Consider the following 98,788-nt stretch of genomic DNA (forward strand, 5'->3'; position numbering starts at 1 on the left):
CCGGCATAGGTTTGTAGCCTATCTAGGGTTCAAATCCCTATCTCTCCACCATTATATTAAAGCCCGCACTTAGCGGGCTTTTTTGTTTTTAGATTAGCAACGTTAAGATAAGTTAATTCAGCAACACGTTTTTTAACTTAAAAATACGTATAATTTCCCATCATAAATTACGACCATAGTCTCTGTTTCTAACCTTAAGATCTTGGTGCATGCTTAATATATTGTTTGTAGTGTGTGATTAGGAACTTATATGAAACATCAACTTGCTAAAAGTGTTGCACTTTCTTTGCTCTCGCCCGTTATTGTTGGCAGCCTACTAGGTATATATTATGGACTGACAATTAACGGTGATATTACCACTATATTTTTGCAACTTTTAATGAGTGCGATTGCCAATGCACATATTGTAGGGCTGACCATGGCTGCTTTTGTTGTGCCTGGTTATTTACTCATGTTTAAGTACGCTAAAGTAAACTATTCGGGCGTTTTAACTTTGGGTTTATTAGGTGGGGCAATTTTTAGTTATTTATTGAGTGCTACGTCAGGCGAGATATTTTTAATTAATAGTGTAATGTCAGCATTTGCTGCAGGGCTATTTTTATTTGGTTTACGCAAATCCTCTAAAAAATAATTGCAGAAATATTAGTCAAGCGTGCTGAAAAACGGCGCTATTTCTGTTTTTTTGCTTGCAAAAGGTTTCAATTTTTCACGACAAAGAGTACCTTTAGCTACTGTCTGTTTAATAAGAAGTAGTTTGGTATGCAAAAGCACGATTTTTACCAGTCATTAGTTAAGCAAACTGAGTCACTCATTGCAGGTGAATCTAATGTCATCGCTAATATGGCTAACGTAAGTGCGCTGTTATTTACCTCATTAGAAGATGTAAATTGGGCGGGCTTTTACTTTATGGATTCGCCAAGTGAGTTAGTACTGGGGCCTTTTCAAGGCAATCCGGCCTGTATTCGTATTCCTGTAGGTAAAGGAGTATGCGGTACCGCAGCAGCAACGTTGCAAACACAACTAATTGAAGATGTTCACGCGTTTGAAGGCCATATAGCCTGTGATGCGGCGTCTAATTCTGAGATTGTTGTACCTATCATGAAAAATGATAAAATAGTTGCTGTGCTTGATATTGATAGCCCAACAGTTGGTCGATTTGATACTGATGACCAAGCGGGTCTTGAAGCATTAGTTAAATGCTTAGAGGCAAGCTTATAATGAAAGACTTGCTAAATGTTCAAGACTACCTATTTGCTATACAAGATGTTGGCGATTGGGAAGGGGATGAAGAACATGTAGCGGAAACGCTCAATGATTTGATTCACATAGCCTGGGAAAAACTACCCGATGATTTAGATTGTGAATCAATCGATGAAATAATAAATGGTATTTGGGAACATCTTCGTGGTGATATGGCTGTACTAGAGGCTGACTTCGAAGAGTTAGTCGACTGGGTATTACACTACGTTGAATCGTCCCTAGATGAAAAGATGTGAAAAATAGGTTCTAAAATGGAAACCACAAACAAGCTAAAAGATATTAATGAAGTGTTGGAATTTTTATATCAAGAATTCCCACAGTGTTTTAAACAAAAAGACGGTATTAAGCCGCTTAAAGTCGGTATTTTTAAAGATATTGCTGAGCGTATTGAAGGGTCTGAAAAAGTAAGTAAGACACAAGTACGTCAAGCGCTTAGAAAATACACCTCAAATTGGCGTTATTTAGAAGCTGTGACTAAGTCAGAGTTTCGTATTGATCTTGATGGCAATCAAGGCGAAAAAGTTGAGCAAGAACATATTGAACATGCTCAAAAAGCTTTAGATGAAAGCCGTGCGAAAATGGCCAAGCGCAAAAAGCAGCAGCGTCCACGTCAAGATTCTGATTCAAAATCTTTCAAGAAAAAACCAGCCCACGCTAGCAAAAGTAATGCTCAAGCTAATAAACCAGCTAAAGCAGCCCCAGCTAAACGTTCAGGAAAAGTTGAACCTTTACCTGCAGGTGAGGTCAAGGTTAATAACAAGGTTAAGGTTAAACTTGGCCAAGCACTTGTAAATGCAGTCATTACTGAAGTAAACAAAGACGAAGTTCATGTTGAACTAGTAACAGGCATGCAAGTTAAAACCAAAGCTGACAGCTTATACATTATTTAAGTTGTATTTAAATTAAGGAGTTGTGTATGAGTAAAAAGTTTTCGCTCATTCCGTTAGTTGCTGCCCTGTTTTCGGGTTCTATATTTGCCTCAGTTGAAGCGGCAAAACTTGAAGACTTACCTGTACTTAAACAAGAAAGTCAACATGGCACTGCCAGCAAACGGGTGGCTAACTTATTTGCTCGTTCACACTATACACCGGTTCGATTTAACGATGCGCTTTCTAGTAAAGTATATGATCGTTATATCGAATCCCTTGATTTTAATAAAAGTGTATTTTTAGCAAGCGACATTGCATCGTTTGAAAAGTACCGTGACGATTTTGATAATGCCATTGCTACGGGCAAGCTTGGATTTACATTCGATATTTTTAATCTAAGTTTAAAACGCCGGTTTGAACGTTATGATTACTCTTTATCATTGCTAGATAAAGAAATGACGTTTGATAAGGACGACGAATACTTTTTTGATCGTGAAGATTCAGCATGGCCTGCATCACAAGCTGAGCTCGATGAAATTTGGCGTGAGCGCGTTAAATACGATGCGTTACGTTTAAAAATGACCGGTAAAGATTGGCAAGGGATAAAAGAAGTCCTTACAAAACGTTACAAAAACGCCCAAAAACGATTAGTACAAACCAATTCAGAAGATGCATTTCAGATTGTGATGAACTCATTAGCGCGCAGTATTGAGGCACATACCTCCTATTTATCGCCGCGCCGTGCAGAACAATTTAAAATGGATATGGACTTAGAGCTTGAAGGCATAGGTGCAGTTTTAAGCCCAGATGAAGATTACACTGTTATTCGCAGTTTAGTGCCAGGCGGCCCAGCGGATAAAACTGAGCAGTTAAAAGCAGACGATAAAATTATTGGTGTTGCCCAAGGTCAAAAAGAGTTTGTAGATGTTATTGGTTGGCGCTTAGATGACGTAGTTGATTTAATTAAAGGCCCTAAAGGCACAAAGGTGCGCTTACAATATCTAAAAGGATCTGATGCACATGGCACGCCTAAAGTCGTTGAAATCACTCGTGATAAAATACGCTTAGAAGATAGAGCGGCTAAATCTGAAGTATTCGAAGCTAGCTACTCAGATCTAACGTCAAAAATTGGTGTTATAGAAATCCCTGGCTTTTACAACAACCTTTCAAAAGACGTTAAAGTTGAACTTGCTAAACTCAAAGAAGAAAACGTGGATGGTATTATCATCGACTTACGCCAAAATGGCGGCGGATCATTATATGAGGCGACACAATTATCAGGCCTGTTTTTTGATCAAGGCCCCGTTGTTCAAATTCATACATTAAACAATCGTATCGAAGAGCAAAAAGACCGCGATGGTATTACTTACTACGACGGCCCATTAACGGTTTTAGTAGATCGATACAGTGCTTCAGCCTCTGAGATTTTTGCAGCTGCGATGCAAGACTATGGCCGTGCAGTAATTATTGGTGAACAAACCTTTGGTAAAGGAACTGTTCAGCAGCACAAAGGTTTAGGCCGTGCCTATGATTTGTACGATAACGATTTAGGCAGTGTGCAATACACGATTGCAAAATTTTACCGTATAAACGGTGGCAGCACACAGCATAAAGGGGTTATCCCTGATATCTCTTTCCCTTCAGCAATAGACCCAGCCGAATGGGGCGAGAGTAAACAAGACAATGCATTACCATGGGATAGCATAGTCCGAGCTAAGTATAAAAAGCAGGGCAATTTAACACCTGTAGTTGCTTATCTTGAAAAACAACATGAGATGCGTATTAAGACAGAGCCCGAATTTGGTTACGTGTTTGATGATATTGCTCGCTACAATGAAGAGAAAGATCGTAAAACGATTTCCTTAGTTGAAGCCGAACGCATTAAAGAAAAAGATGAAAACGAGGCACGCACTTTAGCCCGTACTAATGAGCGTTTAAAGCGTTTAGGTAAAAAACCTGTTGAGAACTTAGATGATGTACCTGAGGTAATTGAAGAGTTAGATCCTTTTTTAGAAGAGGCCGCATTGATCACTCAAGATTACATTAACTTTGGTCGCATCGCTAAAAAATAAACGCGTGTAATCCCTTTTAAAAGGCGCTTTTTGCGCCTTTTTTGTTACCTAAATTTAGCTAAATTGCTATAATCGCGAATTACAAAATTGAGTTACGTTATTGTGGCTTAAAAAAGCACTGATACGCTAAAAATAATAAATAACCACACTACGGAAAGTGGTGTGCAGGAGTCACTATTTTGAAGCCTTTAGAAAAACCAATTAAACCCGCCTCGTTTTTGGATGCACTTGTCCCTATCACTGTTTTAATTTGCCTTTTAGGTGCTGCAGTGTATTTATTTGGTGATAACTCATCATCAGGCCCTAACCAAATAGCATTATTATTTGCCACTTTTGCAGCGGCATTGATAGGGCTAAAAAATGGCTATACATGGAAAAAATTAGAAGATGCCATGATTGAAGGTATTACCTTATCGTTAGGGGCAATTTTAATATTATTGATGGTAGGTGCTTTAATTGGCACTTGGCTATTATCGGGTACCGTGCCAACGCTTATTTATTATGGTTTGCAAGTTATTAACCCAAGCTGGTTTTACGCTGCAAGTTGTTTAATTTGTGGCATTGTTGCGATGAGTATAGGTAGCTCTTGGACCACTGCGGCGACTATAGGTGTTGCGCTTTTAGGTGTTGCCACAGGCCTTGGATTAGATCAAACCGTTACTGCAGGTGCGGTTATTTCGGGCGCTTATTTTGGTGACAAACTCAGCCCGCTTTCTGAGACCACTAATTTAGCTCCAGCTGTTGTAGGCGCTGATTTATTTCAGCATATTCATCATATGTTATGGACTACAGTGCCAAGCTTTGTCATTGCACTGATCATTTTTATATTTATGGGCTTTAATGCAACAGCGGCAAACGAAGCGGGCAGAATTGACGAAATAACAGCGATTTTAGAACAAAATTTCAATATTGGCTTTGAAATGCTCATTCCATTAATTGTGCTGCTAGTATTAGCTATTAAAAAAATGCCAGCCTTCCCAGCTATTTCAATTGGCGCTGTAATAGGGGCTGTTTGGGCCATGTTTTTTCAAACTGATCTTATTGCATCGCAGCTTGACCTATCACAGGGCGAGTTAGTTGGTTATTTTAAAATTATTTGGACTACGTTTTTTGATGGATTCAATATTGACACTGGCGATGCCAAAATGGACTCTTTACTCAGCGGTGGCGGTATGGCGGGTATGTTAACCACCACATGGCTGATCATGACGGCACTTATGTTTGGTGCCATTATGGAAAAAACGGGTTTATTAGATATTTTTGTAAAAAGTATTTTAAAAATTGCAAAAAGTACTGGCTCGCTTATTACATCTACCATTGCTACTTGTATAGGTACAAACCTAATAGCGGCTGATCAATACATCGCCATTGTTGTACCGGGTCGTATGTTTAAAGAAGAGTATAAAAAGCGTGGCTTAAAGCCGGTTAATTTATCGCGTACTTTAGAAGATGGCGGCACAATAACAAGCCCGTTAATTCCGTGGAACACCTGTGGTGCGTATATGCAAAGCGTTTTATTAATAAACCCATTTGACTACGCTTTATATGCTTTCTTTAATTTAATTAATCCTTTTTTAGCCATTATTTATGCATATGTAGGTATTAAAATTTTACGTATAGAGCCCAAACAACCTGCTTAAATCTTAATAGCCCCTTTTTAAAGGGGCTTTCGTTGGAGTAACCATGACTGTTTCAGCAAAGCCACAAGCGCAATATTTAAAAGATTACACTGCCCCTAATTTTTCTATTGAGCATACAGAGCTCACTTTTGACTTACAGCCGTTGGACACAAAAGTAACGGCCCTATTAACACTCAAAAGAGCAACTAATGATTGCTCAGCACTTGTGTTAGACGGTATAGACCTACAATTAGTGGAATTACATGTAGATAATGTGGCTTACACAGACTACAAAATTGAAGGTGAACACTTATTCATTAATGGTTTACCTGATGCATGTCAGCTCAAAATTGTGACCCAGATTTCTCCTCAAACAAACTCCTCGCTAGAGGGGCTGTATTTGTCGGGTGGGGCATATTGCACGCAATGTGAAGCACAAGGTTTTAGAAAAATAACTTATTTTTTAGATCGTCCTGATGTGTTAAGTACCTATGATGTAACAATTATTGCTGATAAAAGCTTTAAACACTTATTATCAAATGGTAATCAAATTGACAGTGGTGAAACTGTCGATGGGCGACATTTTGCCAAATGGCAAGATCCATTTAAAAAGCCAAGCTATTTGTTTGCATTAGTCGCGGGTGATTTTGACGTACTAAAAGATACCTATACAACAAAAAGTGGTCGCGAAATTGAGCTTGCGTTATTTGTTGATAAAGGCAATTTATCTAAAACTCCGCATGCAATTAACTCATTAAAAAAAGCCATGCAATGGGATGAAGAGCGTTTTAATCTTGAATACGATTTAGATATTTATATGATTGTCGCTGTAGACTTTTTTAATATGGGGGCTATGGAAAACAAGGGACTAAATGTATTTAATAGTAAATGCGTTTTGGCTAACCAAGAAACCGCCACTGATAAAGATTATCACACTATAGAGTCAATTGTAGGGCATGAGTATTTTCATAACTGGACGGGGAACCGTGTTACGTGTAGAGACTGGTTTCAGTTATCGTTAAAAGAAGGGCTTACAGTATTTAGAGACCAAGAATTTAGTAGCGATTTGGGCTCTCGCGCACTTAATCGCATTGATGCCGTTAAAGTAATGCGTACACACCAGTTTAGTGAAGATGCGGGCCCTATGGCGCACCCAATTCGCCCTGAAAAAGTAATTGAAATGAATAATTTTTATACAGTCACTGTTTACGATAAAGGGGCTGAAGTTATCCGAATGATGCACACCCTGTTAGGTGAGGTTAACTTTCAAAAAGGGATGCAGCTTTACTTTGAACGCCATGATGGTCAAGCGGTTACCTGTGATGATTTTGTTGCTGCAATGAACGATGCTTCTGGCATAGATTTAACTCAATTTAAGCGCTGGTATAGCCAATCAGGTACACCACGATTAAATGCAATACAACACTATGATCACAATAAACAACTTTATACTCTAACAATTGAGCAATCTGCACCAGTTAATCAGCCTAATAACAAGAGCTTACATATCCCGTTTGCTATAGAATTATTAGATGATAATGGACAAAGTATCGCGCTTACATATCAGGGTGAAAAACGTGATCATGTCCTTAATGTAACTTCGACAACACAAACGTTTTACTTTGATCAAATACCTGTTCGCCCAGTGGCGGTATTACTCGAAGACTTTTCTGCGCCTTGTATCCTAAATCAGCAAAACTCAGAGCACGATTTGCTGCACATAATGCGTTTTGCACGCAGTCATTTTTCACGTTGGGATGCACAGCAGCAGTTGTTTATCAATGCCGTTAAGCAAGCAGTGAGTAACCCTGAAAATGCACAATTAAGTGATAATGTTATCAGGGCATTACGTGAATTAATTAACGCAAAAAGCAGTGATTTAGCATTAGTTGCTGAGCTTCTTAAACTACCAAGCTTTGACACCTTTGCCGCCGAGTTTGACATTATTCCGGTTGATGAGATCACTAAAGTAACAACTTTGTTTGAGCAACAAATTGCCGAGCAATTATTTAATGAGTTTTTAAATTGTCACAATTCGTTAGTCGATGATGGCAGCATAAATCCAGATGCAGTTGCGATAAGAGCGCTCAAAGGTGTTTGTTTACACTATTTAGCTAAAACACCCTCTGAACAAGTTGACCATTTTATTAAAGACTCAGCTGGGTCTTCAAATATGACGAACGTATTAGCCTCTTTGAGTGCCGTAGTTAAAGCGTCACACCCATTAACAGCCTCTTTACTAGAGCACTTTGATAGCCAGTGGCGTCACGATGTATTAGTAATGGATAAATGGTTTGCGCTTCAAGCTATGCAAACAGGCACTGATGCCATTGAGAAGATAAAAGCGTTATACGAGCACCCTAACTTTGATTATTCAAATCCAAATCGAGTACGGGCATTAATAGGTAGTTTTAGCCACTTTAATACTTCACAATTTCATAGAAAAGATGGGCAAGGATACGCATTACTTTGCGACTTACTTATTAAATTAAACGCGATTAATCCGCAAAATGCCTCAAGAATGTTAACGCCATTTATGTCATGGAAACGCTATGATACAACACGTGCCGATGCGATGAAGGCGCAGTTACAACGCTTAGCAAACCTTGATGATTTAAGTGCTGACTTGTACGAAAAGGTTGAAAAAGCACTTAGTTAAATGATTGAGTATTACTTTTCTTTACAGCTGAGCTACAACGAATGCATGGATTATTACCATGGTCGTTTTAGCTCAGTTCAAGTAGTTGAGGATAACGGTAAAATAATACGATTTGCCGCCTCACACTTACGCCCTTATGTTTCGTCTATTGGCATAAGAGGGCGCTTTAGACTTTTACTAACCCCTGAGAATAAATTTATTCGCCTCGAACGTGTCGCCTAACCTACTATTTTTATGTTATAGATACATAAAAATATTATCTTTTTGTTAATTTCAATTTGTTCTATTGTTAAATTACGTGTATAAATTATCTGGTATGACGTCTTACCAACACGTAAACGTCAGCTTAAAAAATATAATAAATGATTGAATGCGACCGTTTGTAATTTTTTATAATCGCTTCTATCGTTAAGATTACACTAAAAACAATAACTTGATCACACATAATTACCCACGACAGGGGGGATACACAATGATAAGAAGATCGCTTTTTGTTAAAAACAAAATAGCCATAGGTTTAGCTGCCGCCAGCTTAAGTTTATCTGGCGCGGCGAATGCAGCAAATTTTGAAGTCGGGGGCTTTGATGTCACTTTCGACTCAACTTTTTCTTATGGCCAAAGCGTCCGTGTTGAAGACAGAGATTTCGATATTATTGGTAAAAGCAATAATCCTGCGTTTGATTGGACGGGCTACAACCCTTCATTAAATACAATTTATTCTTCTCAAGATGTTTGGGCTCAGCCAGGCTCTTATTCAAATAATGGCGATGCAGGTAATCTTAATTTTGATAGCGGTGATTCGTTTTCAAAATTATTGAAAGGCACACACGACCTTTCAATCAGTAAAGATAACTACGGTTTATTTACTCGTTTTATGTATTTTTATGATTTTGAGTTAATGGATGGTGATAGAGCCTACGTTAACCCAACATCAGGGCAAGGCGTTGACCCATGTGATGATGACGATACGAAAGAGCAAAGCTGTGCCGATATTCGTCTTTTAGATGCTTACGTGTGGGCAAACTTTGACTTAAATGATGGCAACAACCCGTTGTCAATTCGCCTTGGTCAACAAGTTGTTAACTGGGGTGAAAGCACGCTTATCTCTCATGGTATTAACGTAAACCCTGTTGATATTGACCGTTTAAAAGCACCGGGTGCTGAACTTAAAGAAGCCTTTATACCGGTTGGTATGTTGTGGGCATCATTAGGTATTACTGAAAACATTACGTTAGAAGGTTTTTACCAGTATCAATGGCATGAAACACGCCTGCCAGCTGCAGGTACTTATTTTTCTACCAATGACTTTGCTGCAGAAAACGGCTACCAACAAAATGTTCAGTTAGGTTTTACCTCTAACCCTGATATTGATATGGCATTTTTGACTGACAGCCTTAATAACCTTTACGCAACCTTTGCTCAAGCAGCTGCTGCACAAGGCATTGACCCATCAAGTGCTGAAGGCCAAGCGCTACTTGCAAACATGTATTTAGCGCATCCAACCAAAGTTGCATTAAAAGGTAAAGGTAACAATGGCAAAACAGAGCCAGATGACGGCGGCCAATACGGTTTACGCTTAGGCATGTTTTTACCACAGTGGAACGACACTGAAGTGGCGTTATATCATGTTAATTACCACAGTCGTAGACCGCTCATTTCAGGTCGTGTATCGAACTTTTCGCAAGCGGCAATTGCACAAGATTTAGCAATGATAGCAACCACAGAAATTACTGATGATAACGTGGCTGATTTAGTTGCTTTTTCTAAAGCTGAAAACGACTACCCAGAAGACATTAAACTGTACGGTTTAAGTTTTAACACCAGCATTGGTGAGACTGCTTTTGCAGGTGAGTTTGCTTTTCGTCAAGATGAGCCTCTACAAATAGATGATGTTGAGCTTCTTTATACCGCAATGCCTGAACAATTAGCACTGGCAGGTATTCGACCAGATTTTGCAGGTATTTCACAAATGAGTTTTGGCGATGCGATTAGTTCTGTTGCGGCTGGCGAGGTTGCACAAGGCTACATCGAACGTGACACATCACAAATTCAGTTTACTGCAACGCACTTATTCGGGCCATCTTTAGGTGCAGATAGTTGGGCTGTAGTAGGTGAAGTAGGGGCTGTGAAAATTCATGATATGCCGGACTATGATGAAATGCGTTTAAATGTGTCGGGTACAGGTCGAAGCGGTGTAATCACAGGTCCAGGCACAACTGACTACACCACATTACAACTAGGCCTTTCTAATGGCCCAGAAGAAAAGTCGTTTGCAACGGCCTCGTCGTGGGGTTACCGCCTAATTGCTAAAGGTGACTACTTTAACCTTTATAATGGCATTAATTTTTCTCCGCGATTTGTGTTTTCTCATGATGTGAACGGTAATACGCCTGATCCTATGTTCTTGTTTATTGAAGACCGTAAATCATTAGGTGTCACAATGAACTTTAATTACCAAAATGCATGGTCACTTGATGTGAGCTATAACTCATTTTGGGGTGGTGGCGATATCAATACTTTCTCAGATCGTGACTACGTTTCTTTTAATATTAAATATTCTATTTAGGGGTAATATTAGTATGATTAAAAAACCTACCCTCATCGCTACGGCTTTATGTAGCATGTTTTTAAGTTCAGCGGCAATGGCAAAAATGAGTGCTGAAGAAGTTGCACGTTTAGGACAAGATTTAACGCCATTTGGCGCAGAAAAAGCAGCAAACGCAGATGGTTCAATTCCAGCGTGGAACGGTGGTATTACATCCGCACCTGCCGGTTATGAGCCGGGGATGCACCACTTAGATCCGTATTCAGCAGATAAAGTATTATTTACTATAGATAAAACAAACATTGATAAATACAAGGCTAATTTAAGCCCTGGTCAAATTGCTTTATTTGAAGCTTATCCAGATACATTTAAAATGCCTGTCTATGAAACACGTCGCTCTGCGTCTTTTCCGCAGTTTGTATATGATGCAACTAAAGAGTTTGCACCAACAGCTGAACTGGTCGAAGGCGGTAATGGTATAAAAAACACTGCCATTGGTATTCCATTCCCTATTCCTAAAACGGGTTTAGAAGCTATTTGGAACCACTTACTACGCTATCGCGGACAGTCAATCGAGCGCTTTGGTGGCCAAGCTGCTCCCACTGCATCTGGCTCATATAATTATGTAGGCTTTGATGAGCAACTGTTGGTTAAATATTCTGATCCTAAAGCGACGCCCGCCGAGCTTCAAGATTCAAATATTTTGTTTAAATTTAAGCAAAAGGTGACAGAGCCTGCGCGACTAGCCGGTACTGCATTGCTGGTTCATGAAACCATGGACCAAATTTTAACCCCTCGCCAAGCATGGACATATAACTCTGGTCAGCGTCGCGTTCGTCGTGCGCCTAATGTGGCTTATGATGCACCAGGTACAGCGGCAGATAGCTTACGTACCACTGATGATTTTGATATGTTTAACGGCTCACCTAATCGTTATAACTGGACACTAAAAGGCAAGCAAGAGCTCTATATTCCTTATAACAGCTACAAGCTACACAGCGATCAACTTGAATATGATGATATTTTAAAACCTGGACACATTAACCCTGAGCACACACGCTATGAGAAACACCGTGTATGGGTAGTTGAGGCGAACTTAAAAGATGATACTCGTCATATTTATAAAAAACGTGTGTTTTATATTGATGAAGATAGCTGGCAAGTACACGTAACTGATATTTATGATAATCGCGACCAATTATATCGCGTTGCAATGGCTTACGGTCTTAATTACTACGAAGTGCCAACGCAATGGAGTACTTTAGAAGTGTACCATGATTTAAATTCACGCCGTTACTTGGCTATCGGTCTAGATAACCAAGAAAAAATGTACGACTTTTCACAGTCGTTTAACGATAACGAATTTACTTCAAGCGCACTTCGCCGCGCTGGTCGATAATCGGATATTAGCAGCTAACAGCCTGTTAGCTGCTTTACTTCTCATTGCGTTTGTCTAACCGACACGCAGAATATTCTTCAGCAAACAGACAAACAATTCTTCAGTTCAAGGCGATTAAATTTTATGAAGTATTTGATATATGCCAGCCTTATCATAAGCAGTTCAAGTATTGCACAAGATGCACCTAACTATGCGATTAGCGCAATTAACGCAAGTAAAACCCTACTTACTGATATAACCAATACAGGAGCTGGATTAGTGGCCGTGGGTAAACATGGCACGGTAATAACCAGTAAAAATGCAGAAAATTGGCAACAAGCACAAAGTGTTCCTACACAGGTTCTGTTAACGGCTGTCGATTTTAGTAGTGAAACACATGGTTGGGCATGCGGACACGATGCCACGATAATAAACACAACCGATGGTGGCTTAAATTGGCATTTACAACAAGCAGAGCCAGCGCTTGATAAGCCCTGTTTAGACATCTATTTTGAGGATGAGTTGAATGGTTTTGCTGTAGGCGCTTATGGCATGTTTTATCAAACGAATGATGGTGGTAAGCGTTGGAATAAACGCTTTTTAGATTCTCTACTTTATAGTGAAGATAAAGAATATTTAGATGATTTAAAGGAACATGACCCCGAAGGCTACGAAGCTGAAACTGCTTCTATATTACCTCACTTTAACCGCATTGAAAAAACAGAGACTGGTTTAATGTTAGTTGGTGAAATGGGCTTAATGGCTACAAGCTCTGATAGCGGACAAACATGGCAGCGACTTGATGAAATTTACCCAGGTTCTTTTTTTGCTTTGGCCTCAGGCTCAGGGCAAGAAATTGTTGCTGGGCTTAGAGGTAATGTATTTGCTAAAAACAAGAATTCTCAGCAGTGGCAGCATTTTGAAAATGTAAAAGCCGCCACAGTCAATAGCATTATCAGTTTTAATAATGAGCATTGGCTACTGCTAGCTAATAGTGGTGTGATTTTTCATTTAAAAGACGGCTTACTTACACATGAACAACGCCCCGATGGTAAAGCGATTCTAGATGGCGTAATAATTAATAATAAATTGGTCATGGCAACAGAAGATGGCATTAAAGTGAAGGAGTTGACCCCTTAATGCATACGTTTTTAGATTTTTTAGAAAAGGCGGTGTTTAGGCACCGTACTATCATGTTGATTGCTTTTACGCTAATCACATGTTTGTTAGGCTATAAAGCCACTCATATTCAATTAGACGCCTCGTTTAACAAAAATATTCCGCTAAATCACGAATACATGAAAGTGTATACCAAACACGAAAAACAATTTGGTGGCGCAAATAGTATTTTAATCTCGGTGTGTGATGACAGTGGCAACATTTTTAACCCCGAATTTTTCACTCAATTAAAAGCGGTACACGATCAGCTATATTTTATCCCTGGTGTAAACCGTCCATTAGTTAATTCTATATTTGCGCCAAGTGCGCGTTTTGTTGAAGTGGTTGAAGATGGTTTTGCTGGCGGGCCAATTATTCCTGCAAACTTTAAAGCCGACCAAAAAGGCTTAGCGGTTGTAAAAGAAAATATTGAAAAAGCAAAAATCGTAGGGCGCATGATTGCCAGTGATTACTCATGTGCAATGGTAACCGCCCAGCTATTAGAAACTGATCCGCAGACTCAGCAAAAGTTAGACACACTCGCATTTGCAGAAAAGTTAGAAACACAATTAAGAGAGCCCCTTAGTACAGATAAAGTCAGTATTCATATTATTGGTTTTGCAAAAATGGCAGGCGATATTGCACAAGGGGCAAAAGGGGTTGTATTGTTTTTTGCTATTGCCATTGGCTTTACTTTTATTATGGTATGGCTGTTTTGTGGCAGTTTAAAACTCACTATTTTACCTATAGCGTGTTCGATTATAGCCGTAATTTGGCAAATGGGTTTATTGTCTACTTTAGGCTTTGGCCTCGACCCTATGTCTATATTGGTGCCGTTTTTAGTGTTTGCAATTGGTGTGAGTCATGGTGTGCAAATGATTAATGCTATTGGCAAAAAAGTGGGTGAGGGTAAGAGCACCCGCATTTGTTGTCAATCAAGCTTTAGAGCATTACTTGTTCCCGGTGGTATTGCACTGCTGTCAGATACGGTTGGTTTTTTAACCTTACTTACTATTGATATTGGCATTATTCGCGAACTAGCAATCACAGCAAGTTTAGGCGTTGCAGTGATTATTTTTACTAATCTTATTTTGTTACCTGTGTGGGCTTCATATATGAATTTTGCCAACACAATTCATATTCAATCAGGCGACTCACAAAAACCTAATATGCTTGATGCAATACGCGATTTACTAGTAAAAGCCACAGACCCTAAAACAGCGAAAATTATTATTGGTTTTACCTTAGTATTATTTGCATTGGGTTATTGGCAAGCAGATAAAATGCGAATAGGTGATTTACATGCGGGGGCGCCGTCACTTCATCAAGATGCTCGTTACAATCAAGATACGTTTTTAATATCGGACAAATACACTATTTCTTCAGATATTTTAAAAGTGATCGTTGAAGCCTATCCAGCAGCCTGTACAGAGCACGATGTAATGGAGCGAATTAGCCGCTTTCAATACAAAGTAGAAAATGTACCCGGTGTTCAGTCTGCTGTAAGTTTAAGCTCTGTGGCGCAATCGGTTAATGCAGGTTATAACGAAGGTAACTTAAAATGGCAGAGCTTACCGCGTAACTCAGCCAGCCTAGTGCAATCGACAGCCCGTGTAGAAACAAGCACAGGATTACTCAATGGTGATTGTTCAGTAATGCCGGTGATCATATTTTTAGATGATCACAAAGCAAATACAATCGATACCGTAATTCAACGTGTTAAGCAATTTGCGCAAGAAGAAGGCACAGATAAGTTAGCCTTTAAATTAGCCTCGGGTCCTGTTGGAGTAATGGCGGCAACAAACGAGTCTGTTTCTGCGGCGCAAATTCCGATGATGCTTTACGTTTACGGCGCAGTTATTGTTTTATGTTTATTGAGCTTTAAAAGCATTAAAGCGACAGTTGCAGTCGTTTTACCACTTTATATTGTGTCAACGCTAGCACAAGCATTAATGGTGCAACTAGAGATAGGCTTAACGGTTTCTACCTTACCGGTTATAGCGTTAGGTGTAGGTATTGGTGTTGACTACGGCATTTATATCCTTTCTTCTATGATGGGGCAGCTTAAGCAAAATGTACCGCTAAGCGTAGCATATCGTAATGCGCTTATTGAACGTGGTAGTGCTGTACTGTTCACGGGTATTACGCTTGCGATAGGTGTCAGCACCTGGATATTCTCTGATCTTAAGTTTCAAGTAGATATGGGAATACTGCTTACTTTCATGTTTTTAGTAAATATGTTGGGCGCAGTGCTGTTATTACCCGCAATTGGCAGTCTGCTGTGGACCGACCAGAAAAAATAAAGTGAATAATTGTGCTTCTAAATGACCAGTAATGGTCATTTCTATCTATATTTTGTGAATAGATGAGCAAATGGCTGAAATGCTTAAAATGTTTTCATCGAAAAGGCTGTTTATTAGCGCCAAAAGGGTTAGAATTTAACTGACTCCACGCTAATAAATGGCTGTACAAATATTCTGCTTAACTAAAAGCAGTAATAGATTAAGGAATATACAATGACACGAAATGAAGGCCAAGCCTCGGTTATCCTAGATAATGTCTGTAAGCTTATCCAGAAAAAAGTTCACGCTGATAATGTGTTACTCGTTGAGAAATTCGCCAAAGCCTTGTACAGCAACATGTCTAAAGAGGATTTGGCAAATCGCAATGATAGTGACCTATACGGTGCTGCACTTAGCCTTTGGAATGCACTAGAAAAAAACACCACGGACGACGCAGTAATTCGCGTTTTTAATCCTGAAGTAGCAAAAGATGGCTGGCAGTCATCGCATACCATCGTCGAGATTATCGCTAAAGATATGCCATTTTTAGTTGATTCTGTACGTATGGCTATGACCCGTGAAAATATTGCTTCTCACTTGTTACTTCATTGCCCACTAAAAATTCAACGCGACGAAGACGCTAAAATTTCTGGTTTATCAAACTTAAAAGCTGAGCAAGAATCTAGTTCAACTAAAACGGTTTTCTTTATAGAAATTGATCGTCAAACTGATGCGTCTGTTATCGCTTCTTTTAAAAAAGAGCTTGAGTCGGTATTAGTTGATGTTTCTGTAGCCGTAGAAGATTGGCAGCCAATTCGCGAAAAGTTAGTTTCTGTAACCAAAGAAATTCCTAAGCGTAAGCATAATAAAAATAAAAGCGAAGTATCAGAAGCCGTTGAGTTTCTAGATTGGCTAGTTAAAGATAACTTTACTTTAATGGGCTACAGAGAATACGAGCTTACCCCTGTACAAGGTGATTACCAGTTAAAAGGTAAAATGGATACAAGCCTTGGCCTTATGAAAAACTCAACAGATGAGCACACACGTTTATTATCTGAATTACCTGAGTTTGCTCGTCAAGAGGCACTAAGCAGCAACTTATTAGTGTTAACCAAAACCAACTCTGTGTCACGCGTTCACCGTCCAGCCTATATAGATTACGTAGGTATCAAACGCTTTGATGATAACGGTAATGTTATTGGTGAAGACCGTTTTATTGGTTTATTCTCATCAAGTTTTTACAATAATAGCGCCGCTGATGTGCCTGTTTTAAAAACTAAAATTAACCGTATTATGGACATGTGTGATTTTGCAAAAGGCACACATGCTTACAAAGCGGTACTGAATATATTAGAAACGTACCCACGTGATGAATTAGTCCAAGCTCGTGAGGGTGAGCTACTTGAAGTTGCGATGGGCGTACTACAAATACAAGAACGTGATATGTGTCGCTTATTTGTACGTAAAGACGCCTACGGCCGTTTCTTTTCTTGTATGGTTTATGTACCGCGCGAGCGATATAACACAGCGCTGCGCCGTGAAACGCAAGATATTTTAGCTCATGCCTTTAATTCTGACGAAAAAGTCGAATTTACTACCTATTTCTCTGAGTCAACACTGGCGCGTACTCATTACACCGTTCGTGTGACTGATAACAATATCGAATATAACGTGAAAGACATCGAAAACAACTTAGTAGAAGCTGCTCGTACTTGGGAAGACAAATTACAATCTGCATTGTTAGAATCAGCAGGTGAAGCTCGAGGTAATGAGTTAAACCGTAAATATTGCAATGCGTTTGCGCGCTCTTACAAAGATGAAGTGCTTCCTAGTGCTGCGGTTGTAGATATTGAAAAGCTTGAGCTACTAAGCGACGATAACAAGCTAGAAATGCTATTTTACCGTCCACAAGAAGAAGCAAATAGTAATATTGTACGTTTAAGCTTGTTCCATAAAGATGAGCCAATCCATTTATCTGATGTAATGCCAATGCTAGAAAACTTTGGTTTACGCGTGGTTGGTGAAACGCCTTATTCAGTAAAAACCAGTGATGGACGCATAAATTGGATCATGGACTTCTCTATGCTGATCGACAGCAAAGGAATGGATGATTTTGATAAAGTCTCAGCTCGTTTTCGTGCTGCATTAACTAACGTATGGGCTAATCGTTTAGAAAATGACGGTTTCAATCGTTTAGTATTAATGGGCGGTTTAACGGGACGTGAAGCATCTATTTTACGTGCGTATGCCAAATACATGCGCCAAATAGGGGTTACCTTCTCACAAACCTACATTGAAAGCACGTTTGCAAATTATCCGCACATTGCTGCGCAAATAGTTAATTTATTTGCTAAAAAATTCTCTGTTAAAAGCCCTGCAAGCCCTAAAACACTGGAAAAATTAAGTGCACAAATTTATTTAGAGCTTGAGAACGTAGCAAACCTTGATGATGACCGTATAATTCGTTTATACGTAGATATGATTGTGGCAACACTTCGTACTAACTATTTCCAAAAAGATGAAACAGGTCAGTTTAAATCTTATGTGTCGTTTAAAGTGCAGCCAAGTCTTATTCCTGATATGCCACTTCCGCTGCCAGCGTTTGAGATTTTTGTATACTCTCCGCGTGTAGAAGGTGTGCATTTACGTGGCGGTAAAGTTGCCCGTGGTGGCTTACGTTGGTCTGATCGTCGAGAAGACTTCCGTACTGAGGTACTCGGTTTAGTAAAAGCGCAGCAAGTTAAAAACACCGTAATTGTTCCGGTCGGATCTAAAGGTGGTTTTGTATGTAAGCAACTACCAAGTGAGCGTGATGCCTTTTTTAAAGAAGGTCAAGAGTGCTACAAAATCTTCATTCGTGGTTTATTAGATATTACAGACAACATTGAGCGTGGAGAAATTGTACCGCCGACAAATGTAACACGTCATGATGAAGATGACCCATACCTCGTAGTTGCAGCCGATAAAGGGACAGCTACATTCTCTGACATTGCCAATGGTATTGCTAATGAATATAACTTCTGGCTTGGTGATGCGTTTGCATCAGGTGGCTCAGTCGGTTATGACCATAAGAAAATGGGTATTACAGCAAAAGGTGCGTGGGAGTCTGTTAAGCGCCACTTCCGTGAAATGGATATTGACTGTCAAACAACCGACTTCACTGTAGTTGCTATTGGTGATATGGCCGGTGACGTATTTGGTAACGGTATGTTGCTTTCTAAACATATTCGCCTTCAAGTTGCGTTTAACCATATGCACATTTTTGTAGACCCTACGCCTGATGCCGCAACGTCTTATCCTGAGCGTGAGCGTTTATTTAATCTACCTCGCTCATCATGGGAAGATTATAATAAAGACTTAATTTCAGCTGGTGGTGGGATCTTCTCACGCGCCGCAAAATCAATTTCTTTAAGCCCTGAAATGAAAAAAATGTTGGGCACTAAAAAAGCAAGCATGACACCGAATGAGTTAATCAAAGCTGCTTTAATGATGGAGTTTGATTTACTGTGGAACGGTGGTATTGGTACTTACATTAAACATACCGATGAAACAGACGCTGATGTAGGGGATCGTGCAAACGATGCACTTCGAATAAACGGTAAAGAGCTAGGCGCTAAAATATTAGGCGAGGGTGGTAACTTAGGTGCAACCCAGTTAGGGCGTATCGAGTTTGCTTCTAAAGGCGGGCGTGTAAATACCGACTTTATTGATAACGTAGGCGGTGTTGCGTGTTCTGATAACGAAGTAAATATTAAAATTTTACTTAACGGCTTAGTTTCTGAAGGCGACTTAACACGTAAACAACGTGATGAGTTGTTGTATGCTATGACCGATGAAGTGTCAGAACTTGTACTTAAAGATTGTTATCGCCAAACACACACGTTGTCTATTACGCAATCTAAAGGTGCATCAACCCTTAAAGAAAAGATTCGCTTTATTCATGCCCTTGAAAAAGAAGGTAAATTAAACCGTGCAATTGAGTTTTTACCAACCGATGAAGAGCTCGCAGAGCGTGCTGCTGCAGGTAAAGATTTAACACGACCGGAGCTTTCTGTATTAGTTTCGTACGCTAAAATGGTGCTTAAAGAGTCACTAGTAACGGATGAAATTACTGAAAATCCTTATTACCGTCAGCTATTAGTTAAGTCTTTCCCACGTCCACTACGTGAAAAGTTTAATGACGCGATGGATAACCACCCACTGCGTAAAGAGATCATTGCAACAAAACTGGCGAATAATATTGTTAATGATATGGGCTTAAACTTCATGGTGCGCATGAACGAAGAGACCGGTGCTAACGAAGCCGAAATTGCAATGTGCTACTCTATTGCGAGCGAGATTTTTGAAATGCGTGAAACGTGGTCATCAATAAGCGCACTTGATAATAAGATCCCAGCTGCAGTTCAAACAGAAATGTTGTACCAGTTACGTCGTACAGTTCGCCGTACAACGCGTTGGTTCTTACGTCATCGCAATAAGTCACAAACTATTGAACAAGCTATCGAGTTCTTTGCCCCAACATTTAAAGATCTAAGCGAAAACTTAAATACCTACATGCAAGACAAAGAGCACGAATGTCTAGCTGGTAAAGCAAATGAGCTCGTTGAAAAAGGCGTACCTAAGCAAATTGCTAAGCGTATTATTGACCTTTCTAGCCTGTTCTCTGTTATGGATATAGCTGAAATAGCGCATAATTCAGGCCGCAGTGTGGCGATGGTATCTAATACTTACTTTAAGCTTGGCTCACGCATGGGCTTACACTGGTTCTTAGATCAAATTACTAACCAACCTGTATCTAATCATTGGCAAGCACTTGCTAGAGCGTCTTATCGTGAAGAGCTTGATTGGCAGCAGCGCACATTGTCTCATGTTGTTTTAAACAGCTTTGAAGAGGATGAAAGCGATGTTGATAATCAAATAGATCAGTGGATGGATAGTCAGGATCTGTTGCTTCAACGTTGGAAGCAAATGTTAGCTGAATTTAAAACGTCGCAAAGCCATGATTTTGCTAAGTTCTCAGTTGCATTACGTGAATTGATGCTGTTAAGCCATAACTGTGACACATCAGGAAAATAATTTAGCTTTAATTGGTTATTTATTCAGTAATTAATCAGCTAATTGTTAAAATTGTTATACAATACCTCAGCCTAGTCTGAGGTATTTTTTTGTCTGTAATTTAAAGAGGAACAATTCATGTTTTACGATTTAGCCCGCCGTTTTATGTTTACCCGAGATGCTGAATGGGCTCATGAGTTTGCGCTTAGTAATTTACGCCGTTTTGCACACACCCCTTTAAATGCAGCTTGGTCTCAACAATTAGAAAATAAACCCGTCAATTTTCTAGGCCTCGAGTTTAAAAACCCTGTAGGCTTGGCTGCTGGTTTAGATAAAAACGCAGAGTGTATTGATGCTTTTAGCCAAATGGGCTTTGGCTTTGTAGAGGTAGGCACAGTGACTCCGCGCGCACAAGCCGGTAATGATAAGCCGCGTATCTTTAGATTACCGCAATCTAATGCCATTATTAACCGCATGGGATTTAATAACAAAGGGGTCGATAATTTAGTTAATAATGTAAAAAATGCTAAGTACACTGGTATTTTAGGTATTAATATTGGCAAAAATAAAGATACCCCAAATGAGCAAGGTAAAGACGATTACATTCATTGTATGCGCAAAGTGTTTGAACATGCATCATACATTACCGTCAATATTTCATCTCCAAATACCCCAGGGCTTCGTGATTTACAATATGGCGCCGCACTTGATGACTTACTGCAGAGCTTGAAAAACGAGCAGCTTGATTTAATTGCCAAGCATAATAAGCAAGTCCCTATGCTTGTAAAAATAGCGCCTGATCTTGATCAAGTTCAAATTGAGCAGGTTAGTGAGTCGTTATTAAATAATCAAATTGACGGCGTAATTGCCACAAATACGACGCTAGAACGTAGTGCAGTTATGGGGCAACAATACGCTGATGAAGCGGGGGGGTTATCAGGTGCCCCTGTCAGAGAGCGCTCTACAATGGTAGTGAGTGAACTTAAGCGTTTAACGCAGGGTAAATTACCTATTATTGGTGTTGGCGGCATCGATGATGCCCAATCTGCACAAGAAAAACTAAATGCAGGTGCAAATTTAGTTCAGGTTTATACTGGGTTCATCTACAAAGGGCCACAATTAGTGAAATCGATCGTTGATTCCTTATAAGGATCAGTTATGTAAGCTTTTGATCGTTCAATAAATGTTCTAAACAAATATTTTAAAAACGGTCAAAAGTCGCTATAATCTAATATTAATGTCTTATTATTAAAATAAAAAATTAAACAAGGAGGAGGCAAATGTTACAAGCAACAAAACAATGGCAGTGGATTGCATGTGCAAATAAAAACCGCTTACTGCTTGATTTAAATGATGATATGCAACTTTGCACACCCTATAAATTAAGACAGCTCACCGACTGCGCTTTTAAAAACCCACGCTTTAGCTTAGAAGATGCTGCTTTTTATGAGCAGGTATATAACTATTTAGATGGATTTGATCTCTATACACCTGCCCAAATGTGCCAAATATCGCTAAATGCTACCGCTGTAAAATTTCATTTAAAGCCAGTACTTGCTAAAAGCTGGTTTTTTGATGAGTATACTGGCACTCAGCCAAGTACAGAAGCTATCGTTAAACTTACCTCAAAAGCGCAAACCGGCGAATTCTTAATTGTTGAGCATTGTCCTGAGGCTTCAATTTGCTTAAACCTGAGCGAAACGTTTCACCTTGATAATAATTTATCGCTTGAACAGTTCGAAGTTATCCGCGTTTTAAATAATCGTGTTCACCCACTATTACTTGAGCAATATCACACTAAATCAGCTTAGCAAATTTACAAATCGAGCTGTGTTTATCAAGTGTTTGTCAGCCAACCTATGTTATAATCCTGCGTAATTAGCTATTAAGGGTTATTACTTTGCAATTTATCGCACTTACTTCTATCGGAATCGAAAATTTACTTGTTGATGAGCTTACTGATTTAGGCGCCGTTGTGTCTAAACAGACAGTCGGTTCTGTTCGCTTTGAAGCAGATTCAACATTGGCACAAAAGGTTTGCCTATCAACTCGTTATGCTACGCGTGTGCTGATGCTCATTGAAGAAAAAGAAGGCGTTAACGATAAAGATAGCCTATACAAGTTCGCTCGTTTTCAACCTTGGCAAGAGTGGTTCGGGCCAACTCAAACATTTGCTGTAGATTTTAGCGGAACTAACGATGCTTTAAAAAATACGCAGTTTTCAGGCCTTGTTATCAAAGATGCCATTGTTGATTACTTTAATGATTTATATGAACAACGTCCAAATGTAGACAAGCAAGACGCTAATGTTCGAGTTGTAGCACGCTTAAACCGACAGGGTGTTGCACTTTATATTGATTATTCTGGACCTCGTTTATCTGAGCGTGGCTATCGCCAAGGCCAAGGTAAAGCGCCAATTAAAGAGCATTTGGCTGCAGCTATTATTAAACGCAGTGGGTGGCTTGAAAACGTTAAGCAACCCTTATTCGACCCCTGTTGTGGTGCGGGTACTATTTTAATAGAAGCCGCGGGCATGGCCCGCAATGAAGCACCCGGTTTATTTAGAGAGGGTTTTGCCTTTGAGCGTTTACCGAGTTTTAGAGCGGCTAAATTTAAGCAACTTCGCGAAGAATTAATTGCACAAATTACCGATCCAAAATTGTGGTTAATAGGCCACGATTACGATGCGCAAGTTCTTGAAAAAGCGATTGCCAATGCCGAGCGAGCAGAGCTTGACCATATTATTAAGTTTAAGCAAAGTGATGCAACTAAGCTCACCTCTGTCGCTAAATTACCAGGCGTGGTTATTTCAAACTTACCGTACGGTGAGCGTATTGGCTCTATGGCTGAGCTAGTTAACTTACACCGCAGCATGGGGGTGGGTTTTAAAAAGCACTTTAACCATTGGAAACTGGCGCTGTTAGGTATGGATGAAAGCCTATTTAAACTGCTAAAGCTGGTTAAGCAAAAGCGTTATAAATTCAAAAACGGCCCATTAGATGTAGAACTAAACTTATACCAATTAGATGATAAACAAGTAAGCCTGACAAGCGATGACAAACCAGCGCTCAACTTTGAAGGCTCAATGTCGTTTGCTAACCGTTTGAAAAAAAATAAACAAAACCTTAAAAATTGGCTTAAACAAAACGAAGTACAAGCCTATCGAGTTTATGACGCTGATATTCCTGAATATAATGTAGCAGTTGATGTTTATGGCGACTCTGCTGTAATTTTTGAATATGCTGCACCAAAAGAAATTGACGAAAAAACATCACAAAAGCGTCTTCAAGACGTGATTAGCTTAACGGCGCAGCAGCTAAATATACCATCTGAAAACATCGCCGTTAAAGTGCGTAAAAAGCAAAAAGGGGAAGAACAATACACCCCAATGGCCAAACAAAATCGCACTATGGTGGTGGAAGAGTTTGGTGCAAAATTTAAAGTAAACTTGTTTGATTACCTTGATACAGGGCTATTCTTGGACCATCGCTTAGCGCGTCGTTATATTCAGCGAAATGCAAAAGACAAACGTTTTTTAAACTTATTTGCTTACACCGGTACAGCCTCTGTACACGCAGCATTAGGTGGGGCAAAGGCAATTACTACTGTTGACTTATCAAAAACTTACCTTAAGTGGGGCCAAGATAATTTTGCCTTGAATGATATAAGCAACACCCGTTACCGTTTTGAACAAGCTGATTGTTTAAAATGGCTAGAATACGCACAAGGCCAGTACGACTTAATATTTTTAGATCCGCCAACGTTTTCTAATTCAAAGCGAATGAAAGACGCGTTTGATGTACAAGCTGATCATATAAAGTTACTTACGTGGGTTAAAAAAATCTTAAGTCCGTCGGGTACATTAATTTTTTCTAACAACAAACGTGGTTTTGTTATGGATGAAGTTGGTTTAATGGGCTTGGGCTTAAAAGCTAAAAATATCTCAGATAAAACGTTATCTCCCGATTTCAAACGCAATAAAAAAATACACAACAGTTGGTTAATTACCCATGGCTAAGTTTGTTTTGTATCATACCGATGGCTGCCATTTATGTGAGCAAGCCGAGCAGGTGTTATTGTCGGTTTTAGGTGATAAAAACGAGCTTGAGTTAATCGATATTTTGACTGATGAACAATTAATAGCGCGGTTTCAGTTAAGTATTCCCGTATTTAAAAGCAAAACCGGCCAACTTTTGTATTGGCCGTTTGATGCACAAACAGTGCATGAATTTTTAGCGCAAGAATAAAGAGCAGTATGTATGGATTTAATTAGAATACAAAAAGCGCAGCTAGCTTATGGTACGCACCCCTTACTCGATAATGCTGATGCAGTGATAGAAAGTGGTGAGCGCGTCTGTATTGTTGGTCGAAATGGTGCCGGTAAATCAACACTTTTAAAAGTACTTGATGGGCAAGTGATACTAGATGATGGTGAGATTAATCAGCTTGGTGGAATAAAAATATCACGCCTAGAGCAAGACCCTCCTAAGGGAGCTAATGGCTCAGTATTTGATTATGTAGCGCAAGGCATGCCTGACATTGCCAATTTATTAATTGATTATCACCATGTCAGCACACAACTACAAACAGATTGCACAGATAAATTGCTTAGTAAACTTGAGCGGCTATCTAATGAGTTAGAGGCTTGTGATGGTTGGCGATTTGATTCGCGCATTCAACTTGTATTGACCCGCTTAGAGTTAAAACCTGATGCTAAATTAGAGTCACTCTCTGGTGGCTGGCTTCGTAAAGTGGCATTAGCGCGCGCCTTGGTAAGTGAGCCTGATTTATTGCTCCTTGATGAGCCTACAAACCATTTAGACGTAGAGAGTGTTAAATGGTTAGAGCAGTTTTTAAAAGAATTTAAAGGCGGTATTGTATTTATATCGCATGACCGTGCGTTTATTCGTGCCGTAGCTACACGCATTTTAGACTTAGACCGCGGTAAATTAATTTCTTACCTAGGGGATTACGCTACCTACCTTGAACAAAAAGCGCATGATTTAAAAGTAGAAGAAACACAAAACGCTCTTTTTGATAAACGATTAGCGGAAGAAGAAGCGTGGATACGCCAAGGTGTAAAGGCACGTCGTACACGTAACGAAGGGCGCGTGCGTGAGCTTAAGCAACTTCGTGTTGAGCGAAAAGCCCGTGTTGAGCAGGTAGGTAAAACAGATTTTAACATTGAAACGGCTGATCGCTCAGGTAAGTTAGTATTTGAAGCTAAACACATTAATCATGCGTTTAAAGAAAAGGTAATCGCAAATGATTTTTCTACCCTTGTTATGCGCGGTGATCGTATTGGCTTAGTTGGCCCCAATGGTATTGGTAAAACAACCGTATTAAAACTATTGTTTGGTGATTTAGAAGCCGATAGTGGCCTTGTTAAACAAGGGGTTAATTTAGAGTTTGCTTATTTCGACCAATATAGGCAAACCCTTGATGAAGAGGCAACGGTTCAAGATAATGTTGCCGAGGGCAAACAAGAGGTCATGATGGGCGGGCGAACGCGTCATGTACTTGGTTATTTACAAGACTTTTTATTTCCCCCTGCACGTGCAAGAACACCTGTAAAGGCGCTCTCGGGTGGTGAGAAAAATAGGCTATTACTTGCAAAACTGTTCTTAAAACCATCAAACATTCTCGTTCTCGATGAGCCTACGAATGATCTAGATATCGAAACTCTTGAGTTACTAGAAGAAATCATCAATCAATACCAAGGTACTGTGCTTATAGTAAGCCATGACCGTGAGTTTATTGATAATACCTGTAGCAGCGTATGGGCATTTGAAGGCAATGGTAAAATAACTGACATAGTTGGGGGTTATACCGACTACCAAGCTTATTTAAGTTATTTAGCCGAGCAAGAAAAACAGCAAGCGCCTAAAAAAGAAGTAAAACCAGCGCCTGTTGCGGCAAAAAAAACTGAAAACAAAAGCACAAAGCTTTCTTACAAATTAAAACTTGAATTAGAGCAACTACCCAATAAAATGGAACAACTTGAAGCTGCGGTAGAGGCGCAGCAAGCTGTAGTGAGCGATCCTGACTTTTTCAAACAAGATAGCGACGTAACCACTGATGCATTGAACCATTTAGCAAAACTTGAGTCTGACCTTGAAGCCGCGTTTGAGCGCTGGGAAGAACTTGAAGAATTACAGAATCAGTAGTAAGGATTAAAATGAAATATAAATTACTCGCTGCCAGTATTTTAGCGACATTGAGTACATCTGCATTAAGTGCAACCTATGAATTAACAGAACTAGGTACTCTTGAGGGCGCTAAACATTCTTACGTGACTGACGTAAGCGAAAGCGGGCACATTATTGGTACTGCCAACGGACTGTATAATTTACCAATTGATATTAGCTATATCGATTTTACCGAGAACGTGATTGAAAATGCGTACGACAGTGAAGAGTACAATTTTGAATTAAGTGATAAAGAAATTACCTTCACACTTGATGATATAGAAAATAACGATGCGGTCTTTACCAATGCCGATGCGCATTCATTTATGATTAGTTTTTTAGCTGGTCGCACATCTGATTTTGAGTACCAAAAGCTCAGCTCTGTTGTGGGCGTAAAGTTTGAAAACGGCACAGCGACTGAACAAGTTTTATTTGATGAAGAGTCAGTGGATTATGATGGCTTAACACGTTCTATTAGTAATTTTTATAATGCAGTGAGCGAAGATGGCGTAAGCGTTGGTTGGAGTGGTGCGCCTTACGATAAAGTTTTATTTACCCCTGACGGTGAAGATGAAGACGAGACATGGTTTACGCATGACTTTATAGAACGCGGTATTATTATTTCTGAAGATGGCACGCAAAAGGTCGCGCTGGTACCAGAATTTGACGATTATGGCGGTACTAGCCGCGCTAACGATATTATAAAAACGAGTAATGGCTACACGGTTGTTGGCTATGTTTCAACAGGTATTCCTGAAGATCGCCTTGATAATATTGAGGATAATTGTGACAACGAAGATGAACCTACAAATACGTGTGTGCAACTACTAAATTCGAGTGTCAGTACCGGTGTATTTGACGAGCGAGCGGTAAAGTGGGAGCTTGATGAAGCGTTTAATATCACCTCTACCGAAATACTGGGTCTTGCCTTAACACCAGAAGATGACGATGATTTTGCTTTTACAAGCACAGCGCTTGCACTTAACGCTAATGGCACAATTGTTGGCTCGTCCAATGCTCGTTACTATAAAAATGACGACACTATTTTAACAATGCCGGTGTATTTTAAAAATGGTGACGTGTTTAATTTTATAGACCAAGAAGATGATTGGCTCGCAGGTAAAGCACTTGCTGTTAACGACAACGATGTAATAGTGGGTTATGCATCAAAACGTATTGAAACGACTATTCGCGATCAATTTTTCTACCACGATATAAACACAGGAAATACGGTTTTCCCGACAGGGTACTTTAATAGCTCAAGTGCGTATGGTAAAGATATTAATAACCAAGGTTATGTTGTGGGTGAGGGTGAAGTTGGTACAACTGAAAACAGCCGACGTAAAGAAGCGTTTATTTACAAAATTGGTGATGACAAAATTACCAATTTAAACGATTTGCTCCCTTGTTACGAAACAGACGGTGAGACGACCTATGCCTACACGATGGCTGAAGCAAATGTAATTAACGAAAACAATGAAATTTTTGGTGTTGCAACAAAAACCGTTGAAAAGCGTGATACATTTGGCAATGTAGAAACAGACCTAGATGGCAATATTGAATATGAGAGTGTGGCTGTTGCAGTTAAACTGACACCTATTGACGGTGAAGTTGAAGACTGTGCAACCATCGAAGAAGAGCTTTATGAAAGAAGCTCAGCGAGCCTTGCGTGGTTCTCATTACTCTTATTACCGCTAGTTGGTTTACGCAGAGTATTTAGATTTTAAGCCTAAGGCGATTTTGATAAAAACCAACTTATAAAAGTTGGTTTTTTTTCGTCTATAATTTAATACTGGTATTTATATCAACCTGCGAAGCTATTTAGTCATTTTGAGGGTTTAAAGTGTCGCTATCAGTATTAAAAAACAATTAAGTAGCGGATTTTTTACTGAGCTATCAACACCTTTTTCTATATGCAAAATAGATCTCTTCATTAAAAGGGTTGTTTTTACTGATTACGTGCCAACCACGCTTTACGCACAGAGCGGCGCCAAATAATATCTATACTAAAATAAGCGATTAAAGAGGCGATTGACGCACACACTAATGAACCAATTAAAAAAGCAGGCCCTATTGTAGAAAGGCTTTCTATAAACCATGCCCAGCTTGGTTCAAAAGAGAAATGCTGCTCAGGCTGGTTTAGTACCAGTGTACCAACAAGGTAGGAGCCGTAAAATATTGGCGGCATAGTCAGCGGGTTGGTTAACCACACTAATGCAACTGAAATAGGTAGATTGACTCTAAATACAATCGCAGCGGCAGCGGCTAAAACCATTTGAAAAGGAACTGGTATGAACGCAAAAAATAACCCAACTGCAAATGCCCCTCTTGCTGAGCGTCTGTTTAAATGCCAGAGGTTAGCATCTTGTAATAGGCGGCCAAATATTCTAAGCGTTTTGTGATGCCTAATTTTATTAGGATCAGGTAAAAATCGTTGGATCGTTTTCTTAGGCATTTCAAGCAACCATTTACTTCAGTGTGGATTAGTCTTGGGTTTGTAATTAGTTGTGTTTCAACCGTATTTTATTATCAAACCCATGAATTTACAGTTATCACAATATCTATCCTTATTGCGAGCGCCTATTTTAAGCCGTTTTTAAATGTTTTGTTAGGGTTTATTTTAGCTATTTGCTGCATTATTGCGCACTTTTACCTGTTTTATAGCTATCCATTACCTACAGGCGAAAATAATTATGCACTCGCCGCAAAAGTGCATGTTGATGAGGTTATCTCTGCAAAGCAGCCTCAGTATATAAAAGCGACAATATTAAAACTTAATGGGGATAATATACATAAATTTAAAGCGCCAAAAGCCATGTTAAGTGTCGACTCTTCTCAAGTAATACAGCAGGGAGATATCTTTGAGGCTCACATTACACTGAAAAATTTTAGAGCAATAAAAAATAATGACGTGTTTGATAGTAATCTGCATGCATTTATGCAACGCATATTATTTAAAGGTAAAGTGCTAAATAAGGAGCTTCAATTCACTAATACGGCTTCACCTTCATTTATAAACAAATATAGAACGTATTTAAAACGAACCTACCAAAATACGACGCTAAATTGGCTTTATTATGCCTTGCTAAGTGGCGATAAATCACTAATGTCGTATGAAAATAAGCAGACAATGCAAAGTTTAGGGCTCAGCCATCTGTTAGCTATTTCTGGGTTACATATAGGGCTGATATTCAGCTTCGCTTACATACTGACTAAGTACAGTGTCGTTATTTTTAAACTTAATGTTGTGCAATCAATAAACTTAACTATTTTATATAGTTTTGTAGGTTGGTTAGCTGCGTTAATTTATGTTTATTTGAGTGACTTTTTACTCTCTGCGACCCGCGCATTAATTATGTTAAGTTATCTATTGTGCCTTTATTTTACAGCTAATCAGCCACTGAGGTGGCGTAGTATCTTGTATGCTTTAGTTGCTGTATTAATAATAAACCCGTTTAACGTTTTAAATCCTGGCTTGTATTTTTCTTTTACTGCGGTTGCCGTTATTTATCTAGTTATACAGCACCGAGCAAAAACTAAATACAGTTGGCTCAGCGTTATAAAAGCGCTGTGCACCATACAATTGGCTTTATTTATTGGTTTGCTCCCTATCACTTTAATTTATTTTAATGGTGTAAGTATTATTGGTTTGGTGATTAATTTGATAGCAATACCGTTATTAAGCGTAGTTATCATGCCAGTTTTGTTATTATTCACGCTAGTAAGTGTAATAGTTGATTTAACACCCATTATTTTGTTGTTTGATAATGTGTTATTTACTTTATTCAAATATATGGAAGCGATCCCATGGCATTACAGGTGGTTAGATGTCGCCAAACCGCCGATGCTGTATGTGTTGTGTGCTTATTTAGTCATTTTAATTCTTTATTATTGTCCTTTTAAACGCTTAGTTTTAATCCCTGTATCTATCGTTTTTATTGATCATATAAGTGTACAAAAGCCCATTTGGCAGTTTCATGTGTTTGACGTAGGGCATGGGTTAATGACCTTACTTGAAAAGGATGAACAAGCCATTATTTACGATTTTGGACCCAGCTATTTTAACCGATATAGTCGCGCACACAGTGTGCTACTTCCCTATTTAGATATTCATAATTTAACGGTTAGTGATGCAATAATAAGTCATCAAGATAACGATCATGCCGGCGGAGCAACTTTTTTTAAAAAGGCAGGATTTACCAACACCTTTAAGCGCTTTCATCCAAATGGCATGGAAATGCCTTGTGTCTCTACAGAGTATAATTTTTATGGTTTGCACATACGTAGTTTTGTCAGTAACGAATTTAATAATGAAAATGATGATTCGTGTGTTGTTTTGATCAAATCAGCGCAACTGTCTGTGTTATTAACGGGTGATATTTCAAAAGCACGAGAGCTGCGTCTTATTACTGCTCATTCGCTGCACGCCGATATTGTTTTAAGTCCTCATCATGGCAGTGACACATCTTCGAGCAAGGCGTTTATAAAACATGTAAATCCACATACGGTTATCCACTCAACGGCTCATAAAGGGCAGTGGCAGTTTCCAAGCGATAAGGTTATCGCGCGTTACGATGATATAAATGCAAAACAATATATAACAGCTCGAGATGGGCAAATCACAGTGAGTGTGTATGAAGATCATTTTGAAGTGACAACAGCAAGAGAACACGAAAGTTATTGGTTTATAGCAGATTGACGTTTAGTTTTAATGGTTTGAAGGATACAATACATATTGTAATTGTATAACGAGAGTAATATGAGTCAAAGTACTACACAAATTTATAAACGGCTGCTTTCTTACGTTGGTGAATATAAAAGCGTTGCCTTCGTCGCTATTATTGGAATGATTGGCTACTCAGGTATGGATGCTTTGTTTATTCAACTGATGAAACCTTTTATTGATGAAGGCTTAAATCAACGCAATAACGAAGTCCTAACCTATGCACCTTATGTAGTTGTAGCACTTGTAATAGGGCGGGGCTTGTTTAATTTTATGTCGTCGTACTGCTTAAGTTATGTCGGTTCGCAAGTTGTTCGCTCGTTACGTCAACAGTTATTTGAGCATATTTTACATTTGCCAGTAACTTTTCATGATAAAAACTCAACAGGCGATTTAATTTCTAAAATCACTTTTGATACAGAGCAAGTACAGCAAGCAATTACTAAAGCGTTATTAATCGTTGTTCGTGAGGGCGCTTTTGTAATGTTTTTGTTGGGCGTTATGTTTTACACCAGTTGGAAGCTTTCACTAATTTTTTTAGTGATCATTCCGCTTGTCGCTATCATTGTAACGTTTGTATCTAAACGTTTTCGTCACATTTCAAAAAATATTCAATCTGCAATGGGGCAGGTAACTCGTAGCTCTGAACAAATGCTAAGCGGGCATAAAGTTATTCATGGTTTTGGTGGCCAAAAACAAGAAATCGATCAGTTTGCAAAAATTAATAATCACAACCGTCAGCAGCGGATTAAAATGGATGCCACTAAAGCGCTGAGTGTGTCGGTTATTCAAGTGCTTGCAGCAAGTGCAATGGCGGTAATATTGTGGGTGGTATCTATGCCATCAATGATCGATACAATAAGCTCTGGCGATTTTGTGGTGCTTATTTCTTCTATGATGATGTTGCTAAGACCGTTAAAGCAATTAGCAAACGTAAATAGTGATTTGCAGCGCGGTATATCTGCAGCGCAAAGTATTTTTTTAGTTTTAGATGAAGAAATTGAAAAAGACAAAGGCACTTACAGCGTAGATAAAGTGAAGGGGGAAATAGAGGTTAAAAACGTGACCTTTAAATACCCTACGAAAGATGAAGCGGTTTTAAATGATTTATCGCTTAGTATAAAAGCGGGTGAAAGCATCGCGCTTGTAGGGCGCTCTGGTTCGGGTAAATCGACTATTTCTAATTTATTACCCCGTTATTATGACTTAGAAGCACCCAGTGAAATTTTATTAGATGGCGTAGCGCTTAAGGACTATAAACTTGCAGATTTACGCCGTCAGTTTGCCTTAGTGTCTCAGCAAGTGGTGTTATTTAATGACACTATTGCTAACAATATTTGTTATGGCCTGACCCGCGAAATAACGCCTCAACAATTAGACGAGGTGGTTAAACAAGCGCACGTATGGGAGTTTGTTAAAGACTTACCTGAGCAACTCAATACTATGGTTGGTGAAAATGGTGTGATGCTCTCGGGGGGGCAGCGCCAACGAATCGCAATTGCACGGGCAATTTTAAAAGATGCGCCTATTTTAATTTTAGATGAAGCAACATCGGCCTTAGACACAGAGTCAGAAAAGCTAATTCAACACGCGCTTGATACGTTAATGCAAGACAAAACCTCTATTGTGATTGCGCATCGGTTATCAACAATTGAAAACAGCGATAAAATATACGTCATTGATGGTGGGCGCGTGATTGAAAGTGGCGATCACCACACTTTACTTGCCAAAGATGGTACGTATTCAGCCTTGTGTAAAATGCAGTTTGGTGAGAGCTAGTGAGTAAAATAGAGCAAAGCTGGTATAGGCCATTTAGTTTAATCACGCTGTTGTTACTTCCTCTCGCTGGATTATTTTGGTTAATTGCAACAATTAGAAAATGGCTATACCAGTTGCGTATACTCAGGTCATTTAAAGCAAAAGCTAACGTGATTGTTGTGGGCAATATAAGTGTCGGTGGAAATGGTAAAACCCCATTTGTGTTATGGCTATACGAATATTTGTCTGAGCAAGGACTAAAAGTCGGCATTATTAGCCGTGGCTATGGTGGTAAAGCCAGCAGTTACCCGCTGGTGGTTGAGCGCGGAGTAACAAGTGCGCAAGCCGGTGATGAGCCAATACTTTTATTTAATCGTTTAAAGTGCCCGCTTGTCGTTGGACCTGATAGAAAAGCCAATATTACATTATTAGAAGAGCAATTTTGTGTGGATGTGATCATTTCAGATGATGGCATGCAACATTATAAAATGGCGCGTGATATTGAGTGCTGTATTGTTGATAGTCAAAGACGATTTGGTAATGGCTTTGTTATGCCCGCAGGGCCATTACGTGAAACGGCAAATAGATTAAATAGCGTTGATTTAGTGATTGAGAATGGGGGCGAGGCGCCTCTTAGTTATGCATTACAAACAAGCTCACTCAAACACGTAGCAAATAACGCCACAGTGAGTGAAAAAATTACGCAAGGTCATGCAATAAGCGCTATTGGTAACCCGCAGCGATTTGAACGTTCACTTAACACGTTAAATGTAAAGCTGATTTCAACGCATCATTTTAGAGATCATTATGCTTACGGCCCAGATGATTTCAAAAAGTTTAACAACGACAATGTACTCATGACTGAAAAAGATGCAGTAAAATGTAAAGACTTTGCAAAAGATAACTGGTACTACTTGCCCGTTAACGCAAAACCGACAGATGCTGTAGTACATAAATTAGATTTATTATTAAAACAAAAAGGGATCCTCAATGGCCTTTGATACAAAATTACTTGAAATAATTGCTTGTCCTGTGTGTAAAGGAAAGCTTCGTTTTGATAAAGAAAATGCAGAACTTATCAGTACTGCAGCTAAGCTTGCATACCCTATACGCGACGATATACCTGTACTTTTAGAAAATGAGGCACGCGAATTATCTCAAGAAGAGGTTGATAAGTGGAATTCGTAGTTATTATTCCAGCTCGTTACGCATCAACTCGTTTACCTGGAAAACCATTGGCCGATATATGCGGTAAACCTATGATACAGCATGTTTATGAAAAAGCATGTGCATCGGGTGCTAGCAAAGTGGTTATTGCAACCGATCATCAAAAAGTTTTTGATGCCGTTAAACAGTTTACACATGATGTAGTGATGACCCGAGAAGACCATCAATCGGGCACTGAACGTTTAGCTGAAGTTGTTGATTTACTCGCGCTTGATAAAGATACGATTATTGTTAATGTTCAAGGTGACGAACCGTTACTTGCCAGTGAAAATGTAAGTCAAGTTGCAGCACTTTTAAATGATTCTACAGCACCTATGGCAACGCTAAGCGTACCTGTAGAAGATCAGGCTGAGGTTTTTAACCCTAATGCGGTTAAAGTAGTGAGTGATATAAATAAAAATGCATTGTATTTTTCACGCGCAAGCATTCCGTTTGATCGGAATGCGATGATGAGTGAAAACGCAGCATTAGAATTAGCACCATTTCAGCGTCATGTTGGGATTTACGCGTATCGCGCAGGGTTTATTAAACAGTATATTGAACTGAGTGTATCTCCGCTTGAGGTGCTTGAATCATTAGAGCAACTACGTGTTTTATACCACGGTTATGCGATTAAGATTGAGCAAGCAAAAGTGACACCTCATGCAGGTGTAGACACCCCAGAAGATTTAGCAAAGGTTATTGCTTATATAAAAGGCAATCTTGCTTAGGTATGAGTAATAACAATTTAAAAATTGTGATGAGCCACGCCGACTTTTATATTTTTGAAAAGCCCGCAGGGCTTAATTTTCATTCTGAAGACGGTGCTGGTTTTGTTGTATTGGCTGAGCAGCAAACCGAAGAAAAATTATATGCTGTTCACCGTCTTGATAAAGTTACATCAGGCCTTATTATTCTAGCTCGTAATAAGGCATCGGCTGCTAAATTTACAGCTCTTTTTACTGAGCACGCCATTAACAAGTATTACTTAGCAATAAGCGATACTAAACCCAAAAAAAAACAAGGCTGGATAAAAGGGGATATGACTAAGTCCCGAAGAGGCATGTTTAAGCTTTTACCGACCATGCAAAACCCAGCAATTACCCGTTTTTATTCTTTTAGCTATAAGCCAGGATTTAGAGCGTATATTTTAAAACCCTATTCGGGCAAAACACACCAACTGCGTGTGGCATTAAAAAGTTTAGGTGCACCAATATTAGGTGACTCTCTTTATAGTGGCAGTAATGCGGTACGTACATACTTACATGCCTATGCGTTAAGCTTTGTGTGGCAGGGTGAACAAGTAAATTGTTGTTTATTTCCTAATGATGGCGATGAATACCAGCAATTAAAAAATCAGCAAGAATTTCAAGCATGGCAAATGCCATGGCAACTGGATTGGTAAATGAGTGAAAATGTAACTGATATCCGCTTTGGCGGTATTAAGCGATTATATGGCAATCAACAATTTAATTGGCTACAACAAGCACACTTTTGTGTTGTTGGTATTGGTGGCGTGGGCAGCTGGACTGCCGAGGCTTTAGCACGTACAGGCGTGGGTAAAATCACGCTAATTGATTTAGATGATATTTGCGCAACAAATATAAATAGGCAAATTCATGCACTTAGCGGCAGTATTGGCCAAGCTAAAGTGGATGCAATGAAAGCCCGTTGTGAGCTGATAAACCCCGAATGTGATGTAACTGTGATAGATGATTTTATTACGTTAGATAATATTCGTGAGCATATTCAGGGATTTGATTATGTTATCGACTGCATTGATGCAGTGAAAGAAAAAGCGGCGCTCATAGCTCATTGTAAACGAAACAAAATACCTATTATTACTACTGGTGGTGCGGGCGGCCAAACTGATCCTAGCCAAATAACCTTTGGTGATGTGGCTAAAACCACGCAAGACCCACTACTTGCAAAAGTACGTTATATTTTACGAAAGCAATACAATTTTAGTAATAATCCTAAACGTAAATTTAATATTGATTGTGTGTACTCCACTGAGCAATTAGTTTATCCAGGTAGTGACGGCAGTGTGTGTCATGCTAAACAAAATGCTGATGGTACAATGAATATGGACTGTAATAATGGCTTTGGCTCGGTGACGATGATCACAGGTAGTTTTGGCTTTTTCGTCGCTGCTAAAGCTGTGCGTAAATATTTAGACAAAAAACAGCGTATGCAACAAGCTCAATAATTTAATTGAGCTTGTTAGCTGCCATGGTTTGAATTGCTTCGACCATGGCTTTTATACCGTTTCCGCGTGACGCACTTAGGTGGTTAATCAACCCCAATTTATCAAACTCATCATACGCATTAATATCCATCACTTCTTCAGGAGTTAAGCCATTATAAAGCGCTAAAATTATCGCTAATAAGCCTTTAACAATGCGTGTATCCGAGTCACCAATAACCACTAAACGATTTTCGCTGTCGTCGAATTCCATAAACATCCACACTTTGCTTTCACAACCGGGTACAAGTGCGTCATCTGTTTTAAGTACATCTGCTAAAGCAGGCAATGTTTTACCCAATAGCATAATTTCGCGATATTTTTGCTGCCAAGATTGCGCCTGTTGTATAGGTTTTATTACGTTATTAAACGTATTTGTCATGAGTTATCCTAAATTAGTCTAATAATTCAATCGTTTCTTGCAAGGCATTGATGAAACTATCAACATCTTGATGGTTGTTATAAAATGCAAAACTTACTCTAACAGTCCCTTTAACCCCTAAATGCTGCATTAATGGCTGCGTACAATGGTGCCCGCTTCGTACTGCAATACCAAATCCGTCAAGCAAAGTTGCCAAATCATAAGGATGTTCATTTTTATAGTTAAAACTCAGTGTGCCAATATTATTTTTTAAGTCGCTGTAAAGTGTAATACCGTCTATTTTACTTAACCGCATAGCTGCATAATTAAAAACGGCCTGCTCATGACATTTTAACTGCTCAAAATCTAATCCAGTTAAATAATCAATTGCGGCACTAAAGCCAATGACACCGGCAATATTTGGCGTGCCGGTTTCAAATTTAGCGGGGGCGTTTCTGTAAGTACTCACCTCAAGTGTTACTGTTTCAATCATCTCACCGCCCGTTTGATAAGGAGTAAGCGTATTGAGTAACTCATAGCGACCATATAAACCACCAACACCGGTTGGGCCGAGCATTTTATGGGCTGAGAATACATAAAAATCACATCCAAGCTGCATCAAATTAGGACGTAAATGCATAGCCCCTTGCGCACCATCGACGATCACGATAGTACCAACTGATTTAGCCGCAGTTATTAGAGGGGATAAATCAGTGATATTACCCAGTGCATTAGAAGCTTGGCTAATACACAGAAGCTTTGCTTTGGTGTTTTTAATAACGTCTATGCAGCGGTTTATATTAAAAGTTGCATCCTCTTCAAGAGGCAGTGAGGACAGGGTAGCGCCAGTGTTTTGTGTTAAAACTTGCCAAGGTACTATATTGGCGTGGTGCTCAAGTGGTGTTATTAATACTGTATCTTGTTGGCTAACTTGGTTTTGCAAGCCGTAAGCAAGTAAATTGAGTGCTTCAGTTGCGCCTTTTGTCCACACGATTTCTTTTGCATTTACGCTAAAATAATTAGCCGTTTTTTCTCTAACTGATTCATATTGCTCTGTAGCCCGCTCACTTAAAGTATGACGGCCTCTGTGCACGTTTGCATTATTGAGCTTGTAAAAAGTCGTAGTAGCATCGATAACAGCTTGAGGTTTTTGCGACGTTGCACCTGAGTCTAAATAAACTAAAGGGTTGCCATTGAAGGTTTGTTTTAAAGTCGGGAAGTCATTACGAATTTTTGTTATATCAAACTCTTGAGCAGTCATGGCTATTCAACATCTATAGATTTAGGCAAGGATTGTAATTGGTTTCATAAAATTGACAAGCGAAGCATACAAAAAAGGCCGCAAAAGCGGCCTTTTTAAACTAACTAAACTTATCGCTTGTCAGTTGATACGTAGTCACGTTGAGTGTAGCCAGTATACATTTGGCGAGGACGGCTGATCTTATGACCTGGTTGAGATAGCATTTCATCCCAGTGAGAGATCCAACCAACAGTACGTGCCATTGCAAAGATCACAGTGAACATGCTTGTTGGAATACCAATCGCTTTTAAGATAATACCTGAGTAGAAGTCTACGTTAGGGTAAAGTTTCTTCTCTACAAAGTACGGATCCTCTAGAGCAATTTGCTCAAGCTTCATAGCAATATCTAGAAGTGGATCTTGGATGTTAAGCTCCGCAAGTACTTCGTGACACGTTTGACGCATAACTGTAGCGCGTGGATCGAAGTTTTTGTAAACTCGGTGACCAAAGCCCATAAGACGGAACGGATCAGACTTATCTTTAGCTTTTGCTACGTATTCATCGATACGATCTACAGAGCCAATTTCTTCTAGCATGTTTAAACATGCTTCGTTAGCGCCGCCGTGTGCAGGCCCCCAAAGAGAAGCGATACCAGCTGCAATACACGCGTAAGGGTTAGCGCCTGAAGAGCCTGCTAAACGTACTGTTGACGTTGATGCGTTTTGCTCATGATCAGCATGAAGCATGAAGATTTTATCCATCGCTTTAGCTATTACAGGGTTAACTTTGTATTCTTCAGCCGGTACAGAGAACATCATGTTTAAGAAGTTTTCTGAGTAGCTTAAGTCGTTGCGGGGGTAAACAAACGGTTGACCAATGTTGGTTTTGTAAGCCATAGCTGCAATAGTTGGTAATTTAGCAACAAGTTTAATTGCGCTTGTTTTACGCTGGCTTGCATCAGTAATATCAAGATCTTCATGGTAGAAAGAAGATAATGCACCTACAACGCCACATAACATTGCCATTGGGTGAGCGTCGAAACGGAAACCTTGGAAAAAGTTGGCGATTTTTTGGTCAAGCATAGTGTTATGCGTGATTTCTTTAGCAAACGCGTCGTATTGCTCTTTGCTTGGCAATTCGCCGTTCAAAAGTAAGTAACATAGCTCAATGTAGTTTGAGTCTTCTGCTAATTGCTCAATTGGGTAACCACGGTGTAGCAAAACACCTTTACCACCGTCTATGTAGGTGATTGCAGATTCACAAGAACCAGTCGACATGAAACCTGGGTCATAAGTAAAGTGACCATGTGAACCTAACGTACGTACGTCAATCACATCTTGGCCAGCAGTGCCTTGATAAATTGGAAGTTCGATTGGATCTAGCCCATCAATTTGGACTGTGGCTTTTTTATCCGCCATCTATGTATCTCCTATTAAGATATCTATTCTGATTTTTAGATTTTTAGATTTTTAAAGTTCTGAAATCTTGTTTTAAGCACATTTTCACATTTTAACGTGAAAGAGGGGGCTAAAGTCAATTTTTATAAACATTATGCATATATGTATAATAAATATTCGGTATGAATTAAATATTATACTATCGGCTAATTCGCAAACGTCTCTAACTAAACAAGAATTGTAAAACAACCTCTGGGTATATATACTATCGGAGGTTTTAAACCGCTTTGTATTTAGGTAAACATATTTTTACAGCGTAATTTTTGCAGATTTGTGAACTTTTGCTGTATTGACACGTTTACTTTGATAGTTCCACCAGAAATTTTGGTGGGTTTTTAGAAAAACAAGTAGATGAGCTCCAATGTGAGCAAGATGGGCAAGTAACTGTGAAAAAGCAAAGACCTGTAAATCTAGATCTAACAACTATATCTATGCCGGCAACGGCTAAAGCATCAATTTTTCACCGCGTCACCGGTGTTGCATTATTTTTTGCTTTAACGTTTGTCATTTGGGCTTGGTCTGAGTCTCTTTCTTCAGCTGAAAGTTTTGAATTCGTCAAGGGTCTGTTTAGCGGACTCATTGCCAAATTCATAGCTTGGGGCACACTTTCTGTATTGGGTTATCACCTTATTGGTGGTATCCGTCACATCATTATGGATATGGGCCACTGGGAAGAACTTGAATCAGGTAACCTTAGCGCTAAAATTGCAATGGCACTTGGCGTTGTATTTGCCGTACTGGCAGGGGTGTGGATATGGTCTTAAATCAAGCAACTCTTAAACGTGATGGTGTACAAGATTTTGTATCTTTACGCACCACGGCACTAGTAATCACCGCATACGCGATTTTTATTATCGGCTATTTTTTAGCAACGCCAGAAGTCACTTTCGAAGCCTGGACAGGCCTATTCTCTAATCTTGCCATGAAGGGTTTTACACTTATTACCCTTGTGTGCATGATGGTTCATACCCGCATTGGCCTTTGGCAGGTTTTAACAGACTACGTTAAAAACGCTAAGCTACGCGCTGTTTTAGGCTTTGTATTAAACCTGATGGCCGTTGCTTACGTAGCTATTGGTCTAATCGTTTTATGGGGTGTTTAAGTGAAATATTCTGTTCGTGAATTTGATGCCGTTGTAATTGGTGCTGGTGGTGCTGGTATGCGTGCCGCCCTTGCCATTACTGAGTCTGGCAAAACGTGTGCATTAATCTCTAAAGTATTTCCAACGCGCTCACACACTGTATCTGCTCAAGGCGGTATTACAGTAGCGCTAGGTAATTCGCACGAAGATAACTGGGAATGGCATATGTACGATACCGTTAAAGGTTCCGATTTTATCGGTGACCAAGACGCTATTGAATACATGTGTCAAACTGGCCCAGAAGCTATTACTGAATTAGAAAACATGGGTCTACCATTTTCTCGTTTTGAAAATGGCCGTGTATACCAACGTCCTTTCGGTGGTCAATCGAAAAACTTTGGTGGTGAACAAGCTGCACGTACCGCAGCAGCTGCTGACCGTACTGGTCACGCATTATTACACCTTTTATATCAACAAAACGTTAAAAACCAAACTAATGTGTTTTCCGAATGGTATGCATTAGATTTAGTTAAAAACGACAATGGTGATGTAGTAGGTTGTACAGCAATTGAAATTGAAACAGGTGAAATCACTTTCTTCAAATCAAAAGCGGTTGTACTTGCAACTGGCGGTGCCGGTCGTATTTTCGCATCAACAACCAACGCTCACATTAATACAGGTGACGGTGTTGGTATGGCAGCCCGTGCAGGCGTTGCTATGCAAGATATGGAAATGTGGCAATTTCACCCAACGGGTATTGCAGGCGCGGGTACATTGGTAACAGAGGGTTGTCGTGGTGAAGGTGGTTATCTTTTAAATAAAGATGGCGAACGTTTCATGGAGCGTTATGCACCAAACGCTAAAGACTTAGCGTCTCGTGACGTTGTTGCACGCTCAATGATGACCGAAATCCGTGAAGGCCGTGGCTGTGATGGTCCATGGGGTCCACACATTAAGCTAAAACTTGACCACTTAGGTGAAGAGACACTTAATCTACGCCTACCAGGTGTATGTGATCTTGCGAAAACATTTGCTCACGTTGACCCAGCCAAAGAGCCAATTCCAGTTATCCCAACTTGTCACTACATGATGGGTGGTGTACCTACAAACGTAAATGGTCAAGCGCTACAAATCGATGCAAACGGCAACGAAAAAGTAGTTGAAGGCTTATTTGCAGTAGGTGAAATTGCGTGTGTATCTGTACACGGTGCAAACCGCTTAGGCGGTAACTCATTACTGGACTTAGTTGTATTTGGTCGTGCAGCAGGTAACTTCCTTGGTAAATACTTGAACGAAGTAGAAATAACCAAAGCACCATCAGACTCTGATATCGATGCATCTCTTGCACGCTTTAACCGTTGGGAAAATTCAACGGCGGGTCAAGGTGAAGATCCAGTACAAATCAAAAAAGACCTACAGCAATGTATGCAACTTAATTTCTCGGTTTTCCGTGAAGGTGAGTCTATGGCATCAGGTCTTAAAGAGCTTAAAGAAATTCGCGAACGTCTGCAGCACGCACGTCTTGATGACAAGTCATCAGACTTCAACACGCAGCGTATCGAATGTCTTGAACTGGACAACTTAATGGAAACAGCCTACTCAACTGCAGTAGCTGCAAACTTCCGTACTGAAAGCCGTGGTGCACATTCTCGCTTTGATTACCCAGATCGTGATGACGAAAACTGGCTATGTCACTCAGTTTACAATCCGGTAACGGATGAAATGAGCAAGCGTGAAGTTAACTACGCGCCTAAGACGCGTGAAGCGTTCCCACCTAAAGCACGTACCTACTAGGAGCGAGACGATGGCACAAGTACAATTTTCAGTTTATCGTTACAATCCGGATGTTGATAACGCACCTCGTATGCAAGAATACACTTTGCAAACAGAGGAAGGTCAGGACATGATGGTTTTGGATGCACTTTTATTATTGAAAGAGCAAGATCCAACATTATCATTCCGTCGCTCATGTCGTGAAGGCGTGTGTGGATCTGACGGTGTTAACATGAATGGTAAAAATGGTTTGGCATGTATTACTCCGTTATCTACGCTACAAAAAGGTGGCAAGGGTACTATTGTAATTCGTCCTCTACCAGGTTTACCTGTGGTACGTGACCTTGTTATTGACATGAGTCAGTTCTACACTCAATACGAAAAAGTTAAGCCTTATTTAATTAACGATCAGCCAGCTGCTGGCGAGCGTCTTCAATCAATTGAAGATCGTGATAAATTAGATGGGCTGTATGAGTGTATTTTATGTGCATGTTGTTCTACATCGTGTCCTTCGTTCTGGTGGAATCCAGACAAGTTCATTGGTCCAGCAGGCCTTCTTCATGCTTACCGTTTCTTGGCTGATAGCCGCGACACGGCAACTGAAGAGCGTTTAGCAGACTTAGACGATGCGTTCAGTGTGTTCCGTTGCCACAGTATCATGAACTGTGTTAGCGTTTGTCCTAAGGGTCTTAACCCGACTAAAGCAATTGGACAAATCAAATCTATGTTATTAAACCGCGCGGTTTAATCACTTAGTAAGGTAAGATGGCTAATATTTTTATTAGCCATCTTGTTATGACAACTATTAATTTCTGCGCTAAAGAAAAGGGCTTATAAATGCACGAAGGTGTGATGAAGGCATGGCTAGAATCTTCACATTTAAACGGCGGCAACGTTGCTTATGTAGAAGAGCTTTATGAAGCGTATTTAGATGATGCGACTTCTGTGCCAGAAGAATGGCGAGAAGTGTTCGAACAATTACCAAAAGTAGATGGTGTGGATGTTGAAGTAAAGCATTCAGAAGTTCGTTCACAATTTGCGGCGCTTGCTAAAAACAAGCATAGAGAGGTAGTGGTAGCAGAGGGTAGTGGCGGTGACCTTAAACAGGTTAAAGTACTACAACTTATTAATGCTTTCCGCTTTCGAGGACACCAAAATGCTAACCTAGACCCACTAGGCATTTGGCAACGAGAGCGTGTTCGAGATTTAGAGCTAGAATACCACGACTTATCTGAAGCTGATTTTGACCGTGAATTTAACGTAGGATCGTTTGCCGTAGGCCGCGATACTATGCCTTTAGGTGAACTATACCAGGCACTTAAAACCACATATTGTGGTTCTATAGGTGCTGAGTATATGCACATCACATCAACAGAAGAAAAACGTTGGTTACAACAACGTTTAGAGTCTGTTCAATCACGACCGACTTTTTCAAAAGAAGAAAAATTGCGAATCCTTAAAGGGTTAACAGCAGCGGATGGTCTTGAAAAATATTTAGGTGCTAAGTTCCCTGGTGCAAAGCGTTTCTCACTCGAAGGTGGTGATGCATTAGTACCGATGCTTAAAGAACTTATTCACCGTGCTGGCGAAAGCGGGCAAAAAGAAGCTGTTATTGGTATGGCGCACCGTGGTCGCTTAAACGTACTAGTAAATGTGTTAGGTAAAAATCCATCTGAGTTATTCGATGAGTTTGCTGGTAAACACAATGACACGTTAGGCTCTGGTGATGTTAAATACCACATGGGTTACTCGTCTGACTTTGCAACCAAAGGTGGCAATGTTCATATGGCGCTTGCATTTAACCCGTCTCACTTAGAAATCGTTAATCCTGTGGTTATGGGCTCAGTAAGAGCACGTTTAGACCGTTTAGGTGATACCTCAGGTAGCAAAGCATTACCTATTACCATTCACGGTGACTCAGCAATAACGGGACAAGGTGTTGTACAAGAAACATTTAATTTGTCACAAACAAATGCTTTCTCATGTGGTGGTAGTATCCGCATTGTTGTAAATAACCAAGTTGGTTTTACAACGTCAAAACAAGACGACGTGCGTTCTACAGATTACTGTACTGACATTGCTAAAATGGTTCAGTCACCAATCTTCCATGTTAACTCTGATGACCCTGAAGCCGTTGCATTTGTGACACAACTTGCACTTGACTTTAGAAACCAGTTTAAACGTGACGTAGTAATTGATTTAGTATGTTATCGCCGTCACGGCCATAACGAAGCTGATGAGCCTAATGCAACACAGCCTCTTATGTACCAAAAAATCAAAAAGCACGCTGTGCCGCGCCTGATTTACGCAGATCAATTAATGTCTGAAGGCTCTTTTACTGAAAGTGAAGTAAAAGCGCTTGCCGATGAGTACCGAAGTGGCTTAGATGACGGGAATTGTGTTGTTGAAGAAATTCAGCCTGAAACTTCACACTCGTCTGATTGGGCGAAGTATGTAGGACACGAGTGGAATGTTGACTACGACGCAAGCGTACCAGTAGACAAGCTAAAAGCACTTGGCGAACAAGTTGCGCAGTTCCCTGAAGAATATAAAGCACAGTCTCGTGTTAAAAAGATTTACGATGACCGTAAACTTATGGCAAGTGGTGAAAAACCACTCGATTGGGGTATGGCAGAAACATTAGCATACGCAACAATTGCCTCTGAAGGTACTGATATCCGTTTAACAGGACAAGACTCTGGCCGTGGTACTTTTTTCCACCGTCATGCAGTGGTACATAGTCAGGCAGATGGTTCGACGTATTTGCCACTTCAGCACTTAAGTGAAGAACAAGGCACTTTTGAAGTATACGATTCGGTATTATCAGAAGAAGCCGTGCTTGCATTCGAATACGGTTACGCCACCGCTGAACCTACTTCATTAGTTCTTTGGGAAGCGCAATTTGGTGACTTCGCAAATGGCGCACAAGTAGTATTTGACCAGTTCTTAAGTTCAGGTGAGCAAAAGTGGGGCCGTTTATGTGGCTTAACATGTTTGCTTCCGCATGGATATGAAGGGCAAGGCCCAGAGCATAGTTCGGCGCGTTTAGAACGTTTTTTACAGCTTTGTGCTGATCACAATATGCAAGTGTGTGTTCCTTCTACACCAGCGCAAGTTTACGCTATGTTACGTCGTCAATCAGTTAGACCGCTGCGTCGTCCATTGATTGTAATGACACCAAAATCTCTACTACGTCATCCTCTTGCTGTATCTTCACTTGAGGAACTTTCAGAAGGGGTATTCCATAATATGATCGATGAAATCGATGATATTAACCCAGAGAAAGTAGAACGCGTGGTATTTTGTAGTGGTAAAGTATACTACGAGCTATTACAAGAGCGTCGCAAGCTTGAGCAAGACAACATTGCTATTGTACGTGTAGAGCAACTTTACCCGTTCCCGCATGCAGAAATGGACAGTATCATGGAGCGTTACCAACACGTAACTGATTTTGTTTGGTGTCAAGAAGAACCACAAAATCAAGGGGCGTGGTATTGTTCTCAACATCACTTTATTGATGCAATTCCACAAGGTGCTAAATTAACTTACGCAGGTCGTAAGGCGTCAGCATCGCCAGCATGTGGTTACATGTCAGTACATACTAAAGAACAACAAGCGCTCGTTGCAGACGCGCTTACTATACAAAATAAAGGATAAGCAATGAGCACAGAGATTAAAGTTCCTGTTCTTCCTGAGTCGGTTGCAGACGCTACCGTTGCTACATGGCATGTAAGTGTAGGCGACAAGGTTAGCCGTGATCAAAACTTAGTAGACATCGAAACAGATAAAGTAGTTTTAGAAGTTGTAGCACCAAATGATGGTGTTATTACTGAAATATCGCAAGAAGAAGGTGCAACGGTACTTGGCGACCAAGTTATCGGTTTACTTGGTGATGCTGATGCAGCACCAGCAAGTGATAGTAAACCGGCTAAAGAACAAGCCGCACCTGAAAAATCAGAAGACGCGCCTGCGGCGCAATCAGCTCCAGCATCAGAAGGTAAAGAAGTGGACATTAAAGTACCTGTACTTCCAGAATCAGTTGCAGACGCAACAATTGCTACATGGCATGTACAACCAGGTGAAGCGGTAACTCGCGACCAAAACTTGGTAGATATTGAAACTGATAAAGTTGTTCTTGAAGTAGTAGCTCAAGAAGACGGTATCATGGGCGAGCAACTAAACGCTGAAGGCGATACTGTACTTGGTGAACAAGTAATTGGTAACGTAAAAGCGGGCGGCGCGCCAGCAGCACCTGCATCTAAAGCAGAAGAAGCGCCGGCTGCAAGTGAGTCTAACGATAGCTCAGATGTATTAACGCCGTCTGTACGTCGTTTAATCGCTGAAAAAGGCCTTGATGCGTCTAAGATCAAAGGTACAGGTAAAAATGGCCGTGTAACTAAAGAAGACGTTGACACTTTCTTGAAAGCACCTGCTCCTGCAGCTAAGCAAGCAGACACATCAGCACCTGCTGCACCTATGGGTGACCGTACACAAAAACGTGTACCAATGACACGCTTACGTAAAACCATTGCTAATCGTTTATTAGAAGCGAAAAACTCAACAGCAATGTTAACAACGTTCAACGAAGTAAACATGAAACCTATCATGGACCTTCGTAAACAATACCAAGAAGTATTTGAAAAACGTCATGGTATTCGTCTAGGTTTCATGTCTTTCTACGTGAAAGCAGTAACTGAAGCACTTAAGCGTTTCCCTGAAGTAAATGCATCAATTGATGGCGATGATATTGTTTATCACAATTACTTTGATATCAGCATCGCTGTATCTACACCACGTGGTTTAGTTACACCAGTACTGAAAGATTGTGACAAACTATCTGTTGCTGAAATCGAAAAAGGTATCCGTGAATTAGCGCTTAAAGGCCGTGACGGTAAATTAACCCTTGACGATATGACAGGCGGTAACTTTACCATCACTAATGGTGGTGTATTTGGTTCGTTACTTTCTACACCGATTATTAACTTACCTCAGTCATCTATTTTAGGTATGCACAAAATCCAAGAGCGCCCTATGGCCGTAAATGGTAAAGTTGAAATCCTACCTATGATGTACTTGGCACTGTCTTACGATCACCGCCAAATCGATGGTAAAGAGTCGGTTGGTTTCTTAGTGACTATTAAAGAGTTACTTGAAGATCCAACGCGTTTATTACTAGATATTTAATCTAGTTGTATGAAATATAAGCTGTGAATGACAATTCACAGCTTTTTTTTTGCGCCTTTGGTCTTACTGGGGTTTTCATGTTAAGCCTTGGGATCTATACTAGGTGCGCAATTTGGGATAGCTGTTTATTTGCATAAATATTCAGCTCTTTTAGTATAAAAAATTGGATAAAGCATCATGAATTTGCATGAGTATCAGGCAAAACAACTTTTTGCCGAATATGGTTTACCAGTTTCTCAAGGTTTCGCATGCGATACCCCTGAAGAAGCTGCAGCAGCTGCTGAAAAAATTGGCGGCGATATGTGGGTTGTTAAAACACAGGTTCACGCAGGTGGCCGTGGTAAAGCTGGCGGTGTTAAGCTAGTTAAAACAATCGACGAAGTAAAAGAATTTGCTGCTAATTGGTTAGGTAAAAACTTAGTTACTTACCAAACAGACGAAAATGGTCAGCCTGTTGCTAAAATTTTAGTAGAAAGCTGTACAGATATCGCTAACGAATTGTACTTAGGTGCAGTTGTTGACCGTGCATCACGCAAAGTTGTTTTCATGGCCTCTACTGAAGGCGGTGTTGAAATTGAAACTGTTGCTGAAGAAACTCCAGAGCTTATCCACAAAGCTGAGATTGACCCACTAGTGGGCCCTCAAGCTTACCAAGCACGTGAGTTAGGCTTTAAACTAGGTCTTAATCCTACACAAATGAAACAGTTCGTTAAGATCTTTATGGGTCTTGGCAACATGTTCAACGATTTTGATTTCGCACTTCTTGAAATCAACCCGCTAGTAATTACAGATGAAGGTAACCTTCACTGTCTTGACGGCAAAATCGGTATCGATGGTAATGCACTATACCGTCAGCCTAAGATCCGTGATATGCACGATCCATCTCAAGAAGATGCGCGTGAAGCTCACGCAGCAAGCTTCGAGCTTAACTACGTTGCACTAGACGGTAACGTTGGTTGTATGGTTAACGGTGCAGGCCTTGCAATGGGTACTATGGACATCGTAAACCTTCATGGCGGCAAGCCAGCTAACTTCCTAGATGTTGGCGGCGGCGCAACTAAAGAGCGTGTTTCTGAAGCATTCAAAATCATCCTTTCTGACGATAATGTAAAAGCTGTTTTAGTTAACATCTTTGGTGGTATCGTACGTTGTGACATGATTGCTGAAGGTATCATTGGCGCAGTTAAAGAAGTAGGTGTAAACGTGCCTGTAGTTGTACGTTTAGAAGGTACTAACGCTGAATTAGGTCGTGACGTTCTTAAGAACTCTGGTCTAGATATCATCGCTGCTGAATCACTAACAGACGCTGCTGAGAAAGTTGTAGCTGCTGCGGAGGGCAAATAATGTCTGTATTAATCAATAAAGATACAAAAGTTATCTGTCAAGGTTTCACTGGTGGTCAAGGTACTTTCCACTCTGAGCAAGCGCTTGAGTACGGTACACAAATGGTTGGTGGTGTAAGCCCAGGTAAAGGCGGTCAAACGCACCTTGGTCTTCCAGTATTCAACACTGTACGTGATGCAGTTGAAGCAACAGGTGCAACAGCGTCAGTTATCTACGTACCAGCACCTTTCTGTAAAGATGCAATCTTAGAAGCTATCGATGCTGGCATCGAGCTAATTGTTTGTATCACTGAAGGTATCCCAACACTAGACATGGTTGACGTTAAAGTTAAGCTAGATAACTCTGGTGTTCGTATGATTGGTCCTAACTGTCCAGGTGTTATTACTCCGGGCGAGACTAAGATTGGTATCATGCCTGGTCATATCCACAAACCTGGTAAAGTAGGTATTGTTTCTCGCTCTGGTACTTTAACGTACGAAGCAGTTAAACAAACTACAGACGCTGGTTTTGGTCAGTCTACGTGTGTTGGTATTGGTGGTGATCCAATCCCAGGTACTAACTTTATCGACGTTTTAGAAATGTTCGAAAAAGATCCACAAACTGAAGCAATCGTGATGATTGGTGAAATCGGTGGTACTGCAGAAGAAGAAGCTGCAGAGTACATTAAAGCTAACGTAACTAAGCCTGTAGTTTCTTACATTGCGGGTGTAACTGCACCTGAAGGTAAGCGTATGGGTCACGCTGGCGCAATCATCGCAGGCGGTAAAGGTACTGCTGATGAAAAATTTGCTGCATTAGAAGCGGCTGGCGTACAAACTGTACGTTCACTTGCTGATATCGGTAAAGCACTTAAAGAGAAAACAGGCTGGTAATCAGTTTGCTTACTCTTTTAAAAAAGGCTCGCATTTGCGAGCCTTTTTAATTTCAGTTACTTAATATGGGTAGCTTATATGTTGAAAAAAACGTACCGACAAATCTTGCCTTTCTTTATTTATAGCCAATGTTGAACACATTGCATGTATCGCTTTTTCTACTTGGTTCATAAAACGTCCATACCCCATTTCGAGGTTGTGTTTATCAGTCGCAACTATTACAAAATGCAATGACTCAACCATTTTTTCAGCATCAAAATACACATGGATTTGATTGGCTTCTTCACTCATATCAAAACTTATTTTTTGTAACTCTGCATTTCCTTCGTTTCTGTCAATTTGACTATTTCGTACTATGGGCCTTGCTCCATTAGCTACCATAGCACCATGAGATAACTCATATTTTTGACAACATACTTTGAAAGATTGTTCAAAGTGGTTATAAAACTCGGCGTAATTTCCTTGATTAATAAGGCTTTGAAATTGAGTTTTGATACCCCGTGACACTTCAATTGAAAATGTTGCATAAGTCATTTGTGCATGCTCTACAGGGAGTTTACATTGCCGTGCTAAATAACGCGGGTATAGGCTTCTTAGTTTATAACCGTAGCTTTCATTCCAGCCTTTATTTTTAGCAAATAAATCATAGGTTAAGTGTTGATGATCGCGAAGCTTAAACTGGGGTTGTCCAGAAAATAAATGTGCTTGTAGATTATCTAGCACTTTTTGCACTTTACAATGAAATTGAGCCGAGCTTGAGCGTAAATCATCGCCCGTTGCTAAAAATAATAACCGTATCTTTTTACTTTTATAAGCTGGTGTGTAATGTAATTTATGTGATTCATGGTAGCGTGGGTTGTAAAAAAACAGCATTTGTTTTGCTGTTTCTAATTGATAAGACTCATCATGGAATCGTACAACAGGTAATTTGTCGTTAGCGAGCAAGTGAACATTATGCAGTTCGTATTCATCACAGCTTGCAAATAACTGCTTTGCAATACGGTTATAGCAGCTATCTATATCAGAAAAACTCGCATAAAAATTTTCAGTAGGGCTAATTTCAGCGAGTAGGTAGTGATTAGCGCGTGCATTAGTGGGTATATATACTCTGTGTTGTGTAGAACTTGCCATCTTTGAATCCTTCTTAGAAGCTTAATTTCAGCTACTATAAATGGCTTTGATGACTCAAATATTGCGCTAAAACAATTTTTAGTAATAAACTGATGCATCATAACGTCATTTACTAGAATAAAGGCGCATCTAGTGCTGTATGTTAGTGTTCGTTTTTGTAATAATGCAGTAGTTTTGTTATCACGAATATTCAGAGGATCACACTCCTATGGCGGAAACTGAAAATCGCCCAAGTAACTTTATAAGAACGCGAATTGATGAAGATTTAGCAAGTGGCAAACATGCAACTACGCATACACGTTTTCCACCTGAGCCAAATGGCTTTTTACATATTGGCCACGCAAAATCAATTTGTTTAAATTTTGGCATTGCAAAAGATTACGATGGTTTATGTAATCTACGTTTTGATGACACAAACCCAGAAAAAGAAGATATTAACTACGTTAATTCAATCAAAGAAGATGTGCAGTGGTTAGGCTTCAACTGGAGTGGCGAAATAAAGTACTCGTCAAATTACTTTGATACGCTATACGGCTATGCTGTTGAGCTTATTGAAAAAGGCTTAGCGTATGTGTGTTTTTTAACTGCCGACCAAGCTCGCGAATACCGTGGTACATTAAAAGAGCCTGGTAAAAACAGCCCATACCGCGACACGTCAGTAGAAGAAAACCTGGCTTTATTTGAAAAAATGCGCGCGGGTGAGTTTAAAGAAGGCGAGTGTGTACTTCGCGCTAAAATTGATATGGCAAGCTCATTTATGGTGCTTCGCGATCCAATCATTTATCGTGTTCGTTTCGCACATCACCACCAAACTGGTGACAAGTGGTGCATTTACCCAATGTACGATTTTACGCACTGTATTTCTGACGCACTTGAGGGCATAACCCATTCATTGTGTACACTTGAGTTTCAAGATAACCGTCGTTTATACGACTGGGTACTCGATAACATCAGCCTTGAATGCCACCCACAGCAAATTGAATTTTCGCGCTTAAACCTTGAATACACGATTATGTCTAAGCGTAAGCTAAACGACTTAGTTGTGAATAACTATGTAGAAGGGTGGGATGACCCACGCATGCCAACGATTGCAGGTTTACGCCGACGTGGTTATACACCTGCGTCTATCCGTGAGTTTTGTTTACGAATAGGTGTAACAAAGCAAGAAAACATGGTCGAAATGGGGATGCTTGAAGCGTGTATTCGTGAAGACTTAAATGAAAACGCGCCTCGTGCAATGGCAGTACTTGATCCCGTTAAAGTAGTTATTGAAAACTATGACGCAGATAAAGTAGAAACATTGTCGGTAGCTAATCACCCTAATAAAGAAGAAATGGGGCGTCGTGAAGTACCGTTTACTCGAGAGCTGTTCATTGAGCGCGAAGATTTCCGTGAAGAAGCGAATAATAAATTTAAACGCTTAGTACTAGATAAAGAAGTACGCTTACGTGGTGCCTATGTAATAAAAGCTCAGCGAGTAGAAAAAGATGACAACGGTGAGATCACCACTATTTACTGTACTTACGACGATGAAACGCTGGGTAAAAACCCAAGTGATGGCCGTAAAGTAAAAGGTGTGATTCATTGGGTTTCAGCACCAGAATCGGTTAATGCCGAAGTTAGATTGTATGACCGTTTATTTAATGTACCAAACCCTGGCGCGGCAGAAGAGTTTGAGTCAACGCTTAACCCTGAGTCATTAGTCATTTTAGAAAATGCAAAGTTAGAAGCATCACTTGCTAAAGCCGAACCTGCACAAGGTTTTCAGTTTGAGCGTACCGGCTATTTCTCACGTGATACTAAGTCAGAAAATTTAGTATTTAACCAAACGGTTGGTCTCAGAGACTCGTGGGCAAAAATCGAGAAGCAGTAACGTTTTAAAATACCAATTTGCATAATATATCATTATTGCAACTTGGTATTTAATTTGGTTTAAATACTTAATTGTAAAACACAAAAAAACCTGCAATAGCAGGTTTTTTTATAACTTACAAAGCGCTGATTTTAGCTATTTGAATCGCTAAACGCTTTACATGCTGCTTTGTCCTGACACTCACCATATAAATATAGTGAGTGGTTAGTTAGTGTAATTCCGTTTTCTTCGGCTATTTCTAACTGGCGACGTTCAATTAAGTCATCTTCAAACTCAACAACCTTACCACATTTTAAACACACTAAATGGTCGTGGTGAGTACTACCAGAAAGCTCAAATACAGACTTTCCACCTTCAAAGTGATGGCGAGTTACTATACCTGCGTCATCAAATTGGTTTAATACACGGTAAACAGTCGCAAGACCTATTTCTTCACCTAAATCTAAAAGGATTTTATATACATCTTCAGCGCTGATGTGTTGGTTATCTGGAGATTGTAAAATTTCTAAGATTTTTATACGCGGTAAAGTTACTTTTAAACCGGCTTTTTTAAGTTCCAAGTTATGATCAGTCATTAAATCTGTCTCAAAGTTGTTTGATTATACTGGGTATCTCTTACAGATACACACGACACATTAGCAATAATAAGGATAACGCGCCTAAGCACTGAGTGCAAAGAACAATTGATCAAATTTGCTATTAAATATTAAGTCGCTAACTGTTTGATAATTATTTAAACAGTTAGCGATAAAGGTGGGGAAGGTTAGTCTGCTAATTCGCTTAAACACATTTCATCATATACTTGTGCACACCAGGCTTTAACACGTTGCTCAGTCAGTTCAGGTTGTCGGTCTTCATCGATACCTAAACCTACAAAGTGTGTATCATCAGCCATCCCTTTAGATGCTTCAAAATCATAACCTTCTGTTGACCAGTGACCGACAACAATTGCACCGCGCTCGGTAACGATATCATTGATCATGCCCATTGCATCTAAGAAGTATTCTGCGTAATCTTCTTGGTCACCACAGCCAAAAATAGCTACTAGCTTACCTTCAAAGTCTACTTCTTCAAGCTCAGGGAAAAAGTCATCCCAATCACATTGTGCTTCACCGTAGTACCAAGTAGGAATACCAAATAAGATTAAATCAAACTCTGCAATCTCTTCTTTAGAGCTTTTTGCAATGTCGTGTACAGCCACAAGCTTTTTACCCAATTCTTTTTGGATCATTTTTGCTACGTGTTCTGTATTACCTGTGTCACTTCCGAAAAAAATGCCTACACTTGCCATGGACTTCAAACCTTTTATCTATCAATAGCCAATCTTTCTTGTAAAATCGTTTCAATCAGCGCACTACGGCTAATATTTTGTGCTTCTGCCATATCACTCAGTGCCTGATATAACTGTGATGAAACTTTAAATTCTACACGCTTTAAACCACGTGCTTTATCTCGTTTTATTTGATTACGTTTATTAACCTTTAACTGCATATCCCTAGGTAAGGGATTTGTTTTAGGCCTGCCTGGTCGCTTTTCGTATTCAAATAAATCGGGAGTTGTTCTATCTGTTTCTGACTTAGCCATGCTTAACCTACACCTGCACCTTGCCAAAAAACTTGTATAAGTCCTTTTGCAATAAAGCCAGAACACCCTAAAAAGAGGACGCCCCATACAATGTAGCGACCAAACTTAGGTACATTACCACTATTTAGTACGTCTTTAATTGCCAGGCCGATGAATGCAAAAATACCGGCTAAGCCAAAGTACAACCCTAGGGTATCAAATTCGTTAATAAACTGACTGACCATCAACGTATAACCTTTAAATTAAACGGCGCGTACTATAGCACACAAAAATGCATTAATTTAGTACGGATAACCAAAAACACATGATTAAAATTACATTAAAGCCCTGTTAAAAAGTCATTTATTGCTTTATTAACCGCAGCAGGTTTTTGTGAATGAAGCCAATGTCCTGCACCATGTATAATTTTTGCTCTTGTATTTTTAAAGCGCTTCGTTATTTCGTCGCGGTATTCTGGCAGTATGTAATCAGAATCGTTCCCCTTGATAAACAAAGTATCGCATAAACAAGAATTATTTTCATTAACATTGGCGGTGATTGTAGAATATTTTTTATCGAGTACATCTAAATTAAAGCGCCATGAGTATTCACCGTCTTCACTTTTAGCTAAGCTTTTAAGTAGGAACTGCCTAACACCGAGCTCACTAATGTATTCACTCATAATAGCATCAGCTTGTTTTCTATCAGCTACTTGGCTAGAGGCCACTTTTTTTAATGCATTAATAATCTGGGTATGACGTGCAGGGTAGCTAACAGGCGCTATATCAAGCACCACAAGTTTATTTACCTTTTGGCTATGCATAAGCGCCACTTCCATTGCTACTTTACCGCCCATAGAGTGACCAATCAGATGTGCATTGGTAATATTCAACGCATTCATTAGTTCAACAATATCTGCTGCCATTGCAGGGTAGTTCATTTCATCACTGTGCGCTGAGCTGCCATGATTACGTAAATCTACATTCGTTACTCTAAAGTGCTCACTTAATGGCTTTGCAATAACATTTAGGTTTTCTAAAGAGCCAAATAAACCGTGAATGAGCACTACATCAGGGCCTTCACCTAACTGTTTATAGTTTAATAGCATACGTGTCTCCAAAAATTTTGGCTTAGTGTGCCGAGCATTCATATAAAAAGCAAAAAATATAACACTTAGCAGCAAAACACTGGTGTGACTTGCCTAGTAATGTGCATTTAAACACTAAGAGGGCTATTTTGAGTCGCCTATCTATTGATGGCTAAAAATGCCATCAAGAAAGAATCGTGTATTTAAGCTCTTATATAGCTACTACATTGGGTTTATATACGAATAATCAACACATAGGTTGGCGGATATGTTTATGCGAGTGCTTGTTGTAACTCGCATTTCTATTTGGTTTGGGTATAATCACGGGGAAAGAAAAAATGTGGCCCGTAATGACAGGAACAACATGAAACAAATCGACATAGACGACGAGTTATATCAGTATATTGCTAGCAATACGCAAAGTATTGGCGAAAGCGCATCCACTATTTTACGTCGTTTATTAAATTTAAATGGTGACGACAACACACCCGTTGCTAAGAATAATCAAAACAATCAATTAGCTACTCAAGATAAACGTGACGACACGCAAAAGCCTAATGACAGCCTAGAGCAAGAGGTTGTCACACCCATGAAGCAAACTAACGCTAATGTATTTAATATTCTTAATAAAGAAGAACTAGCAATGCAAAAAGGGGTGGTGGGTAGATTTTTATTTATTTTAAGTGCTTTTTACAGAACGCATAAAAAAGAGTTTAGTGCAGTGCTTGATATTAAAGGGCGCGACCGTGTTTACTTTGCGACCAGCAAAGAAGATTTAGTTAACAGCGGAAGTAGTATGAATCCTAAAAACATTACTGACAGTGAGTACTGGGTAATGACTAATTCAAACACCACACGTAAAAAAATGATGCTACACGAGGTTGCGCTGTGCTTAGGTTATACCGCAGAGCAAGCAGAAGAAATTCGCGATTACTTGTAAGGAAATAAACATGGCTATTCACTCAGGTGCGGGCAAAACTGCACCTCATTCAACGTTAGTTAACGTACCAAAACTAGTTTCAGCTTATTATTTAAATGAGCCAGATTTAGAGCAAAATCCTGAGCATTGCGTAGCATTTGGTACGTCTGGTCACCGTGGTTGCTCTTACGATGTTAAGTTTAACGAATCGCATATCCTAGCCATAACACAAGCTATTTGTGACTACCGAAAACAAAATGATATTTTTGGTCCACTTTATTTAGGTAAAGATACGCATGCCCTTAGTGAAGCTGCTTTTAACTCTGCCATAGAAGTACTCGTTGCTAATGAGGTACAAGTAATCACTCAGCAAAATCATGATTACACACCAACACCTGTAATTAGCCATGCAATTGTTTGTCATAATAAATTAAACCCGAATGAATTAGCCGATGGCATTGTGGTAACGCCTTCACATAACCCACCTGAAGACGGCGGCTTTAAATACAATCCACCTAACGGCGGCCCAGCAGACACCGACGTAACTAAATGGATTGAAGACAGAGCAAACCAATTATTACTAGAAGACTTAGTAGAAGTTGAGTTATTCCCGTTTGCAAAAGCGTCACGCTCTGGTTTTATTAAATACGAAGACTTGATGACGCCTTACATTAACGATTTAGAAAATATCGTTAATTTAGAGGCTATCAGCAAAGCAGGTATTAAAGTAGGGGTTGATCCGCTTGGTGGCTCTGGTATTAACTTTTGGCCTGTTATTGCACAAAAATACAACATTGATTTAAGCGTAGTAAACGATGCCGTTGATCCTCGTTTTGCATTTATGCCGCTTGATAAAGATGGCAAAATCCGTATGGATTGTTCATCACCTTACTCAATGGCTAATTTAATTAAATTAAAAGATGATTTTGATATAGCGATTGGTAACGATCCGGATTACGACCGCCACGGTATTGTGACACCCGATGGCTTAATGAATCCTAATCATTTTTTAGCTGTCGCTATTGACTACTTATTAAAACACCGCGACTGGGACAGCAGTGTCGAAATTGGTAAAACCTTGGTTTCTAGCTCAATGATTGACCGCGTAGTGGCACGTAATGAGCGTAAAGTTAAAGAAGTACCGGTTGGCTTTAAATGGTTTGTAGATGGCTTAAACAAAGGCAAGCTTGCCTTTGGTGGCGAAGAAAGTGCTGGCGCAGCATTTTTGCGCTTTGATGGCACTGTTTGGTGTACCGACAAAGATGGCTTTATTATGGGCTTACTCGCCGCTGAAATACTTGCAGTGACGGGTAAAACACCATCAGCGCTTTATAAAGAGTTAGAGCAAGAGTTTGGCTCGCCGCTTTATAAACGTCTAGACGCCCCAGCGAGCGGTGAACAAAAGTCACGTTTAAAAGCGCTTAGCGCAACTGATGTAAAAGCCGATACATTAGCTGGCGAGCCAATTTTACAAAAGCTCACTCATGCGCCAGGTAATGATGCCGCTATTGGCGGCTTAAAAGTCGTTACTGAAAACGGTTGGTTTGCAGCACGCCCTTCTGGCACTGAAGATATTTATAAAATTTATCTTGAGTCGTTTAAAGGTGAAGAACACCTAGCGCTACTCGAGAAAGAAGCTAAACAATTAGTTGATTCTGTGATCAGCTAATATTAAAAAACGATTTTAAAACGGCTGATTTATTCAGCCGTTTTTGTTTGTATCTCCCACACAAATAAAGGGCTTAACATGTTAGCCAAACCAGATTATTTAAATGATTTAAAAAATAGCGGCGATTTTTTAACACTCAGTCGCAATAACGAATGGCATTTACAACCAAGTGAATTTACTTTAGAAAACGGCACACGCGTATGCGTTCACGATACAGGTGTTATTGAATTTCAACCAGACCTTACAACAACAAAAGATATCGTTCTTTCAAGTGCAGTACATGGAAACGAAACCGCACCTATAGAAATTTGCGATGAGTTAATAAAAACCATAATAAAAGGTGAGCTTGAATTAAAACAGCGAGTGCTTTTTATATTTGGTAACCCAAAATCAATAAATATTGGCCTACGTTTTGTCGAAGAAAACCTAAACCGTTTGTTTAATGGCAATCATACTGTTGAAGGTGTGCCAATGAATGATGAGCGTAAACGAGCTGCTAAATTAGAAACCTATGTTTCAGATTTTTTTGCACGCGGCGAGCATCGCAGCGCACGTTTTCATTACGATCTACATACTGCTATTCGTGGTTCTAAAAATGAAAAATTTGCGGTCTACCCGTATCTACATGGCAAGCCATGGAAAAAATCACAATTACAGTTTTTACTAAATTGTGGGGTAAACACCGTCTTAATGATGAAATCAGCGGCAACTACATTTAGCTATTATTCTTCGTTTGTACACGGTGCTGATTCATTTACCGTTGAGCTGGGTCAAGTTAAACCATTTGGTGAAAACGACATGGCTCGATTTGCAAAAACTAAGCAAACGCTAACTGCATTAATTAGCCAAAAAGAGGTGCAATACCCGCAATTCAATGCAAGTGACTTTGAACTGTTCGCGGTTCATAGGACAATTAATAGAACGCAGCAGGACTTTAGCTTTCCGTTTTCTGATGATGCAGAGAACTTTACTGGCTTTGCCAAAGGTGAATTATTGGCAACAGATGGCAAGACACCTTATTTTGCTGATGTTGAAGGGGAAGCAATCATTTTTCCTAATGCAAACGTAGCGCTTGGGCAAAGGGCATTACTGACTGTTGTACCTATGCAAGTAGATAGTAATTTCGTTTAATAAAGCTCATCAGACCACTTATCTTAAATGTTTAACTGTATGTTTTTATTGGCTTAATAATTGCGTACAGTTAACTTTCCAACTTTTTAATCGTATTTTACTTTTGTTTTGTCTTACACGTATTGAATAACACCTTACGTTAACGTAAGGTGGTGGCAGCTTTAATTAAATACAGCGCAGATGCTGCAAAGTTTATTCGCACGCCTCACCCATAATAAAAACTTACAAGGGGTGCTGTATCACCGACAACAAGAGAAGGTAGGTTATGAGTAATCCAAATAACGTATCGCTGAATATTAACCACGACCTAGAGTTTTTAGACGGTCATGCGCTAACTATTCCAACCCTTAGTATTTTAACTGAGGACGGCGACATTCACCCTAGTGCCACCGCACCAACTATTTCTAAACACACAGCAATTAAATTATACGAAACAATGCGTTTTATACGCCTACTTGATGAGCGTATGCAAGGGGCGCAACGCCAAGGCCGCGTAAGCTTTTACATGCAATGTTTAGGTGAAGAAGCCGCTGTTACTGCCTCCGCCGCTGCGCTTGATCAAGATGACATGATAATGGCGCAATACCGTGAGCAAGCCGCTTTGCATTATCGTGGCTTTACGCTTGATCAGTTTATGAACCAAATGTTTTCTAATGAGTTAGATTTAGGCAAAGGGCGCCAAATGCCCATTCATTATGGTTCAAATAAATTAAACTACATGACTATCTCATCACCCCTCGGTACGCAAATCCCACAGGCGACAGGGTATGCCTACGGACAAAAAGTAAAGCATATTGATGCAGCATCGGGTGAGTTAACTAGTACCATTGATAATGTGACAATATGTTACTTTGGTGAAGGTGCCGCCTCAGAAGGGGATTTTCATGCGGGTTTAAATATGGCTGCGGTACACAAAGCCCCCGTTATATTTTTTGCTCGTAACAATGGTTATGCTATTTCGACGCCAGCTGAGGAGCAATTTAAAGGCGATGGAATTGCCTCTAGAGGCGTTGGCTATGGTATTAAAACCATACGTGTTGATGGCTCAGATGCACTAGCTGTGTTTGCAGCAACGCAAAAAGCGCGCGAAATCGCAGCAACGCAGGGTGAGCCTGTTTTAATTGAAGCAATAGCATACCGCTTAGGTGCTCACTCAACATCGGATGACCCCAGCGGTTATCGTTCAAAAGATGAAGAAGCCACACATAAAGTGTGCCCGATTGATAAATTCAAAAAGTGGCTTATTAAACAAGACTGGTTAAATGAAGAAGACGACGCTAAAGCAAAAGAGGGGATTCGTGAAGATATTTTAGCCGCGCTAAAACGCGCTGAAAAAGTGCAAAAGCCAGCACTTGAAGAGCTTATATCAGATGTTTACGATACGCCTATTCCTTCGCTTACTCGCCAATATAACGATTTAAAAGCACATATTATGCAGCACCCAGACGCATACCCAGTCACCGCAGGGAGAATTAAATAATGGCTAAAATGAATATGCTACATGCGATTAATTCTGCACTTGATATCACCATGAATGAGCACCCTCAGGCGTGTATTTTTGGCGAAGATGTTGGCTACTTTGGGGGCGTTTTTAGAGCGACATCGGGCTTGCAAGAAAAGTACGGAAAACACCGCGTATTTAACACGCCGCTCACAGAGCAAGGTATTTTAGGTTTTGCTAACGGTTTAGCTGCGTTTGGTGCGCCAGCATTGGCAGAAATACAGTTTGCCGATTATATTTTTCCGGCATTTGATCAAATAGTAAATGAGTCTGCCAAGTTTAGGTACCGTAGCGGTAACGAATTTAATGTCGGTAATCTCACTGTTCGAACACCTTATGGTGGTGGTATTGCTGGGGGCTTATACCACTCACAATCCCCTGAGGCATATTTCGCCCACACGCCAGGATTAAAAATAGTGGTACCACGTAACCCTTATCAAGCAAAAGGGTTACTACGCGCAAGTATAAAAGACGATAATCCGGTTATCTTTTTTGAGCCGAAACGTTTATACCGCGCCTCTACTGGTGAGGTTCCAGAGGATGATTACACCATTGAGCTTGGCAAAGCTGAAGTAGTACAAGAAGGTACAGATATCACTATACTAGCGTGGGGTGCGCAAATGGAAATTGTTGAAAATGCGGCAAAACAAGCCAATGAGCAAGGAATAAGTTGTGAGGTGATAGACCTTAGAAGCATATTACCGTGGGATGTTGAGACAATTGCTAAATCGGTTATTAAAACAGGTCGTTTAGTCATAAGCCACGAAGCGCCTATTACCAATGGCTTTGGTGCTGAAATAGCGGCAACTATTCAGCAAGAGTGCTTTTTACATCTTGAGTCACCTATTATGCGGGTGTGTGGGCTTGACACACCTTATCCATTAGCACTTGAAAAAGAATACGTGCCTGATGCGCTAAAAGTACTGGCCGCAATTAAACAATCAATGGATTTTTAGGGGATACCATGGCTAAAGATTTTATATTACCCGATATTGGTGAAGGCATTGTTGAGTGCGAAGTGGTTGAATGGCTAATACAAGAAGGTGATGCAGTAAAAGAAGATCAACCTATTTGTGATGTAATGACAGATAAAGCCTTAGTACAAATACCCGCTGTGCATGATGGCATCATCACAAAGTTGTATTATCAAAAAGGCGAGATAGCAAAGGTACATGCACCTTTATTTGCTATGGATGTAGCAGCAGAGCACAATCAAAGCACTGAGACTGTGGCACACACGGCTCAAGATACGCAAAGTGATAACTCATCGGCTGAGCATTTAGAAGATTTTATCTTGCCCGATATTGGCGAGGGGATTGTTGAATGTGAAATTGTTGATTGGCTAGTAGCCGAAGGCGATGAAATACGAGAAGATCAGGCTGTGTGTGATGTGATGACCGACAAAGCATTGGTGCAAATTCCGGCTAAATATACAGGGACTGTACAAAAGCTTTATTATCAAAAAGGGGAGATTGCACAGGTACACAGTCCGTTGTTCCAAATGAGTATAGCTGGCAGTACTGCAAAACCGAGTGTTGATGTAAATGAAGCTGTTGTTAAAGCACAAAGCAAAGCGGCAGATAAACCGCAAACCACACAGCAAACATCAACCAATAAAGTGGTTAATAAAAAGGCGGTTGCTTCACCTGCAGTTAGGCGAAAAGCACGTGAGCTTGACGTTGATTTAACCTGCGTACCAGGTAGTGGCAAAAATGGACGTATCTATAAGCAAGATATAGAAGACTTTATTAAAGGTGAAGTACCTAACACCATTGATACATCACCTTTAAACACTGCCTCTACAAGTAACAATACTCAAAGTAGTTCGCCTAAGGTACAACAATCACAAAGCGGTGGCATGCGTACAGAGCCGATTAAAGGCATTAAAGCGGCTATGGCAAAGCAAATGATGGCCTCGGTTTCTACTATTCCTCATTTTACCTTTAGTGACGAGATAGACTTAACACAATTAATAGCCCTGCGTGCCAGCCTAAAAGAGCAGTATAAAGCGCAAGGTGTAAAGCTCACTATGATGCCATTTTTTATCAAAGCGTTATCGCTTGCGATGAAAGAGCACCCAGTGCTTAATTCTAAAGTAAATGATGATTGCACTGAACTTACCTACTTTGACGATCATAATATTGGGGTAGCAGTGGATTCAAAAGTGGGTTTGCTAGTGCCTAATATTAAATCGTGCCAATCTAAGAGTATTGTTGAAGTTGCAAACAGTTTGACTAGCTTAACTGATGCAGCACGCGAGGGGCGCGTAGCACCAGATGACTTAAAAGGGGGCACTATTAGCATTTCAAATATTGGGGCAATTGGCGGCACTATTGCGACCCCGATTATTAATAAGCCAGAAGTTGCTATTGTAGCATTAGGGAAGTTACAACACTTACCACGCTTTGATGAAAGCGGCCAAGTTGTTAGCAAAGCTATTATGCAAGTGAGTTGGTCGGGCGATCACCGTGTGATTGATGGCGGTACCATAGCGCGCTTTAATAATTTGTGGAAATCGTTTCTTGAAAACCCATCGTTAATGATGATGGCAATGAGTTAATAATATAATTGTTTAAACCTTATAAAAAACCAGCAAATAGCTGGTTTTTTTGTTTTAAAACGCAGTGTTTTTAATTAAGATACATATGTTACTAAAAAGTAATAACTAAAACCCGCTAGGGAATATAACACTAATATTAAGGAATTTTTATGGAACATTATATGAACGCGCTGCGCAGTTATGCAGATTTTTCAGGGCGTAACCGTCGTAAAGCTTATTGGATGTTTGTATTATTTAATACGATTTTTTCAATTATATGTAATGTGATTGATGGTGCATTAGGAACAATGTTCATTGGTTCTATTTATAGCTTAGCGCTATTAATACCTGGGTTAAGTGCAGGTGCACGTCGTCTTCACGATACTGGCCGCTCAGGCTGGTGGCAACTACTTTGGCTCGTACCAATTATTGGTTGGATTGTTTTAATTGTGTTCCTTGCTCAAAACTCACACGAAGGCGAAAACGATTTTGGTCCAAATCCAAAAGAGTTAGCGGCTGAACCTGCTTCTGTATAACAAAACGGTTTAAATTAAAAAGCTCAGCAATTGCTGAGCTTTTTTGTACTTATGATTTTTTAACTGTTAACTTAAAAAGTAAAGCCCGTAACCAACAATTAAAGCAGGTATAGAGGTATACAAGGTAGCGATTACAGCTGCTTTTGGCGCCATTGCAATGGCCGGAAATAGTGCATCTCCATCGTTTGAAATTGCATTAGCAGCTAACGCGCTAAAAGGAATAATGCCTTGTATATAGAGTGTGGTGACAATTATTTGTGGCCCACAGCCAGGTAAAAAACCAATGACAACGGCAATCAACGGTGCCAAGTATGCGTAGTGCATAAACCAGGTTTTTAAATCAAGACCCATAACACTGACTAATATTTCAAACAGCATGAACGAAGCCACCACCCATGCAGTAACAAAATGTGTATCTTGAAGCACTTTTATAAGCTTTGAAGGCGGATTACATTCTTCCTCCTCAGAGGTGAGCTCTTTATACGTTTCACCTTTAGAGGAGTAAGCCCAAATTGTCACTGTAAACAAAGCCATTGCTGCACCAAACAAGCTTACACCGGTGCTGGTATATTGACCAAATTGATCAAAGTCGACATTAAACGCAATTAAAAAAGCAATGATTAAACTTGGAATAATGGCAAACATCCACACAGGTTTGCTAATTTTTATTATTTTAGTGGGCAAAACTTTAACTTGGTGTTTTTGCTCTTGTGCGCTTGGTCGTAAAAAGTCAGGTTTGTGAATTGCATTAACTATTAATCCGCACAGTGTGCCTACCACTAAACCTATAGCCATTATTGTTAAGCCTTCAGTAGGGCGAGTTGCAAGTAATAAAAAAGCAGCATCTCCCATTGTGGCGGTCAATACTGCCACAATAGCGCCAAAGCTAGCCTGACCTTTAGTGTATTGAGTGACCACAATAATAGCACCGCCACAGCCGGGTAAAGCCCCAAGCACGGATGCAAAAAACACCTCAAACGATTTAGATTTAGCACTTAAGTAGCTCAATTCTAATTGTGGGATATGTTCTATTGCGTAGTAGTAAATAAGTAACGTAGCCGCTACAAATACACTAACCTGAAAAAACGCATCACTGAGAGCAGTAATGGTTATTTCGCGAAAACTAGGAACAGCTAAACATACCAATAAAAAAAGTGGTAAGAGTAAGCGTTTATTTTGGCTAACAAACCGTTTGGAAGCTGGCGTAATAAATCCTATTTGAGAGAGTAAAATCATAAGTGTGCCCCAGTTTTATTATTAACTAAGACACACTGTATACAATCTGCAAATGATAATCAATATCATTTGCATCTATTTAAATCGATAACTCAGTTTGAGTTTTTCGATGATCAATAGCCTAAGCTTAGACGAAATAGGTTATTTACGTTGAAACTCTGAGTTTTCGTGCCATTTTGGCCATTGCGCTTGTTCAGAAATATCAAAGCCTACTTTGTAAAATAATTGTAAGTCTTGCACCGCACCCGATAAATCCCACTCGTCGCGGTATCTATCACATGGCTGATGGTAACAACCGCGCAGCACTAAGCTCATACGTTTACGGTAAGCTGCTGTTTGCTCATCAGCCGCTACTGTACCACCACCGGCATACATAGCAGGCACGCCCATATTCGCAAATGCAAAATGATCTGAGCGGTAATAACCACCAGAAGATGGTTTAGGGTCGCCGGCAATTGTTCTGCCTTGCTCTTTTGCAGCTTTTGCTAAAAAGTCGTCCATTTGTGATTTACCAATACCGACAACGTTCATGTCTTTTACTTTACCTAGTAAGTTAAGACTGTCCATATTGATATTTGCAACGGTTTTATCAGCCGCAATAACAGGGTTGGCAGCGTAATATTTTGAGCCTAATAAACCTTGCTCTTCAGCTGTTACTGCTAAAAAGGTCATCGAGCGAGCAGGGTGTTTTGGTAATTTAGTAAAGGCTTCTGCAACTTCAATTAGTCCTGCAGTCCCTGTGGCATTATCGTGTGCACCGTTATAAATTTGATCGCCTTTACGAGTAGTATCTGTACCTAAGTGATCCCAGTGAGCAGAATAAATTACATGCTCATCTGCTTTTTCGCTACCTGGCAAGGTCGCAATAAAGTTATACGATACAGACTTTTTAATGGTATTTTTAACATTAACCGAAGCAGTTAAATCGCCCATATCTATGTTATACGCACCTTTGGCAGCATTGGCTTTTGCCGTTTCAAAATCAAGGCCTGCTTTAATAAATAACTCTTTAGCAACGTCAGTGGTTACCCAGCCTTCAACCGCCACGCGGTCCATGTTGTTATTTTCTTTTTGAAAACCAAACTGCTCACCACTCCACGAATTTTCAACAACCGACCATGGGTATGATGCAGGCGCTGTTTCGTGGATAATAATAGCCCCCGCAGCACCTTGACGGCTTGCCTCTTCGTATTTATAAGTCCAACGGCCGTAATAGGTCATTGCATCACCCGTAAATAGCGCAGGATCTTTTGTTGCAAAGCCCGGATCATTTACCAGCATCACGACGGTTTTACCTTTTACATCAAGGCCTTCGTAATCGTTCCAATTATATTCGGGTGCGTTAACACCGTAACCTACGAACACAAGCTCTGAATTTTCAATCCCTTCTTGCTCGCTTATACGACTGCTACCCATTACCATATCTTTTTTGTATTGATAGTCTTTACCACCAATACTGAGCACCATATCTGAATCTGCTTCTAAAGAAACAAGCGGCACTTCTTGTAAAAAACTATCCCCATTTCCAGGTTCATAACCTAAGGCGGTAAAATGTTTTGTTAGGTAATCAAGCGTTAACTTTTCACCTTCAGATGAAGGTGCGCGGCCACCAAATTCATCTGAGGCAAGCGTTTTAATGTGCTCGGCTAGTTCTTTGGCATTAATGCTGTTGTAACCATTTGTTATGTCGGCAGGGGTAATACTTGTTGTTGCACAGCCCGCTAGTATAGCGCCAGCGATCAGTGTGAGAGAGAAATGTTGTTTCATAATTGCTCTATTCTTGTTCTAAGTCTTCTTTAGTATATTAACTTCTATTAATTAGAACCAGTTTTTGCGGTAAAATGCCCGCAAATTAACGGCATAAATTGTTAAAGGTATAAATGAAGCGCTTTACTCCGCCCGAGCAATGGCAAGTTTGTAGTTTAAAAAGTGGTGCATTTAAGCACTTACGAGCACTGTTTAAGATTGACGAGCAAACGAATTGGCCAAGCCTTGACTGGTTTACCCCGTATTTAAACGCTATTAATGCTAATGATCTGCCTATTACGTTTGAAGATGATGCAAATGTAGATTTTGCTGAGCGCTATTACGAACAGGTTATTTTTGAAACGGGTGTAGTACCTACACGAAGTAAAAATTGGCACGACTTATTTGGTGGCTTTATATGGTGTTTGTTTCCTAAAACAAAAGCACTTATTAATCAGCGCCACGTAGAGGAAATTGCTAAGCATGGATTAAAAGAGCGTACCAAGCATCGTAATGCCCTTACATTGTTTGACGAGTGCGGAGTGGTGCTTGCCGTGAGTGACGCTAAGTGGAAAACACTTTTGACTGATCACCAATGGAAAACGGCGTTTATTACTCATCGAGAAGAGTGGGGCAAAACAATACACCCTTTTATGTTTGGCCACGCCAATTATGAAATGCTAACAAAACCCTATATTGGTTTAACGGGCAAAGCGTTATTTGTAAGTGTACCGAATGAAATATTTTGTAAAGATTTAGTAACTCAATATAAGTACCTAGACCAACTACTTTATGAGAAGATAAAAATAGAAGATTGCTTAGCCGACAATAAACAGCTTTCTCCTTTGCCGTTATTAGGTGTACCAGGATGGCATGACGCAAATGTAAATGAATCGTTCTACGATAATACTAACTACTTTAGAGCTAAACGAAGGACACGAAAATGATAGAAGTCGCAGGGCTTAAAAAAAAGTTTAAGTTAACCAAGGATCATAAAAAAAATAAAGTTGATGATATTGACCCGCGTGAAGATAAAGAGTTTTTTCATTCAGTAAGAGATGTTAGCTTTGGGTGTGCAAAAGGCGAAGTGTTAGGGCTATTAGGGCCTAATGGTGCAGGTAAAACCACCACCTTACGTATGCTCTCTACCGCACTTAAACCCGATGAAGGCGCAATAACAATTGACGGTAACGACATCATTAAAAAGCCATTAGTAGGGCGCAAGTCTATCGGCTTTTTATCAGGTTCAACGGGCTTGTATGGCCGCCTCACCGTTAAAGAAAATATTGAATACTTTGCAAAGCTCCATGGCATGAATAAAGCACAAGTAACAGCACGTTGTGAAGAATTATTTACTTTACTCGACATGCATAAGTTTATTGATAAACGCGCTGAAAACTTATCTACCGGTATGAAGCAAAAAGCAAACATTGCCCGTGCGGTTGTGCATCACCCTCAGGTAGTTGTTCTTGATGAACCAACTACTGGCCTTGATATCATGACCACTCAAACAGTAATTAACTTTATTAAAGGCTTAAAGGAACAAGGCACGCCTGTTATTTTTTCAACTCACCACTTAGACGAAGTCGCCCTTTTATGTGACCGTGTTGCGGTAATTAATGAAGGCCTAAGCTGTTTTGATGGCACGCTCGAAGAGTTTAAAAAGCAAGGCAATAGTGAAGAACTAAATCAAGCGTTTATGAACATACTAACGGAGAAGCACTATGTTTGAGGTTTTTAAAAAGGAATTAACAGAGCTGTTACGCGATAAAAAAACTTTATTATTTGTTGTTGCTCTACCTGTGGCTGTATTTCCCCTGCTATTTGCAGTAGTGGCTTTTATAAGCTCTCAAGCGGCATTAGATGCCGAACAAGAAGTGCATACCTACGCCATTATTAATGGTAATTATGCACCCGAATTTACCGAAAAAGTGTTTTATCATAAAAGCTTTGAACTCTACAAAGGCGATAAAACATTTAATAATATTGAAGAGTTAAAAGCAGGTGTTATAGCCGGCGACATTGATATGGGTATTTATTTGCCCGCTGATGCGAAGCAGTCTCTTGATAAATATGAACAAAGCAAATGGGAAGTGGTATTTAACGATGCTAAGTCTATCAACTTTTTGTTTCAGCGCGTAAAAGAACTTGCTAAAGAGTACAGCGACGCCTTGCAAAGCGAAAAGCTAGAGAGTTTTGGCATCGATAAAAACGCACATTTAGCGCTACTGACTCCTATCGAAGTGGTCAAAGTAGACACCGCAGACAAGCGTGAAAACTTAGGTGAAAAGCTAGGTGGCTTTTTACCTTACCTTCTGATCCCAATAGTGCTTATGGGCGCTACGTATCCAGCAATAGATTTAGGTGCTGGTGAAAAAGAGCGCGGCACATTAGAAACCTTACTGCTCACCCCCATAACGCGAACAGAGCTAGTATTAGGTAAATTTATAACGCTATTAACCACCTCAATTGCTTCTACCACTATAACAGTACTCAGTATGGGTGGGTGGATAGCCGTGGCTCTTGCATTTGCGGAATTAGAAGTAATTAAAACTGCCTTTAGCTCACTAGCGATAAGCGACTTACTTATGATTTTTGTATTGCTACTGCCTATTGCGGCAATATTTTCAGCTCTAGCGTTAGCAATCTCTATTTATGCTCGTACATTTAAAGAGGCACAAAACTACATGGCTCCTTTAAGTATGGGCGTGTTTTTCCCCATTATCGTGTCAATTATGCCTAATGTAGAGCTAACTGCTAAAACCGCATTTATCCCTGTTACCAATGTGGCACTGGCAATTAAAGAAATTGTTAAAGGCACGGTAGATTACACCCTTGTAGGTTTAATATTTTTAGCAACGGCTATTATAGCTGGGGCATTGCTCGCATTTTGTGTTAAATGGTTTAATCGTGAAGATGTGCTATTTAGGTAGTTTAAATATAAAAACGGGTGTGGTTTTTACCATACCCGTTTTATTTGTTTTTTTACATGTTAACGCTATTCACATTAGGTGTTTCAAATCTAAATTTATCTACTTTTATTAGCGGATTCATCTTAGATTAACACTTCCCTACAATAGTAATACTAAGTAATTGGTTTAGAGTATTTGTTCCATAAATGATTACAATTTTTAAGTAACTAATTATTATTACTTCTATTTTTTATCAAATATTCCTCTATAATCTAATTTAAAAAATAGTGAAGGGTGAGGCTTTAATGCTAAAAGGGAATGTAGTTATAGCAGCAAAAGGTAATAAATTATTACTAGTTGCCATTATTGTTTTTTTAGTTGTTGCATTGCCTTCTATGTATGTGTTTGAAAAAAAAACACGTGTAGAAATATTTAACAGTGCGCGTGAAGAGCTCAGTCGTGAGCTTGAAACAAAAGCGGCGTCTTTAAAAAACCACTTTAACGACAGTATTACCGCGATTCGTTTTTTAAACGCCACACCGCCTATTCAAGGTATATCTAGAGCGACCGATAACCAATTAATTGATCCGCTCTTACAAACCCCCATTGCTGTATGGCAAGACCGTCTGGCTGGTATATTTAGTGGCTTTATGCAAACCGACGATTCAATTTTGCAAGCACGCTATATTATGCTTGCTGAGAATGGGCAAGAAATAGTTCGTGTAGAGCGCATGTTAGGCGATATTATTCGGCTAGAGGGCTCACAACTGCAAAAAAAAGGCGGGCGAGAGTACGTACTTAAAGCCAGTATGCTTGATGAAAATAGCGTGTATATATCGCCGATTAATTACAACCGAGAAAACGGTGAAATACAAAAACCTTTGGTGAGTACATACCGTGTTGCAAAACCTGTTTTTGATAACTTAAAACAAGTATTTGCCATTTTAGTGACAAACTACGCTGCGGATAAATTATTTGACAGTTTAACGTTTGAACTCCCTCCTGGGGTTAATATTTATTTGCTCAATAATGAAAGTGAGTTTTTATACCACCCAAACCCAGATCTTCGCTTTGGCTTTGAGTTTAATAAAGCTACAACTTGGGCAGATCAATTTTCCTCCTCGCATAGTATGGATTCATTTGAAACACTGTTATTGGGCGATGTCCCTAAACAGTTCTTTTTAAAAAAACGGATAAGCTTAGAAGGCGATATAGCCATGTTGCCCTTAGAGCTTGCCGTAGCCATAGACTCAGAAATCCTTTTAGATAGCGTTGCTCAAAGGCGTGAAAGTTATGTAGCTTTAGTCGCGGTATTTTTTACTATATTTATCATTATTATGCTGTTATATCAGCGCTATATTAATCGCAAACTGCTCGTAAACGCTTTAACAGAGCAAAATAATAAAGTGATTGAAAATTCACTCGATGCTATTTTTACGATAGATAACGATGGAAGTATTGTTCATTACAATCAAACGGCAAATGAGGCTTTTGCAAGTAGGTTAACTGATGAACACATTCACTTTACTGATCTTTTTAGCCTAGCAGATGAAGATAAAGATTGCATAGCCCAAGCCATAGAGCACGGCTCAAAAATGCCCTTTGAAGCGATATATACAGGGGAAGATGGGAATAAAGAATACTATTCAATTACGCTCACTAGTGTATTTGATGTATTTACTAAGCGTTATCAAGTAGCTGCTATTTCGCGTAATATCAGCTCTTTAAAGCATACCCAAGCACAATTACAGGGTTTAAATAATACATTAGAGTTAAAAGTATCACAGCGAACGGTTGAGCTAGAGCGAGCGATTGACCAAGCATTAGCCGCAAGCCAAGCCAAAAGTGACTTTGTAGCCAATATTTCTCATGAAATACGTACCCCAATGAACGGTGTGTTGGGCATGCTTGAAATGCTTAAAGAAGATAGCCTCACTGAGCAGCAGCAACACTATTTAAAATTAGCTAATAACAGTGCGCACTCGTTAATGAATTTAATTAACGAAATTTTAGATTTTTCTAAAATTGAAGCAGGTAAGTTAGATATTGATAATCACTCGTTTGATGTGATCTCAGTGTGCAGCGATATGATTAACTCCATTGCACTGCAAGGCCAGCGCAAAGGGCTTGAGGTGTTTTTAAATACTCAAAACGTGGTTGATAGAATGGTTATTGGCGATAGCCATCGTCTAAAACAGATTTTGATTAATTTAATCAATAATGCATTTAAATTTACACACAAAGGCGAAGTGAGCTTAACCTTAAACTCGAAATACATCACCGATAGTAAAATTTTAATGAGTTTTACTATTAAGGACACCGGGATAGGTATTGCTCCTGAAAATATCGATAAACTGTTTGATGTATTTACTCAAGAAGATTCAAGCACAACACGCCATTTTGGCGGCACGGGCTTAGGGTTATCTATATGTAAAAAACTGGCACAATTAATGGGCGGCAACATCACCGTGACGAGTGAAAAGGGCGTCGGCAGTACCTTTGTGGCTACGGTAGAGTTGCATGTAGCGCAGCAGAAAAAATTAAATACCGGCATTGAACTTTCACAGCAGGTCAATGTGGCGGCGCTTATTTCGCGCGATAACGTATTTAAAAATGTATGCGGATTATTAACTCAGACCTGTAAAATTCAGCCAAGCCATATTACAAGGCTCGACTACTTTAGTGAACACAACGAATTTGACGCCGATTTATTAATTATTGATGACGAACATCCACAGGTGAATGCGCTAATAAGCTACTGCGAAAAAGCCGATAAAAAATATGTGCTTATATTGCGAGACATGGTAGTTAATAAGCAATCTAAAAAGGTGTTTCCTGAGCATAGCCACATTTTGCACAAACCACTTACGCAAGATCAATTTACCTATAAGCTAGGCAGTATTTTTGGCGCTAATAATGAGTTTGTTTTAACCGCGCCTAAACAAGCAAACGACATAGAGCCAGAGCCTGAGTTATCGAAGTATCATGTATTATTGGTTGACGACAACATGATTAACATTGAGGTAGCAAAAGCAATTTTAAAGCGCACGGGTATAAAAATTACTTGCGCAAATGATGGCTTAGAAGCGATCTCTGCGCTTAAATTTAATCAAGAGCAACCGTTTGACTTAATTTTAATGGATTGCCAAATGCCAAACTTAGATGGCTATGATGCGACTAGCGAAATAAGAAATGCAAAAGCGGGAATTGAGTACATTAGTATCCCCATTATTGCTATGACCGCAAGCGCAATGGAAGGTGATAGAGAGCGTTGTATTACGGCCGGCATGAATGATTATATTACTAAGCCAATTAAACCTAAAACGCTCAAAAATAGGCTGTTAACGTGGTTAAATTAAGCAGAGTAAGTCAGCAGTTATGCTGCTGACTTATCAGGCTTAGTTTCATCTTGAATAGGTTTAACTAAACTCGTAACATCAGCGGTATCTAGCACTTTTTGTGTGTCTGACCAATGTAGAAGCTCTATTTTACCGCTTGGCTGCTCTACTAACGCGGTACAGCTTTCTATCCAATCACCATCATTACAATAAATTATACCATCAACCACTTTAATTTTAGGGTGATGGATATGCCCGCAAATAATACCGTCGACTTGTTGTTTTTTTGCCTCATGAATCGCGGCATCTTCAAAAGCGGCAATGGCTTCTCGGGCTTTATGTACGCGTGCTTTTATCCACGACGCAAGCGAAAAGTAATTAGCGCCACACACCTTACGAACTCGGTTAGTCCAGCGATTTAAAAACAGTAGTAAATCGTAGCCAGCATCGCCTGCAATACTAATGAGCTTGTTATAGCGCGTTGCCGAGTCAAAATCATCACCGTGTAGTAATAAAAACCGTTTATTGGCTTTGGTGGTATGGATAAACTGCTGGTGGACCTCTACACCAAATAGGGTTTGATCAATGTAGTGGCGAAATGTCTCGTCGTGGTTACCAGGTATATATATTACACGTGTACCCTTTGAGGCTTTTTGTTGAATGCAGCTAAGAACTTGATAGTGCGATGAATGCCAATAAAAATGGCGTTTCATCGACCATAAATCAACAATATCACCTACCAAATAAAGCGTATCGCATTCAATAGAGTTTAAAAAGTCTAATAAATAGTCAGCTCTACAGTCTTTATACCCTAAATGTACATCTGATATCCAAACCGCTGGATAGTGTTGTATTTTACGCTCTTGATTATTAGTCATGCCCGTTACCCATAGTGTAATAATTAAACACTGTAGATAAACCTAATGACACTTAAAAGACACTTTAGCGAAGCCTGAATGACAATTTATAAATCGGCTAAATTTAGCAAAGGTAAGTAGTAGTTAAATGACTATAGAGTCTATTTATTTAGTTCACATAAAAAAGGCCGCATGGTAAATGCGGCCTTATAATTTTTTAAGCGCGGCGTATTAGCCCTTTACAGACGCTTTAATTGTTTCAATTGCGGTGTCTAAATCAACCATTAACTTTTCACCTGTACGGCGATTTTTAAGCTCAACTTTGTTTTCATCAAGGTTACGCTCACCAATCACCAAAGTATAAGGCACACCCATTAATTCCATGTCGTTAAACATCACACCAGGGCGTTCTTTACGATCGTCAAATAAAACATCTAAGCCTGCATCTTTTAAACCCTGATATAAATTATTAGCAATATCAGGAATACGATGCGACTTATGCATATTCATCGGCACTATAGCTAAGTCGAATGGGGCAATAGATTGTGGCCAAATAATACCGTAGTTATCATTATTTTGCTCAATGGCCGCCGCTACAATGCGCGACACACCAATACCGTAACAGCCCATAGTCATTACTTGGTTTTTACCCGACTCGCTTAGAACGCCTGCTTTCATGGCTTCTGAGTACTTAGTACCCAGTTGGAAGATGTGACCAACTTCGATACCGCGTTTAATTTGTAACGTACCTTGTCCACACGGGCTAGGATCGCCTTCAACAATGTTACGAATATCTGCAACTTGATACTCTTTAACATCACGATCCCAGTTAATTCCGCTAAAGTGCTCGTCATCTTTATTAGCACCAGCCACAAAATCAGCCATTACATTTGCTGTTCTGTCTACAATAATTGGCATTGTTAGACCAACTGGGCCAAGTGAGCCTGGTTTTGCACCAATAGCGGCAACTATGTCTGCCTCTGTGGCCATTTCTAGTGGTGAGTCGACAAGTGGGTGTTTTTCGGCTTTTAATTCGTTTAACTCGTGATCGCCACGCAGTACCAGCGCAACTAAACCACGTTGTTCGTTTTCATCAGGGCTACCGTACACAATTAATGTTTTAACACCGCGGTGTGGTTTTACGCCGTAGTGTTTTTTAAGTTCACTAATTGTTTTAGCTTCAGGTGTAGGGAACGCTTTAAGCTCTTTAGCTGGCTCAGGGCGGCTCTCAGTGGGTGCTAATGCTTCTGCTTTTTCGATATTTGCTGCGTAATCGCTTGCATCACTAAAGGCAATTGCGTCTTCGCCTGATTCTGCTAGTACATGAAACTCATGCGATAGGCTACCACCAATAGAGCCTGTATCAGCAAGTACTGGGCGGTATTCTAAATTTAAGCGTTCAAAAATATTACAATACGCTTTATGCATTGTTTTGTAAGTTGCATCTAAACACGCTTCACTTAAATGAAATGAGTACGCATCTTTCATGGTAAATTCGCGAGCACGCATTACGCCAAAACGTGGGCGTCTTTCATCACGCACTTTAGTTTGTACTTGGTACAAAGTAATAGGGAGTTGTTTGTAGCTGCTGATCTCTTTGCGTACAAAATCTGTAATCACTTCTTCATGGGTCGGTCCAAGTGCAAACTCTCGGTTATGACGGTCATTAAAACGTACTAACTCAGGACCAAATTGCTCCCAACGTCCTGACTCTTGCCATAAATCGGCAGGTTGGATCACCGGCATTAGCATTTCAATGGCGCCAGCTTTATCCATTTCTTCACGAACAATATTTTCTACTTTACGAAGCACGCGTAAACCAGAGGGTAACCATGTATATAAACCCGAAGCGACGCGACGGATCATACCGGCTCTAAGCATTAATTGATGCGAAACAATTTCAGCATCTGATGGCGTTTCTTTAAGTGTTGCGAGTATATATTGACTGGTACGCATGATTTTTCCGAAATTAAGTAATATGTTCTTTTTAATAGGGCGCTAAGTTTACCAGCGCTTGCTTTTACACTAAAGCGCTAACTGCACTTTTTAGCTATTTTCTATATGTGTTACTAAGTTATGTTCGCCGTTAACCTGCCAGCGTATATTAAAATCATACAAAGTCATGCCATAGCTTTGCTCGCCTTGTTTTTGTTTTTTATAAGCAGGGCGTGGGTTTTGTTTTAATACATTAGCGATAAAGTCTTTTAGCTCAGGGTAGTGGGTTTGCTTGGCAATAAACTCTGTGACTTCAGAGCAAAACTCAACGCTCATTTGTGTTTCAGGTCGGGTATCGGCAAAGCCCGCACTGGCGTCGTGCATTGCATCTGAGTAGGGCAAATAAGGTTTGATATCAACAATCGGTGTGCCATCGAGCAAATCAATGCCCGCCAAGAGTAAACTCAATTGGCCGTTTTTATACTCCACGCCTTCAAGCTTTACAGCACTCATACCTAGAGCATTAGGCCTAAATGTAGCGCGGGTTGCAAAAACACCTTTACGTTCGTTTCCTCCTAAACGTGGTGGGCGTACCATAGCGGAGTAGCCTTTGTCGGCTGTTTCATGAAACCTAAACAATAACCAAATATGGCTAAATTCTTCAATACCTCGCACAAATTCTTCACGATTAAATTCAGCTGTAAAAATAAGCTTGGCCTTAGCCTGCGGCACTAATCGGGGCTGTCTCGGGATAGCAAATTTTTGTTTATAAGGGGATTGAATGTGGCCAATAGCCGAAATACTATAATCGCTCATAATGCTTAGATACTTAAAAAATAGTGGGGTATTCTACCTCTATTTAATATTTATAGCAGTATAGTTAGCATGTTATATTTAGACTGGTCGGTTTAATATAAGCTTTGCAGCAGTTATCTTTAAGTTTAAACATAGTCAAGTGCAGGAAGCAAAAAGGTGAGCGCACGGCTCACCTTTAAGTTTGATTTAATTTATTTTATTAAAACATGTATTGAATTGATACTGATGCTACATCCATATCTGGGTCAATTTCGTCGTCTAATTCGTAACGCTCATACTCTAAACGCATTTGAACATTGTCAGAAAACGCGTATTGAATACCTGCACCGTAAAATACATCACCGCCGTCTTGTGATGCAGAAATACTGCCTACAGGAAGCTCTTGCTCAATGTCTGCATCCCATTCAAACCAACCCCCTTTAGCGTACACAGAGAAGCTTTCAGAAAGCGGGGCCGCTAAAGTCGCTGCTAAAGATACACCATCAACTTCTGCTTTGCTGTCGATGTCACTCACTTCATCAAAGTTTTGATAAGCTAATTCAAGGCCAAAATGTTCATTAAACTGGGTACCAATGTAACCCTTGAGCATTTGTGCATCGTCATCGAATTCAGTGTCGTTTTCGCTATCCTCAAACTCAAATGAGTATTGGCCGTAACCAACACCGGTATAAATGCGTGGAGAATCAAAATCCGTAATATCAGCGTGTGCTGCAGAGTTAAAACCCAGTGTTGCTAAAGCAATTGCAGAAAGAGAAAGTGTTTTAATCATTGTATAGCTCCTTTAAAAAAATAATATATGTTTGATTTAATTCATCAAACGACAATTAAATGTTTGCAGTGAGCATGCCAAGAATAAAGATTGGTTTTAAAATAGCCATAAAAACAGTATTTTAAACGTTTTTACAGCTATTTTGTATTTTTAATAAGCAGATTGAACTTTTTAAGTTTTCTGTTTTCTAAGTTAAGGCTTGTACCTTTTACATGATCTCTGTGAATTTTACACAGTACATTAAACTTTATGCAGTAGGTTTTCTGTCTCTATCGCAATTTGTTTCATTTTAATTGCGTAGTTTTCTAATTTTATATCTTCTTCTGTTTGCGCTTTAAAACTGGGAACCTCGACCGGGTACCCAGTTTCGTCCATTGCTACAAAGCTAATAACACAGTGATTTGTTTCAACCATGTTTTGCGTTTTAGGATCGCCACAGCGTACCTGAATAAATATTTGCATACTGGTTGACCCTGTATGTGCAATTTTAGCTTCGACTTCTACAATTTGGCCTACAAGAATAGGGCGCCTAAATTTGACCCCAGCTACAGAAACAGTCACACAGTAATGGCCACTCCAACCGGCAGCGCAGGCATAGCCTGCTTGGTCAATCCACTTCATGACCACACCACCATGCACCTTCCCTCCAAAATTAACATCGGTGGGTTCTGCTAAAAAGCGAAATACAACATTTGACGACGGCATACTAATTACTCTCTTTATGAAACTTATTATGAGCATACCGCAAAAAAGGGGCCGAAGCCCCTGCAATTTAGGATAAGATTGTAATTTATATATAAAAGGTGGTTTTTTTATGCACCTTTATGCATAAAATAGTTACATGTTAGGGTAGTTTGGACCGCCAGCCCCCTCGGGGGTAACCCAGGTAATATTTTGACTGGGATCTTTTATGTCACAGGTTTTACAATGCACACAGTTTTGCGCATTGATCACAAACTGATTTTCACCTTCAATTTCTTGCACTTCGTACACACCAGCAGGGCAATAACGCTGTGCGGGTTCGTTAAACTTAACTAAATTAACGCTAATAGGAATGGCGCTATCTTTAAGTTTTAAATGACAAGGCTGTGATTCTTCATGATTAGTATTAGATAAAAAGACGCTCGAGAGTTTATCAAAGCTAAGCTTCCCATCAGGTTTTGGATAGTCAATGTCAGCGCTGTTAGCTGCATCTTTTAGCGTATCGTAATCGGGTGTATTGTCTTTAAAGGTAAAAGGCAGTGCCCCATTGAAGATGTTTTGATCAAGGGTATTGTACGCACCCCCAGCAAACTTACCTAAAGTATGCATGGCAGGGCCAAAGTTACGCGATTTGTAAAGTTCTTTATAAGCCCAAGAATTTTCAAAAGCGTTTTTGTAATCTACTAAATCAGTATTAGCTTGGCCATTTTGGAGCGCTTTAAAAATAACTTCTGCCGCAACCATGCCCGATTTCATGGCGGTATGGTTACCTTTAATTTTGGCAAAATTAAGTGTACCGGCATCGCAACCTATTAATAGACCACCCGCAAAATGCATTTTTGGCAGCGAGTGAAGGCCGCCTTTTGCAATAGCACGGGCACCGTAAGCAATGCGCTCGCCCCCTTCAAGGGTTTGCTTGAAAACAGGGTGGTGTTTCATTCGCTGAAACTCATCAAACGGACTTAAATGCGGGTTAGAATAATTTAAATCAACAATTAACCCGACAACCACTTGATTGTTATCGCAGTGATACATGAAAGAGCCGCCATTGGTATCGCCACTGAGCGGCCAACCAGTACCGTGTACTACTTTACCTTGCTCATGTTTACTTTCGTCTATTTGCCAAATTTCTTTAAAGCCTATGCCGTAGTGCTGAGGTGAAACATCTTTATCAAGCGCAAACTCGTTAATAAGTTGTTTGCCTAAATGGCCCCGACAACCCTCAGCAAATACAGTGTATTTAGCACGCAGCTCCATACCGGGCATATAGCCATCTTTTTCATTGCCGTCTTTATCAACACCCATATCGCCGGTTATAATTCCTTTAACGGTATTTTCTTCAATGATCAGCGAGTGCGCGCTAAAGCCTGGGAATATTTCAACACCTAAATTTTCAGCTTGCTCTGCAAGCCATCTACACACATTACCCATAGATACAATATAGTTGCCTTCATTATGAAATGTTTTAGGGGTTGCAAAGCGAGGGAGGCTAGTGGCTTTTTCGCTATTATTAAACCAGTAAATATCATCATGTGTTACCTGTGTAGTGACAGGAGCCCCCAGTTCTTGCCAATTAGGCAAAAGTTCATCTAAGGCTTTGGTTTCAAATACGGCACCAGAGAGAATATGTGCACCAACTTCGGAGCCTTTCTCTACCACACAAATCGTTTGTTCTTGTTGTTCTTGTTGTTCTTCTTGTGCTAGTTGTGCGAGCTTGATGGCACTAGCAAGGCCAGCTGGGCCCGCGCCTACAATAACTACATCAAATTCCATGGTTTCACGTTCGACCATAATAACCTCTTTTTTCAATGACGGGCTTAGCTAAATTAGATAAGCAATGCAGCCTTTTTAATACTTGCACATTAAATGTTACAGGCTGTGAATACTTTAAGGTTATTTTAGGTTGACGTTTACGTCAACAGGAAGTAGTCTGAATTCATAAAAATAAATAGGTTGACGTACACGTTAGCTTGTAGGTTTAAATTTAGATGGAGTTCCTATGAAAGTTCTCGTTCCAATAAAAAGAGTGATCGATTACAACGTTAAAGCACGCGTAAAGGCTGATAACAGTGACGTTGACTTAGCTAATGTGAAAATGGCAATGAATCCATTTTGTGAAATAGCAATAGAAGAAGCGATTCGATTAAAAGAAGCGGGTACAGCAACCGAGGTTATCGCAGTAACAATTGGAGCGAAAGCAGCGCAAGAGCAGTTACGCACAGCGCTTGCTCTCGGTGCAGATAAAGCAATTCACATCGAAACTGATGAAAAACTAGAATCGCTGCACATTGCTAAATTATTAGCTAAGTTGGTTGAACAAGAAGCCCCTGAACTGGTTATTTTAGGCAAGCAATCTATTGACTCCGACAACAACCAAACAGGCCAAATGCTAGCGGCTTTAACCAAGCGCGGCCAAGGTACATTTGCCTCTAAAGTGGATATAAACGGCAATACAGTTAATGTAACCCGTGAAGTAGATGGTGGCCTACAAACTGTTGCACTTAAATTACCTGCTATTGTAACTACCGATTTACGCTTAAACGAACCACGCTATGCATCGCTACCTAATATAATGAAAGCAAAGCGCAAACCACTTGATGTAATAGCAGCAGAGTCGTTAGGTGTAGATTTAGCACCACGCGTACAGTTAGTAAAAGTAGAAGAGCCTGCTAAGCGCAGTGGCGGCATTATTGTTGAAGATGTAGCTCAGCTTGTAGAAAAACTTAAAACAGAGGCAAAGGTGATTTAAATGAAAACACTTGTAATTGCAGAGCACGATAACGGTGCACTAAAACCAGAAACCTCAAAAACAATTAATGCAGCAACTAAATTAGGTTTTGATATAGATGTATTAGTAGCAGGTTTAAACATAGAAGCATTGAGCGCACAGGTTGCTTCTATTGAGGGCGTTTCGAGTGTACTGAGTGCTGATAGCCCCCTTTACCAGCATCAGTTAGCTGAAAACATGGCGGAGCTCGTTCTTAGTATTGCCGATGATTATTCGCATATTGTTGCAAGCGCAACCACCACAGGTAAAAACTTTATGCCGCGCGTTGCAGCTCTTTTAGATGTAGCGCAAGTGAGTGAAATAATAGATGTAATAGATAGTGATACATTTAAACGACCTATTTACGCCGGTAATGCAGTCGCTACGGTAAAATCACTTGATAGTAAAAAAGTAATTACTGTTCGTGCAAGTAGTTTTGATTTACAAAGTGAGCAGTCAGCGGTCAGTGTTAGTGCATTAGATACGCTCACAGATGCACAGTTGAGTGACTTTGTAAATAATGAGCAAACTGAATCTGAGCGCCCTGAGCTAACTGCAGCAGAAGTGGTTATTTCTGGTGGTCGTGGTATGCAAAACGGTGAAAATTTCGCATTATTAAACGGTATTGCTGACAAGCTGGGCGCTGCGATTGGTGCGTCTCGTGCTGCCGTTGATGCAGGCTTTGTACCTAACGACATGCAAGTAGGGCAAACCGGTAAAATAGTGGCCCCTAATCTATATATTGCCGTGGGCATAAGTGGTGCTATTCAGCATTTAGCAGGTATGAAAGACTCAAAAGTTATTGTAGCGATCAATAAAGACCCAGACGCACCTATATTTCAGGTGGCAGATTACGGCTTGGTGGCTGATTTATTTGAGGTATTACCGCAGCTTGAAAGCGCGCTATAAACATATTCTGGTTGTAAAGCCGCGGTGAACTTAGGTTTCTGCGGCTTTTTTATTCAGCCTCAACTAAAGAATAATGATGTGCTGACAAAGTATTTAAAACACGCTTGTCTTTTAATAAATTGAGCAACAATTCAGTTTGTTTTACAGAGCGGCTCGATTGGCTATTTACCAGTAAAATAAGAGGGCGAACAAACATATATTCACCATTTTTAATAGTTTCATCTGAAACGTGAACACCATCGATACCAAGTAAATTTATTTTATTTATTTTTTTAGAGCCAAGCAGCTGCGAGACAGCACCGTAAGAGTCAAAAGCAATGGCATTGGGCATGCGTTGTACTATGCCAAGGGCTTGATTAAATTCGTCATACATTTGTACTTCCATTTTAGGAAATAACCCTCGGTTACCTGCAGATTTTAGCTTAATGGTATTACCATTAGGAACACGCATAAAAGTCAGGTTTAAAAACTCTAATAAAATATCAAATGTGCCATGGTTATAGGCCTTACTAAACAGAAGAATTTTATTATCTCTTTGTGTCTCTGGTTTATAATTTGGGTTAACCTCTTGCCATGTTTTATATTTGCCCGAATAAATGTCGCTGAGTTGCTCTACGCTTAGCGAATCAATGTTATTTTTTTTGTTAGTAAAAAACACTAGCGCGTCTTGCGCAATAACAATTTGGCGAATGTGAGGGTATTGCTCTTGCTCTGTATTGGTTAAATAACGCGAAGAGGTGCCTATATCTATAATGTTTTGTGCTATGGCTTTAATACCTTTAGTGCTACCCATAGAGCGGATTTGCATAGCCGTATTTGTTTGCTTTTCATAGTTTGGCTTTAAAATATGTAAAAGGTGTGAGACAGATGAAGAACCACCTATAAGTAAAGGCTTGTGATCGGGGGTAATATTAGAAACGGATGTTGCTATGTTAGAGGATGAAAGCAGTACGGTGGCTGCCAAAATAAGGTTTTTTATCATGCTGTTAGCCTAATAACGAATGTGTTATGAAAACTATAGCTGAAAATTTATAAATCTCTAATTTATAAACAAAACGTTTAATGCAATCAGTAAAGTCCAACAGGCATTAAAAAGCCAGCAACTAAGCTGGCTTTTAATATCAACTAGGATGATTAGTACGTTGCGCTACCTTTAGTACGAGGGAAGGCAATCACATCACGTACGTTGCCCATACCTGTAACATAAGCAACTAGGCGTTCAAAACCTAAACCAAAGCCAGAGTGTGGTACGCTACCGTATTTACGTAAATCGCGGTACCAGCTGTAATCTTCTTTGTTTAAGCCCATCTCATCTAAACGTGCGTCAAGCACATCAAGGCGCTCTTCACGCTGTGAACCACCAATAATTTCACCAATGCCTGGTGCTACAACGTCCATAGCGGCAACGGTTTTACCGTCTTCGTTTTGGCGCATGTAAAACGCTTTAATATCGCGCGGGTAGTTTTTAATAACAACCGGTGCTTTAAAGTGCTCTTCTGCTAAGTAGCGCTCGTGCTCAGACTGTAAATCTACACCCCATTCAACGGCATACTCAAACTTTTTACCACATGATTTAAGTATTTCTACGGCGTCAGTGTAATCAACTTGGGCGAAGTCTTTTTCTACAAACTCTTCTAAACGGCTAATGGCTGTTTTTTCGACACGCTGTGCAAAAAATTCCATATCATCACGGCGCTCTTCAAGTACCGCTTTAAATACATACTTAAGCATGTTTTCAGCAAGTTTTGCAATATCTTCTAAATCAGCAAATGCTACTTCAGGTTCAACCATCCAGAACTCGGCTAAGTGACGAGATGTATTTGAGTTTTCTGCACGGAATGTTGGGCCAAAGGTGTAAATTTTTGACATAGCCGATGCGTATGTTTCGCCATTTAACTGGCCAGATACCGTTAAAAACGCTTCTTTACCAAAAAAGTCTTCGCTGTAATCAACGTCGCCTTTGTCAGTGCGTGGTAAGTTTTGCATATCAAGTGTTGATACGCGGAACATTTCACCTGCGCCTTCACAGTCACTGGCTGTGATAATTGGCGTGCTGATCCAGTAAAAGCCTTGCTCATGGTAAAAACGGTGAATAGCTTGTGCTAAACAGTTACGTACACGTGTTACCGCACCAATCATGTTAGTGCGCGGGCGAAGGTGAGCGTGCTCACGTAAATACTCAATGCTGTGGCGTTTAGCCGACATAGGGTATGAGTCAGGGTTTTCAACCCAGCCTAATACAGTCACTGAGTTAGCCTGTATTTCAAAAGACTGACCTTTACCAGCAGATTGCACTAACACACCAGTAACCGATACAGAACAACCGGCCGTTAAGCTAGTAACTTCATCATAATTATTTAGTGAATTAGGAACTACCGCTTGAATAGGATCAAAACACGAACCGTCATGAACGGCTAAAAATGATATTCCTGCTTTTGAATCGCGGCGTGTACGGATCCAGCCTTTTACTGTTACTTGGCTGTCTACCGCAACATTGCCTTTTAATAGCTCTGAAATCGCTAAATGGCTCATTTTCACTCCAATGATATAAGTTGCCTAACTGTATAATATTAACTGAACAACGCTATGATTAAATTTAGCGCGTTGAACTTGAACCGTGTATCTTACCTAGTTAAATAAAATAAAAAAACTATTGTGAGCAACTCTTTAAAAGTTTTTATGCGCGTGGGTTACTTTTAAAGCGTTTTTTGCTTTAAATTACCACTATTATCATTTGGTGCTCTGAAATTTAGCGATTTTATGGCATTATTAAAGTATTCGTACAAACGTTTACCATTAGCTAAAAAATGGATGCTATGAAACAAGTTTTTATTTTAAGAGGGCTACCAGGCAGTGGTAAGTCTTACTATGCACAAACCCTAGCCGATGAGCTAGGTGGAGTAGACTCAAGCCAGTATTTAATTTGCTCAACTGATGACTACTTTGTTAATGAACAAGGCGAGTATCACTTTGATAAGTTCAAACTACCGCAATATCATAATTTAAATTTAGCGCGCTTTATAAATGCTTTAGCGCAAAATATACCGCTTGTAATTGTTGATAACACCAATATTAAAAAGTGGGAGTTTATTGCGTACTCTCAAGCAGCGCATGCACTTGGCTATCAAGTAAAAGAAGTTATTGTAGGTGAGGTAAAAGACAAATCAATGCAGCATTTATACGCTAAGCGTAACACGCACAACGTGCCTTTAAAAACCATTAGTAAAATGGCGTACATGTTTGAGTGGTAGCTTGTAGGTACTTATAAAAATATTTAAAGAGCAGTAAATTTACTGCTCTTAATCACCACTGAGCTTTATATTATTGCTTTTTATACACAGCCAACGGGTGAGTCGTCACAATAGATACATGAACGCTGTCGCCTGGGTTGACCACCACTTCATGGCTTACACGGCTAGTTACGAGTGTGTCGCAGTTTAATTTTACGGCGCACAGGCGGCTGCCTCCTTCAAAGCGTACCCAAACAACTTCACCGTTAGGTTGATCTAAGTTTTGAATAAGCTGCACATCATCAGGGCGAAGCAACACATCAACCTCGCCACTGTCGCAGTCTATACCTTGCCCAGGTGCTACACCAATACTGGTTGAGGCTTGGCCGTTACTAAACTGCCCAGCTATAAAGCTTGCTTCACCTAAAAAACGCGCTACAAAACGGTTGTTTGGCATGCTAAAGCAATGTTCAGGGCTATCAAGCTGTTGTATTTTCCCGTTTTGCAATACACCGATACGATCACCCACCGAAAGTGCTTCCTCTTGGTCGTGTGTTACCCATACGGCAGGCACACCGGCTTCTTTTAGGGCGTTTCTAATATCCCAGCGCAGCATATCTTTTAATGCGGCATCAAGGTTAGAAAGTGGTTCATCTAACAGCACAAAATCAGGCTGGTGGGCAAGGGTGCGGGCAAGGGCTACACGTTGCTTTTGTCCACCTGATAGGGTGGCAGGTTTTTTTGCTCTAAACTCATTTAGACCAAGCAGTTTAATCCAATGATCAGCTATGGCGGTATCTTTTAATCTAAAACATATGTTTTGCTCAACCGTTAAGTGAGGGAACAATGCAAAGTCTTGAAATACCATACCCACACTGCGCTTTTCTGGGGGCACATTACGTTTTGGCGTTGCACGCCACTTGCCTACGTTTATCTCGCCTTCACTAATGGGAATAAGCCCAGCAAGCGCTTGTAAAATTGTGCTTTTTCCACAGCCTGTAGGGCCAACAAGCATGAGAATTTCATTGTCACCTAACGATATATTTAAATCGCTAACTACGCGGTTACTGCCATAATCTATAGACAACTGGCTTACAGATAGCATTTGTTTTAAATCCTCAATGTTCGAGTTGGTTACGTTTTTCGCCAGACATCATAATAGCTAAGCCACAGGCAGAAATCACCACTAACAATAAGCCCGGAATGGCCGCACGGCCAAAATAACCGGCTTCGTATACGCGCCATAAATAGGTTGAAAGCGTTTCAAACCCCGTTGGGCCAAGTAATAGTGTAGCTTCAAGCTCGCGCATTGATTCTAAAAATACCAATGCAGCACCGGCAATAATACCACGCATTGTGAGCGGCAGGGTAATGCGAGTAAAGGCTTCACGCGGGCTTGCGCCTAATACGCGTGCCGACTTTATTAAGCTTTGATCTAAATGCTCTGTGCTGGTACGAATAGAGCCTACGGCAAGGGGTAAAAATCGAAGCATATAAGCAATAATCAGAAGCGCTAACGTCTGATATAAAAACGGGAGCTGTAAGCCACCATAAACTAACGCTGTGCCCATTACAATGCCAGGAATACCAAAGCCAAAGTAAGTCACGCGTTCCATTATTCTACCGGCTTTTCCACTTAATGCGGCATGCGCCACAGGAATAGCCACAATAACTGCAACTATGGCCGCAATAGCTGAGGCATAGGCAGAGTTCCACGCTATGTTAAAGTCAAAATTACTGTAGCCATCGCGGGCAAGCCAAACAAAAAATATCGCCAGCGGTAAACCAATAGCAAGTAATAAAATTGGGCCAAAGGTAGCAATCATAGCTGTTATTTGCCATTTAGTTGGAAATAATACCAGTGGGCGTCCGTGGCGCTCACTCGCTGTTTTAATTTGTGATTCCATTAACAATAAAAAGCCAACAATGACCATTAATTGTAAGGAGAGCATAGCCGCACGACCTAATTCAAACGCGTTGTATTCAACGTAAATTACCCGGGTAAAGGTGTCTAGGCGCATCATGGCGGGCGTGCCAAAATCAGAAAGTGTATACAGTGCTACTAATAATGAACCTGCTGCTATACCGTTTATTACACGAGGTAAAATCACTTTAAATATACTTTGTGTCATCGACATACCTAAAGTACGTGCTGCATTAACCATACTGGCATCTAAACTCAGCAGGGATGAGCGCGTCGTCATCATCACAAAAGGAAAGGTATACAAAGTCATCACAATAGCAGCGCCACTTAAACCGTACATAGGTGGGGTTTTAAAGCCGAGCAGGTTATTTATTTCACCACCGGGGCCAAATGCGGCATATAAGGTAAACGCGCCAATATAACTTGGTATGGCCAAAGGTGCGGCAAAAATCACCAGCCATATTTTTTTGAATGGCAAATGCACATAAGCGCTTATAAAGGCTAGGGGCACCCCGATAAGAATTGAGCCTAATACAGTTAAACCCATTAACGATAATGTATTGCCTAAAATCGTTAAATTATGACTATCAAAAAAGGTACTGGTGTCGCTAGCAAGGGTAATTAAAATATAAACAGGGGTAAGCGTAATGAGCGCTGCAAGCAGCGCCATTGGGTAAGAAGCAGGTAGTCGCATTATAAAACGCCGTTGTTGCGCATTAAATCTATGGTTGGGCGTAAATCCGCAAGTTGCGTTAAATCAACTTTTGGTGGAGAAATGTCGCTGAGTGACGGTAAACCTTGCGGTTGCTTAATGCCATTAACAAGCGGTATTTCGTAAGCTTCGCGGGCTAAATAACCTTGTACTTCTTCACTTAATAAGTAACGCATAAAGTTAGTTGCGAGCGGGTCATCATTAAGTGTAAGTATACCAGAGGCATTAACTAAACAGCCTGCATCTTGCTCGGTAAAAGCAAGGTCTAATTTAGCGTCAGGTTTACCTGATTTAAGACGTAACGTGTAGTAATGATTAGCAAAACCAATATCTACTTCACCGCGTTCTACTGCCATAACCACACCGAGTTCACCGGCGTATGTTTTAGCACGTTTTTTAACTTTTTTAAGCCACTTAGCGGTTTTGTCATCGCCTTCTAAAATTCGCATAGCTGTTACAAACGATTGAAACGATGCATAAGCAGGTGCCCAACCAATGGATAAATCGCTATCGGCAATCTCCATAATGCTGGTTGGGATTTGATCTTTAGTTAAACGCGACGTGTTATACGGTAGTGTACGGATACGGCCAGTGACAGGTGCCCATTGCTCGTACCTAAACTGCGGTTGTAACTGTGCGGATAAATCGTTAGGTAGAGGTTTCGCCAGACCAGCATCGGTAACCAGGCCAATAGCACCTGAGTCTACCGCCCAAAATAAATCGGCGCGTCTAACACCTGCTTTTGCTTCTGCAACAATGGTATTTGCAAGCGCAGCTGTAGGACCGCGGCGAATCGCTAAATTAAAATCAGGGTTTTTCTTTTGAATCGCTTGTAATACATTTTCGTACAAACCACCTTCACCACGGCCTAAGTATAAGGTTAAATCACCTTTAAGCTTTGGTAAATTATCAACAGACACTGGGTTTGCTATATCGGCAGCTAGCGCGCGAGAAAGGGGCACTGGCAATGTGCCAACAACCCCTAACGCAGCTAGGCCTTGTATAAAGGTCCTACGCTTCACTTAAAAAACATCCTTACGCGACTCTTCTGCTTTTTTAATTAGCGTTTTAGCGCGGTCTAATTTAGTGTGCATATCACTTACCACATCACGTACTTCATCTACGCTTTTAGCGCTTTTGATTGTTTGCGGTAGTGTTACGTTAAAATCTTTTTCCAGTACTTCTACTAATTTTGCATCTTGTTCAATAAGTGTACCTTCAACGCCTTCGAAAAGGTGCAGGTAAGTGTCATGAACAATTTCAGTGCCTTCATCGTTTAAGCGCTCTGCAAATTTAGCAACAACACGGTCAAGTTTGTGCTTGATTTCGTCAATCGTGGCACTTTGAGTCATGCCTTCTGTTGCTGTGGCTTTAACGGTATCAAGTAAGCCTTTTTGCTGGAATTTTGCCGCAAGCTTAACAGCACCAAGACCTTGCCACAAGGCTATGTTCATTGCTTTTTGCTGTTTGCGCACTTCTTGGGCAGGTTTGTTATTATCAATGGCCATTTTTACGCCATAAATACCTTGCCAAATAGAGGCATAAACAGGCACGTAATTAGTTTCAATCGCACTATGAAACTTTACTGACTCCCAGTATTCAATTAAGTCATCACTCTTAACTGCTTTAGCGCCGCTTTTGCTGTAGTTGCTTACCATAGTGTCTACTTTGCCAACCATCCATTCAACTTCTTCTGAATAGTCTTTAAGGTTTTCTTGTAAGTGGTTTACATGCTCACCAATTGGGCCATTTGCCAGTGCCGGTTGTGTTACAAAAGCAGAAGCAAGTAATAAGCTTGCACCTAATGTTTTTACAGATTTAGAAAGGTGTTTCATAAGTAGAGAGTCCGAAGGGTAATTGTAAATGATAGACATTATCATATCCGTAATGTTTACTAAAATCAATATATCAAATCCACCTAAATAAAGCATAAAACTTGTTATAAATTAGGTAATAACAAGTAAATAGTAAGTATGCGAATTTTGTATAGAAATGTATTTTAGCGGTAATGTTTACCTTCAATTGCATCATAAATTGCATTGCACAAGGTTTTAATGCTTTTTGCGTCACTTATATACGGTGGCATCAGGTAAATAAGTTTACCAAACGGGCGTATCCATACACCTTGCTCTACAAAAAAGTGTTGTATTTTAGCAACATCAACGCTGCCAGCCTCCTCTGTAAGCTCTACTACACCAATGGCGCCTAAAGTACGAACATCAGCTACCGCTTCAAGTTCAGTGCATTTATTAAGTTGTTGTAGTTGAGTATTTAGGTCGCTAATTCGTTTTTCCCAATCTTGCTGTAATAGTAAATCTATACTGGCGCAAGCGACTGCACAGGCTAGCGGGTTGCCCATAAATGTAGGCCCGTGCATCAAAACACCAGCTTCGCCTTCACTAATGCCCGTGGCTATGTTGTCACTGGTAAGTGTGGCTGAAAGCGTCATAGAGCCACCAGTAAGTGCCTTACCTATACATAAAATGTCGGGCTCAATGCCTGCATGCTCTACGGCAAATAACTTACCTGTGCGGCCAAAGCCTGTGGCAATTTCATCGCAGATTAAAAGTACATTATATTGGCTGCAAAGTTTGCGAACGCAGGCAAGGTATTCGGGGTGATAAAAGTTCATACCACCAGCATTTTGAACTATAGGCTCAATAATAAAAGCGGCTACCTCATGGTGGTGTGTTTTAAAGTAGTGCTCAAGTGTTTGGGCCTCTGCTTGATTAAATTCACTACCAAATTTACTTACAGGGGCGGGTACAAATACATGCTCGGGTAAAAACCCCTTATATAAACTGTGCATAGAATTAACCGGATCGCACACACTCATAGCGGCAAAGGTATCACCGTGGTAACCCTTGTAGGGGGTCATTAACTTTTGCTTAGTGTTAATCCCTTGGCTTAACCAATACTGCAATGCCATTTTTATGGCCACTTCGACACTTACTGAGCCGCTATCGGCTAAAAAAACTTTAGTTAAACTTTTAGGTGTTATAGCAACTAACTTTTTACACAACTCAATTGCACTTTTATGAGTTATCCCGCCAAACATAACATGGCTCATGTTATTAATTTGCTCAATCATGGCATTATTTAAAACGGGGTGGTTATAACCATGAATGGCGCTCCACCAAGAAGCCATGCCATCAATGAGTTGCTCGCCCGTCTCTAGGTGAATTAAATTATGGTTAGCGTGGGTAACAGGGTAAACCGGAATAGGTTGTGTCATCGATGTGTAAGGATGCCAGATGTGGTCGCGATCAAAATTAAGGTCGATCGTATATTTATTGCTCATATGTAAACTTTGCTAAGGTGGGTTTCGTTGACAATGGTACTTCAAGACGTAGACTTAGCCAACATCACCACTGAGAAAAATAAGAGAAGACTATGGAACATGCACCTGTTCGTCACGATTGGAGCCACGCAGAAGTAAAAGCATTATTTGAAATGCCATTTAACGATTTACTGTTTAAGGCAGCGTCGGTTCATCGTGCTAATTTTAATCCTAACGAAGTACAAATATCTACTTTACTATCAATTAAAACAGGGGCTTGCCCAGAGGATTGTAAATATTGCCCGCAATCGGGGCATTATAAAACCGACTTAGAACGTGAGCGTTTGCTCGAAGTTGAAAAAGTCGTAGAGCAAGCACGCCTTGCAAAACAAAAAGGCGCGACTCGTTTTTGTATGGGAGCTGCGTGGTCAGATCCAAAAGACAGAGACATGCCTTATATTTCTAAAATGGTAAAAGAAGTAAAAGAGCTGGGCCTTGAAACCTGTATGACCCTTGGTAAACTCACTAACGAAAAAGCTCATGAACTAAGTAATGCCGGGCTTGATTATTACAACCACAACCTAGACACGTCGCCGGAATATTACGAGCAAATTATATCTACGCGTACCTTTGAAGACAGATTAAACACCCTAGATCACGTGCGTGATGCGGGCATGAAAGTGTGCTCTGGCGGTATTGTAGGCATGGGCGAGCAACCAGCAGACCGTTATGGTTTGCTAATGCAGCTGGCAAATTTGCCACAACAACCCGAAAGCGTACCCATTAATATGCTGGTAAAAGTAAAAGGCACCCCCCTTGAAAATGTAGACGATTTAGATCACTTTGAATTTATTCGTACCATTGCAACTGCACGCATAATGATGCCACATAGTTACGTGCGTTTATCGGCCGGGCGCAGTGCCATGAACGAGCAAATGCAATCTATGTGTTTTTTTGCAGGGGCTAACTCAATATTTTATGGTGATAAATTACTTACAACCGAAAATCCAGAGGCTGATGCCGACATGCAACTCATTAAAAAATTAGGCATGAACCCAGAACAACACCAAGATTACTCAGACGAAGCCGTTGCTGCCTCGCTTTCATCGCAAGTGGCCGACAAAGCAACGTCAGAATTGTTTTACGAAGCTTAAGTTTACCCTTTATGCCATTTGAATTTATAAATACGCATATTCAAGCGCGCCAGCAAAATGCATTATTACGCAAACGCCATGTGGTGCAACGCGCTACAGCACGTACCATTACAGTAAATAACGAAACTTACCTTAATTTTGCCAGTAATGATTACCTAGGCTTTGGTGATTGCAGTATAAAGTTTGAGCAAAACAACCTACTTGGTAGCCACAGCTCTCCCTTAGTTACTGGTTATCAGGCGCAGCAACATGAGTTAGAGCAATACCTATGTAGCGCGCTTGGCTACGAAGCTGGCATGGTGTTTAACTCGGGGTTTAGTGCAAATAGCAGTGTAATTAAAGCGCTGTTTAGTGATAAAAGTGCTGCACAAAACAGTGCAATTTTTCAAGATAAGCTAAACCACGCCAGTTTAATTGATGGTGCAATGCACTCAAATGCCGCACTAGTGCGCTTTAATCATAACGATTTAAAGCACTTACGTTCGCGGCTCGAAAAATCAAAAGCACACAATAAGCTGATTATTAGCGAAGGGGTGTTTTCGATGGATGGCGACACCGCCCCTATAAAAGAGTTGCTTGCTTTAGCTAAAGAGCACAATGCTTGGCTTATGATTGACGATGCACATGGTTTTGGCGCATTAGGTAAAACCGGTTTAGGTAGCTGCGAGGTTTTGTTAAATGAAGGCTTGGCACTTCCCGATATACTCATTATTACCTTTGGAAAAGCAGTCGCAAGTAGCGGGGCCTGTGTACTTTCAAATAACCAATTAATTAATTACATGCTGCAGTTTAATCGCGACTACACCTATTCAACGGCTATGTCGCCACTTATGGCAGCACTTACGCTTACGCGCTTGCAAGCCATAAAGCGCGCAGATAATAAACGCGAGCAGCTTAGTAGTAACATTGCTTTTTTTAAGCAGCTTTGTAAACACCACGCTATCGCTGTAATGGAGTCAGACACTGCTATTCAGCCCATTGTACTTGGCTGCGCCGAGCAAACCTTGCACGCAGCGCAAAAGCTTAAACAGCAGGGTATTTGGTTAACTGCTATTCGCCCACCTACTGTTGCGCATAATACCGCGCGGTTACGTGTTACTTTAACTGCAGCGCATACCCGTGCAGATATAACCACACTTGTTGAGCACTTAAAAGGCGCAATAGCATGATTGCGCAGGCCTTAACTGATAACCACAGAGCGCAAACTGTAAATAAAAAGCCGGCGCTTTCTGCTATAAATGCTGAGCAAGTTCGCCCTAATTCAGCCCTTAAAAAGGGGGCAAGTAATAAGTTTTCTAAAGCCGCTGAGCAATACAACAGCCATGCAAATGTACAAAAACAGGCAGCCAGCGATTTATTTAAATTAATAAAGACCCAGCCACACAACCAAAATAAATTATGTGTTGATTTAGGAGCTGGCCCACTGGTTAATACTTCACAGCTAAGCAAACAATATGGCCAAGTAATCGCCATAGATTTAAGCTTAAACATGCTTAAAAGTTCGCTATTAACCACTGCGAAAATTTGCGCCGATATGGATAACTTGCCGCTTCAAGCCAACAGTATTGACGTTGTATTTAGTAACTTTGCAGTGCAATGGTCGGCCAATTTTGAAAAATTAATGCAGGCGCTTTATAAAAGCTTAAAGCCAGGCGGGCAGGCTTATATAAGCACTGTGGCACACGGCTCACTTAACGAAATACAAACTGCGTTTGCAGCGCTTGATAACCGCAGCCACATTAATACTTTTAATACGCACGCTTATATAAACCAATCGGTTCAAAATGCAGGATTTGTAATTAAGAGCTCGCAAAAAGTGGTTTATACCGATAGCTATTCGAGCCCTTTAAAAGCTATCAAATCTATTAAAGCAATTGGCGCTACAACACAAAACCATGCCACTGCACGCCAAGGCTTATTAACCAAATCGTCACTGCAACAGGTATGTAATGCGTATCCGCTAGTAAACAATCACGCGTGTGTCTCTTATCATGTGGTATTGTTATCATTACAAAAAAGACTTAAATAGCTTAAATTAAAATAGATCAAGGCAGTAAAATGAACGAATTTTTTATTACCGGCACTGACACCGACGCCGGAAAAACCCACGTTACTAGCTTACTATTAAAGCTGCTCGCACAGCATAAAAAAAAGGCTATTGGGTTTAAGCCACTCTCAGCAGGGTGCGAAATGGCGTTTGATCAGCTAGTAAATGCTGATGCACTTATGCTTATGGAAAGCGCTACAGTCAGTGCTAAGTACGATGTAATAAACCCGTTTGCATTTGCCCCGCCCATTGCGCCGCACATAGCTGCAGAGCAAGTAAACCAAACTATTACCCTAGATAAACTAAGTGCAGCATACACAACACTTAAACAACAAGGTGCCGATTACCACTTAACCGAAGGCGCGGGTGGCTGGGCACTGCCAATAAATAACACCGATTATTTATACGATTGGGTTAAAGCCGAGAAACTGCCAGTTATTTTAGTGGTAGGCATGAAACTAGGCTGCTTAAACCATGCTTTACTTACCGCTGCCCATATGCAAAGTTTAGGCATAAACTGTGTAGGCTGGATTGCCAACCAAGTAGACCCAAATATGGATGAATACCAAGCTAACCTTGATTCATTAAAAGCACGCTTGCCATTTCCTATTTTAGCGATTAGCCCTTACAGCGAGCAAACCCCTAAACTGCAAATATACAAAACCTTACTTAATACCTTAGCAATAAACAGCTAAGAGATGCTGCTTTGTATTTAATTACAAATATACAAAGCAGTTTTTATATTAAATACATGAGCTTATTAATTGTATTTACGCCTTGAATTTACCTACTTTAGTACACATATTAAAGGTTACAGCTTTTGTTACTAAGGAAATAACCCGCTACATGACGCACCCATATATTAAACGCTATGCTCAAAACACACAGGTAACAGGTGAACCTAAGGTAAAACCAAGTACTCAGCCTAAAACCCGTGTGGGCATTTTAGGTGGCGGCACAGCAGGGGCAACAATAGCTATACGTTTGGCTGCGCTTGGCATTCAAACCACTATTTTTGAACAAAAAAAGTCGCTTATCGATGGCCCACCTATGTGCCATTTACATGCCGGTGGTAATTTATACCGCGAAATACCGGATGAAGACTGCATAGATTTACTCAAGCAGTGCATTGATATTGTGCGGCTATACCCACACACCATAGACGTACGCCCAACGGTATTTGCTGTACCAACGCGCGATAGCGATTCACCCGACGACTTACTGCCACGCCTGGATAAATTAACTCAGGCTTACGCTCAATTAGTTGAGCAAGACCCAAACAACCAAGTACTTGGTGAGCCCGACAGTTACTACCAGCTATATAGTTATGAGCAAATGAGAGCGCTGAGTAACAAAGAGCAGGTTGCTGAGCCTAAAACGCTTAATGAGTGGATGATCCCCGTAGCTAAGCATCTCGATTTAAATAAAGTGAAATACCCGCTTATTGTGGTACAAGAGTATGGATGGAATATATTTAGGCTATCGGCCAGCGCCCAACTAGCCCTTGCTCAATATGAGCATGCTAACGTACTTACCGGTACAACCGTAAAGCGGGTCACACCTGTTGAGCAAAGTGACACTAATAACCTATCGCCTCGCTGGAAAATTGACTATCAAAGCAACCAAAGTAATACCTCGCAAACAGTTGAGGTAGATTACTTGATTAATGCCTGTGGCTTTCAAACAGGGATAGTTGATGACATGGTTGGGGTTGAGGCCAAGCGAATGGTTGAATTTAAAGCCTCTTACATTACGCATTGGCAAGGTGCAGGCGGGCAAATACCCGAAATTATTATTTATGGTAACCGAGGCACCCCCGAGGGCATGGCGCAGCTAACCCCGTATCCTAATGGGTTTTATCAAATTCATGGTATGACCAACTCAATTACTTTGTTTAACGATGGCCTCGCCGATACAACCAAGCACAGTGCGCAGCCACAATTGCCAGCTAAATACCTAAATTATATAGACGAGGGGTGGGATCAACAGGTACTCAAAGCCCGGAGTCAAAAAGCGATTGATTATGTAGCCGAGTTTGTACCGGCCTTTAAAAATGCCAACACGCAAAATAATGCTTTGTTTGGTGGCCAACAGATCCCAGGAGAAGACGACACATTACGTGTTGCAGATGTAAGTTTATATTCGAATATTAGCTACGCACGCGCCGAAAATGTAAAAGCGTCATCCACTTTAATTGCTGCCGACGAAATAGTAGCCGAATTTACAAAACGAGGCTTACTAGCCGATGATGAACACATTAATGATCACCGTACTCATCACCAGTGGACTTATCTTGCCAAGCACAATCATGCAGATATAACCAAGGTGGCACAATTACTCGCTAAAGAACGTGGTTTTCCTGTTGATATGGCAACGGTAAATAATTGTATTAAAAGTAACGGAAAACCCTGCAACTAGTTGTTTTAAGCGCGCAACTAGATTTAAAAAACCTTGTTACGCCACGCTTTATTGCCTTTTTAAACACCACTGAAAAATTTATTAATAAACTCATAAATAACCCTTGCGTTATGACATAGTTTGTCACAGAATAGCCTCAACGCTCTGACATAGTGTGTCAAAGCGTAATGATTGCTTTAACCTAATTGAATTTTATGTTCGGTGATCAAACCTATTTTTGTGAGGACAATATGAAACGTATATTTTTGTTTTTATTAACTAACCTAGCGGTTATGTTGGTATTAGGTGTAGTGCTTTCAATAATAATGAGCGCGCTGGGTTTAAGCCATCGTAGCCTTGGCGGAATATTACTTATAGCCTCTGTATTTGGCTTTGGTGGCTCGTTTATTTCGTTATTTATGTCTAAGTGGATTGCTAAAAAATCAACAGGCGCACAGGTAATTACTCAACCGCGCAACGAAACCGAGCACTGGCTTGTACAAACTGTATCAGCACAAGCGCAAAAAGCAGGTATAACCTTGCCAGAAGTGGCAATTTACGACAGCCCAGAAATAAACGCCTTTGCAACTGGCCCAAGCAAAAACAACTCGCTGGTGGCGGTAAGCACAGGTTTATTACATAACATGAATCAAGACCAAGCCGAAGCCGTACTTGCCCACGAAGTATCGCACGTGGCTAATGGCGACATGGTAACGCTTACACTAATACAAGGTGTGGTAAATACCTTTGTTATATTTGCCGCAAAAGTATTGGCGGGCATAGTTGATAACTTCTTAAATGGCGATGAAGAAGAGGGCGGTAGCAGCTGGTCTTACTTTTTATTCGACATGTTATTCCAAGTGGTATTTGGTGTGCTTGCAAGCATAGTCGTTGCAAGTTATAGCCGTAAGCGTGAATTTGCAGCCGACAGTGGCGCAGCTAAATTGGTAGGTGCAGACAAAATGCGCTCAGCTCTTGAGCGATTAAAGCAAAACCACCCATCGCAATTACAAGGCTCAATGATGGCCTTTGGTATTGCAAGTGGTAAAGGGATGGCCGAGCTGTTTTCATCTCACCCACCGCTTGATGCGCGAATAGATGCACTGCGCAAATAATAATCATTATTTAAAAACACAAAAGCCAGCGTAAAAGCTGGCTTTTTAGTATGCGCTAAGCGAGTTACTCACCAAAAATAATATCGGTAATACCCTCGGGTGAGAGTATTTCTATCCAGTAGCCATCAGGGTCTTTTATAAATGCTAAGCCTTTCATTGAGCCGTCATCTGGCTTTTTAACAAATTCTACATCGTACTTTGCAAAACGCTCACTGGCAGCGTATACATCGGGTACGCTAATACCAATATGGCCAAAGCCTTTAGGTTCTTGGTTACCGCTGTGGTAGCCCTCAAAGCTATCGTCGTTTTCTGTGCCCCAGTTATGGGTAAGTTCAATTAAAGCAGGGCGACCAAATACCCACTTCGCTTTGGTTTTATCATCACCTTGAGGCTGCTCTGGCTCGTAGCCTAAAAAGTACAGCGTAAACTTCATTTCAGGAAAGTCATACTTACCTAATAGCTTCATACCTAATACATTTTGATAAAATTCGAGTGACGGTTTGGGATCTTTAATACGCAACATGGTTTGCTGCATCACATAGCCTTTAGTGGCTTGTTCAATTTGCTCTGGAGATTCGTTATAGCTAGACATGGTAATCCTTTGTATAAATTAAGAAGCGAAAATAGAGATATAATGCTTAAGTTATCATAATCAACCATCGTC

81 protein-coding genes are annotated in these 98,788 nt (G+C 40.2%); 55 read left to right on the plus strand and 26 right to left on the minus strand.

Translation table 11 applies throughout. The features are described 5' to 3' along the window. Window positions 1–250: 250 nt before the first annotated feature. The 19 genes from AABI99_RS01035 to AABI99_RS01125 all read left to right on the plus strand — a co-directional run bounded on the left by AABI99_RS01035 (window position 251) and on the right by AABI99_RS01125 (window position 28,812). Window positions 251–631 carry a hypothetical protein gene (locus tag AABI99_RS01035; protein ID WP_338362714.1) on the plus strand — a complete coding sequence of 127 codons (381 nt, stop codon included), beginning with the start codon at window positions 251–253 and terminating at the stop codon, window positions 629–631. Window positions 632–759: 128 nt separating this feature from the next. Further along, window positions 760–1,218 (plus strand): GAF domain-containing protein, encoded by a 459-nt coding sequence (locus tag AABI99_RS01040; RefSeq protein WP_338362715.1) that lies wholly within the window; start codon window positions 760–762, stop codon window positions 1,216–1,218. Next, the gene (locus AABI99_RS01045; RefSeq protein ID WP_338362813.1) at window positions 1,218–1,496 is read left to right on the plus strand and encodes a hypothetical protein; all 279 of its coding nucleotides are present in this window, start codon (window positions 1,218–1,220) and stop codon (window positions 1,494–1,496) included. The genes AABI99_RS01040 and AABI99_RS01045 overlap by 1 nt, the downstream gene beginning before the upstream one ends. Window positions 1,497–1,511: 15 nt before the next feature. Then, window positions 1,512–2,150 (plus strand): RNA chaperone ProQ, encoded by a 639-nt coding sequence (gene proQ, locus AABI99_RS01050; RefSeq protein ID WP_338362716.1) that lies wholly within the window; start codon window positions 1,512–1,514, stop codon window positions 2,148–2,150. 26 nt (window positions 2,151–2,176) lie between these two features. After that, entirely contained in the window at window positions 2,177–4,201 is a 2,025-nt protein-coding gene (gene prc / locus AABI99_RS01055) for a carboxy terminal-processing peptidase (RefSeq protein ID WP_338362717.1), read from the plus strand. Between the two features lie 179 nt (window positions 4,202–4,380). Beyond that, a complete protein-coding gene (nhaC, locus tag AABI99_RS01060; RefSeq protein WP_338362718.1) occupies window positions 4,381–5,841 on the plus strand; it encodes a Na+/H+ antiporter NhaC in 1,461 nt (486 codons plus the stop codon). A gap of 43 nt (window positions 5,842–5,884) precedes the next feature. Further along, window positions 5,885–8,479: an aminopeptidase N gene (gene pepN, locus AABI99_RS01065; protein WP_338362719.1), complete on the plus strand. Its 2,595-nt coding sequence runs from the start codon at window positions 5,885–5,887 to the stop codon at window positions 8,477–8,479. Continuing rightward, the gene (locus AABI99_RS01070) at window positions 8,480–8,701 is read left to right on the plus strand and encodes a DUF2835 domain-containing protein (RefSeq protein ID WP_338362720.1); all 222 of its coding nucleotides are present in this window, start codon (window positions 8,480–8,482) and stop codon (window positions 8,699–8,701) included. A 250-nt stretch (window positions 8,702–8,951) separates the two neighbouring features. After that, window positions 8,952–11,045 carry a DUF1302 domain-containing protein gene (locus AABI99_RS01075; RefSeq protein WP_338362721.1) on the plus strand — a complete coding sequence of 698 codons (2,094 nt, stop codon included), beginning with the start codon at window positions 8,952–8,954 and terminating at the stop codon, window positions 11,043–11,045. 13 nt (window positions 11,046–11,058) lie between these two features. Continuing rightward, a complete protein-coding gene (locus AABI99_RS01080) occupies window positions 11,059–12,423 on the plus strand; it encodes a DUF1329 domain-containing protein (RefSeq protein WP_338362722.1) in 1,365 nt (454 codons plus the stop codon). A 123-nt stretch (window positions 12,424–12,546) separates the two neighbouring features. Then, the gene (locus AABI99_RS01085) at window positions 12,547–13,542 is read left to right on the plus strand and encodes a YCF48-related protein (RefSeq protein WP_338362723.1); all 996 of its coding nucleotides are present in this window, start codon (window positions 12,547–12,549) and stop codon (window positions 13,540–13,542) included. Next, window positions 13,542–15,863: an MMPL family transporter gene (locus tag AABI99_RS01090; protein ID WP_338362724.1), complete on the plus strand. Its 2,322-nt coding sequence runs from the start codon at window positions 13,542–13,544 to the stop codon at window positions 15,861–15,863. Before AABI99_RS01085 ends, AABI99_RS01090 begins: the two co-directional genes overlap by 1 nt. A 213-nt stretch (window positions 15,864–16,076) precedes the next feature. After that, on the plus strand, window positions 16,077–20,918 hold the full coding sequence (locus AABI99_RS01095; protein ID WP_338362725.1) for an NAD-glutamate dehydrogenase: 4,842 nt from the start codon (window positions 16,077–16,079) through the stop codon (window positions 20,916–20,918). 117 nt (window positions 20,919–21,035) lie between these two features. Beyond that, on the plus strand, window positions 21,036–22,046 hold the full coding sequence (pyrD, locus tag AABI99_RS01100) for a quinone-dependent dihydroorotate dehydrogenase (RefSeq protein WP_338362726.1): 1,011 nt from the start codon (window positions 21,036–21,038) through the stop codon (window positions 22,044–22,046). Window positions 22,047–22,177: 131 nt separating this feature from the next. After that, window positions 22,178–22,708 carry a cell division protein ZapC gene (locus tag AABI99_RS01105; protein WP_338362727.1) on the plus strand — a complete coding sequence of 177 codons (531 nt, stop codon included), beginning with the start codon at window positions 22,178–22,180 and terminating at the stop codon, window positions 22,706–22,708. An 89-nt stretch (window positions 22,709–22,797) separates the two neighbouring features. Then, window positions 22,798–24,915, plus strand: coding sequence for a bifunctional 23S rRNA (guanine(2069)-N(7))-methyltransferase RlmK/23S rRNA (guanine(2445)-N(2))-methyltransferase RlmL (gene rlmKL / locus AABI99_RS01110; protein WP_338362728.1), 2,118 nt, complete (start codon window positions 22,798–22,800; stop codon window positions 24,913–24,915). Then, window positions 24,908–25,144, plus strand: coding sequence for a glutaredoxin family protein (locus tag AABI99_RS01115; protein WP_338362729.1), 237 nt, complete (start codon window positions 24,908–24,910; stop codon window positions 25,142–25,144). Before rlmKL ends, AABI99_RS01115 begins: the two co-directional genes overlap by 8 nt. Window positions 25,145–25,156: 12 nt before the next feature. Further along, window positions 25,157–27,064: an ABC transporter ATP-binding protein gene (locus AABI99_RS01120; RefSeq protein ID WP_338362731.1), complete on the plus strand. Its 1,908-nt coding sequence runs from the start codon at window positions 25,157–25,159 to the stop codon at window positions 27,062–27,064. A gap of 11 nt (window positions 27,065–27,075) precedes the next feature. Then, window positions 27,076–28,812, plus strand: coding sequence for a DUF3466 family protein (locus AABI99_RS01125; protein WP_338362732.1), 1,737 nt, complete (start codon window positions 27,076–27,078; stop codon window positions 28,810–28,812). Between the two features lie 221 nt (window positions 28,813–29,033). On the opposite strand, the gene AABI99_RS01130 is transcribed toward AABI99_RS01125, so the two are convergent. After that, window positions 29,034–29,540: a DUF2062 domain-containing protein gene (locus AABI99_RS01130; protein WP_338362733.1), complete on the minus strand. Its 507-nt coding sequence runs from the start codon at window positions 29,538–29,540 to the stop codon at window positions 29,034–29,036. Here AABI99_RS01130 and AABI99_RS01135 point away from each other — a divergent pair. The 7 genes from AABI99_RS01135 to tcdA are packed head-to-tail and all read left to right on the plus strand — an operon-like array spanning window position 29,520 to window position 36,981. Beyond that, window positions 29,520–31,784: a DNA internalization-related competence protein ComEC/Rec2 gene (locus AABI99_RS01135; protein ID WP_338362734.1), complete on the plus strand. Its 2,265-nt coding sequence runs from the start codon at window positions 29,520–29,522 to the stop codon at window positions 31,782–31,784. The two genes, AABI99_RS01130 and AABI99_RS01135, sit on opposite strands and share 21 nt — an antisense overlap. A 60-nt stretch (window positions 31,785–31,844) precedes the next feature. Next, window positions 31,845–33,587: a lipid A export permease/ATP-binding protein MsbA gene (gene msbA, locus AABI99_RS01140; protein WP_338362735.1), complete on the plus strand. Its 1,743-nt coding sequence runs from the start codon at window positions 31,845–31,847 to the stop codon at window positions 33,585–33,587. After that, the gene (gene lpxK, locus AABI99_RS01145; RefSeq protein WP_338362736.1) at window positions 33,587–34,567 is read left to right on the plus strand and encodes a tetraacyldisaccharide 4'-kinase; all 981 of its coding nucleotides are present in this window, start codon (window positions 33,587–33,589) and stop codon (window positions 34,565–34,567) included. Before msbA ends, lpxK begins: the two co-directional genes overlap by 1 nt. Then, window positions 34,557–34,754 carry a Trm112 family protein gene (locus AABI99_RS01150; protein ID WP_286244455.1) on the plus strand — a complete coding sequence of 66 codons (198 nt, stop codon included), beginning with the start codon at window positions 34,557–34,559 and terminating at the stop codon, window positions 34,752–34,754. The genes lpxK and AABI99_RS01150 overlap by 11 nt, the downstream gene beginning before the upstream one ends. After that, window positions 34,742–35,503 (plus strand): 3-deoxy-manno-octulosonate cytidylyltransferase, encoded by a 762-nt coding sequence (gene kdsB, locus AABI99_RS01155; RefSeq protein ID WP_338362738.1) that lies wholly within the window; start codon window positions 34,742–34,744, stop codon window positions 35,501–35,503. Before AABI99_RS01150 ends, kdsB begins: the two co-directional genes overlap by 13 nt. Window positions 35,504–35,505: 2 nt before the next feature. Beyond that, window positions 35,506–36,177, plus strand: a complete 672-nt coding sequence (locus AABI99_RS01160; RefSeq protein WP_338362740.1) for a TIGR01621 family pseudouridine synthase — start codon at window positions 35,506–35,508, stop codon at window positions 36,175–36,177. After that, the gene (gene tcdA, locus AABI99_RS01165) at window positions 36,178–36,981 is read left to right on the plus strand and encodes a tRNA cyclic N6-threonylcarbamoyladenosine(37) synthase TcdA (RefSeq protein ID WP_338362741.1); all 804 of its coding nucleotides are present in this window, start codon (window positions 36,178–36,180) and stop codon (window positions 36,979–36,981) included. It begins immediately after the preceding gene. Between the two features lies 1 nt (window position 36,982). On the opposite strand, the gene AABI99_RS01170 is transcribed toward tcdA, so the two are convergent. The 3 genes from AABI99_RS01170 to AABI99_RS01180 form a co-directional block, all read right to left on the minus strand. Then, the gene (locus AABI99_RS01170) at window positions 36,983–37,399 is read right to left on the minus strand and encodes a SufE family protein (RefSeq protein WP_338362742.1); all 417 of its coding nucleotides are present in this window, start codon (window positions 37,397–37,399) and stop codon (window positions 36,983–36,985) included. A 13-nt stretch (window positions 37,400–37,412) separates the two neighbouring features. Next, window positions 37,413–38,639, minus strand: a complete 1,227-nt coding sequence (locus AABI99_RS01175; protein ID WP_338362744.1) for a SufS family cysteine desulfurase — start codon at window positions 38,637–38,639, stop codon at window positions 37,413–37,415. 110 nt (window positions 38,640–38,749) lie between these two features. Then, on the minus strand, window positions 38,750–40,036 hold the full coding sequence (locus AABI99_RS01180) for a citrate synthase (protein ID WP_338362745.1): 1,287 nt from the start codon (window positions 40,034–40,036) through the stop codon (window positions 38,750–38,752). Window positions 40,037–40,461: 425 nt separating this feature from the next. Here AABI99_RS01180 and sdhC point away from each other — a divergent pair, with 425 nt between their 5' ends. The 8 genes from sdhC (at window position 40,462) to sucD (ending at window position 50,329) form a co-directional block, all read left to right on the plus strand. Next, window positions 40,462–40,839 (plus strand): succinate dehydrogenase, cytochrome b556 subunit, encoded by a 378-nt coding sequence (sdhC, locus tag AABI99_RS01185; protein WP_338362747.1) that lies wholly within the window; start codon window positions 40,462–40,464, stop codon window positions 40,837–40,839. Continuing rightward, on the plus strand, window positions 40,830–41,177 hold the full coding sequence (sdhD, locus tag AABI99_RS01190; protein ID WP_004586684.1) for a succinate dehydrogenase, hydrophobic membrane anchor protein: 348 nt from the start codon (window positions 40,830–40,832) through the stop codon (window positions 41,175–41,177). The genes sdhC and sdhD overlap by 10 nt, the downstream gene beginning before the upstream one ends. Further along, entirely contained in the window at window positions 41,178–42,950 is a 1,773-nt protein-coding gene (gene sdhA, locus AABI99_RS01195) for a succinate dehydrogenase flavoprotein subunit (RefSeq protein ID WP_338362754.1), read from the plus strand. 10 nt (window positions 42,951–42,960) lie between these two features. Next, window positions 42,961–43,677, plus strand: coding sequence for a succinate dehydrogenase iron-sulfur subunit (locus AABI99_RS01200; protein ID WP_338362755.1), 717 nt, complete (start codon window positions 42,961–42,963; stop codon window positions 43,675–43,677). Between the two features lie 89 nt (window positions 43,678–43,766). Then, window positions 43,767–46,586, plus strand: a complete 2,820-nt coding sequence (gene sucA / locus AABI99_RS01205; RefSeq protein WP_338362756.1) for a 2-oxoglutarate dehydrogenase E1 component — start codon at window positions 43,767–43,769, stop codon at window positions 46,584–46,586. A 3-nt stretch (window positions 46,587–46,589) separates the two neighbouring features. After that, window positions 46,590–48,113 (plus strand): 2-oxoglutarate dehydrogenase complex dihydrolipoyllysine-residue succinyltransferase, encoded by a 1,524-nt coding sequence (odhB, locus tag AABI99_RS01210; RefSeq protein ID WP_338362758.1) that lies wholly within the window; start codon window positions 46,590–46,592, stop codon window positions 48,111–48,113. A 177-nt stretch (window positions 48,114–48,290) separates the two neighbouring features. Next, the gene (gene sucC, locus AABI99_RS01215; protein ID WP_338362759.1) at window positions 48,291–49,457 is read left to right on the plus strand and encodes an ADP-forming succinate--CoA ligase subunit beta; all 1,167 of its coding nucleotides are present in this window, start codon (window positions 48,291–48,293) and stop codon (window positions 49,455–49,457) included. After that, window positions 49,457–50,329: a succinate--CoA ligase subunit alpha gene (gene sucD / locus AABI99_RS01220; protein WP_338362760.1), complete on the plus strand. Its 873-nt coding sequence runs from the start codon at window positions 49,457–49,459 to the stop codon at window positions 50,327–50,329. The genes sucC and sucD overlap by 1 nt, the downstream gene beginning before the upstream one ends. A gap of 60 nt (window positions 50,330–50,389) precedes the next feature. Here the strand turns inward: sucD and AABI99_RS01225 are convergent, their stop codons facing one another. Next, complete coding sequence (locus AABI99_RS01225; RefSeq protein ID WP_338362761.1) at window positions 50,390–51,460, minus strand: DUF3083 family protein; 1,071 nt, start codon at window positions 51,458–51,460, stop codon at window positions 50,390–50,392. A gap of 208 nt (window positions 51,461–51,668) precedes the next feature. Here AABI99_RS01225 and glnS point away from each other — a divergent pair, with 208 nt between their 5' ends. Beyond that, the gene (gene glnS / locus AABI99_RS01230) at window positions 51,669–53,333 is read left to right on the plus strand and encodes a glutamine--tRNA ligase (RefSeq protein WP_338362762.1); all 1,665 of its coding nucleotides are present in this window, start codon (window positions 51,669–51,671) and stop codon (window positions 53,331–53,333) included. A gap of 131 nt (window positions 53,334–53,464) precedes the next feature. On the opposite strand, the gene fur is transcribed toward glnS, so the two are convergent. From fur to AABI99_RS01255, 5 genes are all read right to left on the minus strand, one after another. Then, entirely contained in the window at window positions 53,465–53,908 is a 444-nt protein-coding gene (gene fur, locus AABI99_RS01235) for a ferric iron uptake transcriptional regulator (RefSeq protein WP_338362763.1), read from the minus strand. 188 nt (window positions 53,909–54,096) lie between these two features. Then, window positions 54,097–54,624, minus strand: coding sequence for a flavodoxin FldA (gene fldA / locus AABI99_RS01240; RefSeq protein WP_138541142.1), 528 nt, complete (start codon window positions 54,622–54,624; stop codon window positions 54,097–54,099). 14 nt (window positions 54,625–54,638) lie between these two features. Further along, entirely contained in the window at window positions 54,639–54,917 is a 279-nt protein-coding gene (ybfE, locus tag AABI99_RS01245) for a LexA regulated protein (protein WP_338362764.1), read from the minus strand. Window positions 54,918–54,919: 2 nt separating this feature from the next. Next, complete coding sequence (locus tag AABI99_RS01250; protein ID WP_089347739.1) at window positions 54,920–55,141, minus strand: DUF2788 domain-containing protein; 222 nt, start codon at window positions 55,139–55,141, stop codon at window positions 54,920–54,922. A 95-nt stretch (window positions 55,142–55,236) separates the two neighbouring features. Next, entirely contained in the window at window positions 55,237–56,004 is a 768-nt protein-coding gene (locus AABI99_RS01255) for an alpha/beta fold hydrolase (RefSeq protein WP_338362765.1), read from the minus strand. A gap of 343 nt (window positions 56,005–56,347) precedes the next feature. Between AABI99_RS01255 and seqA the strand changes: the two genes are divergently transcribed. The 7 genes from seqA (at window position 56,348) to AABI99_RS01290 (ending at window position 64,278) form a co-directional block, all read left to right on the plus strand. Next, window positions 56,348–56,923: a replication initiation negative regulator SeqA gene (gene seqA, locus AABI99_RS01260; RefSeq protein ID WP_338362766.1), complete on the plus strand. Its 576-nt coding sequence runs from the start codon at window positions 56,348–56,350 to the stop codon at window positions 56,921–56,923. Between the two features lie 10 nt (window positions 56,924–56,933). Next, window positions 56,934–58,571 carry a phosphoglucomutase (alpha-D-glucose-1,6-bisphosphate-dependent) gene (gene pgm, locus AABI99_RS01265; RefSeq protein ID WP_338362767.1) on the plus strand — a complete coding sequence of 546 codons (1,638 nt, stop codon included), beginning with the start codon at window positions 56,934–56,936 and terminating at the stop codon, window positions 58,569–58,571. 78 nt (window positions 58,572–58,649) lie between these two features. After that, window positions 58,650–59,702 (plus strand): succinylglutamate desuccinylase, encoded by a 1,053-nt coding sequence (gene astE, locus AABI99_RS01270; protein WP_338362769.1) that lies wholly within the window; start codon window positions 58,650–58,652, stop codon window positions 59,700–59,702. A 265-nt stretch (window positions 59,703–59,967) separates the two neighbouring features. Further along, window positions 59,968–61,182 (plus strand): thiamine pyrophosphate-dependent dehydrogenase E1 component subunit alpha, encoded by a 1,215-nt coding sequence (locus AABI99_RS01275; protein ID WP_338362770.1) that lies wholly within the window; start codon window positions 59,968–59,970, stop codon window positions 61,180–61,182. Continuing rightward, a complete protein-coding gene (locus AABI99_RS01280; protein ID WP_338362772.1) occupies window positions 61,182–62,159 on the plus strand; it encodes an alpha-ketoacid dehydrogenase subunit beta in 978 nt (325 codons plus the stop codon). Before AABI99_RS01275 ends, AABI99_RS01280 begins: the two co-directional genes overlap by 1 nt. Before the next feature lie 8 nt (window positions 62,160–62,167). Then, a complete protein-coding gene (locus tag AABI99_RS01285) occupies window positions 62,168–63,763 on the plus strand; it encodes a dihydrolipoyllysine-residue acetyltransferase (protein WP_338362774.1) in 1,596 nt (531 codons plus the stop codon). A 149-nt stretch (window positions 63,764–63,912) separates the two neighbouring features. Next, a complete protein-coding gene (locus AABI99_RS01290; RefSeq protein ID WP_338362775.1) occupies window positions 63,913–64,278 on the plus strand; it encodes a DUF805 domain-containing protein in 366 nt (121 codons plus the stop codon). A gap of 66 nt (window positions 64,279–64,344) precedes the next feature. Here AABI99_RS01290 and AABI99_RS01295 read toward each other — a convergent pair whose 3' ends face one another. After that, window positions 64,345–65,514 carry a putative manganese transporter gene (locus tag AABI99_RS01295; RefSeq protein WP_338362777.1) on the minus strand — a complete coding sequence of 390 codons (1,170 nt, stop codon included), beginning with the start codon at window positions 65,512–65,514 and terminating at the stop codon, window positions 64,345–64,347. Window positions 65,515–65,655: 141 nt separating this feature from the next. Then, window positions 65,656–67,281, minus strand: a complete 1,626-nt coding sequence (locus AABI99_RS01300; RefSeq protein WP_338362779.1) for a M28 family peptidase — start codon at window positions 67,279–67,281, stop codon at window positions 65,656–65,658. A gap of 113 nt (window positions 67,282–67,394) precedes the next feature. Between AABI99_RS01300 and AABI99_RS01305 the strand changes: the two genes are divergently transcribed. The 4 genes from AABI99_RS01305 (at window position 67,395) to AABI99_RS01320 (ending at window position 73,531) form a co-directional block, all read left to right on the plus strand. Continuing rightward, on the plus strand, window positions 67,395–68,207 hold the full coding sequence (locus AABI99_RS01305) for a DUF3025 domain-containing protein (RefSeq protein ID WP_338362780.1): 813 nt from the start codon (window positions 67,395–67,397) through the stop codon (window positions 68,205–68,207). Then, window positions 68,204–68,992 (plus strand): ATP-binding cassette domain-containing protein, encoded by a 789-nt coding sequence (locus AABI99_RS01310; RefSeq protein ID WP_338362781.1) that lies wholly within the window; start codon window positions 68,204–68,206, stop codon window positions 68,990–68,992. Before AABI99_RS01305 ends, AABI99_RS01310 begins: the two co-directional genes overlap by 4 nt. Further along, on the plus strand, window positions 68,985–70,193 hold the full coding sequence (locus AABI99_RS01315) for an ABC transporter permease (RefSeq protein WP_338362782.1): 1,209 nt from the start codon (window positions 68,985–68,987) through the stop codon (window positions 70,191–70,193). Before AABI99_RS01310 ends, AABI99_RS01315 begins: the two co-directional genes overlap by 8 nt. A 284-nt stretch (window positions 70,194–70,477) precedes the next feature. Next, window positions 70,478–73,531 (plus strand): ATP-binding protein, encoded by a 3,054-nt coding sequence (locus tag AABI99_RS01320; RefSeq protein WP_338362783.1) that lies wholly within the window; start codon window positions 70,478–70,480, stop codon window positions 73,529–73,531. Between the two features lie 17 nt (window positions 73,532–73,548). Here AABI99_RS01320 and AABI99_RS01325 read toward each other — a convergent pair whose 3' ends face one another. The 6 genes from AABI99_RS01325 to AABI99_RS01350 form a co-directional block, all read right to left on the minus strand. Further along, window positions 73,549–74,388: a UDP-2,3-diacylglucosamine diphosphatase gene (locus AABI99_RS01325; RefSeq protein WP_338362785.1), complete on the minus strand. Its 840-nt coding sequence runs from the start codon at window positions 74,386–74,388 to the stop codon at window positions 73,549–73,551. A gap of 210 nt (window positions 74,389–74,598) precedes the next feature. Next, window positions 74,599–76,323: a proline--tRNA ligase gene (locus AABI99_RS01330; protein ID WP_338362787.1), complete on the minus strand. Its 1,725-nt coding sequence runs from the start codon at window positions 76,321–76,323 to the stop codon at window positions 74,599–74,601. Between the two features lie 90 nt (window positions 76,324–76,413). After that, window positions 76,414–77,118, minus strand: a complete 705-nt coding sequence (gene tsaA / locus AABI99_RS01335; RefSeq protein WP_338362788.1) for a tRNA (N6-threonylcarbamoyladenosine(37)-N6)-methyltransferase TrmO — start codon at window positions 77,116–77,118, stop codon at window positions 76,414–76,416. Between the two features lie 199 nt (window positions 77,119–77,317). Next, the gene (locus AABI99_RS01340; RefSeq protein ID WP_338362789.1) at window positions 77,318–77,887 is read right to left on the minus strand and encodes an outer membrane beta-barrel protein; all 570 of its coding nucleotides are present in this window, start codon (window positions 77,885–77,887) and stop codon (window positions 77,318–77,320) included. A gap of 240 nt (window positions 77,888–78,127) precedes the next feature. After that, entirely contained in the window at window positions 78,128–78,592 is a 465-nt protein-coding gene (locus AABI99_RS01345; protein ID WP_338362791.1) for an acyl-CoA thioesterase, read from the minus strand. A gap of 132 nt (window positions 78,593–78,724) precedes the next feature. Further along, window positions 78,725–80,380: an electron transfer flavoprotein-ubiquinone oxidoreductase gene (locus AABI99_RS01350; protein WP_338362793.1), complete on the minus strand. Its 1,656-nt coding sequence runs from the start codon at window positions 80,378–80,380 to the stop codon at window positions 78,725–78,727. Window positions 80,381–80,588: 208 nt separating this feature from the next. On the opposite strand from AABI99_RS01350, the gene AABI99_RS01355 reads away from it, so the two are divergent. After that, entirely contained in the window at window positions 80,589–81,338 is a 750-nt protein-coding gene (locus AABI99_RS01355) for an electron transfer flavoprotein subunit beta/FixA family protein (RefSeq protein ID WP_338362794.1), read from the plus strand. Further along, complete coding sequence (locus AABI99_RS01360; RefSeq protein ID WP_338362796.1) at window positions 81,339–82,265, plus strand: FAD-binding protein; 927 nt, start codon at window positions 81,339–81,341, stop codon at window positions 82,263–82,265. A gap of 49 nt (window positions 82,266–82,314) precedes the next feature. On the opposite strand, the gene AABI99_RS01365 is transcribed toward AABI99_RS01360, so the two are convergent. Beyond that, complete coding sequence (locus AABI99_RS01365; RefSeq protein ID WP_338362797.1) at window positions 82,315–83,247, minus strand: substrate-binding domain-containing protein; 933 nt, start codon at window positions 83,245–83,247, stop codon at window positions 82,315–82,317. Window positions 83,248–83,399: 152 nt separating this feature from the next. Then, on the minus strand, window positions 83,400–84,797 hold the full coding sequence (gene asnS, locus AABI99_RS01370; protein WP_338362799.1) for an asparagine--tRNA ligase: 1,398 nt from the start codon (window positions 84,795–84,797) through the stop codon (window positions 83,400–83,402). A gap of 284 nt (window positions 84,798–85,081) precedes the next feature. Between asnS and AABI99_RS01375 the strand changes: the two genes are divergently transcribed. Next, window positions 85,082–85,516, plus strand: a complete 435-nt coding sequence (locus tag AABI99_RS01375) for an ATP-binding protein (protein WP_055014843.1) — start codon at window positions 85,082–85,084, stop codon at window positions 85,514–85,516. Window positions 85,517–85,586: 70 nt separating this feature from the next. Here the strand turns inward: AABI99_RS01375 and AABI99_RS01380 are convergent, their stop codons facing one another. The 5 genes from AABI99_RS01380 to bioA all read right to left on the minus strand — a co-directional run bounded on the left by AABI99_RS01380 (window position 85,587) and on the right by bioA (window position 91,432). Then, a complete protein-coding gene (locus AABI99_RS01380; protein WP_338362801.1) occupies window positions 85,587–86,600 on the minus strand; it encodes an ABC transporter ATP-binding protein in 1,014 nt (337 codons plus the stop codon). A 13-nt stretch (window positions 86,601–86,613) separates the two neighbouring features. Continuing rightward, window positions 86,614–88,113: an iron ABC transporter permease gene (locus AABI99_RS01385; RefSeq protein WP_338362802.1), complete on the minus strand. Its 1,500-nt coding sequence runs from the start codon at window positions 88,111–88,113 to the stop codon at window positions 86,614–86,616. After that, complete coding sequence (locus AABI99_RS01390) at window positions 88,113–89,153, minus strand: extracellular solute-binding protein (RefSeq protein WP_338362803.1); 1,041 nt, start codon at window positions 89,151–89,153, stop codon at window positions 88,113–88,115. Before AABI99_RS01390 ends, AABI99_RS01385 begins: the two co-directional genes overlap by 1 nt. Next, the gene (locus AABI99_RS01395) at window positions 89,154–89,966 is read right to left on the minus strand and encodes a hypothetical protein (RefSeq protein ID WP_338362814.1); all 813 of its coding nucleotides are present in this window, start codon (window positions 89,964–89,966) and stop codon (window positions 89,154–89,156) included. 164 nt (window positions 89,967–90,130) lie between these two features. After that, a complete protein-coding gene (gene bioA, locus AABI99_RS01400) occupies window positions 90,131–91,432 on the minus strand; it encodes an adenosylmethionine--8-amino-7-oxononanoate transaminase (protein ID WP_338362804.1) in 1,302 nt (433 codons plus the stop codon). A gap of 92 nt (window positions 91,433–91,524) precedes the next feature. On the opposite strand from bioA, the gene bioB reads away from it, so the two are divergent. From bioB to htpX, 6 genes are all read left to right on the plus strand, one after another. Further along, complete coding sequence (gene bioB / locus AABI99_RS01405; RefSeq protein ID WP_338362805.1) at window positions 91,525–92,565, plus strand: biotin synthase BioB; 1,041 nt, start codon at window positions 91,525–91,527, stop codon at window positions 92,563–92,565. A gap of 11 nt (window positions 92,566–92,576) precedes the next feature. Then, a complete protein-coding gene (locus AABI99_RS01410; RefSeq protein ID WP_338362806.1) occupies window positions 92,577–93,734 on the plus strand; it encodes an 8-amino-7-oxononanoate synthase in 1,158 nt (385 codons plus the stop codon). Continuing rightward, window positions 93,731–94,594, plus strand: a complete 864-nt coding sequence (locus AABI99_RS01415) for a methyltransferase domain-containing protein (protein ID WP_338362807.1) — start codon at window positions 93,731–93,733, stop codon at window positions 94,592–94,594. The genes AABI99_RS01410 and AABI99_RS01415 overlap by 4 nt, the downstream gene beginning before the upstream one ends. 29 nt (window positions 94,595–94,623) lie before the next feature. Next, the gene (gene bioD, locus AABI99_RS01420; RefSeq protein ID WP_338362808.1) at window positions 94,624–95,307 is read left to right on the plus strand and encodes a dethiobiotin synthase; all 684 of its coding nucleotides are present in this window, start codon (window positions 94,624–94,626) and stop codon (window positions 95,305–95,307) included. A gap of 151 nt (window positions 95,308–95,458) precedes the next feature. After that, on the plus strand, window positions 95,459–97,030 hold the full coding sequence (locus AABI99_RS01425; RefSeq protein WP_338362809.1) for an FAD-dependent oxidoreductase: 1,572 nt from the start codon (window positions 95,459–95,461) through the stop codon (window positions 97,028–97,030). Window positions 97,031–97,260: 230 nt separating this feature from the next. Next, window positions 97,261–98,124, plus strand: a complete 864-nt coding sequence (gene htpX / locus AABI99_RS01430) for a protease HtpX (RefSeq protein ID WP_338362810.1) — start codon at window positions 97,261–97,263, stop codon at window positions 98,122–98,124. 64 nt (window positions 98,125–98,188) lie between these two features. Here the strand turns inward: htpX and gloA are convergent, their stop codons facing one another. Next, window positions 98,189–98,716, minus strand: a complete 528-nt coding sequence (gloA, locus tag AABI99_RS01435) for a lactoylglutathione lyase (RefSeq protein WP_338362812.1) — start codon at window positions 98,714–98,716, stop codon at window positions 98,189–98,191. Window positions 98,717–98,788: the final 72 nt, after the last annotated feature.

This window comes from uncultured Pseudoalteromonas sp., from assembly GCF_963922945.1.
Taxonomy (GTDB): domain Bacteria; phylum Pseudomonadota; class Gammaproteobacteria; order Enterobacterales; family Alteromonadaceae; genus Pseudoalteromonas.

Bases quoted from the DNA above. Each gene is read 5' to 3' on its own strand.
- AABI99_RS01035 (WP_338362714.1), top strand. From the start codon at position 251: ATGAAACATCAACTTGCTAAAAGTGTTGCACTTTCTTTGCTCTCGCCC.
- AABI99_RS01040 (WP_338362715.1), top strand. From the start codon at position 760: ATGCAAAAGCACGATTTTTACCAGTCATTAGTTAAGCAAACTGAGTCA.
- AABI99_RS01045 (WP_338362813.1), top strand. From the start codon at position 1,218: ATGAAAGACTTGCTAAATGTTCAAGACTACCTATTTGCTATACAAGAT.
- proQ (WP_338362716.1), top strand. From the start codon at position 1,512: ATGGAAACCACAAACAAGCTAAAAGATATTAATGAAGTGTTGGAATTT.
- prc (WP_338362717.1), top strand. From the start codon at position 2,177: ATGAGTAAAAAGTTTTCGCTCATTCCGTTAGTTGCTGCCCTGTTTTCG.
- pepN (WP_338362719.1), top strand. From the start codon at position 5,885: ATGACTGTTTCAGCAAAGCCACAAGCGCAATATTTAAAAGATTACACT.
- AABI99_RS01070 (WP_338362720.1), top strand. From the start codon at position 8,480: ATGATTGAGTATTACTTTTCTTTACAGCTGAGCTACAACGAATGCATG.
- AABI99_RS01075 (WP_338362721.1), top strand. From the start codon at position 8,952: ATGATAAGAAGATCGCTTTTTGTTAAAAACAAAATAGCCATAGGTTTA.
- AABI99_RS01080 (WP_338362722.1), top strand. From the start codon at position 11,059: ATGATTAAAAAACCTACCCTCATCGCTACGGCTTTATGTAGCATGTTT.
- AABI99_RS01085 (WP_338362723.1), top strand. From the start codon at position 12,547: ATGAAGTATTTGATATATGCCAGCCTTATCATAAGCAGTTCAAGTATT.
- AABI99_RS01090 (WP_338362724.1), top strand. From the start codon at position 13,542: ATGCATACGTTTTTAGATTTTTTAGAAAAGGCGGTGTTTAGGCACCGT.
- AABI99_RS01095 (WP_338362725.1), top strand. From the start codon at position 16,077: ATGACACGAAATGAAGGCCAAGCCTCGGTTATCCTAGATAATGTCTGT.
- pyrD (WP_338362726.1), top strand. From the start codon at position 21,036: ATGTTTTACGATTTAGCCCGCCGTTTTATGTTTACCCGAGATGCTGAA.
- AABI99_RS01105 (WP_338362727.1), top strand. From the start codon at position 22,178: ATGTTACAAGCAACAAAACAATGGCAGTGGATTGCATGTGCAAATAAA.
- AABI99_RS01115 (WP_338362729.1), top strand. From the start codon at position 24,908: ATGGCTAAGTTTGTTTTGTATCATACCGATGGCTGCCATTTATGTGAG.
- AABI99_RS01120 (WP_338362731.1), top strand. From the start codon at position 25,157: ATGGATTTAATTAGAATACAAAAAGCGCAGCTAGCTTATGGTACGCAC.
- AABI99_RS01125 (WP_338362732.1), top strand. From the start codon at position 27,076: ATGAAATATAAATTACTCGCTGCCAGTATTTTAGCGACATTGAGTACA.
- AABI99_RS01130 (WP_338362733.1), bottom strand. From the start codon at position 29,540: ATGCCTAAGAAAACGATCCAACGATTTTTACCTGATCCTAATAAAATT.
- msbA (WP_338362735.1), top strand. From the start codon at position 31,845: ATGAGTCAAAGTACTACACAAATTTATAAACGGCTGCTTTCTTACGTT.
- AABI99_RS01150 (WP_286244455.1), top strand. From the start codon at position 34,557: ATGGCCTTTGATACAAAATTACTTGAAATAATTGCTTGTCCTGTGTGT.
- AABI99_RS01160 (WP_338362740.1), top strand. From the start codon at position 35,506: ATGAGTAATAACAATTTAAAAATTGTGATGAGCCACGCCGACTTTTAT.
- tcdA (WP_338362741.1), top strand. From the start codon at position 36,178: ATGAGTGAAAATGTAACTGATATCCGCTTTGGCGGTATTAAGCGATTA.
- AABI99_RS01170 (WP_338362742.1), bottom strand. From the start codon at position 37,399: ATGACAAATACGTTTAATAACGTAATAAAACCTATACAACAGGCGCAA.
- AABI99_RS01175 (WP_338362744.1), bottom strand. From the start codon at position 38,639: ATGACTGCTCAAGAGTTTGATATAACAAAAATTCGTAATGACTTCCCG.
- AABI99_RS01180 (WP_338362745.1), bottom strand. From the start codon at position 40,036: ATGGCGGATAAAAAAGCCACAGTCCAAATTGATGGGCTAGATCCAATC.
- sdhD (WP_004586684.1), top strand. From the start codon at position 40,830: ATGGTCTTAAATCAAGCAACTCTTAAACGTGATGGTGTACAAGATTTT.
- AABI99_RS01200 (WP_338362755.1), top strand. From the start codon at position 42,961: ATGGCACAAGTACAATTTTCAGTTTATCGTTACAATCCGGATGTTGAT.
- sucA (WP_338362756.1), top strand. From the start codon at position 43,767: ATGCACGAAGGTGTGATGAAGGCATGGCTAGAATCTTCACATTTAAAC.
- odhB (WP_338362758.1), top strand. From the start codon at position 46,590: ATGAGCACAGAGATTAAAGTTCCTGTTCTTCCTGAGTCGGTTGCAGAC.
- sucC (WP_338362759.1), top strand. From the start codon at position 48,291: ATGAATTTGCATGAGTATCAGGCAAAACAACTTTTTGCCGAATATGGT.
- sucD (WP_338362760.1), top strand. From the start codon at position 49,457: ATGTCTGTATTAATCAATAAAGATACAAAAGTTATCTGTCAAGGTTTC.
- AABI99_RS01225 (WP_338362761.1), bottom strand. From the start codon at position 51,460: ATGGCAAGTTCTACACAACACAGAGTATATATACCCACTAATGCACGC.
- glnS (WP_338362762.1), top strand. From the start codon at position 51,669: ATGGCGGAAACTGAAAATCGCCCAAGTAACTTTATAAGAACGCGAATT.
- fur (WP_338362763.1), bottom strand. From the start codon at position 53,908: ATGACTGATCATAACTTGGAACTTAAAAAAGCCGGTTTAAAAGTAACT.
- fldA (WP_138541142.1), bottom strand. From the start codon at position 54,624: ATGGCAAGTGTAGGCATTTTTTTCGGAAGTGACACAGGTAATACAGAA.
- ybfE (WP_338362764.1), bottom strand. From the start codon at position 54,917: ATGGCTAAGTCAGAAACAGATAGAACAACTCCCGATTTATTTGAATAC.
- AABI99_RS01250 (WP_089347739.1), bottom strand. From the start codon at position 55,141: ATGGTCAGTCAGTTTATTAACGAATTTGATACCCTAGGGTTGTACTTT.
- AABI99_RS01255 (WP_338362765.1), bottom strand. From the start codon at position 56,004: ATGCTATTAAACTATAAACAGTTAGGTGAAGGCCCTGATGTAGTGCTC.
- seqA (WP_338362766.1), top strand. From the start codon at position 56,348: ATGAAACAAATCGACATAGACGACGAGTTATATCAGTATATTGCTAGC.
- pgm (WP_338362767.1), top strand. From the start codon at position 56,934: ATGGCTATTCACTCAGGTGCGGGCAAAACTGCACCTCATTCAACGTTA.
- astE (WP_338362769.1), top strand. From the start codon at position 58,650: ATGTTAGCCAAACCAGATTATTTAAATGATTTAAAAAATAGCGGCGAT.
- AABI99_RS01275 (WP_338362770.1), top strand. From the start codon at position 59,968: ATGAGTAATCCAAATAACGTATCGCTGAATATTAACCACGACCTAGAG.
- AABI99_RS01280 (WP_338362772.1), top strand. From the start codon at position 61,182: ATGGCTAAAATGAATATGCTACATGCGATTAATTCTGCACTTGATATC.
- AABI99_RS01285 (WP_338362774.1), top strand. From the start codon at position 62,168: ATGGCTAAAGATTTTATATTACCCGATATTGGTGAAGGCATTGTTGAG.
- AABI99_RS01290 (WP_338362775.1), top strand. From the start codon at position 63,913: ATGGAACATTATATGAACGCGCTGCGCAGTTATGCAGATTTTTCAGGG.
- AABI99_RS01295 (WP_338362777.1), bottom strand. From the start codon at position 65,514: ATGATTTTACTCTCTCAAATAGGATTTATTACGCCAGCTTCCAAACGG.
- AABI99_RS01300 (WP_338362779.1), bottom strand. From the start codon at position 67,281: ATGAAACAACATTTCTCTCTCACACTGATCGCTGGCGCTATACTAGCG.
- AABI99_RS01305 (WP_338362780.1), top strand. From the start codon at position 67,395: ATGAAGCGCTTTACTCCGCCCGAGCAATGGCAAGTTTGTAGTTTAAAA.
- AABI99_RS01310 (WP_338362781.1), top strand. From the start codon at position 68,204: ATGATAGAAGTCGCAGGGCTTAAAAAAAAGTTTAAGTTAACCAAGGAT.
- AABI99_RS01315 (WP_338362782.1), top strand. From the start codon at position 68,985: ATGTTTGAGGTTTTTAAAAAGGAATTAACAGAGCTGTTACGCGATAAA.
- AABI99_RS01320 (WP_338362783.1), top strand. From the start codon at position 70,478: ATGCTAAAAGGGAATGTAGTTATAGCAGCAAAAGGTAATAAATTATTA.
- AABI99_RS01325 (WP_338362785.1), bottom strand. From the start codon at position 74,388: ATGACTAATAATCAAGAGCGTAAAATACAACACTATCCAGCGGTTTGG.
- AABI99_RS01330 (WP_338362787.1), bottom strand. From the start codon at position 76,323: ATGCGTACCAGTCAATATATACTCGCAACACTTAAAGAAACGCCATCA.
- tsaA (WP_338362788.1), bottom strand. From the start codon at position 77,118: ATGAGCGATTATAGTATTTCGGCTATTGGCCACATTCAATCCCCTTAT.
- AABI99_RS01340 (WP_338362789.1), bottom strand. From the start codon at position 77,887: ATGATTAAAACACTTTCTCTTTCTGCAATTGCTTTAGCAACACTGGGT.
- AABI99_RS01345 (WP_338362791.1), bottom strand. From the start codon at position 78,592: ATGCCGTCGTCAAATGTTGTATTTCGCTTTTTAGCAGAACCCACCGAT.
- AABI99_RS01350 (WP_338362793.1), bottom strand. From the start codon at position 80,380: ATGGTCGAACGTGAAACCATGGAATTTGATGTAGTTATTGTAGGCGCG.
- AABI99_RS01355 (WP_338362794.1), top strand. From the start codon at position 80,589: ATGAAAGTTCTCGTTCCAATAAAAAGAGTGATCGATTACAACGTTAAA.
- AABI99_RS01360 (WP_338362796.1), top strand. From the start codon at position 81,339: ATGAAAACACTTGTAATTGCAGAGCACGATAACGGTGCACTAAAACCA.
- AABI99_RS01365 (WP_338362797.1), bottom strand. From the start codon at position 83,247: ATGATAAAAAACCTTATTTTGGCAGCCACCGTACTGCTTTCATCCTCT.
- asnS (WP_338362799.1), bottom strand. From the start codon at position 84,797: ATGAGCCATTTAGCGATTTCAGAGCTATTAAAAGGCAATGTTGCGGTA.
- AABI99_RS01375 (WP_055014843.1), top strand. From the start codon at position 85,082: ATGAAACAAGTTTTTATTTTAAGAGGGCTACCAGGCAGTGGTAAGTCT.
- AABI99_RS01380 (WP_338362801.1), bottom strand. From the start codon at position 86,600: ATGCTATCTGTAAGCCAGTTGTCTATAGATTATGGCAGTAACCGCGTA.
- AABI99_RS01385 (WP_338362802.1), bottom strand. From the start codon at position 88,113: ATGCGACTACCTGCTTCTTACCCAATGGCGCTGCTTGCAGCGCTCATT.
- AABI99_RS01395 (WP_338362814.1), bottom strand. From the start codon at position 89,966: ATGAAACACCTTTCTAAATCTGTAAAAACATTAGGTGCAAGCTTATTA.
- bioA (WP_338362804.1), bottom strand. From the start codon at position 91,432: ATGAGCAATAAATATACGATCGACCTTAATTTTGATCGCGACCACATC.
- bioB (WP_338362805.1), top strand. From the start codon at position 91,525: ATGGAACATGCACCTGTTCGTCACGATTGGAGCCACGCAGAAGTAAAA.
- AABI99_RS01410 (WP_338362806.1), top strand. From the start codon at position 92,577: ATGCCATTTGAATTTATAAATACGCATATTCAAGCGCGCCAGCAAAAT.
- AABI99_RS01415 (WP_338362807.1), top strand. From the start codon at position 93,731: ATGATTGCGCAGGCCTTAACTGATAACCACAGAGCGCAAACTGTAAAT.
- bioD (WP_338362808.1), top strand. From the start codon at position 94,624: ATGAACGAATTTTTTATTACCGGCACTGACACCGACGCCGGAAAAACC.
- AABI99_RS01425 (WP_338362809.1), top strand. From the start codon at position 95,459: ATGACGCACCCATATATTAAACGCTATGCTCAAAACACACAGGTAACA.
- htpX (WP_338362810.1), top strand. From the start codon at position 97,261: ATGAAACGTATATTTTTGTTTTTATTAACTAACCTAGCGGTTATGTTG.
- gloA (WP_338362812.1), bottom strand. From the start codon at position 98,716: ATGTCTAGCTATAACGAATCTCCAGAGCAAATTGAACAAGCCACTAAA.